This is a genomic window from Roseateles amylovorans (assembly GCF_025398155.2).
Classification (GTDB): Bacteria; Pseudomonadota; Gammaproteobacteria; order Burkholderiales; family Burkholderiaceae_C; genus Roseateles; species Roseateles amylovorans.
This window is the reverse complement of the sequence record NZ_CP104562.2, coordinates 4886435-5001777: the sequence shown is the minus strand read 5'-3', so window position 1 is coordinate 5001777 and position 115343 is coordinate 4886435. Positions and strand designations below refer to the sequence as shown.

88 protein-coding genes, 1 other RNA gene, 1 pseudogene and 1 riboswitch (2 of these 91 running past the window's edge) are annotated in these 115343 nt (G+C 66.5%); of the genes and pseudogenes, 53 read left to right on the top strand and 37 right to left on the bottom strand.

All coding sequences use genetic code 11. The features are described 5' to 3' along the window. The 4 genes from N4261_RS20710 to N4261_RS20695 all read left to right on the top strand — a co-directional run. Nucleotides 1-1169, top strand: the 3' portion of a protein-coding gene (locus N4261_RS20710) for a cryptochrome/photolyase family protein (protein WP_261757151.1). 391 nt of this gene lie to the left of the window's left edge; only the last 1169 of its 1560 coding nucleotides appear in the window; its start codon lies beyond the left edge, outside the window; it ends in the stop codon at nt 1167-1169. Between the two features lie 190 nt (nt 1170-1359). After that, nucleotides 1360-2559 (top strand): FAD-binding domain-containing protein, encoded by a 1200-nt coding sequence (locus tag N4261_RS20705; protein ID WP_261760791.1) that lies wholly within the window; start codon nt 1360-1362, stop codon nt 2557-2559. Continuing rightward, complete coding sequence (locus N4261_RS20700; protein ID WP_261757149.1) at nt 2553-2954, top strand: thiol-disulfide oxidoreductase DCC family protein; 402 nt, start codon at nt 2553-2555, stop codon at nt 2952-2954. Before N4261_RS20705 ends, N4261_RS20700 begins: the two co-directional genes overlap by 7 nt. Before the next feature lie 33 nt (nt 2955-2987). Beyond that, complete coding sequence (locus tag N4261_RS20695; protein ID WP_261757148.1) at nt 2988-3719, top strand: SDR family NAD(P)-dependent oxidoreductase; 732 nt, start codon at nt 2988-2990, stop codon at nt 3717-3719. 144 nt (nt 3720-3863) lie between these two features. On the opposite strand, the gene N4261_RS20690 is transcribed toward N4261_RS20695, so the two are convergent. Further along, nucleotides 3864-4268, bottom strand: a complete 405-nt coding sequence (locus tag N4261_RS20690) for a response regulator (RefSeq protein WP_261757147.1) — start codon at nt 4266-4268, stop codon at nt 3864-3866. Between the two features lie 185 nt (nt 4269-4453). Between N4261_RS20690 and N4261_RS20685 the strand changes: the two genes are divergently transcribed. Beyond that, nucleotides 4454-6628, top strand: a complete 2175-nt coding sequence (locus N4261_RS20685) for an ATP-binding protein (protein WP_261757146.1) — start codon at nt 4454-4456, stop codon at nt 6626-6628. 74 nt (nt 6629-6702) lie between these two features. Here the strand turns inward: N4261_RS20685 and N4261_RS20680 are convergent, their stop codons facing one another. After that, entirely contained in the window at nt 6703-7182 is a 480-nt protein-coding gene (locus N4261_RS20680) for a VOC family protein (RefSeq protein WP_261760790.1), read from the bottom strand. A gap of 363 nt (nt 7183-7545) precedes the next feature. Between N4261_RS20680 and N4261_RS20675 the strand changes: the two genes are divergently transcribed. Next, nucleotides 7546-7836, top strand: coding sequence for a cell envelope biogenesis protein TolA (locus tag N4261_RS20675; protein WP_261757145.1), 291 nt, complete (start codon nt 7546-7548; stop codon nt 7834-7836). A gap of 184 nt (nt 7837-8020) precedes the next feature. Here N4261_RS20675 and N4261_RS20670 read toward each other — a convergent pair whose 3' ends face one another. The 4 genes from N4261_RS20670 to N4261_RS20655 form a co-directional block, all read right to left on the bottom strand. Then, on the bottom strand, nt 8021-8440 hold the full coding sequence (locus N4261_RS20670) for a YeeE/YedE family protein (RefSeq protein ID WP_261757144.1): 420 nt from the start codon (nt 8438-8440) through the stop codon (nt 8021-8023). 29 nt (nt 8441-8469) lie between these two features. Beyond that, on the bottom strand, nt 8470-8904 hold the full coding sequence (locus N4261_RS20665; RefSeq protein ID WP_261757143.1) for a YeeE/YedE family protein: 435 nt from the start codon (nt 8902-8904) through the stop codon (nt 8470-8472). Beyond that, nucleotides 8901-9221 (bottom strand): ArsR/SmtB family transcription factor, encoded by a 321-nt coding sequence (locus N4261_RS20660; RefSeq protein ID WP_261757142.1) that lies wholly within the window; start codon nt 9219-9221, stop codon nt 8901-8903. The genes N4261_RS20665 and N4261_RS20660 overlap by 4 nt, the downstream gene beginning before the upstream one ends. Before the next feature lie 231 nt (nt 9222-9452). Then, the gene (locus tag N4261_RS20655; RefSeq protein ID WP_261757141.1) at nt 9453-9860 is read right to left on the bottom strand and encodes a hypothetical protein; all 408 of its coding nucleotides are present in this window, start codon (nt 9858-9860) and stop codon (nt 9453-9455) included. Between the two features lie 363 nt (nt 9861-10223). Here N4261_RS20655 and N4261_RS20650 point away from each other — a divergent pair, with 363 nt between their 5' ends. The 5 genes from N4261_RS20650 to N4261_RS20630 all read left to right on the top strand — a co-directional run bounded on the left by N4261_RS20650 (nt 10224) and on the right by N4261_RS20630 (nt 17819). Continuing rightward, nucleotides 10224-10637: a cobalt-zinc-cadmium resistance protein gene (locus N4261_RS20650; protein ID WP_261757140.1), complete on the top strand. Its 414-nt coding sequence runs from the start codon at nt 10224-10226 to the stop codon at nt 10635-10637. 101 nt (nt 10638-10738) lie between these two features. After that, nucleotides 10739-12103 (top strand): TolC family protein, encoded by a 1365-nt coding sequence (locus tag N4261_RS20645; protein ID WP_261757139.1) that lies wholly within the window; start codon nt 10739-10741, stop codon nt 12101-12103. A gap of 23 nt (nt 12104-12126) precedes the next feature. Next, nucleotides 12127-13575 (top strand): efflux RND transporter periplasmic adaptor subunit, encoded by a 1449-nt coding sequence (locus tag N4261_RS20640; protein ID WP_261757138.1) that lies wholly within the window; start codon nt 12127-12129, stop codon nt 13573-13575. Between the two features lie 15 nt (nt 13576-13590). Continuing rightward, nucleotides 13591-16773 carry a CusA/CzcA family heavy metal efflux RND transporter gene (locus N4261_RS20635; protein WP_261757137.1) on the top strand — a complete coding sequence of 1061 codons (3183 nt, stop codon included), beginning with the start codon at nt 13591-13593 and terminating at the stop codon, nt 16771-16773. Between the two features lie 83 nt (nt 16774-16856). Then, nucleotides 16857-17819 carry a class I SAM-dependent methyltransferase gene (locus N4261_RS20630; RefSeq protein WP_261757136.1) on the top strand — a complete coding sequence of 321 codons (963 nt, stop codon included), beginning with the start codon at nt 16857-16859 and terminating at the stop codon, nt 17817-17819. Nucleotides 17820-17914: 95 nt separating this feature from the next. On the opposite strand, the gene N4261_RS20625 is transcribed toward N4261_RS20630, so the two are convergent. Beyond that, nucleotides 17915-20116, bottom strand: a complete 2202-nt coding sequence (locus N4261_RS20625; protein ID WP_261757135.1) for an O-linked N-acetylglucosamine transferase family protein — start codon at nt 20114-20116, stop codon at nt 17915-17917. A 59-nt stretch (nt 20117-20175) separates the two neighbouring features. Between N4261_RS20625 and N4261_RS20620 the strand changes: the two genes are divergently transcribed. Beyond that, nucleotides 20176-20853 (top strand): glutathione S-transferase family protein, encoded by a 678-nt coding sequence (locus N4261_RS20620; RefSeq protein ID WP_261757134.1) that lies wholly within the window; start codon nt 20176-20178, stop codon nt 20851-20853. Here N4261_RS20620 and N4261_RS20615 read toward each other — a convergent pair. After that, the gene (locus tag N4261_RS20615) at nt 20762-21268 is read right to left on the bottom strand and encodes a hypothetical protein (protein ID WP_261757133.1); all 507 of its coding nucleotides are present in this window, start codon (nt 21266-21268) and stop codon (nt 20762-20764) included. The genes N4261_RS20620 and N4261_RS20615 overlap by 92 nt on opposite strands. Before the next feature lie 33 nt (nt 21269-21301). On the opposite strand from N4261_RS20615, the gene N4261_RS20610 reads away from it, so the two are divergent. The 4 genes from N4261_RS20610 (at nt 21302) to N4261_RS20595 (ending at nt 24973) form a co-directional block, all read left to right on the top strand. Next, complete coding sequence (locus N4261_RS20610; protein ID WP_261757132.1) at nt 21302-21811, top strand: hypothetical protein; 510 nt, start codon at nt 21302-21304, stop codon at nt 21809-21811. 1 nt (nt 21812) lies between these two features. Further along, nucleotides 21813-22499, top strand: coding sequence for a PspA/IM30 family protein (locus tag N4261_RS20605; protein WP_261757131.1), 687 nt, complete (start codon nt 21813-21815; stop codon nt 22497-22499). After that, entirely contained in the window at nt 22496-23122 is a 627-nt protein-coding gene (locus N4261_RS20600; RefSeq protein WP_261757130.1) for a YqiJ family protein, read from the top strand. The genes N4261_RS20605 and N4261_RS20600 overlap by 4 nt, the downstream gene beginning before the upstream one ends. Before the next feature lie 150 nt (nt 23123-23272). Further along, nucleotides 23273-24973, top strand: coding sequence for a flotillin family protein (locus N4261_RS20595; protein WP_261757129.1), 1701 nt, complete (start codon nt 23273-23275; stop codon nt 24971-24973). 105 nt (nt 24974-25078) lie between these two features. Here N4261_RS20595 and N4261_RS20590 read toward each other — a convergent pair whose 3' ends face one another. Further along, nucleotides 25079-25687, bottom strand: coding sequence for a class I SAM-dependent methyltransferase (locus N4261_RS20590; RefSeq protein WP_261757128.1), 609 nt, complete (start codon nt 25685-25687; stop codon nt 25079-25081). Between the two features lie 389 nt (nt 25688-26076). On the opposite strand from N4261_RS20590, the gene N4261_RS20585 reads away from it, so the two are divergent. Then, the gene (locus N4261_RS20585; RefSeq protein WP_261757127.1) at nt 26077-26709 is read left to right on the top strand and encodes an eCIS core domain-containing protein; all 633 of its coding nucleotides are present in this window, start codon (nt 26077-26079) and stop codon (nt 26707-26709) included. Between the two features lie 182 nt (nt 26710-26891). Here the strand turns inward: N4261_RS20585 and N4261_RS20580 are convergent, their stop codons facing one another. Continuing rightward, complete coding sequence (locus N4261_RS20580) at nt 26892-28115, bottom strand: tellurite resistance TerB family protein (RefSeq protein WP_261757125.1); 1224 nt, start codon at nt 28113-28115, stop codon at nt 26892-26894. Between the two features lie 617 nt (nt 28116-28732). Further along, nucleotides 28733-28832: riboswitch (cyclic di-GMP riboswitch) on the top strand. Between the two features lie 82 nt (nt 28833-28914). On the opposite strand from N4261_RS20580, the gene N4261_RS20575 reads away from it, so the two are divergent. The 9 genes from N4261_RS20575 to N4261_RS20535 all read left to right on the top strand — a co-directional run bounded on the left by N4261_RS20575 (nt 28915) and on the right by N4261_RS20535 (nt 48920). Further along, nucleotides 28915-30762 (top strand): ShlB/FhaC/HecB family hemolysin secretion/activation protein, encoded by a 1848-nt coding sequence (locus N4261_RS20575; protein WP_261757124.1) that lies wholly within the window; start codon nt 28915-28917, stop codon nt 30760-30762. Continuing rightward, nucleotides 30759-44756: a two-partner secretion domain-containing protein gene (locus tag N4261_RS20570; RefSeq protein WP_261757123.1), complete on the top strand. Its 13998-nt coding sequence runs from the start codon at nt 30759-30761 to the stop codon at nt 44754-44756. Before N4261_RS20575 ends, N4261_RS20570 begins: the two co-directional genes overlap by 4 nt. Continuing rightward, nucleotides 44756-45232 (top strand): hypothetical protein, encoded by a 477-nt coding sequence (locus tag N4261_RS20565; RefSeq protein ID WP_261757122.1) that lies wholly within the window; start codon nt 44756-44758, stop codon nt 45230-45232. The genes N4261_RS20570 and N4261_RS20565 overlap by 1 nt, the downstream gene beginning before the upstream one ends. Before the next feature lie 277 nt (nt 45233-45509). Next, a complete protein-coding gene (locus tag N4261_RS20560) occupies nt 45510-45662 on the top strand; it encodes a hypothetical protein (RefSeq protein WP_261757121.1) in 153 nt (50 codons plus the stop codon). Between the two features lie 440 nt (nt 45663-46102). Further along, the gene (locus N4261_RS20555; protein WP_261757120.1) at nt 46103-46930 is read left to right on the top strand and encodes a hypothetical protein; all 828 of its coding nucleotides are present in this window, start codon (nt 46103-46105) and stop codon (nt 46928-46930) included. A gap of 44 nt (nt 46931-46974) precedes the next feature. Further along, nucleotides 46975-47328, top strand: a complete 354-nt coding sequence (locus N4261_RS20550; RefSeq protein ID WP_261757119.1) for a CdiA family toxin C-terminal domain-containing protein — start codon at nt 46975-46977, stop codon at nt 47326-47328. Between the two features lies 1 nt (nt 47329). Beyond that, complete coding sequence (locus N4261_RS20545; RefSeq protein WP_261757118.1) at nt 47330-47476, top strand: hypothetical protein; 147 nt, start codon at nt 47330-47332, stop codon at nt 47474-47476. Further along, nucleotides 47469-47696, top strand: coding sequence for a ribonuclease toxin immunity protein CdiI (gene cdiI, locus N4261_RS20540; protein WP_261757117.1), 228 nt, complete (start codon nt 47469-47471; stop codon nt 47694-47696). Before N4261_RS20545 ends, cdiI begins: the two co-directional genes overlap by 8 nt. A 198-nt stretch (nt 47697-47894) precedes the next feature. Continuing rightward, nucleotides 47895-48920: a hemagglutinin repeat-containing protein gene (locus tag N4261_RS20535; protein WP_261757116.1), complete on the top strand. Its 1026-nt coding sequence runs from the start codon at nt 47895-47897 to the stop codon at nt 48918-48920. Here N4261_RS20535 and N4261_RS20530 read toward each other — a convergent pair. Both N4261_RS20530 and N4261_RS20525 read right to left on the bottom strand, forming a co-directional pair. Beyond that, nucleotides 48856-49923 (bottom strand): flavodoxin family protein, encoded by a 1068-nt coding sequence (locus tag N4261_RS20530; RefSeq protein WP_261757115.1) that lies wholly within the window; start codon nt 49921-49923, stop codon nt 48856-48858. The genes N4261_RS20535 and N4261_RS20530 overlap by 65 nt on opposite strands. Nucleotides 49924-50061: 138 nt before the next feature. Further along, nucleotides 50062-52413 (bottom strand): TonB-dependent receptor plug domain-containing protein, encoded by a 2352-nt coding sequence (locus N4261_RS20525; RefSeq protein ID WP_261757114.1) that lies wholly within the window; start codon nt 52411-52413, stop codon nt 50062-50064. Between the two features lie 590 nt (nt 52414-53003). Here N4261_RS20525 and N4261_RS20520 point away from each other — a divergent pair. After that, nucleotides 53004-53699 carry a PEPxxWA-CTERM sorting domain-containing protein gene (locus N4261_RS20520; RefSeq protein WP_261757113.1) on the top strand — a complete coding sequence of 232 codons (696 nt, stop codon included), beginning with the start codon at nt 53004-53006 and terminating at the stop codon, nt 53697-53699. A 99-nt stretch (nt 53700-53798) separates the two neighbouring features. Further along, on the top strand, nt 53799-56255 hold the full coding sequence (locus tag N4261_RS20515; protein ID WP_261757112.1) for a CehA/McbA family metallohydrolase: 2457 nt from the start codon (nt 53799-53801) through the stop codon (nt 56253-56255). An 86-nt stretch (nt 56256-56341) separates the two neighbouring features. Here N4261_RS20515 and N4261_RS20510 read toward each other — a convergent pair whose 3' ends face one another. The 8 genes and pseudogenes from N4261_RS20510 to N4261_RS20480 all read right to left on the bottom strand — a co-directional run bounded on the left by N4261_RS20510 (nt 56342) and on the right by N4261_RS20480 (nt 65040). Then, nucleotides 56342-56644: a helix-turn-helix domain-containing protein gene (locus N4261_RS20510; RefSeq protein WP_261757111.1), complete on the bottom strand. Its 303-nt coding sequence runs from the start codon at nt 56642-56644 to the stop codon at nt 56342-56344. Nucleotides 56645-56804: 160 nt separating this feature from the next. Next, entirely contained in the window at nt 56805-56987 is a 183-nt protein-coding gene (locus N4261_RS26170) for a type II toxin-antitoxin system HigB family toxin (protein WP_354005415.1), read from the bottom strand. Nucleotides 56988-57113: 126 nt separating this feature from the next. Then, nucleotides 57114-58553 carry an efflux transporter outer membrane subunit gene (locus N4261_RS20505; protein ID WP_261760789.1) on the bottom strand — a complete coding sequence of 480 codons (1440 nt, stop codon included), beginning with the start codon at nt 58551-58553 and terminating at the stop codon, nt 57114-57116. A gap of 388 nt (nt 58554-58941) precedes the next feature. Beyond that, nucleotides 58942-59853, bottom strand: a pseudogene (locus tag N4261_RS20500) (efflux RND transporter periplasmic adaptor subunit); the annotation flags it as partial. Between the two features lie 138 nt (nt 59854-59991). Next, complete coding sequence (locus tag N4261_RS20495) at nt 59992-60207, bottom strand: DUF1656 domain-containing protein (RefSeq protein WP_261757110.1); 216 nt, start codon at nt 60205-60207, stop codon at nt 59992-59994. Continuing rightward, a complete protein-coding gene (locus N4261_RS20490) occupies nt 60204-62867 on the bottom strand; it encodes an FUSC family protein (RefSeq protein ID WP_435532085.1) in 2664 nt (887 codons plus the stop codon). Before N4261_RS20490 ends, N4261_RS20495 begins: the two co-directional genes overlap by 4 nt. A gap of 142 nt (nt 62868-63009) precedes the next feature. After that, nucleotides 63010-63510: a MarR family winged helix-turn-helix transcriptional regulator gene (locus N4261_RS20485; RefSeq protein ID WP_261757109.1), complete on the bottom strand. Its 501-nt coding sequence runs from the start codon at nt 63508-63510 to the stop codon at nt 63010-63012. A 192-nt stretch (nt 63511-63702) separates the two neighbouring features. Continuing rightward, a complete protein-coding gene (locus tag N4261_RS20480) occupies nt 63703-65040 on the bottom strand; it encodes an MFS transporter (protein WP_435531959.1) in 1338 nt (445 codons plus the stop codon). Between the two features lie 249 nt (nt 65041-65289). On the opposite strand from N4261_RS20480, the gene cyoA reads away from it, so the two are divergent. The 7 genes from cyoA to N4261_RS20445 all read left to right on the top strand — a co-directional run bounded on the left by cyoA (nt 65290) and on the right by N4261_RS20445 (nt 72235). Beyond that, nucleotides 65290-66354 (top strand): ubiquinol oxidase subunit II, encoded by a 1065-nt coding sequence (cyoA, locus tag N4261_RS20475; RefSeq protein ID WP_261757108.1) that lies wholly within the window; start codon nt 65290-65292, stop codon nt 66352-66354. 62 nt (nt 66355-66416) lie between these two features. After that, the gene (gene cyoB / locus N4261_RS20470; RefSeq protein ID WP_261757107.1) at nt 66417-68411 is read left to right on the top strand and encodes a cytochrome o ubiquinol oxidase subunit I; all 1995 of its coding nucleotides are present in this window, start codon (nt 66417-66419) and stop codon (nt 68409-68411) included. A gap of 38 nt (nt 68412-68449) precedes the next feature. Next, on the top strand, nt 68450-69058 hold the full coding sequence (gene cyoC / locus N4261_RS20465; protein WP_261757106.1) for a cytochrome o ubiquinol oxidase subunit III: 609 nt from the start codon (nt 68450-68452) through the stop codon (nt 69056-69058). Continuing rightward, entirely contained in the window at nt 69055-69456 is a 402-nt protein-coding gene (gene cyoD, locus N4261_RS20460; protein ID WP_261757105.1) for a cytochrome o ubiquinol oxidase subunit IV, read from the top strand. Before cyoC ends, cyoD begins: the two co-directional genes overlap by 4 nt. Beyond that, complete coding sequence (locus N4261_RS20455) at nt 69456-70313, top strand: SURF1 family protein (protein ID WP_261757103.1); 858 nt, start codon at nt 69456-69458, stop codon at nt 70311-70313. Before cyoD ends, N4261_RS20455 begins: the two co-directional genes overlap by 1 nt. Continuing rightward, nucleotides 70294-71688 carry an ATP-binding protein gene (locus tag N4261_RS20450; protein WP_261757102.1) on the top strand — a complete coding sequence of 465 codons (1395 nt, stop codon included), beginning with the start codon at nt 70294-70296 and terminating at the stop codon, nt 71686-71688. Before N4261_RS20455 ends, N4261_RS20450 begins: the two co-directional genes overlap by 20 nt. Further along, complete coding sequence (locus tag N4261_RS20445; RefSeq protein ID WP_435532084.1) at nt 71678-72235, top strand: response regulator transcription factor; 558 nt, start codon at nt 71678-71680, stop codon at nt 72233-72235. Before N4261_RS20450 ends, N4261_RS20445 begins: the two co-directional genes overlap by 11 nt. A 251-nt stretch (nt 72236-72486) precedes the next feature. Here the strand turns inward: N4261_RS20445 and N4261_RS20440 are convergent, their stop codons facing one another. The 10 genes from N4261_RS20440 to N4261_RS20395 form a co-directional block, all read right to left on the bottom strand. Next, nucleotides 72487-72954, bottom strand: a complete 468-nt coding sequence (locus N4261_RS20440; RefSeq protein WP_261757100.1) for an outer membrane lipoprotein — start codon at nt 72952-72954, stop codon at nt 72487-72489. Between the two features lie 169 nt (nt 72955-73123). Continuing rightward, nucleotides 73124-73684: an HNH endonuclease gene (locus tag N4261_RS20435; protein ID WP_261757099.1), complete on the bottom strand. Its 561-nt coding sequence runs from the start codon at nt 73682-73684 to the stop codon at nt 73124-73126. 234 nt (nt 73685-73918) lie between these two features. Beyond that, nucleotides 73919-74794, bottom strand: coding sequence for a response regulator (locus N4261_RS20430; protein ID WP_261757098.1), 876 nt, complete (start codon nt 74792-74794; stop codon nt 73919-73921). 91 nt (nt 74795-74885) lie between these two features. After that, a complete protein-coding gene (locus tag N4261_RS20425; protein ID WP_261757097.1) occupies nt 74886-77861 on the bottom strand; it encodes a response regulator in 2976 nt (991 codons plus the stop codon). After that, nucleotides 77858-78997, bottom strand: a complete 1140-nt coding sequence (cheB, locus tag N4261_RS20420; protein ID WP_261757096.1) for a chemotaxis-specific protein-glutamate methyltransferase CheB — start codon at nt 78995-78997, stop codon at nt 77858-77860. Before cheB ends, N4261_RS20425 begins: the two co-directional genes overlap by 4 nt. After that, nucleotides 78994-81240 (bottom strand): hybrid sensor histidine kinase/response regulator, encoded by a 2247-nt coding sequence (locus N4261_RS20415; RefSeq protein ID WP_261757095.1) that lies wholly within the window; start codon nt 81238-81240, stop codon nt 78994-78996. The genes cheB and N4261_RS20415 overlap by 4 nt, the downstream gene beginning before the upstream one ends. A gap of 20 nt (nt 81241-81260) precedes the next feature. Next, complete coding sequence (locus N4261_RS20410; RefSeq protein WP_261757094.1) at nt 81261-82721, bottom strand: CHASE3 domain-containing protein; 1461 nt, start codon at nt 82719-82721, stop codon at nt 81261-81263. A gap of 15 nt (nt 82722-82736) precedes the next feature. After that, entirely contained in the window at nt 82737-83348 is a 612-nt protein-coding gene (locus N4261_RS20405; RefSeq protein ID WP_261757093.1) for a chemotaxis protein CheW, read from the bottom strand. Beyond that, entirely contained in the window at nt 83345-84811 is a 1467-nt protein-coding gene (locus tag N4261_RS20400) for a CheR family methyltransferase (protein WP_261757092.1), read from the bottom strand. Before N4261_RS20400 ends, N4261_RS20405 begins: the two co-directional genes overlap by 4 nt. Next, nucleotides 84808-85290, bottom strand: coding sequence for a chemotaxis protein CheW (locus tag N4261_RS20395; protein WP_261757091.1), 483 nt, complete (start codon nt 85288-85290; stop codon nt 84808-84810). Before N4261_RS20395 ends, N4261_RS20400 begins: the two co-directional genes overlap by 4 nt. A gap of 315 nt (nt 85291-85605) precedes the next feature. Here N4261_RS20395 and N4261_RS20390 point away from each other — a divergent pair, with 315 nt between their 5' ends. The 6 genes from N4261_RS20390 to N4261_RS20365 all read left to right on the top strand — a co-directional run bounded on the left by N4261_RS20390 (nt 85606) and on the right by N4261_RS20365 (nt 93479). Continuing rightward, nucleotides 85606-86436, top strand: coding sequence for a TetR/AcrR family transcriptional regulator (locus tag N4261_RS20390; protein ID WP_261757090.1), 831 nt, complete (start codon nt 85606-85608; stop codon nt 86434-86436). Between the two features lie 75 nt (nt 86437-86511). Continuing rightward, nucleotides 86512-88302: an acyl-CoA dehydrogenase C-terminal domain-containing protein gene (locus tag N4261_RS20385; RefSeq protein ID WP_261757089.1), complete on the top strand. Its 1791-nt coding sequence runs from the start codon at nt 86512-86514 to the stop codon at nt 88300-88302. 133 nt (nt 88303-88435) lie between these two features. Further along, nucleotides 88436-88888, top strand: coding sequence for a DUF2147 domain-containing protein (locus tag N4261_RS20380; protein WP_261757088.1), 453 nt, complete (start codon nt 88436-88438; stop codon nt 88886-88888). Nucleotides 88889-88931: 43 nt separating this feature from the next. Beyond that, nucleotides 88932-91328, top strand: a complete 2397-nt coding sequence (locus N4261_RS20375) for a 3-hydroxyacyl-CoA dehydrogenase/enoyl-CoA hydratase family protein (protein WP_261757087.1) — start codon at nt 88932-88934, stop codon at nt 91326-91328. 26 nt (nt 91329-91354) lie between these two features. After that, nucleotides 91355-92569: an acetyl-CoA C-acyltransferase gene (locus tag N4261_RS20370; protein WP_261757086.1), complete on the top strand. Its 1215-nt coding sequence runs from the start codon at nt 91355-91357 to the stop codon at nt 92567-92569. A gap of 148 nt (nt 92570-92717) precedes the next feature. After that, on the top strand, nt 92718-93479 hold the full coding sequence (locus N4261_RS20365) for an enoyl-CoA hydratase (protein WP_261757085.1): 762 nt from the start codon (nt 92718-92720) through the stop codon (nt 93477-93479). 149 nt (nt 93480-93628) lie between these two features. Here the strand turns inward: N4261_RS20365 and N4261_RS20360 are convergent, their stop codons facing one another. Together N4261_RS20360 and N4261_RS20355 are read right to left on the bottom strand one after the other, a co-directional pair. Continuing rightward, nucleotides 93629-94972 (bottom strand): dicarboxylate/amino acid:cation symporter, encoded by a 1344-nt coding sequence (locus tag N4261_RS20360; RefSeq protein ID WP_261757084.1) that lies wholly within the window; start codon nt 94970-94972, stop codon nt 93629-93631. Nucleotides 94973-95100: 128 nt separating this feature from the next. After that, nucleotides 95101-95457 carry an acyl-CoA thioesterase gene (locus N4261_RS20355; RefSeq protein WP_261760787.1) on the bottom strand — a complete coding sequence of 119 codons (357 nt, stop codon included), beginning with the start codon at nt 95455-95457 and terminating at the stop codon, nt 95101-95103. 145 nt (nt 95458-95602) lie between these two features. Between N4261_RS20355 and N4261_RS20350 the strand changes: the two genes are divergently transcribed. The 8 genes from N4261_RS20350 (at nt 95603) to pyrC (ending at nt 104491) form a co-directional block, all read left to right on the top strand. Beyond that, a complete protein-coding gene (locus N4261_RS20350) occupies nt 95603-97468 on the top strand; it encodes an ABCB family ABC transporter ATP-binding protein/permease (RefSeq protein ID WP_261757083.1) in 1866 nt (621 codons plus the stop codon). Nucleotides 97469-97849: 381 nt separating this feature from the next. Beyond that, nucleotides 97850-98779, top strand: coding sequence for a LysR substrate-binding domain-containing protein (locus N4261_RS20345; RefSeq protein ID WP_261757082.1), 930 nt, complete (start codon nt 97850-97852; stop codon nt 98777-98779). Nucleotides 98780-98900: 121 nt separating this feature from the next. Then, the gene (locus N4261_RS20340; RefSeq protein ID WP_261757081.1) at nt 98901-99794 is read left to right on the top strand and encodes a transporter substrate-binding domain-containing protein; all 894 of its coding nucleotides are present in this window, start codon (nt 98901-98903) and stop codon (nt 99792-99794) included. A 109-nt stretch (nt 99795-99903) separates the two neighbouring features. Continuing rightward, nucleotides 99904-100641, top strand: coding sequence for an amino acid ABC transporter permease (locus tag N4261_RS20335; protein WP_261757080.1), 738 nt, complete (start codon nt 99904-99906; stop codon nt 100639-100641). Then, nucleotides 100641-101306 (top strand): amino acid ABC transporter permease, encoded by a 666-nt coding sequence (locus tag N4261_RS20330; protein ID WP_261757079.1) that lies wholly within the window; start codon nt 100641-100643, stop codon nt 101304-101306. The genes N4261_RS20335 and N4261_RS20330 overlap by 1 nt, the downstream gene beginning before the upstream one ends. Nucleotides 101307-101318: 12 nt before the next feature. Next, nucleotides 101319-102053: an amino acid ABC transporter ATP-binding protein gene (locus tag N4261_RS20325; protein ID WP_261757078.1), complete on the top strand. Its 735-nt coding sequence runs from the start codon at nt 101319-101321 to the stop codon at nt 102051-102053. Between the two features lie 383 nt (nt 102054-102436). Further along, a complete protein-coding gene (locus N4261_RS20320) occupies nt 102437-103366 on the top strand; it encodes a hypothetical protein (RefSeq protein ID WP_261757077.1) in 930 nt (309 codons plus the stop codon). 90 nt (nt 103367-103456) lie between these two features. Then, on the top strand, nt 103457-104491 hold the full coding sequence (gene pyrC, locus N4261_RS20315) for a dihydroorotase (protein ID WP_261757076.1): 1035 nt from the start codon (nt 103457-103459) through the stop codon (nt 104489-104491). 101 nt (nt 104492-104592) lie between these two features. Here the strand turns inward: pyrC and N4261_RS20310 are convergent, their stop codons facing one another. Together N4261_RS20310 and N4261_RS20305 are read right to left on the bottom strand one after the other, a co-directional pair. After that, entirely contained in the window at nt 104593-107499 is a 2907-nt protein-coding gene (locus tag N4261_RS20310; protein ID WP_261757075.1) for a TonB-dependent receptor, read from the bottom strand. Nucleotides 107500-107803: 304 nt separating this feature from the next. Next, a complete protein-coding gene (locus N4261_RS20305) occupies nt 107804-108130 on the bottom strand; it encodes a hypothetical protein (RefSeq protein ID WP_261757074.1) in 327 nt (108 codons plus the stop codon). Between N4261_RS20305 and N4261_RS20300 the strand changes: the two genes are divergently transcribed. The 3 genes from N4261_RS20300 to N4261_RS20290 all read left to right on the top strand — a co-directional run bounded on the left by N4261_RS20300 (nt 108129) and on the right by N4261_RS20290 (nt 112026). Next, nucleotides 108129-109346 (top strand): cyanophycinase, encoded by a 1218-nt coding sequence (locus tag N4261_RS20300; RefSeq protein WP_261757073.1) that lies wholly within the window; start codon nt 108129-108131, stop codon nt 109344-109346. The genes N4261_RS20305 and N4261_RS20300 overlap by 2 nt on opposite strands. A gap of 188 nt (nt 109347-109534) precedes the next feature. Beyond that, on the top strand, nt 109535-111049 hold the full coding sequence (locus N4261_RS20295) for a S1 family peptidase (RefSeq protein ID WP_261757072.1): 1515 nt from the start codon (nt 109535-109537) through the stop codon (nt 111047-111049). Further along, nucleotides 111031-112026, top strand: a complete 996-nt coding sequence (locus tag N4261_RS20290; RefSeq protein ID WP_261757071.1) for an FHA domain-containing protein — start codon at nt 111031-111033, stop codon at nt 112024-112026. The genes N4261_RS20295 and N4261_RS20290 overlap by 19 nt, the downstream gene beginning before the upstream one ends. A 168-nt stretch (nt 112027-112194) precedes the next feature. Here N4261_RS20290 and cysK read toward each other — a convergent pair whose 3' ends face one another. Next, on the bottom strand, nt 112195-113115 hold the full coding sequence (gene cysK / locus N4261_RS20285; RefSeq protein WP_261757070.1) for a cysteine synthase A: 921 nt from the start codon (nt 113113-113115) through the stop codon (nt 112195-112197). A gap of 112 nt (nt 113116-113227) precedes the next feature. Continuing rightward, nucleotides 113228-113692: a GNAT family N-acetyltransferase gene (locus N4261_RS20280; RefSeq protein ID WP_261757069.1), complete on the bottom strand. Its 465-nt coding sequence runs from the start codon at nt 113690-113692 to the stop codon at nt 113228-113230. A gap of 608 nt (nt 113693-114300) precedes the next feature. Between N4261_RS20280 and rnpB the strand changes: the two genes are divergently transcribed. Continuing rightward, an RNA gene (rnpB, locus tag N4261_RS20275) (RNase P RNA component class A) lies at nt 114301-114640 on the top strand. A gap of 100 nt (nt 114641-114740) precedes the next feature. Here rnpB and N4261_RS20270 read toward each other — a convergent pair. Further along, on the bottom strand, nt 114741-115343 hold the 3' portion of the coding sequence (locus N4261_RS20270; protein WP_261757068.1) for a Gfo/Idh/MocA family protein. 378 nt of this gene lie beyond the right edge of the window; only the last 603 of its 981 coding nucleotides appear in the window; its start codon lies beyond the right edge, outside the window — the gene reads right to left on this strand; its stop codon occupies nt 114741-114743.

Below are 115343 nucleotides of genomic sequence, written 5' to 3'. Positions count from 1 at the left end.
AGGACCGCCACTTCTTCGCCACGGTGCGCGATTTCGCCGCCCATGCCAGGCAGCGCAAGTCGCTGCGCATGGAGTTCTTCTACCGTGAGCAGCGCAAGCGTCATGGGGTGCTGATGAACGAGGTCGACGGCGAACCGCAACCGATCGGTGGCCAATGGAACTTCGACAGCGACAACCGTGAGGCCTTCGGTCCGCAAGGGCCGGGCTTCGTGCCTGCGCGCACCCGTTTCGAGCCGGACGACGTCACCCGCGACGTGATTGAACTCGTCCAGACGCGCTTTGCCGATCACCCGGGGCGGCTGGAGAGCTTTGCCTGGCCGGTCACGCGGGAACAGGCGATTCAAGCGCTGGATCAGTTCATCCAGGACCGGCTGCCGATGTTCGGCCGTTACCAGGACGCGATGTGGCCGGGTGAGCCGTGGCTCTATCACGCCCACCTGTCGGCGGCGCTCAATCTGAAGTTGCTGAATCCGCGCGAAGTGGTGGCGGCTGCCGAGGCGGCCTACCACCGCGGGCATGCGCCCTTGCCAAGCGTGGAGGGCTTCATTCGTCAGATCCTCGGATGGCGGGAATATGTGCGCGGCATCTATTGGACCCAGATGCCCGGCTATGCCGAGCGCAATGCGCTGAATGCCGAGCACGACCTGCCCGCCTGGTACTGGACCGGCGACACCGACTTCGCCTGCCTGCGCGACGCGCTGGCGCAGACCTTGGACCATGGCTATGCGCACCACATCCAGCGGTTGATGGTGACCGGCCTGTATGCGCTGATGCTGGGCGTGCAGCCGCAGCAGGTGCATGCCTGGTATCTGGCGGTCTATGTGGATGCGGTGGAGTGGGTGGAGCTGCCCAACACCCTGGGGATGAGCCAGTACGCCGACGGCGGCGTGATGGGCAGCAAGCCCTACATCGCCACCGGCAAGTACATCCAGCGCATGAGCCCGCACTGCCGGGACTGCCGCTATGACCCGAGCCAACGCACCGGGGATCGCGCCTGTCCGTTCACCACGCTTTATTGGGACTTTCTGATGCGCCACGAATCACTGCTGGCCCGCAATCCGCGCATGGCGCTGCAGGTGAAGAACCTGGCCCGCCTGACGCCGGCAGACAAACAGGCCGTGACCGAACGCGCGGCCGCCATCCGCCACGGGGAGGTGGGTCATGCCTAGACGTCATCAGTCCGAGCCTCTGCTGGATGGCATCGAGGGCATCGATGGCATCGAGGGGAGCATTGGGGCAAATGGGCCGAATGGGACGAATGGGGCGGAGGCGAGCCAGCCGGTCGCCGATCTGATCGAAGAATCGCCGCCATTGCCGCGCAAGCCGGGGATCCCGTTGCCCGCGCCGGGGGTGGCGACGATGGCGGCAGCTCGCCTGCGGATGGCGGCGGTACGCCCGGCAGCCTATGCCCGCACCCGCAACTCGCTGCACGGCGCCGTGAGCGGGCTGTCGCCCTATCTCACCCACGGCTTCATCACGCTGGCCGACGTGCTGGCGGACGTGAGCGCGCGGCATCCGTTGGACGTTCAACACAAGTTCGTCTATGAGCTTGGCTGGCGCGCGTTTTTCCGCCATGTCTGGCAACACCGTGGGGACGCCATCCTGCAATCGTTGCATGAGGGGCCGCTGCCGGACGACGCCTACGTCCGCACGCTGCCTGACGACATCCGGCAGGGCCGCACCGGCGTGCCGGTGATCGACCGGGCGGTGCGTGAGCTGTATGCCACCGGCACGCTGCACAACCATGCCCGCATGTGGCTGGCCAGCTATGTGGTGCACTTGCGCAAGGTGCATTGGCGCACCGGCGCGGACTGGCTCTATGCGCATCTGCTGGACGGCGATCTGGCGAGCAATCACCTGAGCTGGCAATGGGTGGCCGGCACCGGCAGCACCAAGCCCTATCTGTTCAATGCCGAGAACGTGGCGCGTTATGCGCCGGCCGATTGGCACAGCCCGGGCAGCGTCATCGACACGAGCTACGACGCGCTGGAACGGATGGCCCGCTCACGGTCGGTGAACGCGGCATCAACGTCGATGGGTTTGGTGGAGGTCGATGCGGCTGGGGTCGTGGAGCCGGATCAGTTCAATCATCCTCATCCGCCGTTGATGGTGGGCGCCGTGGCACCGGAGGCGTCGCAGGTCGATGGGCGGGACGTGTGGTTGGTCCATCCCTGGAGCCTGGGGGACGTGCCGCAGGGGCTGTCGCCCGAGACGGTGGTGGTGGGGCTTTATCTGAGCGATTTTCATCAGGCATGGCCCTGGAGCGAGCGACGCTGGCAATTCGTGGACAGCCGGATGGCGGCGCTCACGCCTGTGCGTTGGTGGACCGATGCGACCGCGCTGGGTGAGGCCCTTCGGGGGGCGCGCAGTGTGCGCGGTCGGCTGGATCTCCATCTGGCGCGGTGGCTCATGCCGTTGGCGGAATGGCTGCCGACGCCGATGTTGTTCCCACCGGTCGAGCCGCCCTGCGACACCTTCTCGCAATGGTGGCGCCGCGCGGTGCGTGGTGTCGGCACGGCGGCCGAACTGCTGGCCATCAACGAGGTGCCCTCATGGTGAAGCCGCCCCCCGAAACCCCGCCGCTGACCGTGCTGTATGACGGCGCCTGTCCGCTGTGCCGCCGCGAGATCGCGCTCTACCAGGGCCTGCCCTCCAGCACGCCGCTGTGCTTTGCGGATGTCAGCGATGACGGTCAGCCGCTGCCGCCGGGCACCACGCGCGAGGCGCTGATGGCGCGCTTCCATCTGCGACTGGCCGATGGCCGGTTGGTCAGCGGTGCCGAGGCGTTTGTCGCGCTCTGGGCCACGCTGCCGGGCTGGCGGTGGCTGGCCAGGGCGGCGCGCCTGCCGGGCGTGCTCTGGCTGATGGAGCGCGCCTATCGAGGCTTTCTGCGCTTGCGACCCCGTCTCCAAGGATGGGTCTCAAGGTGGGAACGCGCCGGTGCCAAACCCTGATTTCTGACTCAACGACTGACTGGATCCCACAAGATGACTTCAATCGCCCTGATCACCGGTGCTTCCGGCGGAATTGGCCGAGGGCTGGCGCGACAGCTCAGCGCGCAGGGGCTGCGTGTGGCGGCGGTGGGCCGCGATGTCGATCGGCTGGCCGATGTGGAGGCAACGCTTCGCATCGTCGCCGACACCACCACCCCGGAAGGCGCCGCACTCGCGCTGGAGACCTGCGTGCGCGAACTCGGCGCGGCGCCGACGCAACTGGCCCACTGCGTGGGAACGACCTTGATTGCGCCCTTGCACCGGACGCGACCGGACGTCTACCGCGAGCTGATCCGGGTGAACCTGGACAGCGCGGTCTACATGCTGCAGGCGTGGCTGGCTGCGCTGAAGGGCGCGCCGGGCTCGGCGGTCTTTGCAAGCTCAGTGGTGGCCCGCATCGGCGTGGCCAACCACGAAGCCATTGCCGCCGCCAAGGGCGGTGTGGAGGCCTTGGTCCGCAGCGCGGCGGCGACCTATGCCGCCCAGGGTGTTCGCATCAACGCGGTGGCGCCGGGCATGACGGAGACACCCATGACCGCCGGCCTGCTGAACCTGCCCGCGGTGCGCGAAGGGGCAGGGCGGCAATATCCCTTGGGTGGCGTGCAAACGGCCGACCAGGTGGCGGACGTGCTGAACTGGCTGCTTGGCGACGGCGCGTCGCGCCTCACCGGTCAGATCATCGCGGTGGATGGCGGGTTCACGACGGTGCGGCCGTTGGTGAAGTGAGCGATGGGTCCGGGCGGCGCGTTTGGCGGAGTCGTCTGGCGACGCCGGCTGCGGCTGCCAGTTCAGCGTCCACCAGAGCCGCAACGACAGCCCTAGCTATTGCACCGGCAACAGCACCGGCAGTAGCACCGGCAATAGCACCGGCTACTGCGCTCGCTCTGCCTCATGGCTGCGAATGCACTGCAGCATGGCCGCCAGTTTGTGCAGCGTCACCGGCTTGATGACGAAGAGGTCGAAGCCCGCGCGCAGGCACTGGGAGCGGACCTCGTCCAGCCCGCTCACGCAGATGAACTTCGCGCCCGGTGGGACGAGCTGTTGCTCTTTGAGCGCCAACATGAGCTCGATGCCGTTGATGCCGGGCATTTCGAAGTCGGTGATCACGGCCGTCGGACGGAAGGCCGAAGCGATCTGCAGCGCCGCCTCGCCGGTGGCCGCGGCGGCGCTGTCGATCTGTTCCGTCGCCAGCAGGGCCGACAGAAAGTCGGCGGTGTCGTGGTCGTCTTCCACCACCAGCACGCGCGTTGGTTCGGACAGGGCGTCTCGTTTCATGAATCGTCGGCAAATACGGTCAGTTCCGGATTTTTCCTGGGCGAGTGGTCGGACAGAAGCGGCAAAAGCGCCAATCGGATGTAGGCGATTCGCTTACTCGTTTCAAGCGTCACTACGGCGAGCTCCCTCGCTCTGAGGGGATCTGCGCACGGTTTGCGCCGCGCCAGCAGGTAGAGTTGTCAGCCATGCCCCACCGTTTTGAAGCAGCCGAAGTCTCGCTGCCCGACCTGCGGTCCTGCGCCGATGAGCCCATCCACATTCCTGGATCGATCCAGCCGCATGGCCTGCTGATCGCCCTCCGTGATGGCGTGGTGGCGGCTTGGAGCGAAAACGTACAGCCCACGCTCGGACTGTCGCTCACGCTGGGCCAAGCCTGGCTGCAGGTGAGCCTTCCCGCCGCCGTGCATGAGGCGATTTCGCGCCTGATGTCGGAGGCGCAACAGATGCCGGGCGTGCCGACCTTCGCCGAGGTGGAACTCGCCGGGCAGCCGCACGACATCGTGGTGCATGAGCATGACGGCCACTGCCTGATCGAGTTCGAGCCCCGGGCCGAGCCGGTGCTGACGCACATGTCCCAGGTGCGCGTGTTCGATCGACTGCGCCGCGCCACTTCGCTGGAGGCGGTGCTGCAGTTGGCGGTGGAGACGATCCGGATGTGGACCAGCTTCGACCGCGTCATGGCCTATCGCTTTCGGCATGACGAGAGTGGCGAAGTGCAGGCCGAGGCCAAGTCGAATGCGCTCTCGTCCTACCTCGGCCTGCGCTATCCGGCCAGCGACATTCCGGCGCAGGCCCGTCGCCTGTACCTGCTCAATACCCTGCGGCTGATTCCGCATGTCAGCTATCGGGCCATTCCGCTGGTGGGACATCCGTCCGCGCCGCCGCTGGACCTCACGCATTCGGTGCTGCGCAGCGTCTCGCCCATCCACGTGGAGTACCTGCACAACATGGGTGTGGGCGCGTCGATGAGCATCTCGCTGGTGGTCAACGACCGGCTTTGGGGCCTGATCGCCTGCCACCACATGAGCTCGCTGAAGGTGCCCTATCCGGTGCGGTCAGATTGCGATGTGCTGGCGCAGGTGATCTCGTCGGCCATTTCCACCCTGGAAACGCGCGACTTCGCCCGCCGCCAGGCGCTGACCGCCTCGCTGATCGGCGAGCTGGTGGCGGACCTGACCATCGCGGATGACGCCATCGTGGCGCTGGCCGAGAAGGCCGAGCGCCTCAAGGAGGTCTTGCGCGCCGATGCCTTGGTCATGACGCAGAACAGCCGGGTGATGGCGACCTCCGAGCTGTCCCACGACTTGGCGGTGATGATCGCGACCGCGTCATGGACGGGCGATCTGCCGCTCAGCCGTGACTGCCGCGGTGACTGGCCCGACGCGCTGCGGGACACGCTGGGCCCCTGGGTGGGCGCGCTGCGACTGGACTTCGAACCCGCCGGGCGCGGCAGCCTGATCGCGCTGCGCCGTGAGCAGACGGAGACAGTGCGCTGGGCCGGCCAGCCGGACAAGGTGATCGCCCGCGGGCCCAACGGACCCCGCCTGACGCCCCGGGGCTCGTTCACCGAGTGGCGCCAGCATGTCAAGGACTGCGCGGATCCCTGGACCGAGAGCGACCTCGTCTTTGCCCGCCAGTTGATGCTGGAGCTGCAGCGCACGGCCGCGGCTCGGCATGTGGAGATGGAAGAGGCACGCCGCAATCTGCTGGCAATGCTGGGTCATGACCTGCGCGATCCGTTGCAGGCGATCACGATGGTGGCCAGCGTGCTCAAGCGCGGCGAGGATTCAGGTCGACTCGGCGCGCGGCTGGATGCCTCCAGCGGTCGCATGCACCGGCTCATCACCCAGGTGCTGGACTTCAGCCGGGCGGAGGTCGGCATGCCGCTGGTGGCCGAGGCGCAGCGCTTCGACCTCGACGCCTTGCTGCAGGACCTGGTGGAGGAGGTCCGCGTGGGGCACCCCGGATTCGACGTGACCCTCACGACCTGTGGCGAGGTGGTCGTGACGGGCGACGCCATCCGCTTGGCGCAGGCCATGTCCAACCTGATTGCCAATGCGCGCAACCACGGCGCGCCGGGCCGACCGGTGCGGGTCGAGCTGACCCGGCGCGACGACGAGATCCGATTCGACGTCTTCAACGAGGCCGCGCCGATCGACCCCGCGCTGGTCGCGGATCTGTTCGAGCCGTTCAAGCGAGGACAGGCGGAGCCGCGGCGCAACCGCTCCGGGCTGGGCTTGGGGCTCTACATCGCCAAGCGCATCGTCACCGAGCACGGCGGCACGCTGAGCTACGGGTATGAGGATCAGCAGGTGCGGTTCGGGTTTTCATTGGCGCGTGAGGGGTTGGCGCCGCGGTGAGGCCGATGCCGCCATCCGGCGCATGAACCCGCCCGCTGCGCCAGGCGGGTGGATTCGTGCCGACCTCATCGCCCTCATCCCTTCACGGCCACCTCGATCGCCGCCACATCGATCTTGGTCATCTCCATCATGGCGGCGAATGCACGTTTCGCAGCGGCGCGGTCGCTGCCGGTGAAGGCCGCAGAGAGCACGCGCGGGGTGATCTGCCACGACAGGCCCCATTTGTCCTTGCACCAGCCGCAGGCGCTTTCCTGTCCGCCGTTGCTGACGATGGCGTTCCAGAGCCGGTCGGTCTCCGCCTGATCGTCGGTCGCAATCTGAAATGAGAAGGCCTCGCTCGGGCTGAACGCCGGGCCCCCGTTCAGACCGATGCACGGAATGCCGGCGACGGTGAACTCCACCGTCAGCACGTCGCCTTGCTTGCCGCTGGGAAAGTCGCCGGGCGCGCGATGAATGGCCGTCACGGCGCTGTCCGGAAATGTCCGCGCATAGAAGTGCGCGGCTTCCTCTGCCGTGCCGTTGAACCACAGGCAGATCGTGTTCTTGCTGGTCATGATCGTCTCCTTGAGGACTCTGGTGCGGCCCGCTCCCCGCTCCGATGTTCGGTCCGCCATCGAGGGCCGCATGCGATCCGTTCGGAACGATAGCGCGGGTGCGCTAGCGAACACATCCCTGGAATCCGTGGAATCTGTGGGATGCGGCGAATCCGCCGAATCCGCCGATCCGCCGAATTGGCCGACTCGGCCTTTCAAGCCCGGCACGCCTGCTTCGGATTGAACCTCCGAAGCACCGCAGAAACGGTGTTCGTCCCTGATGTCGGCAGGGAGGATCGATTCTTGCCGTCTTGATGCGCTGGTGGGATTGACCGTTGGTGGGTCTCTCCCCTGAAGCATCGGAAACTTATCAAGGAGATGGATATGAAGCGTTCTCTGCTGATGGTCGCTGTGGCCACTTGTTTCTCTCTGGGCGCCACCACGGCGTTTGCCCAGGCTGCGTCGTCGCCCGCCATGGGCAGCAAGGATGACGCCAAGGCCCTGAAGAAACAGGCCGATGCCGATTACAAGGCGGCCAAGAAGGCCTGCAAGAGCATGACCGGCGACGCCGAAAAGCAATGCGAGAAGGATGCCAAGGCCACCCATGAAAAGGCGGAGGCGGATGCCAAGGCCATGAAGGAAAAGGCCGAGGCCGACAAGAAGGCCCACAAGTAAATCGATGACCCGGCCGTCGCGCGTGAGCGCGGCGTGCTGTCGTCTGTCGACGCAAAGCGCCGCCCACGGTGCCGGATCAGGCACTGAGGTGGCGCTTTGCCTTGGTGGCTTGATTTTCGGGCTGTGACGCACGCCGCGACGATCTCGGCGAGTGCTCTGGGTGGGGTGGGTCGCAGTGGGTGCCTCAGTTCGCGCGGGAGGCCGACCACCATTCATACAGGGCCATGCCTGCGACCATCGCGGTGACAAAGAGCGCCGCTTTCAGCTGGCCGCTGCCCAGCAGCACCAGGGCCGGGCCAGGACAGAGTCCCACCAGCCCCCATCCGATGCCGAACAGCAGGCTGCCGATGACCAGAGGGCGGTCGATTCGACGTGAGGTCGGCAGATGGAAGGCCGCATCGAGCACCGGCGCGCGACGGCGCTTCGACCACGCAAACGCCGGCATGGCAACGGCGATGGCACCCCCCATCACCAGCATCAGCGAGGGGTCCCATCGACCGAAGACATCCAGGAAGGCCAGGACCTTGGCCGGATCCGCCATGCCAGCGACCAGCAACCCGAGACCAAACACGAGTCCGGCAAGAAACGCCGCCAATGTCGTCATGGTGAGCAACGTCCAAATGACGTGACGCCTCACAGGGGCGCCACCAGATGCCGGATCACCGCCACGGTCGCGAATCCGGCGGCCATGAAGGCGAGGGTGGCGATCGCCGACCGGGGCGACAGCCGTGAGAGTCCGCAGACGCCATGCCCGCTGGTACAGCCAGAGCCGTAGCGCGTGCCGATGCCCACGATCAGTCCGGCAAGAACGATCAGTCCATGGCCGGCGTCGATGTGCCCCGGCACGGACATGCCCAACACGCCGTACAACCAGGGCGAGACGACCAGTCCGATGATGAACGCGGTCCGCCAGGCACGGCCGGGTCGGGCTCGAATCAGCGAGCCGAGGATCCCGCTGATGCCCGCGATCTGGCCATTCAGCAGCCACAGCGCCGATGCCGCCAATCCGATCAGTGCCCCGCCGGCCAAGGCGGACCAGGGCGTGAATGCCTGCCAATCGATGATCATGACGGGTCCTTCGGGCAATAGAGCGCGTAGAGCGTGTGGAGCAAGGTCACCAAATGCGGATCGGCAATGCGGTAGTAGACGTGCTTGCCACTCTTGCGCACGGTCACCACCTCCTCATTTCGCAGCACCCCCAGTTGCTGGGAGAGCGTGGGCTGCCGAATGCCCAGCCGCTCTTCCAATTCACTGACGCAAAACTCCTGCTGTGACAACGCGCACAGCAGCAGCAATCGATCTTCATTGGCCAGCAGCTTCAAGGCTGCGACGGCCGTGGCAGCCGCTTCGCGCAAGGCTTCCGGGTCCAGATGGGCGGTGGTCATCCCTCATTCCTTCCGTGCCGCAGCAGGCCAGCACCGGTGCCTGTCCGCTAGTCATCAATATACATAAAGATATAACATAAAGAAGTAAATTGTGAGGCGCAGGCGTGAATGAATGCCGATCTGGTGATCCAACGGTCCGTGCTTGTCATCGGAAGTCTGTTTGCCGGGGCAGGCCACGAATCGCTGCCCGCTGCGGCCCTCACACCGAGGTGGGATCCCCTCGGTCTGCCCTCAATTGCCGGGTCTTGACCGGGTCCGATAGTCGGTGCCCGGCGCCGTCCAGAACGCAGCGCCGAAGGCGGTTTCCTTGAGGTTCGGTGCCAGTCCGCGCAGCGTGAGCTGTTCGCGCAGGCCGTCCAGGCCGGTGTCCGAGTCGAGGATATAGCCTTCCTCCAGCACGTCGCCGTAGTTGGCCTCGGTGTTGCTGACCGCCAGCTCCACCAGGTCGCCGATCTCGCCGCCGTCCAGCGACCAGATGTGCACATCCTGATCGGTGGCGAAGGTCTTGATGCGCCACGCCGACCCTTGCGCCGCAAAGAACTGGATGGTGTCGAACTCATCCTCGGTCGCGGCCTCCTCGGTGTTGGCGGTGTAGCTGCTCCGAATGGAGAGTCGGAAAAGGATGAGCTGCGTGGTCATGCGGCGATCGAATGAAAGGGGGGATGCGGCCATCCTACCGGCGAGATGCCCCGCCCACCCGCCGCGCCACTGCCGCTGTCTCGGAAATGCAGCCTCGCGATGGCGATGGCGATGGCGATGGCGCGGGCAGCGGCTGCGGCCCCAGTGTCTGACGACAGCATCGTCTGCTTGGTCGCTGACTCGGCAACGCGCGGTGTCCCGTCATCTCGCCGATGAAGGGGGGCCTGGCCCGGGAGTGATCCTCGTGATCCGCCTGATCCGCCTGATCCGCCTGATCCGCTGACCATGCGTTCTTGCCGCCCTCCTTGGTGCTGCCACCGGAAGGATTTCCCTTTGACGAGCTTCGCCCCCTAGAATCGCCGCATGCGTCGCTGGATCCATGTCTTCCTGCTGCTTGTCCTGCCACTCCAGTTCAGCTGGGGCGTGGCTGCGACGTATTGCCAGCATGAGGCCAGCCCGCGCGCCGCCCATTTCGGGCACCACACGCATCAGCACCGCGACAGCGGCGTCGACGCGACTTCCAAGACGAGCGCCAAGACGAGCGACCCGAGCGACAAGACCAGCAAGGTCAACGGCCATGCCGACGGCAGCGTCAAGCTCACCAAGCTGTCCGCAGATGGTGATTGCGGCACCTGCCATTTCGGCAGCGCCAAGCCGGTCCATGGCGCCTGCGCCGTGGATGTGATTCCCGCCCGCATGGGCGTGGACGCCGTCGCCGCGCTCTCGTTCAAGTCCCGCGCACCGGACCATCCCGAGCGTCCCAACTGGCTCGCCTGACCGGCGAGCGCAGCACCTCCTCCCCGATCTCCTGATCCCGCGGCACGCGCCGCGCTGCACTCGTCGAAATCCGCGTTGTTTCCACAACCCTGGAGTCTTCGATGCATCGATCTCTTGTGCCCCTGGCGATGGCGGCACTCCTCTGCACGCCCGCGTTCGGACAGTCGGACGTGCCTGCCACGCCTGCCTTGCCCGGCGCCACGCCCAGCACGTCGCCCGCCACTGACGCGGCAACTCCCGCACCCACCGCACCCACCGCGCCCGCGGCGGCGACCGCTGACCCACACCATTCCCCCCGCCAAGCCGTTGCCGCGCCGCTGACGCTGCAGGCGGCCATCCAGACCGCGCTCAGCCACAACCCGTCGCTGCGCGCGGCGGGTTATGAGGTCGAGGCCGGTGAGGGCGCAGTGCGCCAGGCCGGCGCCATGCCCAATCCCATCCTCGGCATCGAGCAAGAGGACACCCGCCGGGAGTCCCGCACCAGCACGGTGATGCTCAGTCAGACCTTCGAGCTCGGTGGCAAGCGGGCCGCGCGCATGGCGTTGGCCCAGCGAGGTCGTGACCTTTCTGCATTGACCCTGCAGGCGCGGCGCGCAGCGCTTCGCAGCGCCACCATTCAGGCCTACTTCGAGGCCCTGATCGCCTCGGAGCGCGTCCGGATGGCGGAGGCCTCGCTCGGCCTGGCCAGCAGCGGCACCGAGGCGGTGGCACGCCGCGTGACCGCCGGCAAGGTGTCGCCGACCGAGGAAACCCGTGCCCGAGTCGCCGAATCCACCGCCCGCATCGAGCTGCAGCAGGCGCAGGTGGCACGCCGCGCCGCTTTCCGCACACTGGCGCTGGTGATGGGGGTGAGCCCCGACAGCGTGGCCGCCTTGGACGGCAGTGCCGACGCCATTCCCCTTCCGCCCGATGAACAGGTGTTGGCCGACCGCATCGACCACTCGCCGGCGGTCCGCCTGGCGCGGATGGAAGTGGAGCGGGCCGGCGCGGCTTTCGATCTGGAGCGTGCCCGCGGCGTGCCGGATGTGACCGTGGGTCTGGGCGGCAAGCGCGAGGCCGGTGCGGGCCGCACCGCGCCGATGATCAGCGTCTCCATTCCGATCCCGCTGCTGGATCGCAACCAGGGCGCCCAGCGAGAAGCCCTGCGCCGCCGCGACGCCGCCCAGGCGATGGCCGAGGCCGAGGCGATGCGCGTGCGCGCCGAGGCGCTTCATGCCGCCGACGAACTGCAGGCGCGCGGCGAGGAAATCACCGCGCTGCGACGCGACGTGCTGCCCGGCGCCCAGGCCGCCTATGACGCCGCACGCCGCGGCTTCGAGCTCGGCAAGTTCGGCTTCCTGGATGTGCTGGATGCCCAACGCACGCTGCTGCAGGCCCGCGGTCAGTTCTTCACCGCGCTGTCCCAGGCCCATCGGCTGTCCGCCGAACTCGACCGCCTGCTCGGCGCCGACAACGACCGCCCCTGACCGGCGGCCTCACCGAATCGATCATGAACAAATACGCTGAACAAAACAACCGCCCACGCCTCGGCCTGGGCAAACGGCAGCTCATTGCCATCGCCGTCATCCTGCTGATGGGCGGTGCTGCGGCCATCGGCATCCTGTCGATGGGCGCCTCATCGTCCGGCTCGGAAGATGCGCACGGGCATGGCCATGAAGAAGCCAAGGGCCACGACGATGCCGAGCATCACGGCGACGAGAAGGCCACGTCCAAGAACAGTGCCAAAACCAGCGCCAACCCCAAGGACGATGGGCACGGTCATTCCGATGCCAAGTCCCATGCGGATGCTGAGCATCACGAGCCCGCCGCCAAGGCGCAGGGCCATGGCGGCGACAGGGCGCAGGACAAGGACGGCCACGGCAAACCCGAGGCCACCGGCCAGGCCAAGGGCGAGGCCCAGGACGCCCATGAGGAGGTCATTCCCCTGACCGACGCGCAGCTCAAGACCGCCGGCGTGACGCTGGATGTGGCCAAGGCCGCGGTGATCCGCTCCGGCTTCCGGCTGCCCGGCGAGATCCGTTTCAACGAGGACCGCACCGCCCACATCGTGCCGCGCGTCAGCGGGGTGGTGGAGTCGGTGCCGGTGACGCTCGGCCAGGTGGTCCGCAAGGGGCAGGTGCTGGCGGTGCTGAGCAGCTCGTCGGTGTCGGACCAGCGCGCGGAGCTGCAGGCGGCGCAAAAGCGCATGCAGCTGGCGCGCACGACCTATGAGCGGGAGAAGCGCCTGTGGGAGGAAAAGATCTCGCCGCAGCAGGATGTGCAGCAGGCCGAGCAGGCCCTGCGGGAGACCGAAATCGCGGTGGCCAATGCCCGCCAGAAGCTCCAGGCGGTGGGCGCCAGTGCCGAAAGCGGCACGCTGAATCGCTTCGAGATCCGCGCGCCGTTCGAGGGCACGCTGGTGGAGAAGCACATCGGGCTCGGGGAACAGGTGCGCGAGGACGCCAGCGTGTTCACGCTGTCGGACCTGCGCACGGTCTGGGCGCAGATCAATGTGCCGGCGAAAGATCTGGCGACGGTGCGGGTCGGGGAATCGGTGACCGTCCGCTCGACGGCCTTTGAGCAGTCCGCCGCTGGAAAGATCGCCTATGTCGGCGCCCTCATCGGCGAGCAGACCCGCACCGCACAGGCGCGCGTGACCCTGGACAACCCGCAGGCCGCCTGGCGGCCCGGCTTGTTCGTCGACGTCGAGGTGATGACGGCTCAAGCCAACGCGGTCGTCACCGTCACCGCCGATGCGGTGCAGACGATGGCCGACAAGACGGTGGTCTTCGTGAAGGCGGCCGGCGGCTTCCTGCCGCAGCCGGTGCGCACCGGGCGGGCCGATGGTCAGCGGGTGGAGATCCTCGACGGTCTGAAGCCGGGCACGACCTATGTTGCCGCCGGCAGCTTCGTCGTCAAGGCGCAGGCCGGCAAGGCCGCCGCCACCCATTCGCATTGATCGGACAGGCACACCATGTTTGAACGCATCATCCGATTCGCCATCGAGCACCGCTGGCTGGTGCTGCTGGCGGTCTTCGGCATGGCCGGCCTGGGCGTCTTCAGCTATCAGAAGCTGCCCATCGATGCCGTGCCCGACATCACCAATGTCCAGGTCCAGATCAACACCGGCGCCCCCGGCTACTCGCCGCTGGAAACGGAACAGCGGGTGACCTATCCGATCGAGACGGTCATGGCCGGCCTGCCCGGCCTGCAGCAGACCCGCTCGCTGTCGCGCTACGGTCTGTCGCAGGTGACGGTGATCTTCCAGGACGGCACCGACCTCTACTTCGCCCGCCAGCTCGTCAATGAACGCATCCAGGCGGCGCGTGACCAGTTGCCCGCCGGCGTGACGCCCCAGATCGGCCCGATCTCCACCGGGCTGGGCGAGATCTTTCTCTGGACGGTCGAGAGCGAGCCCAACGCCCGCAAGCCGGATGGCCAGCCCTACACGCCCACCGACCTGCGCGAGATCCAGGACTGGGTCATCAAGCCGCAGCTGCGCAATGTGCCGGGCGTGACCGAGATCAACTCCATCGGCGGCTTTGCCAAGGAATACCACGTGGCGCCCGAGCCCGGACGCCTGTCGTCCTATGGCCTGACCCTGGGCGATGTGGTGACGGCGCTGGAGCGCAACAACGACAACGTCGGCGCCGGCTACATCGAACGCCGAGGCGAGCAGTACCTGATCCGCGCGCCGGGCCAGGTGGCGTCGATGGAGGACATCGGCAACATCGTGCTGCGCAATGCGGCCGGCGCACCGGTACGCATCCGCGATGTGGCCACGGTGGCGATCGGACAGGAGCTGCGCAGCGGCGCGGCCACCGACAACGGGCGCGAGGTGGTGCTCGGTACGGTGTTCATGTTGATCGGCGAGAACAGCCGGACCGTGTCGCAGGCGGTGGCCCGCAAGATGGCCGAGATCAACCGCAACCTGCCCGAGGGCGTGAAGGCGGTGACCGTCTACGACCGCACCACGCTGGTGGACAAGGCGATCGCGACCGTCAAGAAGAACCTGATCGAAGGTGCGGTGCTGGTGATTGCGGTGCTGTTCCTGTTCCTGGGCAATCTCCGTGCGGCGTTGCTGACGGCGATGGTGATTCCGCTGTCGATGCTGTTCACCTTCACCGGCATGGTCCAGCAGAAGGTCAGTGCCAACCTGATGAGCCTGGGCGCGCTGGACTTCGGCATCATCATCGACGGTGCGGTCGTGATCGTGGAGAACTGCGTGCGGCGACTGGCGCATGCCCAGCAGCACAAGGGGCGATTGCTGACCCGGTCAGAGCGCTTCCATGAGGTGTTCCTCGCGGCCCAGGAGGCCCGCCGACCGCTGCTGTTCGGTCAGCTGATCATCATGATCGTCTACCTGCCGATCTTCGCGCTGGCCGGTGTCGAGGGGAAGATGTTCCACCCGATGGCCTTCACCGTGGTGATTGCGCTGATCGGCGCCATGATCCTGTCGATCACCTTCGTGCCGGCGGCGGTGGCCCTGTTCATCGGCGATCGCGTCGATGAAAAGGAGAACCGCCTGATGGGCTGGGCCCGCCGGGCCTATGAGCCGATGCTGCATCGGGTGATGTCGGCCCAGCCGGTGGTGCTGACCTTCGCGGTGGTGACGGTGTTGCTGTCGGGCCTGCTGGCCACCCGCATGGGCAGCGAGTTCATTCCCAGTCTCAACGAGGGCGACTTCGCGATCCAGGCGCTGCGCATGCCGGGGACCAGCCTGTCGCAATCGGTGGCCATGCAGCAGCAGATCGAGCGCACGCTGAAGGCGAAGTTTCCCGAGATCGACCGAGTCTTTGCCCGGACCGGCACCGCGGAGATCGCGGCCGATCCGATGCCGCCCAACATCTCGGACGGCTATGTGATGCTCAAGCCGGTCGACCAATGGCCGGAGCCCCGCAAGACCCGCGACGAGCTGCTGGCCGCGGTGCAGGCCGAGGTGGCCTTGCTGCCGGGGCAGAACTACGAGTTCTCGCAGCCGATCCAGCTGCGTTTCAATGAGCTGATCTCCGGCGTGCGCTCGGATGTGGCGGTCAAGCTCTTCGGCGACGACATGACGGTGCTCAACGGCTCCGCCCAGAAGATCGCGGCCCTGCTGCAGGGCATTGCGGGCGCTTCGGAGGTCAACGTCGAGCAGACCACAGGCCTGCCGATGCTGACGGTGAAGATCGATCGCGAGCGCACCGCCCGTTATGGCCTGAACGTCCAGGATGTGCAGGAGACGCTCGCGACCGCCATCGGTGGCCGCGAGGCCGGCACGATGTTCGAAGGCGACCGCCGGTTCGACATCCTGGTCCGTCTGCCCGAAACCCAGCGCTCCGACCTGGAGGCGATCAAGCGCCTGCCGGTGCCGCTGCCAGCGGGCGCCGACGGTGCGCGACGCTTCCTGCCGCTGAGCGAGGTGGCCGAACTCTCGATGGCGCCGGGGCCCAATCAGGTCAGTCGAGAGGACGGCAAACGCCGCATCGTGGTCAGCGCCAATGTGCGCGGCCGCGACATCGGCAGCTTCGTCGCGGAGGCGCAGCAGCTCATCGCCCAGCAGGTGCAGGTGCCCACCGGCTATTGGATGACCTGGGGCGGCCAGTTCGAGAACCTGCAGTCCGCCAGCAACCGGCTGAAGATCGTCGTCCCGGTGTCCTTGCTGCTGGTGTTCACGCTGCTGTTCGTGATGTTCGGCAACCTCAAGGACGGGCTGCTGGTGTTCACCGGCATTCCGTTCGCGCTCACCGGCGGCATCGTGGCCTTGTGGCTTCGGGACATTCCGTTGTCGATCTCCGCCGGGGTGGGCTTCATCGCGCTGTCCGGCGTGGCGGTGCTCAATGGCCTGGTGATGATTGCCTTCATCCGCAACCTGCGCGAGGGCGGTCAGTCGTTGGATGCGGCCATCCACGAGGGCGCCTTGACGCGGCTGCGACCGGTGCTGATGACCGCGCTGGTGGCCTCGCTCGGCTTCGTGCCGATGGCGCTGGCCACGGGCACCGGTGCCGAGGTGCAGCGGCCTCTGGCGACGGTGGTGATCGGCGGGATCCTGTCCTCCACCGCGCTGACGTTGCTGGTGCTGCCGGTGCTGTACCGGCTGGCCCATCGGCGCGATGAGGAGGATTCAGGCACGGAGAACGCGTCAGACAAGGCCCGACCGGCCGGCGGGGGCACCTGACGAGCTGACTACACTCCCGGACCTTGCTTCACCTTCGGGCGCGCGCCTGGCGCGCGCTCCGCGTCTTGGTCGCCCTGTCTCTCATGCAGCCTCTTCTTGATGTCATCGCCGGCTTGTCCCGTCCCACTGAACTGTGCCGGCTGTTCCATGGACGGGGAGGGCGCTATCCGGGCTGCGAGTCGTGGACGCTGGACTTCTATCCACCGGTCTTCCTGCTGACCAGCTTCAGTGGGGCGACCGAGGAGGAACTCCATCGCATCGGCGAAGCGTTGACCGCCCGTTGGGCCGAGATCGCGCCGGGCGAGCCGCTGAACTGGGTCTATCAGTTCCGCGACGAGATGCGGCCGACCAACCAGGTGATGGCGGGCGCCGTGCCGGACGAGCACGTGGTGGAAGAACAGGGCGCGCGCTATCACGTGCACCTGCTGCGCGGACAGAACCACGGCATCTTCCTGGACATGTCCGAGGGCCGGCGGTGGGTGCGGGACTGGGCGTCCGCGCATCCGGGTGGCAAGGTGCTCAATCTGTTCGCCTACACCTGCGCGTTCTCGGTGGCGGCCATGCGGGGTGGAGCGGGTGAGGTGTCGAATTTCGACATGGCCCGCGGCGCGCTGGAGATCGGTCGACGCAACCACCAGCTCAACGGGTTCCGGAGCGGGGTGCAATTCCAGTCCCACGACATCTTCAACTCCTGGGGAAAGATCCGCCGCGCCGGGCCGTATGACCTGGTGATCATGGATCCGCCCAGCTACCAGAAGGGCAGCTTTGTCGACACCAAGGACTATGCGCGACTGGTGCGCCGTCTGCCGGAGCTGCTGGCCCCCGGCGGCCACGCGCTGCTGTGCCTGAACTCGCCCAAACTCGACAGCAGCTTCCTGCGCGAGCTGGTCGATCAGGAGGCGCCGTCGATGCGCTTCGTGCAGCGGGTGGACAACCCCGAGGTGTTCGCCGATGTGTCGCCGGAACGCGCCCTGAAAGTGATGGTCTATCGCGCCCCTGACGAGCCGATCGCCCCGGCCGATGCGTCGGTGCTCAACGAGGCCTGAGGGAGGGGCGACCGCCTTCCGACACGCTCGCAGGCGGTGCCCAGCCCTGATCGTGCCCAGGTCCGTGGCAGGGCTCGCGCCAGAGAGGCCAGCGGTCAGCGCTGTGCCGGCAACTGGATGTCGATCGGCGGTTGGCCGTTGGCATGCCGATGCAGGGCGGCGAGGTAGGCCGCTTCGAGGTTCCTGGTGAAGGCGGGTGTGTCGAAGAGGGCGCACTCGTTTCGCCCGGTCTTCAAGCGGTGCCGAATGGCGGCCAGTTCATCCGCATCGTGGGCCAGCCGCACCGCGGTGGCCACGTAGTCGGCCGTGCTGTGGGCGATCAGTTGCGGCAGGTCGACGGCGTGCAGCAGGCTCGCCGCCATGCGGGCGCAGAAGGATTGTCCGATCTGCGTCAGCACGGGCAGACCCATCCACAGCGCATCGCTGGCGGTGGTGCCGGCGTTGTAGGGCAGCGTGTCCAGGAACAGATCGGCCGCACCCAGGCGCGCCAGGTAGTTCTCGCGGCGGGTCCGGTCGGCCAACACGATGCGCTGGGGATCGATGCCCAGGCTCGACGCGTGTTCACGCAGATTCACCGCCGCCTGCGGATCCTCCTCCAGCACCCACAGCACGCTGCCTGGCACCTGCGCCAGGATGTCGGCCCAGGTACGGAATACCGCCGGGGTGAGCTTGCAGGGATTGTTGAAGCAGCAGAAGACGAACGCGTCTTCCGGCAGGCCCAGCTCGGCACGAGAGGCGGCGCGTTCAGGCCAGGGGCGGCGTCGGTCATTCACCTGGTAGGAGGGCAGGAAGAGGATCTGCTCGTCGTAGTGGGCGCGGGCCTCGGTGGGGATGAGGATGCGGTCGGCGATCAGATAGTCATAGACCGCCGAGCCAGAGGTGCCGAGGTAACCGAGGTAGAGCACCTGGATCGGCGCCGCGCGCCAGGCAAAGATGCCGCTGCGAGCGCCTTCGGTGAAGCCGCTCAGGTCGATGGCGATGTCGACCTGCAGGGAGCGGCAGAGTTCAGCGATCTGCTTGTCCTGCAGCGTGGCGACATCCATGAAGCCGTCGAAGGCGGCTCGCAGGCGATGCTGCAGGTCGTCCTCGCGGACCGGGCCGTAGTTGATGCCGATGACCTCGAAGCGTTCACGGTCATGCAGCTCGAACAGCTCCGCCGCGAGGAAGGACACCGGGTGGCTCCTGAAGTCGCGGGAGATGTAGGCGATCCGGTAGCGGCCATCCGCCTTGGGTTGAAGCGGCCAGGTGGCGCCATCACCGGCCACCCGCTGACGATCCATCCACAGTCGGGCCGCCTGCTGATGGGCGGCGGGGTCGTCCACCATGCATTGCAGCGCCAGTGGCTGCACGCTCGGGCGCTGTTGCGCCAGTTCAGCCATCAGCGTCGCCAGACGTTGGTCGAACGCGCGCCAGTCGTAGAGATGCATCGCGGTGTAGAGCTGCAGGCCCGCAAGCCATTCCACCTCGGGCTTGAGCGCGACGGCCCGATCGAAATCCGCCAGCGCGCCAGGGAACTGGCGGGCCAGCAACCGGAGATTGGCCCGGTTGTACAGCGGCTCGAGGGCATCGGGTTGCGCGGCCAGTGCGAGGTCATAAGCAGCCATCGCGTCGGCCGATCGACCCAGGTGTCGGTAGGTGATGCCGCGAAGGTTGTGGATGTCGGCGTCGAGCGGCGGCGGCGCGCTCAGACCTTCTAGCGCGGCCAGGGCCTCTTCATCGCGACCCAGCTTGTGCAGGGTGCGAGCCCGTTCGATGGGGAACCTGGCCTGCTCGGGCGCCAGGCCGGCGGCGCAGTCGAAGGCGATCAGGGCGGCGTCGAAGGCGGCGTTGCGCTTGTAGGCGAGTCCGAGACCGTAGTAGGCGTCGGCATAGGCGCCATCGAGGGTGATGGCGCGCTCGAACGCGGCGATGGCGTCGTCGGTCCGGTCCAGCTCCTGCAGCGCGACGCCCCAGTTGTACTGGGCGAGTGCGTGCTGTGGTTGCAGTTGGCAGCTGGCGGCGTAGCAGTGCTGGGCGGCGTCCCAGTCACCGTGGGCTGCCAGCAGGTTGCCCAGACGCAGGAAGCTGGTGGCGTCCGGCGCCAGTGCCAGGGCGCGGGTCAGGCGCTGGATCGCCTCGGCCGGCTGCTGTTCTTGAACGGCAATGGCGCCGAGGCGGTGCAGCGACAGCGCGTGGTCCGGATCCTGGCGCAGTACCTGCTCATAGCCCCGGGCGGCTTCGCGCCATTGACCGCGTTGAAATGCGGCTTCCGCCTTCTGCAGGACCGCAGCGGCGCGGTGGGCCTTGGGGAAACTCATGCGGCATTATGGTCAACGGGTGGGCGCACCGGGGCGTGGTCGCGCATAGACTGGCCCCCATGATCATCGTCCATCACCTGAACAACTCCCGCTCCCAGCGGGTCCTGTGGCTGCTCGAGGAACTGGGTCTGCCTTACGAGATCAAGCCCTACCAGCGCGACCCCAAAACCATGCTGGCCCCGCCCGAGCTGCGTGCGGTGCATCCGCTGGGCAAGTCGCCGGTGATGACCGATGGCGAGCTGGTGATTGCGGAGTCCGGCGCCATTCTGGAATACCTGGTCGACCGTTACGGCGAGGGCCGCTTCAAGCCTGAGCCGGGCACCCCGCAGGCGCTGCGCTATCGCTACTGGATGCACTATGCGGAAGGCTCGGCCATGCCGCCGCTGCTGCTGAAGCTGGTGTTCGACCGCATCGAAAGCAGCCCGATGCCCTTCTTCGTCAAGCCGATTGCCAAGGCGATCGCCGGCAAGGCCAAGTCCGGTTTCGTGCAGCCGCAGATCGACAACCACATGAACTTCCTGGAAGCCGAGCTGGGCCAGAGCCCCTGGTTTGCCGGGAACGAGTTCACTGCCGCCGATGTGCAGATGAGCTTCCCGCTGGAAGCCGCCGCCATGCGGGGCGGTGCGGCGGCCCGTCAACCGCGCATCACCGACTTCCTGGCGCGCATCCATGCGCGTCCGGCCTATCGGCGGGCGTTGGAGCGCGGTGGGCCGTATGCGTTGCTGGGTGGGGATTGAGCGAGCCGGTGCGGCGCGCCGGTCGCACCCAGTGCAGGACGTTGTAGAGCAGCACGATGGCCCCGGTCGCAACCAGCGAGGCCACCGCGAAGAAGACGATCAGCAGGCCGACGCCCATGTGGCCTTCGCAGGATCCCGTCGGGTCACACAAGCTGTGGTGCACGCCAGCAAAGAACGCGCCGACCAGGACGACCCACGACAGGAAGCCGATCAGGATGGAGAAGAGAAATCGATTCATCTGACGGAGGCGCTGGGCACGCGCGGGGGGTGACGAGAACCGGCGCAGTCTCGGGCGGGCGTGTGAGGTCAGGATGAAGTCGGTCGCGGGAGCGGCTCGGGCTTCGTAAAAACCGACCTTGGCATCAGCAAATACGATTGATGCCATCTGTTGACGAGCGAATTCATATGAATACACTGGGATCATTCCAACGGTTCCAGGACATGCCTCATGACCACGAACACGCCCGCCACCTCGATGGAGCCGCTGTCGGCCCGCATCCCGAGTGATCTGTACCTGTGGCTGGCCCAGTTGCAGGTCGAAGGGGCCGCCACCAACAGCGACAAGCTGCGGGTGCTGCTCGGCCAGCTCAAGCGTCAGCACGATGGCGCTTTCGATTACGTCACCGCCCACGCCTGGACCCGCGATCTGGCGGGGCGGCTGCGGGAATCGCTGGTGCGCAATGAAGGGCTCACCGGCCACTCCTCCGAAGTGGTGAGCCTGTTGCTGGACCATTTCACCGCCGCGATGGCCCTGGTGATCAGCCAGGCACCCGCCGACGACACCCAAGCCGCCAAGTTCGAGGATGCCCTCGTCCGACGCGCCTTTGCCTTGTGCGAAACCCTGCTGCGTCAGGGCACCACGCCGACCGCCGCTGCCTACGACCCCGCGGTCGTGCGGCGCCACCTGGGGCCGACGCTTGATCTGGCCCTGAACCTGCAGACCTCGAAAGGATCCTGAGATGTCCGACTCCCTGAAGACTCGCGTCGGCCGCGTGATCGCCGGCAGCGTGCATGCGTTCCTCGACCGCCTGGAGGACCAGGCCCCCGAGGCGATGATGGCGCAGTCCATCCGCGAGGCAGACGGCGTCGTCGCCGAGGTGCGGCACGAGCTGGGTACGGTCGCTGCCAATCGCCATCTGGCGCAGCAGCAGCATGCCAATCTCAATCAACTGCACGGTACGCTGTCGACGCAGATCGACGAGGCCATCGCCCACGGACGCGACGAACTGGCGAGAGCCGCGGTCGCCCGCCAGCTTGACATCGAGGCGCAGTTGCCCGTGCTGGAGACCACCCTGGCCGAGCACGCCCGACAGGAAGCGGAGCTGACCGGCTTTGTCGCGGCCCTGCTGGCCAAGAAGCGGGAGATGCAGGACGCGTTGTCCGAGTTCCGCAAGAGTCGCGCCGCGGCCACCGCGACGGCGTCGGGTACCACCGCTCGGCCAGGCGCTGCGGGCAGCGATGCGGCTCACCGCATCGGTCAGGCGACCGATGCCTTCGACCGCGTCTATGAGCGCCAGACCGGGCTTTCCGGCACCGCGCGCGGCAACAGCCTGCAGCAGGCCGCCCAGCTCAAGGAGCTGGACGATCTGGTGCGCGATAACAAGATCGCCGAGCGCATGGCGCAGCTGAAGGCGTCGCGGTCATGAGCCTGTTCACCGCGCCGGAGAACCTGCCGTTCGGCATCGGTTTCGCCCTGATCGTGGGGGTGGCCTTGCTGGAAGGTGTGGGCATGCTGGTGTCGCTCAGCCCCAGCAACTTGCTGGACGACCTGCTGCCCGAGATCGACGGCGACAGCGGGCTCGACCGGGTGCTCGGCTGGCTGCATCTGGGCAAGGTGCCCGTGCTGGTGCTGTTGCTGCTCTTTCTGACCGGCTACACGGTGTTCGGCTACAGCCTGCAACTGGTCATGAACGGCCTGTTCGGCGGCTACCTGTACGCGGCGGCCGCTGGCGTGCTGGCAGTGCCTGCGGGACTGGCCACGGTGCGGGGGCTGGGCTCCCTGATCGCCCACATCATTCCGCAGGATGAGTCCAGCGCCGTCAGCGAGCAAAGCCTGATCGGCCGGGTGGGGGTGATCGTGACCGGCGCGGCGCGCCGAGGCCTGGCGGCGCAGGCACGGGTCAAGGACATCCATGGCCGGTCTCACTATCTGATGGTCGAGCCGGACCTGGAGAGTGATGTGTTCGAGGAAGGCGCCCAGGTGTTGATCGTCAGCAAGCTCGGCGCGTTCTATCGCTGTATCGCCAATCCGCATCCCACACTGATGTAGCCGGCAACCAGAACCGGAACCGCACCAATCGGGCGTCCACCCACGATCGCCCAAGGGATCGGACGCGACGCCACCACAACAAGACCCATGCGCGGACAAGGTCCGACGCCGAATCGACAACTCGCACACCATCGAGGGAGTGAAACGTTCATGAGCAATCTGTTTGAACTGCTGATCATCTCCGGCATCGCGTTCCTGGCGCTGCTGACCATTGGCTTGATCTTTGCGCGCCTGTACAAGCGATCGACCAAGGAAACCGCGTTCGTCCGCACCGGGTTGGGCGGCCAGAAGGTGATCATGGACGGCGGTGCGATCGTGCTGCCGGTGTTCCATGAGCGGGTGCTGGTGAACATGAACACCCTCAAGCTGGAGGTGCTGCGGCGCGAGCGCGAGAGCCTGATCACCAAGGACCGCATGCGTGTGGATGTGACCGCCGCCTTCTTCGTGCGCGTCAAGCAGACCGAGGAATCGGTGAGCATCGCCGCCCAAACGCTGGGTGCCCGCACCATGAGCCCGGATGAACTCAAGGCGCTGGTGGAAGACAAGTTCGTCGACTCGCTGCGCGCCACCGCCGCCACCATGACCATCCAGGAACTGCAGGACAAGCGGCGCGACTTCGTCCAGGCGGTGCAGAACGCGGTGGCGGAGGATCTGGAGAAGAACGGCCTGGAGCTGGAATCCGTGTCGCTGACCAGCCTGGACCAGACCGACAAGCAGTTCTTCAATCCGAACAATGCCTTCGATGCCGAAGGCCTGACCCGCCTGACCGAGCAGACCGAAGCGCGGCGCAAGCAGCGCAACGATGTGGAGCAGGACACCGAGGTGCAGGTCCGCACCAAGAATCTGGATGCCACGCGCCAGAAACTCAACATCGAAAAGGACCAGGAATTCGCCACCCTGGGTCAGCAGCGCGAGATCGAAGTCACCCGCGCCGAACAGGCGGCGCTGATCGCCTCGCAGCAGGCCGAGCGGGGGCGCCAAGCCGAGGCCGCCAAGATCGAGGCCGAGCGTCAGGTCAGCCAGAAGCGCATCGAGGCGGATCGCGAGATCAAGGCGGCCGAGATCGAAAAGAACCTGGTGATCCAGACTCGTGAGATCGAACTCGAGCGCAAGACTGAGATGCAACGCGCCGAGCAGCGCAAGCAGGTGGAAATCGCCCGGCAGGACACCCAGATTGCGATTGCCACCAAGTCGCGCGAGCAGTCGGAAGCCGACGCCTCTGCCAACCTGGCGCGCGCGGATGCGGTGAAGGCGGAGGAAGCGGTGACCACGGCCCGCCAGGTGGCGGTGGCGGAGCGTGAGAAGAACATCCAGCTGATCGAAGCCTCCAAGGAGGCCGAGCAGAGTGCGATCGCGGTGAAGGTGTCGGCGTCTGCGGAGAAGGAAGCCGCGCTGGACCGCGCCGAGGCGCTGACCATCGAGGCGCAGGCCAAGCAAGCCGCGGCGCTGGCAGAAGCCGAGGGTCGTCGCGCGATCAATGAGGCGCTGAACACCCTGTCCGCCGCTCAGATCGATCTGCAGGTGCGCACCCTGCTGTTGCAGCAACTGCCGCAGATCCTGGAACAGGCCGTCCGCCCGATGGAGAAGATCGATTCGATCCGCATCTTCCAGGTCAACGGCATGCCGGGCGCGGGGACCACTGGCAGCGAGGGTTCGTCCGGATCATCCGGCGGCGCCACCTTCCCGGAACAGGTCATGAACTCCGCGCTTCAGTATCAGTTGGCCAAGCCCATCGTCGATGCGGTGATGAAGGATGCGGGCCTGTCCAACGACGGCATCACCGGCGTGGCCCATTCCCTTTCCAGCATGCTGACCAAGGCAGAGCCGCAGAAGCTGATGCCGGATGCTTGAGGACCCGAGCACGCCTCACCGCGCGCGGTGCGCCGTGCTCCGTGCTCCGTGATCCGCGTCCCGTGATCCGTGATCGATGCGCCGTGATTGGGACGCGGGGCTCGATCACAGCCTCAAGACAAACGTCGCATCGTCCACCGCATAGCCCTCCACCAGGGTGACGTCGCCACAGAGCTGTCGGCAGAAGGCGTCCACCGCCGCCACATCCCGCCCGACCAGCAGCGGGTGATCCGCCGGAAATCGCCGCTGGTCCAGCACGTTGAACACCAGCGTCTGGTGGGCTGCCGCAAACAGCCGGGCGATGGTCTGGAACAGGTGCCGCGGGTTGGCGCTGCGATAACCCAGCAGGCCGCAGGCGATGACATGGTCCGCGCGCGGCAAGGACAGCCGATCGGCATTGCCTTCGATGAAGACGGCGCTGGCGTCGCCTTGATGTCGGGCGCGGGCGGCGGCGATGAATTCGGGCTGCTGATCGATGCCCAGGTAGCTCACGCCGCTGAAGCGCTCGTCCAGGAAGCGCTTCAGGTCGCCTGTGCCGCAGCCCACATCCAGCACCGTGCTGTGGTCGGCATCGATGGCGGCGGCGATCGTCTCGAAGCGGCCGCGCTGGCTGGCCGGCTCGCGCCAGCCCATCGACTCCACCGAGTCAATGCCGTGCAGCGCAATGCGGTGACGGTGAAAGTGCATGACCGTGGCGCGTTCCAGAAGGTCCATTCCTGCTCTCCCTGCGCAGCGGCAGATCGACCTCGTGCCGACATGCCAGCATCAGGATAGGGCGGCATCGTCGGTCCGGCCATCAGCAGATGTCTGATCTTCGGGCGCCTGTGGCGGGCCGGTGGTCCTGGCAGCGCACTGTCGCCGGACGACGGCGTCCATCCGCCCGTCGAATCCAGGTGCATGCGGGCTGCGCCTCGCGTATCGACGCCGGCCACCCACCGTGCTCACCCGCAGGGCCTGGATCCGGCGTCCCTCCGCCGCGATCTCCGCATTTTGCTGATGGTGCTCCGCCAGCGCCGATGCGAAGCTGCCGCTCAGGAGCCATCGCCCGGGCCCGGGCTGGACCGCGCCGGCCGTGCCGCCGCGAGGAATGAAGGAGCGCTTCGATGAAAGACCGTCACGATCCCAGCCGTCCGGCCCAACGCGAGGCCGCCGCCGCGCCGCCGACGCATGTCGAGCACGGCCCGGTCGCAGCCGCCCATGCGGAGCCGATCGCGCAACGCGCAGCGCCGGAGTCGGACTTCAGCCAGTCCCCACGCATGCTGGCGCAGCGGCGCGCAATCGATGCCGCCTTTGGCGAAGCCGCCCAGCGAGAAACCGGCATGGAAGAGGAAGAGCCGTTGCAGGCCCGCATGGCCCCCGGTGGCCTGGCGCCCGTCAGTCAGCGGGAAGAGGCGCCCAACCTCACCGGCATGCCCAACCAGCTCAAGAGCGGCATCGAGTCGCTGTCGGGCATGGACATGTCGGACGTCCGGGTGCATCGCAATTCTGACAAGCCGGCGCAACTCAACGCCCTGGCCTATGCGCAGGGCAACGACATCCATCTGGCGTCAGGCCAGGAGCAGCACCTGCCGCATGAGGCCTGGCACGTGGTCCAACAGCGCCAGGGACGGGTGCAGCCCACCATGCAGATGGCCGGCACCGCCATCAACGACGATTCGAGCCTGGAGTCCGAGGCCGACGCGATGGGCGCGAAGGCCACCCAGCTCAAGATGGATGACGAGCTGGACCTGGGCTGAGGCCTTGCCTCGCGCCGCCTTGGGGCCATCACCCCGCCTGGCCACGCCTTCAGGTCACGCCAGGCGGCCGCCATCAGGTCACCATAGGCGCCGCCATCAGGTGACGCCATCAAGTCACACCATGCGCCGCCATCAAGCCCGATGGACGCGCAGCCATACGCGCGACCTGATCGCCTGAGCGATCAATCTTCGCCTTCCGCCGAGGGCTTCTTGCGCCGAAGCAGCTTCTCGGAAGCGGCCAGCGTCTTCGCGCGCGCGGCCTGATCCAAGGCCCAGGACAGCCCCTTCTTCGCCGCACCGGCCGCCACGCTGGCGGCTTCTGCGGTGGAAGTCTTCAGTTGCTCCGGCGTGGGCAGGCGCTCCTGCGTCCATTCCGCAGCTTTGCGGGCGGCCAGCAGAGCCTGGTCGGCGGTCTCGGTGGCCGTGGTGCGCACCTGCTCGGCGCTGGGCAATTGGCGTTGGGTCCAGTCGGCGGCCTTGCGGGCGGCCTCCAGGGCTTGCTGGGCCGCATCACCGGCACCCGCCCGCACCTGGTCCGCGCCGGCGCGCAGTTGCTCCGCCTTGGGCAGGCGCTCCTGGGTCCAGTCGGCCGCCTCGCCGATCACGGTGCGCACCTGGCCGGCCGCACCGCCGGCATAGAGCCGCGCCTGCGCCCAGGCCTTGGACACCTCGCCGGGCGGTGCCGTGGCCAGCAAGCGGGTGACGGTGGCCAGGGCGTCCTCCTCCGGGGGCGTGATCGGGCCGCCGGCCGCCAGCATGGCGCGCAGGAAAACGGCAGTGTCCTGCGCGATGGCGGCGTGGTTGCAATCCGGATTCAGATGAAGGAAGTCCGCGCCTTCACGCGCCATTGCCTCGATCGATCCTTCACCCAGGCGCGGTTCGATCGCCGCGATCGCCTGCCTCACGAACGCCGGGCTCAGGCCCCATTCATCCACCAGATGGCGAACCAGGAACGCGCGTTCGGCCTCGTCCACCGCGCCGTCAACCGCGGCCAACCGCAGCGACAGCGGGGCGATCAGGTCGAAGATTGCCAGGCCCAGGGTGTCCAGCGGCGTGTTCAGGTATTTGGGAATCTCGATGACCCGGGCGCCCTTGGTGTTGCCCAGCAGGCGGTAGAGGCCGTAGCAGGCGCCGCCCGAGGCCAGTGCGGCCAGGGCCACCCAGCCGATCGGCGTGGCCGAGGCCCCCAGGATCGACGCGGCCATGCCGGTCTTGGCCACCGCCGCGCCGGCGCCCGCGGCGCCCAGCACGTCCCACAGCTCCCGGGTGCGGTTGATCATCCGCAGCGAGGTGTAGGCGTCTTCGCCGATCGCCAGCTTGGCCTTGAAGCGCAGCGGCTCGGCAACGACCTGTTCAACGCCCTCGAGGCTGGGGGGCGGAAGCAGCAGAGGGGGTGGGGCGCTCATGGTGCGGTCGGATGAGGTGGCAGGGTCGGGCGGTGGGGGGCGGTCAGGGCCGATTGGACGTTGGGCGAGATGCGGGCGGCCATTGCCGCGCGGCAACAGATGTCCAGTCTACCGAGGCGCCGATGGTGTGGGTTCGGTCTGACCGAAAGCGGGGAACGGCATTGACGAGGACGGGTCCGATCGCCGTCGCAGCGGCGTCCAGATCCATCCTGGTTGGAGAGGAACCGTATTCGCCCAATGCGCGCACACCTGTTGCGACGATTCAACGATCGCCGCCCCTGGTGCCGATCGACCGGCAAGAAATCGCGAGCCGACGGCCGGCGATGACTGGCAAGACGGCGGGGTTGAAGGCCGCCAGAGGGACCGCTTGATGCGGATGCGGCGCGTGGACTTGTGACATCAGCAACGCCTGACCCTTTCAAAATCTCACCAACGCGCTGCGAACCAGCGCTCAGTGGGTGGCTACCCATCGCTCCCGTGTGACATCTTTCTCGAACCACGGACCGGCTAGCCAACGCGTCGCCAGAAGTCAATCACCCCACGGCGGCGCGTTTCAATTTAGTTACGTTCAGATACGATCCGCCGCATTACGCCAGACGGGTCCAGCGGGCCGGTTTGGCGGCCCAGGGCAAAACCGGCGCGAGCCGGTGACGCAAAGCCTCCGGTCTCTCAAAGACGTTGTTCAACGACGCGAGCAGAGATAGCGGGGTTGCCGGTCCGGCTTTGGTCGGACTGTGTCTGAACTTCGCGGCATGGCGGCGTGGTCTTGGGTTCGGGAGAGTCCAAGAAGAGAGCGTCCATGCAGAGGCAGTTTCCAGGCGAGCGCGTCCGTCGCGCCGCTGTGTTGTTTCCGTTCCATGTGCTGGCCCGTGCGGTCAGGATCCGTGCAAGTTCCAAGCGCACCGCCACCACCGTCCTGTTGCTGGGCGGCGTGTGGGTGGGGATGGGCGGCGGCGTGTCAGCCGCTTGGGGTCAGTCCTTGCCGCCGGGTGCGGTCGATCCCGATGCGCAGCGTCAGCTGCAGCAGCAGCGGGAGGCCCAGCAGCGTCAGTCGCTGGAGCGCGAACCCGATGTGCGGCTGCGCGCCAGCCCGCCGCCCGCCCGGCAGCCGTTGCGGGACGACGAGCGCCCGTGTTTCCAGATCGATCACATCGAGCTCGACGGCGTGGAAGGCCTGCCCGCCCTGGCGCGCCTGCGCGCTGCGCTGGACGGCCCGCAGGGCGATGATGCCCCGCTGGGCCGCTGCCTGGGCGCGCAGAGCATCGGCACGCTGGTGACGCGGCTGCAGGACGCGGTCATCGAGGCCGGCTACATCACCACGCGGGTGCTGGCCAAGCCGCAGGACCTGTCCACCGGGCGGCTGGTGCTGACGGTGGTCCCGGGCCGGGTGCACCGCATCCGGCTGCGGGAAGGCACCTCGCCGCAGGTGCGGCTGCTCAATGCGCTGCCGATCCGCGAAGGCGACGTGCTCAACCTACGTGACATGGAGCAAGCGCTGGAGAACCTGCAGCGGGTGCCCGGCGCGCAGGCGGACATCCAGGTCGAACCGGCCCGCGAGAGCGCCGCGCCGGGCTACAGCGATCTGGCGGTGAGCTACCAGGGCGGCCGCCAGTGGCGCATGCAGCTCTCGCTGGACGACAGCGGCAGCGACGCCACCGGTCGCTATCCGCTGGCGCTGACGGCCTCGCTGGACCACGCACTGACGCTCAATGACTTGTTCTATCTGACGCTCAATCGCGACACCGGTGATGTGAGTCGCCGGTTGAAGGACCGCGACGGGCCGCAGCCCGGCACCGGCGGCAACGTGCTGCATTACTCGCTGCCCTGGGGCCATTCCTTGATCAGCATGACCTTCAGCCGCAGCGGCTATCGGCAGGTCGTGATCGGCGCCAACCAGAACTATGTGTACCGCGGCACCAGCAACAACGGCGAGGTCAAGCTCAGCCACATGCTGTGGCGCGACGGCCAGTACAAGCTCAACGGCTGGGTGAAGCTGTTCGGCCGGGGCTCTCGCAACTACATCGACGACACCGAGGTCGAGGTGCAGCGCCGACGCGTCGGCGGCTGGGAGAGCGGCATCAACCTGAAGCGCAATGCCGGCGGCGTGCAGACCGAAGGTGAATTGAGCTGGAAGCGGGGTACCGGCGCCTTCCATTCGCTGCGGGCGCCGGAGGAGGACTTCGGCGAAGGCAGCTCCCGCATGAGCTTGCTGCAGGGCGAGGTGAGCGTGGCCGGCGCGGTGCCGCTGGGCGAGCGCAAGCTGCAGCTCAGCACGCAATGGAAGAGCCAATACGCGCTGCGTCCGCTGACGCCGCAGGACCGCTTCTCCATCGGCGGTCGCTACACGGTGCGCGGCTTCGGCAGCGACACCTCGCTCTCGGCCGAGAACGGCATGTTGCTGCGCAACGAGGCCGAGCTGCCGCTCACCGGCAATGTTTCGCTCTACACGGGCCTGGACGCGGGCGTGGTCAGCGGCCAGAGCGCCAAGCGCCTGGCGGGCAAGCGCCTGGTGGGCGCGGTGCTGGGCACGCGGGTGCGTGCGCCGGGCGTCTATCTGGATGTGTTTGCCGGCACGCCGGTGCAACAACCCTCTCAATTTCCCGCCGCCCGCGTGGTGGCCGGCTTCAACCTGAGTCTGTCGCGATGAACCGCCTCCAATACCGAATCGTTTTCAACAAGCAACGCGGCCAGTTGATGGCGGTGGCCGAGACGGTGCGCGGCCAGGGCAAGGGCGCCGCGGGCGAGAGCGACGGCCCGTCGCGCCGGGCGCTGACCTCCGAGGCGTCGGTGCCTGCGGTGTCTCGTGGCCCGCCGGCGCTGCTGGGCTTGGTGGCGGCCATGGTCATGTCGATGGCGCTGACTGCGGCGCTGACGCTCTCGCCCGACGCGCAAGCGCAGATCAAGCCCGACGCCACCGCGCCCAAGAACCAGCAGCCCACGGTGCTCACCGCGCCCAACGGCACGCCGCTGGTCAACATCCAGACGCCGAGTGCGGCGGGGGTCTCGCGCAACACCTACAGCCAGTTCGACGTCAACCCGTCGGGCGTCATCCTCAACAACTCGCGGGTGGAGACCAGCACGCAACTCGGCGGCTGGGTGCAGGGCAATCCGTGGCTGGCCAAGGGCGAGGCGCGGGTCATCCTCAACGAGGTCAACAGCAGCAACCCAAGCCAGCTCAAGGGCTTCGTGGAGGTGGGCGGACGGCGGGCCGAGGTGGTCATCGCCAACCCGGCCGGCATCGTGGTCGATGGCGCAGGCTTCATCAACGCCAGCAGCGCCACGCTCACCACCGGCACTGCGCGCTGGGGCGCGGACGGCAGCCTCACCGGCTTCGGCGTGCAGGGCGGCTTGATCCGCATCGACGGCCAGGGGTTGGACGCGAGCCAGACCGACTACACCGCGCTGCTGGCCCGCGCCGTGGAAATCAATGCGGGCCTGTGGGCCAAGGACGTGCGCATCGGCACCGGCACGCAGGTGATGAATGCGACGCTGGGCGCTGGCGAGACGTTGACGCCCGCCGGCGAGCGGCCTCGCTATGCGCTGGACAGCACCGCGCTGGGCGGGATCTATGCGCAGCGCATCACGCTGGTCGGCACCGAGGATGGCCTGGGGGTGCGCCAGGCCGGCCAACTGATTGCCGCGCAACTCACGCTCAATGCGCAGGGCTGGCTGGACAACACCGGCACCGTCTATGCGCAAGACGCCGCACCCGTCAACGGCGAGGCGGCGCTCACGGTGCGTATGTCGCAGGGCGTGCGCAATGCCGGCTGGCTGGCGGCCAAGGGCTCGGCCACCCTCAGCGGCGGGCAACTGCAGGGCGAAGCGGGCAGCGTCACGGCCGCTGGCCTCAATGACGACGGCACCCTCACCGCCGGCGCGGGCAACCTCACGCTGACGGCCGAGGGCCTGTCGCGCCAGGCCGGCCAAGTGCTGGCCGGTGCGGCGCTGCAGGCGTCCGGCGACTTATTCGATGCCGCGGGTGCGCAGTTCCAGGCGGCGCGCATTCAGCTGTCCGCGGCGGCGCTGCGCGCCGACAACGCGCAGCTCTTCTCGACCGGGACGCTGGACCTTCGCTCCGGCGGTCTGTTGAGCACGCGGGGCGCGTCCCTCGTTGGGCAGCAACTGCTGATCGCAGCGACCGATCTGGACAACACCCGCGGCGAATGGCTGCATCTGGGCAGCGAGGCGTTGACCGTCTCGGTGAGCGGCAGCCTGATGACCGATGGCGGCCGCATCGCCAGCAATGGGCGGGAGTTCGTGCTCTCGGCCGCACAACTCAGCGGCGTGCAAGCCCGCCTGGAACACTACGGCAGCGGCACGATGCGCCTGAGCGCGGTGGACGCCGATCTGCGAGGCGCCGCCCTCAGCGCCAACGGCGCGTTGGAGGTGTCGGCCGGCCGGCTGCAGCTCGACAGCGCGGACGTGCTGGGCCGCAGCGTTCAGCTGCAGTCTGAGGGCGCGCTGTCGCTGCGACAGGCGGTGGTGCGCAGCAGTGGTGCCACGTCGCTGAGCGCGGACAGCCTCGACAACCGTGGCGGGCAGGTGCTGGCGGATGCGGGGCTTGCCGTGCAGGCGCGCTTGTCCATCCAGAACGATGGCGGTCAGCTCCAGGCGGCGCAAGGCGGGTTGAGTCTCTCCGGTCAAGGTGCGCTGAGCAATCGGGCGGGGATCATCGCGGCGCGGGATGCGGTGTCGATTCAAGCGGCCTCGCTGAGTCAGGAGCAGGGCGGGCTCGTCAGCGGGCAGGATGTGCAGTTGAGGCTGCAAGGCGGGCTGGTTCAAGACAGCGAAGGGAAGGGCGCGGGTGGCGCATCGAGCGTCGTGGCCGCGCGGGATCTCACGATCGATGCGCGGACGGTCAACAGCCAGGGTGTGCTGCGTGCAGGAACATCGGCGACGCTTGCGACGGCAGACTCTGCCAGCCTTGGTGGATCGGTTTATGCAGGCACCTCGCTGCGCGTGACGGCGGGGACTGATCTGTCCATCACCGGTCTCTTCGGATCGCAAGTTGATGCGTCGGCTCACTCTGGCCGCGCACTGACGGCTTCGGCGACCTCCACGATGGCAGCCGGTCTGCTCGCGGACGGTCGCATTGCGGAGCGCGGCACGCTGACGGTCTCATCGGTGCAGACCTCGCTGCAAGGCCAAGTGCTGGCGGCCGACGCTGCGCTCAGCGCTCAGCAGTTGGACCTCAGCCGCAGCCGCCTCTCGGTCGGGCATGGCGTGACATTGCAGTCCACGCAATTCCTCATCACCGAGGGCGCGACGCTGCGTAGCGGGTCGTTGTCGCTGCAGGCGACGGACTGGCGCAATGCGGGCGGCATGGTGGCGGTGAGCGGTGACGGCGCGTGGACGGTGGCGCTGGCAGGCCAGTTAGACAACCGTAGCGGTGTGATCCAGACCAACAGCCGCGAGGCGTCGATCAACGCGCAATCGCTGGACAACACCGGTGGGGTGCTCTCCACCAGCGGCGCCGCGATGCGGGTGCAGACGGGCCAGTTGCAGAACCAGGACGGGCTGCTCAGCGCCGGCGGGCTGCTCGATCTGAACGCCCAGTCGCTGTTCAACCGCGACGGCCAGGTGACTGCACGATCCATGCAGATCCAGGCGACGACGCTGGACAACGCGGGCGACGGCGTGATCGCTGCTACCGCCGGCACGCTGCGCCTGGACGGCGTGCAGCTCACCAACGCCGGCAGCATCCAGGCCAACGGCGATCTGCTGGTGCGCACCACCGGGGTGTTGGACAACAGCGGGCTGATGCGGGCACAGGGTCAGCAGCAGGGTCAGGCCCAAGCGCAAGGTCAGGCACAGGACTCATCAGCCCCAGCCCAGTTGCAAATGCAGGCCGGGACGCTCCGCCACAGCGGCACTATGGCAGCGCAGGGCGCGCTTTCGGTGGACGCCACACGCATCGACAGCAGCGGCACCTTCGCCGCCGGCCTGCTCGCGGACAACACGATCGGCGCACAAGGCGATCTGACGCTGCATGCCACGCAAGCGCTGCAGCACAGCGGCGCGGCGCTGGCGGGCGGCCGCCTCACCCTGGACGGCGAGACGGTGGACTTGCGCAGCAGCCAGTTGCAGGCCGCGCAACTCACGATCGGCGCGCGTACGGGCGAGCTTCAGTTGAGCCGAACGACCATCGCCACGGCCGGGTTGTTGGCGCTGTCCAGCCAGAGCACGCTCCACACCGAAGGCGCCAAGCTCAGCGGCAGCGACGTGACCATCACCGCCACCGACTGGCGCAACACGGGTGGCGAGATCGCCCAGACGTCAGCCGCCGGACGCTTGGACATCCAGGTGGCAGGCCTACTGGACAACGCCACCGGGCAGATTCACGCCAACGCGACCGACGCGGCCGTGCGGGCGCAGACGCTCGACAACGCGCAGGGCGCCATCGTGCATGCGGGCACAGGTCACCTTGCGGTGGATGCGACCACGCTCAATGGCGCCAGCGGCTCGCTGCTCACCAACGGCGCGCTGACGCTGACAGTGACCGGTGCGGCGGACTTGTCGCAAGCGAAGACGCAAGGCCAGCGTGTCTCGGTGACGTCGGGCAGCCTCAACCACCAGGGCGGCGAGATGATCGGCGTGTTCGGGCTGGAGGTCTCGGTCGCCAATGCCGTCAACAACGTCGGTGGACTGCTGCAAAGCGGTGGCGACGTGCAGGTGCAGGCGGCGGTGCTGGAGAACGGCAACGGGCAGATCGACGGAACGGCCATCCGATTGACCGGCGGTTCGGTGAGTAACGGCGCCCAGGGCCTCATCGCGGCTCGGCAAGGGCTGAGCGTTGATGTCACACAGCTCGCCAACGCTGGCTCGCTGCAGGCTGGCGCGGCGATGACGCTCAACGCCACAGGCCCCGTCACCAACAGCGGTCAGGTCTATGCCCAAGGTCCGTTGTCGGTGCATGCCGGTACCACGCTGACCCACACCGGCACGCTCGCTGCGCTGGGCGCGGTGGAGGTCCAGGCGGACCGCATTGCCAGCAGCGGGCTCATCGCTGCGGGGTTGAAGTCCGACAACACCTGGGCCAGCACCGGGGACCTGACGCTGCGCGTCACCGACTCGCTGCAACACAGCGGGCAGTTGGCGGCGGCCGGTCGCCTGAGCGCCACGGCGGGCTCGCTGCAATTGCAGGACAGCCGGGTGCTGGCGCAGCAGATTGATTTGATCGCCCGAAACGCTCTAGGCGCTCAGAACTCGCAGAGCGCTCAGACCAGCGAGCTGCGCCTGGACCGAGCGCAGGTGGTCACTGCAGGCGTCCTGACGCTGGACAGCGCGGGCGCGCTGATCACCAGCGGGGCCACGCTCAGCGCCAGCACGGTGCAGCTTCGCGCGACCGACTGGACCCACATCGGCGGCCAACTGGCGCAGACCTCCGCGACAGGCAGCCTGAGCGCGACGGTGCAGGGTCGCATCGACAACACCGACGGCGTCATTGCCGCCAACGCGCAGGACTTGACGCTGCGGGCGACCGAGCTGGTCAACACGCGCGGCAACCTGACCCACGCGGGCAGCGGCGCCTTGCACGTGGAGGTGGGCGATCTCAGCGGCGCACAAGGTCAGGTGCTGAGCGCGGGTGCGCTCGCTCTCGATGTGGTCGGCAACGCGTTGCTCAACGGCTCCAAGACCCAGGCGGCCACGGTGACGCTCAACGCCGGCAGCTTGCAGCATCAAGCCGGCCAGCTCATCAGCGTTGCCGATGCCCGCCTACAGATCACCGGCAGTGCAGACAACACCGGCGGCGTCCTGCACAGCAGTGCGGATCTGCATCTGCAAGCCGGCGCGCTGGATAACCGAGACGGGCAGATCGGCGCGCGGGCCATCGAGCTCACAACAACGACCTTCAGCAACGGCGGGCAGGGGCTGGTGTCAGCGCAGGGGGCGCTGACCCTCACCAGCGGCGAGTTGGCCAACGCCGGTACGCTGCAATCGGTCGGCGCGCTGGGATTGACTGTCACCGGCAACGCGCAGAACAGCGGCCTGATCTACACGCAGGGCATTGGCTCGGTGCAGGTGGGCGGCACCTTGCAGCACACCGGCACACTGGCGGCGCAGGGCGCGCTGACCGTGGATGTGGGGGCGCTGTCCGGCACCGGCACGTTGGTGGCCGGCCTGAAGCCCGACAACACGCTGGCGGCCAGCGGAGACCTGACAGTGCGAGCGCAGCAAGCGCTGCAGAACAGCGGCTCGATGCTCGCTGCGGGCACGATGACGCTCTCGGGTGCCTCGCTGCTACTGCAGGACAGCCGCCTCCAAGCTGCGCAAGCCACTTTGACCGCATCGAGTGGCCCTCTTCAGCTGGACCGCGCCGTGCTGGCCAGCGCCGGTGCGTTGTCGCTGACCAGCGCGCAGGGCGTCCTGGTCACCGATGGCGCTCAACTCAGCGGATCGAACATCGACATTCGCGCGCAGGATTGGCGCAACGTCGGCGGTGAGGTGGCGCAAACCGGATCGACGGGATCCTTCACGGCCGTGGTCGGCGGCACGCTCAACAACCGGTCGGGCCAGATCCAGGCCACCGGTGCCACGCTGAGCTTGGACGCCCAGGTTCTGGACAACACGCTGGGTCGCCTCGCTCAAGCCGCTGCGGGCACCACCACGCTGCGCGTCGGCACGCTGCAAGGCCACGCGGGCCAGGTGCTGACCAACGGACAGTTGACGCTGCGGGCCATGGGCGCAGTCGACCTGAGCCAGGCCCAGACGCAGGCCAGCGGGGTGACGCTGACAGCGTCGTCGCTCAACCATCAAGGCGCCCAGTTGCTGAGCACCGGCACCACGACGATCGACGTCACCGGCCAGCTTAACAACAGCGCCGGCACGGTCGCCAGTGCGGGCACGCTGGAGGTGCACAGCGGCAGTCTGATCAATGCCTCCAACGGCCTGCTGCAAGGCGATGGCGCGGCCACGCTGCGAGTGGACGGCACGCTGGACAACCAGGGCGGCAAGCTCCGTGCCGGTGGCGATCTGGCGCTGACCGCCGGGCGCATCGACAACCGCAGCGGCTGGGCCGGTGCGGATGGGGCGCTCACGGTGCAAAGCACGGCGGAGCTGCTCAACGGCAGCGGCAGCCTGGTGTCGCAGCGCGCCCTGACCATCGATGCCAGCGCCGTCGGCAACCAGCTCGGCCGCATCGGCAGCCTGCAAGGCGCGGTGACGCTGCGCAGCGGCGGGGCCATCGACAACACACAAGGGCGGGTGCAGGCGGCGCAGGCGCTGTCGGTGATCGGGTCGGGGGTGACCAATCAGCAGGGCGAGCTTTCCGGCACGGTGCTGACGGTGGACACCCGAGGCCTGGCGCTCAACAACCGGGACGGCCAGATGCTGGCCAGCCAGTCGCTAAGCTCGGTGAGCGGGGCTTTTGACAACGCGGGCGGGCTGGTGCAGTCGCTTGGCGATCTGACGCTGCGCACGCAGGGCGGGACGTTGAGCAATGCACGGTCCGCAACCGGTACAGTAGCGGGTACGCCCACGGGGATCCACGCGCAGGGCAATCTGACGCTCAATGCCGGCGCGTTGGTCAATGAAGCGGGCATCAGTGCGGCCGGCAGCGCACAGATCGACGCGAGCCAGCTCACCAACCGGGCGGAGCTGTCCGCCGGCACGGCGCTCACCGCCAAGGTGGCCGGGACGCTGGACAACGAAGGCGGTCGACTCATCGGGGCGCAGACGCTCGATGCCACCGCTCAGCAGGTCCTCAACCAGCGCGGTCTGATCTACGGCGGCCAGACGCTGACGCTGCGAGGCGGTAGCCGCATCGACAACAACAACACCTCGGGCACCGGGCAAGGGTTGCAGGGCGGCAATGTCAGCCTCATCGCGACGCAGTTGGACAACCGCGCGGGCCAAGTGCTGGCCAGCGGCGATCTGGCATTGACGGTGGGTCAGTCGCTGGACAACGCCAACGGGCAGCTGGGTGCGGTGGGCCGGCAGACCATCGGCGACGGGGGCGCCGCCTCGGCGTCTGCGCTGGCCCTGAACAACGCCTCGGGCCGCATCTGGTCGGGTGCGGCGATGGGCGTCGGCGTGCGTGAACTCACCGGCGGCGTGGCGGGCCAGATCAGCAGCGGCGGCAGCCTGAGTCTGACGCTGGCGGGTGACTTCACCTACGGCGCCGGCAGCCAGCTGCAGTCCTCTGGCAACACGGTGCTGACGGTCTCCGGCGCCTTCACCAACCAGGGCACGCTGCGCAGCGGCGGCACGCTGTCCATCGGGGCATCGAGCATCGACAACCAGGCCAGCGGCGAGCTCAGCGGCACGGTGACGCTGCTCAACGCCAGCGGCACGCTGACCAACCGCGGTCTCATCGACGGGGACGCCGTCGGCCTGACCGCTGACCGCCTGCTCAACCTGGGCAGCGGTCGGATCTACGGTGGGGACATCGTCCTGACGGCGGGCCAGTTGGTGAACGACAAGGAGGGGGGCGCTGCCGCAGTGATCGCGGCGCGCAACACCCTGGACGTGCAACTGAGCCGCGACCTCATCAACCGCAACGGCGCGCTGATGTACGCAGACGGCGGCATGCGGCTGGTGGCCGACAGCCTGCTCAACGAGAACGCGACCATCGAGTCGAGCCAGTGGCTGGAGATCAGCACCCGCAACGGCCTGATCAACCGCACGGTCTACGACGGGCTGAGCACCGGCGAGGGCACCGGCCTGGGCAACCTGGCCAGCAAGTCTTTCATCAGCAGCGGCGGCGACATGCTGATCCACGCCGGCAGCGTGCTCAACAGCGGCGCGACAATCGAGGCGCGGGGTGATTTGTCGATGACATCGGGGACGATTCAGAACCTGAATCCGTATCTGATGTGGACGGCCGCCACTGGGGACGGCAAGCTCCGCTTCACCTATTCCATCGAGAACCAGGCCTTTGAGGACCACATCGCGGTGGTGGACCTGAAGGGCCGGTCGCCCGACCAGGCGCTCAGCGATTACTTCGATTCCCATCCCACGCATCGGCTGATCGATAACCTCGGCGCCACCGGCGACCGCACCGAGGTGACCCAAAGCGCAGCGGGTCGGATCATGGTGGGCGGTCGGTTGAGCGTCACCGGCAGCACCATCACGAACGACATGAGCGTGGTGGTGGGCTCTGACGGCGTGGCCATCACTGGCGCGGCGGTCAACAACGTGACGCACTACGTCAGCGCCTGGGACTCGTCGACCGGCACGCAGCGCCAACTGGCGCTCACCCTGCCCACGACTGCCACGGCTTACGCCCCCGCGGGCGTGAAGCCCTCGGTGCGATCGGCTGCAGGAACCGTCAGTACCGGCGGAGGCGCGTCGTCTCAGCAAGCACAGGGCGGCAGCGCGGCCAACGCCAGCGGTGGCAGCGGCTTGAGTGGGCTCGTCACCCGGATGCTCAGCCAGGTCAACGCGGCGAATGGGGCGCCTGCCAACACATCGGTCAACACCGCGTGGCGCGCAGGGAGTGAAGCGTCGGCGCAAGCGGTCAACGCGGCACAGGCCGGCCAAGGCGGCGTGAGCGCATCGGCCTCACAGCAGTCCGGCCGTGCCGGCCTCATCGCGATGCTGCGTGAGGCCTCCGCCGCAGTGGTGGGGGCGGATGCGGACGGTCGCGCCAAGGCGGCGGCTGTGGCGCAAGCGGTCAGCACCGGCGGCGCAACGACGGCACAGGACCGGCCCGGCACGGGCCGGCTGGTGACGCTCAACAGCGCCAATGCCACGTTCAACGGCAAGCCCCTGGCACACAGCGTGGGGGCCAACCTCACGCTGCCCACGAACAGCCTGTTCAAGCTGCACACCGAACCCACCTCGCGCTACCTGATCGAAACCGATCCTCGCTTTGCCAACTACCGCGACTGGCTCTCGAGCGACTACCTGCTGCAGCAGCTTGCCGTGGATCCGGCGACCACGCAGAAGCGCCTGGGCGACGGCTTCTACGAGCAGCGCCTGGTGCGCGAGCAGATCGGTCAGCTCACCGGCACCACCTTCCTGGAAGGCTATGCCGACGACGAGGCGATGTACCGCGCGCTGCTCAGCAACGGCGCGAGCTTTGCCAAGGCGCATGAACTGCGCCCCGGCATCGCGCTGACGGCTGAGCAGATGACGCAGCTCACCACCGACCTCGTCTGGCTGGTGGAGCAGACGGTGACGCTGGCCGACGGCACGACGCAACGTGTGCTGGTGCCGCAGGTCTATCTGGTGCCGCGTGACGGGGACCTGCTGCCCAGCGGGGCGCTCATCGCCGGCAATCGGGTGGAGATGGCGCTGAGCGGGGACTTCAACAACACCGGCTCGGTACGCGGCGGGGATGTGGCCATCACGGCCCAGAACATCGCCAATGCGGGCGATGTGCGGGGCACCAGCCTGGCGCTGAGCGCTCGGGAGGATCTGCGCAACCTGGGCGGCACGCTGGCATCGACCGGCGACATGAGCCTGACCGCTGGACGGGACATCGTCATGGAGAGCAGCACCGCCAGCGGCACGCTGCAGCGCGGCAATGTGACGACCAAGGCGACCATCCTGGATCAGGTGGCCACCTTGAGTGCCGGTGGCGTGATGGTGGCGCAGGCCGGGCGGGATGTGTCGCTGCAGGCGACGCAGATCACGCAAGGGCAAGACGGGAAGGGGACGGACGGCGGGGTGGTCATCCAGGCCGGGCGTGACCTGACGCTGAGCACGGTGCAGATTGCCAGCTCGCGTGACGAGATCAAGAACGCCACCAACTTCAAGAAGGAGAGCCTGACGCAGGACGTCGGCACCACGGTGCAGGGCGAGGGCGTGGTCGTGCTCAAAGCCGGTCAGGACCTCACGGCCACCGCTGCGGCGCTCAAGAGCAGCGATGCCGGCGTGACGCTGGCCGCCGGCCGCGATGTGTCGCTGCTGGCGGGCGAGGCCAACCAGGTCATCGAACAGATGACCCAGAAGACCAAGAAGAGCGTCGTCAAGAAGAAGACGACCACGACCTACAACAAGTCGGATGAGACCACCGCCATCGGCACCACGGTGTCTGGCGATACGGTGGATGTGCTGGCGGGGCAGGACCTCAAGCTAGTGGCGGCCAATGTGGTGTCGGATACGGGCACTGCGCTGCAGGCGGGGCGGGACATCAGCATCGAAGGGGCGACCAACACACTGGAGACCGAGCAGTTCAAGAAGACGGTGAAGTCCGGCTTGATGAGCGGCGGCGGCATTGGTTTCAGCATCGGCAAGCAGTCGCTGGCGCAGACGACCAAGACGACGCAGGAGACGAACTCAGGCTCGACCGTGGCCAGCGTGGGCGGAGATGTGTCCATCGTCGCGGGCAATGCCTACCGGCAGGTGGGCTCGGACATCGCTGCGCCGGGCGGGGATGTGAGCATCCAGGGCAAGAGTATTGATGTCCTGGAATCGCGCAACCAGCAGGCGCAGGACACGCAGACGAAGTTCAAGCAGAGCGGGGTGACGGTCTCGCTGAGCATTCCCGGCGTGTCCACCGCGATGGAAGCGGTGAAGGCGGGTGAGCATGTCACTCAGACCGAAGACGACCGGATGAAGGCGCTGGCGGCCGCGACGGCGATCTCCAAGGCCATGCAGGCCCAGAAGGAGATCGCCAACTTCGAGCAGCTCAGCAGCGAGGCCCAGAAGCAGAGCATTCGCTTCAATGTGTCGGTGGGCAGCAGCAAGAGCACGAGTCAGCAGGCCAGCACCTCGGATCAGGCTGCAGGCAGTTCCATCCTGGCGGGCGACAAGCTCAGCCTCGTCGCCACGGGTGGGAGCCAGGCGTCCAACGTCACCGTGCGGGGTGGATCGCTCTCAGGTCAGGAGGTGCTGATCAAGGCGGACAACGCCATCAACCTGGTGGCTGCCACCAACACCAGCGAGCAGCACAGCAGCAACAAGAGCAGCAGTGCCTCGGTGGGCGTGGGCTTCCAACTGGGCGCGGACAACAAGTTCGGGTTCACCGCCAGCGGCAGCGTGACCAAGGGCAACTCCGACGGCGTGGACAAGAGCTTCACTGCCACCGAGGTGAAGGGCGGCACCAGCGTGACGCTGCAGTCCGGCGGCGACACCACCTTGCAGGGGGCGGTCGTCACCGCGCCCACCGTCAAGGCGCAGGTGGGCGGCGATCTGCAGATCGAGAGCCAGCAGGACACGGCGAAGTTCGACAGCAAGAGCAGCACCGTGGGCGGCAGCGTCACGGTGGGGTACGGCGCTGGCGGCAGCGCGAACTACAGCAAGTCCAAGGTGGATGCGGACTATGCGGCAGTTGGTACGCAGGCCGGCATCCGGGCGGGGGATGGTGGGTTCCAGGTGGAGGTGAAGGGCAACACCGACCTCAAGGGCGGTGCCATCACCAGCAGCCAGGCGGCAATCGATGCGGGCAAAAACAGTCTGAGCACCGGCACGCTGACCACCAGCGACATCGACAACCGCAGCCAGTACAGCGCCAGCGCGGTGACGGTGAGCGCGGGGACCAGCGGCGGGATGGCCGGTGCGTACAAGGACAGCGGGGAGGAGCGCAGCACGACCAAGAGCACGATCAGTGCGGGGGTGACGACGATCACCAGCGGGGATGCTTCCAGTCAAGCGGTGCTGGAAAAGCTGGACCGAGGCGCGACCAACGATGCGACGGCTGGAAAGCTCGCGCAGGGCTGGGATGGGCAGAAGCTGGCCGAGCAGGTGAAGGTGAATGCGCAGATCGTGGCGGAGTTTGGGGCGCAGGCGGCGAAGGAGGTGGGGGATTTTGCTGCGTCGAAGACCAAACCTTACGACGAGGCGAAGCTCAAAAGGGATGCCGCCCAAGCTGTGTTGGATGACCCTAACGCAGACCCCTCAATGAGGACCGTAGCGAAGGAAATGAGGGCGAATGCTGTTGCCGTCATGGCGCAGCAACAGGAAACCTACGACCAATGGATGGAGGGGGGCGCCTCTCGAGTCGCACTCCACGCTGTGGTTGGAGCGCTGACCGGCGATCTCAACGGCGCTCTCGGAGCAGCGGGAAGTGCCGCTGCAGCCGGTCGACTGGATGACTTCCAGGCTGCGGTTGCGCAGAAACTCAAAGATGCGGGATTAGGTGGCGACGAGACAGGAGCCAACAATTGGGCGAAAGCGCTGTCGACTCTGGCGAGTGGCGCGCTGGCTACTGGAACAGGTGCGATCGCTGGTGGGGGATTCAACGGTGCTGCGGCGGGTTTGAATCAGGATTACAACAATCGGCAGCTGCACCCGGCCGAACGGAAGAAGGCTGCGGAGCTTGCGAAGAAGAGCGGGGGTAAATACACGCAGCAGCAGATCGAAGATGCGATGCGAAACAGTGGGAATAGTGAATATAAGGAGGATATTACCGCAGGAATGGTGGTCCGCGACCCCGCTGTGCCGAATGCTTTCTATGACTCTGGCGCACCATTCACCACAGGCGACAATGGCAAGACTTTTGTTCAGATAAATCGAAATAATAGTTCGTTAGATCCGTCATACGTAGAACCAGATCTCGCTGCATATATTCGAGCTAATACAGGGGGAGCTAACTCGCCATACTACGACCTCGTTTCATCGAAGCCCAGTTATACCGTGCCTACTTCTACGTCGAAAAGCGGTGGGCTTAACTATCAGATGAAGACCGCCAACGGGGAGTCCTTCCGTTTGGCTGTGGCTGACTGCCCGGCCGCGACCTGTCAGAGTACCGACAACATCGCTCGATTTGGCCTTGATGCTGCAGATCAAGCGCAACTTGACGCGTACACCGCCGCCCTAAAGAAGGAGCAGGCAAAAGATGCTGTCAAAGCGGGCATAGCAGTGGGAGTGGCGGTGACGGCCCCGGTGAGCGTTAGTGGGGCGCTGGTCGGTGGGGCGATTGTGGGAGGTGCGTCGAGTGCGACTGATCAATACATTGATAGCGGCGAGGTCAATGGAGTAAAGGTCGTCCGTGAAGCAGCAATCGGTGCCGTAATTGGCGGGGGCAGTGTCCTAGCATTTGGAGCTATCGGGGCAATTGTTCAGAAGACTGGACAAAGTCTCGACGCGCTGGTCGCCGCAAAACTCGTTTCGCAAGCAGATGCTGAGGCATACCTCGCAGCGCAGAACGTCGCCCGAATTAATAATAATATTAGCCGTGACGACGCGGCGTACTTTTCGGAGACTTACTTCAAGCTCCGACAACAGACAGAAGCTGCGCGCGCATCTTTGCCCGAATTGGTTGGGGAGGGAGGCAAGCCCATTGGGAATGTGGCGGCAGCAGAGATCAGTGTGTACGGGAAATCAACCGAGCAAATGCGTGCAAGTTCACGCGTAGGTAACGACCCCGCTTCCGCGAAGAGCGGCTTCGCAAGTTTGCCTCCGGCAGAAAACATGATCTTAAAGGATATTTCCCAAGAGGGAAGTATCCCGAGGTACTATGATACAGAGTTTAAAATTCTCGAGGCTTTCGCCCAGAGAAATGTTGGCAATCGGACGGTTGCTGGGCAGATTAGTATTTATACGGAAAGGTCCCCTTGTAATAGTTGCACGGATTTAATGCGAAGAACTTTCTCGGAAATCTTCCCCAATATGGAGGTCCGCCTTTATCACGGCAATGGTGAAATTACAGTTATTGATAGTGGTGTAAAATCAAATGTATTAGTTCCCGATTTAAACCGCTATAAATGGCCTGCTGCACCGGGGCTGCCAGTTGTTCCTAGAAAGGATAAATGATGTTTCCTGATAACTCTTTAAGGGAATTGAGTGCGGAAAATTTTTATGATTTTCCATCGGCCAGGCCTGTTTATCGTTCGATGCTTGAATATCTGAATGGATTTTTTGAGACAGCTTGGTCGGTTCAAACAGTTAAAAGCGGGGATGACTCGCTTAGGGTTTCTCTAATTTGGGAAATAATAAATGAGGGTTGGCGATCATTCGGCTGTATTAGTGCGGAATGTCCCATCTATTGGGTTGCACTTTCTAAAAAAATGCTTGAAACTAAAATTATGCCAAGCAATGTTTTTGAATACTGCAAGGTGATCGTTGGGGGATTTGATTTGGAAAGGTATCAGTCTAGATACAATTTACCAGACTATGATTTCTTGCGTCTTGAACATGACCTACCAATTATAAAAAAGGGACTAGCGGCGTATCCGATGACCGAAGTTCTTCCACCGATATTGGAGTCAGCTTGGGAAGAACGTGAATGACTCCCCCACGGTTGTGGGATCAGTATTTCAGCAGGATCTTGAAGCTTGCGAAAATGATGATATATCCAGCTTCGCAGGGTATTTAGAGTATGGTCCTTATTTGATGTGGGACCGGCTCAAGGTTGAAGTGCGACGCCGCGCATTTTGTAAGGTGTCGCAAAAATGGGAAGTCACTACTCGCACTTCAGCCAGACGGATCGCGTCGCGATTCAGTTGCTGCTCCAAGCCGGATGTATCAACCGGCGACATGTGCCTGACCGCTGTACCGGACATCGTCATGGAGAGCAGCACCGCCAGCGGCACGCTGCAGCGCGGCAATGTGACGACCAAGGCGACCATCCTCGACCAAGTGGCCACCTTGAGCGCCGGTGGCGTAATGGTGGTGCAGGCCGGGCGGGATGAGTCGCTACAGGCGACGCAGTTCACGTAAGGGTAAGACGGGAAGGGGACGGACGGCGGCGTGGTCATCTAGGCCGGCCGTGACCTGACGCTGAGCACGGTGCAGATTGCCACCTCGAGTGACGAGATCAAGAACGCCACCAACTTCAAGATGGACTGTGGTGATGGCGGCTGTAATTGATAGCAAACAGTTAAGCGATCGCGGAGTCCGTCTTGATCCAAGAGCTGCAGGCGACAATATGAAATTTTCTGATGCATGGGTTATTAAAGAAATGGAAAAGCTACCAGCGGATTTGGCCGCAAGATAACTGATGCAAGAGGCGCTGGCAGCAAATAAATTGGTGAAGGACCTCGCATATATTGATAAAGAGACCGGAAAGCCGTGAGTAAACAGGCTGGACCCCGGTAATGCTTCCTTGAAGAACCCATAAGTGCCAAGGCAGCCATAAGATTAACGGCAGGGATATTAATATGAACTATCTGCCAAATTTCACCCAGGGTGTGAAGCATTTGCTGGGGCGCGAGCCAAGTGATAGCGTAATCACGCATCTGACAAATGGAACCGGTTCCCGGGACGGATGCCTCCGCCTATTCGCATCGGCCGCAGCTGCCCAATGCTTGCTCGCATGGTTTAAAGATGGCGATCTGCCGAACATGAGATATTGGGCTTTTCTAGCGGCGAAAGCGCAGCGAATGGTGACGCAAAACAACCCTAGCTCTTGGTGGCCGGCATACATACATCTCTATCCGCTGCTTTCGAATCATCGAGATCTCATTGAATGGTATGCAAAGAATCGCATTTCGTATTATCTGAACGATGCCGTTGGCGATCGGGATAATCCGCGTGAGGCTGCCTTTCATGGCTTTCAAGCACTGTTGGCCCTAAACGGACAATGGTCTGAACTTGAAAGTAGATCGATAGAGGCGCTAGGTGATTTGAAAGTCAAGCAGTCCAAGTATGGTGTTGATTTTAACTTTTACCTTGGCCTTGCGCGAAAAGATCCGGAGCTGATGAAATCCACCATCGAGCAGCTTGCTGGCCCCCTGGCCTCCGTTCGAAACGTAGAGCAGGCATTCGGTCTCACAGAAAAGCTTATTTCAACGCATGCCGTTATATATTCAAAAATCGCGGCGTTCTGGGGGTATGAATTCATCATCAATTCCCCTTGGATCCCGGCTGAATGGATTCCTATGGCGCCGTCAGGAAGCCGTGATTCACCATGGGCATTTATGAACAATTTTGATGTATGGCAGCCTTATGAAGGTCAATGGGCCGCGTGGTCGCCCTCCAAGGAGTGAGGGGTGCCGGGTTAGCGTCGAGTTGGTACCAAAACTCCAAGAAAATGGAGAGAACAGCCATCGATAATGACCTCGGAATTGTGGTTAGTGGGTCAGGTTTAATCGAATACATAACGGCAAGAGATTACCAGTGGTCCGCAGCGGATCGCGCGGGCAATGTGCTTCGAGATGCTAATGGTGATATTGAGTATAAAGCTGAGGTAACGAAGGTCGTACATGTTTCCGCCAAATTTTCGGATGCGAACGTGCTTAGAGTTCGACAGCAGGCAGTCGCTTCAGGAGTTGGGGAGGTGAGGGCTGCGGGTTTGATTGTTTATAATTCTGGAGAGGGAGGTATTGATTTTGGAGTGTTGATGAACCACTCTACTGGCCGAATTACAAACTTCTTTCCAAAATGACATGGGTCAGAAAATTTTCCCCAATGTTGATGCGCGTATCGACACTGATTGGTTGATTAAGGGTTATTTTAATTATCTGGCGGAGTCGGGTCGTTTTTTTTCAATGTATATCCAAGCTTGTAAAAAAGACGAATTGCGTATTGGATGAGGAATATTGTCTATTCCCCGAGCCGTGGGAAGTTTTTGAATTTAGCGAGCGCACAGTAAAAGTCGGCACGTTCGAGCATGAGATCACTTACAACGAGGTGGAGTTTTGGAGATTTCTTCAGCTGGCCTGTTCCAAATATTCATCACTTCACCCGGAACAGGCTGAATCGCTGGGGCAATTAATTTCTAGTAGTTTTCCGGATAGTCAGCAGCCGGATTAGCAACGCATGCAGTTCCGCCTGACAACGGTTGCGGAGGCGCACGTACCGTGAATGGCTCTTTAGCGACCACCTGCTGCTGCTGCTTGCGGTGGCCCCAGTCACGACGCAGGAGCGGTTGGGAGATGGCTTTAACGAGCAGCGCCAGCTGCGCTCGCAGATGAGTCAGGCCGATGGCGTGGCGGCGGCATCGGCTTCTCGGTGGGCAAACAATCGCTGGCGCAGACCACGAAGACCGTCGAGGCCACGAATGCTGGTTCGACGGTGGCCAGCGTGTCGGGTGATGTGACGTTGGTGGCGGGCAATGCCTATCGGCAGGTCGGCTCGCAGGTCACTTCGCAAGGCGGTGGTGTGGTCATCCAGGCCAATTCCGTGGCCGTGGTCGAGGCACAAAATCAGCAGTCGCAGAACACCGAGACCCGCTTCAAGCAGAGCGGGCGGACGGTGTCGCTGAGCGTGCCGGGGGTGTCCACCGCGATGGAAGCGGTGAAGGCGGGTGAGCACGTCACTCAGACCGAAGACGACCGGATGATGGCGCTGGCGGCTGCGACGGCGATCTCCAAGGCCATGCAGGCCCAGAAGGAGATTGCGAACTTCGAGCAGCTCAGCAGCGATGCCCAGAAGCAGAGCATTCGCTTCAATGTGTCGGTGGGCAGCAGCCAGAGCACGAGTCAGCAGGCCAACACATCGGACCAAGCCGCAGGCAGTTCCATCCTGGCGGGCGACAAGCTCAGCCTCGTCGCCACCGGTGGGGACCAGGCGTCAAACGTCACCGTGCGCGGGGGATCGCTCTCAGGTCAGGAGGTGCTGATCAGGGCGGACAACGCCTTCAACCTGGTGGCGGCCACCAACACCACCGAGCAGCACAGCAGCAACAAGAGCAGCAGTGCCTCGGTGGGCGTGGGCTTCCAACTGGGCGCGGACAACAGGTTCGGGTTCACCGCCAGCGGCAGCGTGACCAAGGGCAACTCCGACGGCGTGGACAAGAGCTTCACCGCCACCGAGGTGAAGGGCGGCACCAGCGTGACGCTGCAGTCCGGCGGCGACACCACCTTGCAAGGGGCGGGGCGACGTTGCGGGGCGCACCCCACGCACCATCTGATCGATAACCTCGGCGCCACCTGCGACCGCACCGAAGTGACCCAAAGCGCAGCGGGTCGGATCACTTCGCCCTCACCGCCGCCTTCCGCTCCGGCCGCTTCAACTCCCCCTTCCGCAGCAGCTTGACCGCTGCCTGCACCGCATCGGCGACCTGCCGCACTTCCTGCTGCATGGCCTCATCCCGATCCAGCGTCTCATGGCTGTTGTAGTACGGCTCGTAGTAACCGATATACCGATCGATCCTCGCCTGCGGCCCCGCTTCGATCAGGCCCATCCAATCCAGCCAGTCGCTCAGGTTCCGGCGTTGGGATTCAATCCCGGCCACGTCGCCATGCACCACCAGCCCGTAAACCCGGTCCGCCAGATGCTTCGGATAGTCCCATCCCTTCGCTTCCATCGCCTTCGCCTCCGCCGCCTTCTTGCCGTGCGTGGTGGTCGGATCAGGATTGCCCCCGTCCGCGCAGACCAGCCGATCGATCATCAGCTTCAAGGCGCTGGGCGATTGATACCAGTAGGTCGGCGCGAACAGGATCACGCCATGCGCCGACACCCAGCGCTCGTAGATCTCGTTCATCCAGTCGTGGCTCTGTCCCAAGGCGTGGTTGGGATAGCAGCTGCACGGCCAATGGCACAGCGGCATCGCGGTGGACACGCAGCCCTTGCACGGATGGATCTCGCGGCCATATTCGGAAGTCAGCAGGCTCAGGTCGAGCACATCCACGATCACGTCGGCGTCGTTGAGCTGCGCTTTCGCCATCTGCGTCAGGCGCCAGGTCTTGGACATCTCTCCGGGACAAGTCCCATCATTGCGGTCGCCGCCGCTGATGAGCAGGATGCGTGAGCGGGTCGACGGATCGCTCCAGCGCTTTTGCGCCTGCTTGAGCCGCTGGCTCGTGTCCATCCACTGGACGGCCACCTCATAGGTCGGGTCCGCGAAACCCTGCCCGGCAGGGCGCGTGACCGGCGCCTTGCGGCCTTCCTTCATCGCCTGCCAGGCAATGTCCTCCAGGCGGCTCAGGGCCTCATCTTCCGATCGGAAGGCGGGGTCGTAGAAGCGCTGCATGAAGCGCTCGTGAAATTGCTCTCGGGTCAGCTCAGCGGGCTGCTGCCCTTTGCGAATCTCGGTCATGGCGGCCCCTGGGGTGACGGAACACCCAGTGTTCCCTCCGACCGCCACCGTCACCATCAGACAGCGCCGGGTTGCAGGCGCGGCGTTGTCTGACAGCGTAGGCGCCCGCGTCGCGGCTCCCGGCGGAGCCCCTTACGCTCACCAGCGGTAGCCGACCTTCGCGTAGTACTGCCGACCGTTGAAGCCGAATGGCGAGAACTGGCTGTAGGTCAGGATGCCGCCGACCGCGTTGGCCGCAATGACGCGGTCGGGGTAGCGATCGCTCAGGTTGTCCACACCGACCGTCGCATTCCAGGGCCCGCGCTCCCAGCCCGCCGACACATCCAGCACCCAGGCCGCGCCGAAGGTCTGGTCGTTCGCCGCGTTGCTTTGCCGCACGGTGAAACTGCCGTAGCGGGTGGCGGCGAGCCGGCCGTTCCAGTCGCCCCAGCGATGGTCGGCGCTGAGCACCAGTTTGTCCTTGGGTGAGCCGACCGTGGCCCGCGCGATGGACACGCGATCGATCAGCGCCAGGCCGTTGGCGGTCAGCAGGGCCGGGTCGTCGGCAACGCCCCGGATCGAGTTCTTGGTGTGGTTGTAGGCCAGCGTGTAGTTGCCGCGTCCGAGGGCGCCCCAATCCTGCTGCAGGGTGCTCACCAGGTCGACGCCGCGGGTGCGGGTGTCCAGCGCATTGGTGAAGTAGCGGCCCGCACTGACCAGCACGCCCTGCGCGGCAAGCTGCGCGCGCAACGCCGCGGGCAGGCTCAGGTTGGCGGAGAGCAGCACCCGGTCGTCGATGTCGATCTGATAGACGTCGACCGTGGTTTGCCAGTTCTGGGTCGGCTGCAGCAGCAGGCCGATGCTCACGTTGCGCGACTTCTCCGCCTTCAGCGGCCGGGCGCCCAGCGCCGCAGCGGCCGCGGATTCGACCGGGAAGGTGCCGGCTTCGATCAGCGCGCCGTTGATCAGATTGGTGGAGGTGGTGGCGAAATACTGTTGCGCCAACGAGGGCGCACGGAAGCCGGTCGACACCGTGCCCCGCAGCGCGACCGCGGGCGTGAACACATAGCGGCCCGACAGCTTGGCCGAGGTCGCATTGCCGAAGTCGCTGTAATGCTCGCCGCGAAGCGCCGCCGAGGCGCTGAATCCGCGCGCCAGTTCCGCCTCCGCGCCGGCATAGATCGCGACATTGCGGCGCGAATGGCTGCCCGCGTTGCTGGGCTGGAAGCCCGGAAAGCCCGAGGCGCCGCCGCTCTGGTAGGACAGCGTTTCGCCCGCATCGATGCCATAGCGCTCGCGGCGCAGTTCCGCGCCCAGGGACAGCGTCAGCGGCGAGAACAGGCCGACGTCGATTTCGCGCGAGAGGTCGGCATTCACCAAGGTCTGCTGATTGGTCAGCCGACCGGCATCAAACCGCGTGGGGCTGGCCGCTCCCAGCGAATAGTTGGCCGTGTTGGCGACATCGATGTCGAACCGGTTGCGGCCATGGTTCAGGCTGACGTCCCAACGCCAATCGCTCAGATTACCCCGCGCGCCCAGGATCAGGCCCAGGTCGGTGCTGGTGGTCTCTTCCAGCGGCAGGAAGCCCTGCGGATACAGCGTGGCGACGTTGTTGGCCGTGGCCGTGGCCAGCGTGCGCCAGAACGCGGCCGAGGTGGTGTCCCGATGGCTGAAGGTGCCGATCGCATACGCCTGCGTCTCGCGGCCGAGGTCCAGCGCCGCATTGATCACCGCCGATTGCTGGGTGCTGTCCGGATCACCCAGCCGGTTGTTCACCTGCCCCAGGCGCGGCTCGGTGGCGGCGTCGCGGGTGTCGACACCCGCGCGGTTGGTGCGCTGCTGATGCCGGGTTTCCAGCGCCAGCCTGGCCCAGCCGCTTTCGCCCAGCGCCAGGCCCACGCTCGCGGAGGCGGAGCCGCGGCCGCCATCGCCGGCGTCGGTCTGCCCCGCTTCCAGGCCGATGAGGCCGCCGCGTGCGCCTTTCTTCAGGACGATGTTGATCACCCCCGCGATGGCATCCGAGCCGTACTGCGCCGCGGCCCCGTCACGCAGCACTTCGATCCGTTCGATCGCCGCCAGCGGGATCGCATTCAGGTCCACCGGCGCGGAGCCACGACCCTGGGTGCCGTTGATGTTGACGACCGCCGTGGTGTGGCGGCGCTTGCCGTCGATCAGCACCAGGGTCTGGTCGGGCGACAGGCCACGCAACTGCGCAGGACGGACCGCATCGGAGGCGTCCGTCAGCGACGGGCGCGGAAAGTTCAGCGAGGGCAGCAACTGCGCCAGCGCCGTTGCCAGCTCGGTGGTGCCGGTGCGTTGCAGATCCCGGGCGCTGATCACGTCCACCGGGGATTCGGATTCGGCCAGGGTGCGGTCGGCGCGGCGGGTGCCGGTCACGACCACCTGCTTGAGTTCCGACGGGGCGGCGGCAGCGCCTTCGGTGGCTTGAGCCCGAGCGGGCAGGGCAGCGCCGATGCCAAGCGCGGCGACACCGGCCGCTGCCAGCGCCACCGAGTGGCGTGTGAACGACGGGCGAGTCAGACCTGTAGAAGCGGAGACGGGGATCGATCGATTCATAAAGCAGTAGGCGATTGAGAAGCTGATGAAGACCACGGCATGCCTGCGGTGCAGTGCCCGTGCCGGCCGGCGGCGCTGAGTCATCCTGCGCATCCAGCGTGCATGACAACGACGAAACCCGGCAGCTTGAGCAGTCGTGCTGAATGCGGAAACGAAGCGCTGCGAGCAAGCTCATGCGAAAGCCTGTGTCGACGCGGCGACGGTTTCTGCGCAAGCACGGCCGCTGGTCCGCCCAGGTCCGCCCTGGTGCGCCCGCACCGTCGACGGGCGAGCGCCTTCTCAGCCGCACCGGCGCCGTGCAACTGCGGGCAAACCCGCCCCGCGAACGCGGGGGGAGGGGATCCCCAACTTCGGGCTTCCCCGCAACCGGGCTGTCATGAAGCGCGCCTACGCTTCGCACGCTTTCCTTTACCGGGCGGAAGTCAAGCCCACAAGTTCACAGATTCGGCAAGAAGTGTTGCTGAAAACGTTTGCGCAAACACCAGTGGCTGCTAAGAGCCATGTTGTCAATTCCAGGGACCCCCATGAACTTCAAACCTCTTCTGCTGGCTGCGGCCGCTTTCATCGCCTTGTCCGCCAATGCGACCGTGGTGGCGCAGTGGGACTACAACAAGGGCAGCACCAAGCACAGCGTGAGCCAGAACGGTGCCAGTTTCTCGACCCTGGGCGGCGTGACCACCACCTTCGTCAGCCAGTCCGGCTCGTCCGATCCCAACGCCGGCCAGGCGATGAACACCACCACCTACGGCGGCGCGACCACCGGCAACATGACCCGGGGCGTGCAGTACGGCATCGACACCAGCGGCTATGAGCATCTGGTGCTGAGCTTCGACCAGCGCAACAGCTCGACCGCCTCCGCCTGGACCGCGCTGCTCTACACCGTGGACGGTGAGAACTGGTCCCAGGCCACCACCTTCCACATGACGACCGACGGCAGCTTCGTGAAGGGCCTGAGCTACGACTTCTCGTCGGTGACCGGCGCGGCCAACAACGAGTCCTTCGCCATCCGCCTGGTGAGCATGTTCGCGCCGGGCTTGAGCAGCTACCTGGGCACCAGCGGCAACTACGCCTCGGGCGGCACCATCCGCTACGACATGGTCACCCTGTCTGGCACCGAGATCGTCGCCAGCGCGGTTCCGGAACCCGCTTCGATCGCGCTGATGCTGGCCGGTCTGGGCCTGGTCGGCGTGGCGGCGCGTCGCCGTCGCCAGGACGCCTGATCGACCGACCGTCGTCCTCTCCAGGGACGGGGCCCGGACCACCGGCGCCGTCCCCCAGCCACCCACCGGCGCGCGCAGCGCGCCAAGCGAGCCTTCCCCATGAGCACTTACCGCGCCATGCTTTCCGTGAAGACCGGCGTCGCGCTGCGCGTCTCCGGCTTGAGTGTCCTGGTTCTGGCCCTGTCCGCCTGCGGCGGCGGCATGACCGTGGACAACAAGACCCAAGCCGCCGTCGCGACCGAGGACCGCGCCACCGCGCTGTCGGCCGACCCGACGGCCAAATACCCGGACCACCATGAGTTCGACGCGGCGCTGGACGTCCCGTTCAGCGTGGCCGATGCCAGCGGTGCGCGCACCTTCACCGTCCGCCTGGACTATGTCGGCGCGCCTGCCGGCACGCTGCTCGCCTATCGGGTGGAGTTGCGCGGTGCCGGGGGCTCGGTCGTCAAGCGTTGGAGCGGCGTGGAGCGGTATGCGGGCGATGTCAAGACCGTCGCCCTGGACTGGGCCGGTCGTGGCGACAGCGGCCTGTCCGATGGGGTCTACACCGCCACGCTGACGGCGGTGAGCGCCGCAGCCGGCACCGAGTTGAAGACGGCCAGCACCGAGGCCCAGTTCGATGAGATCGCCCAGGCCGGCGGCGGCCATGGCCCGGTGACCCAGAGCTGGAACTTCGCCATCGGCAAGCCCGCGAAGATCACGATGGGCAGCTTGCGTCCGCTGGCCACGCATGCCGTCGGCGAAGCCGAACAGCGCGTGCGTGCGCAGTCGGCCGCGGTGGGCACCGGCAGTTGGCCCTACACCATCTACTACGGCAGCTTCCACGGTCAGACCAATGATTCCGACGGTGGTGGCGCCATCGGCAGCTGCAGCTCGTCGCAGCCGGCGCAGACCGGCGCCTACGGTCCGGACGCCGCCTTCCCCTATGCCAAGAACGTCGGCCTGGACTTCTTTGCCAACACCGACCACAACCACTATTTCGACGGCTCTTCCAGCACCAACACCGCCGGCAGTGCGACCGCAGCGAAGGCACGCTATCAACGCGGCCTGACCATTGCCGCCGACGTCACCGCCGCCAACCCCGGCTTCCTGGCGCTCTATGGCATGGAGTGGGGCGTGATCAACAACGGCGGTCACCTCAACATCTTCAACAGCAATGAGCTGTTCTCGTGGGAATACAACGCCAGCAACGAGCTGTTCGGTGACCGCTACACCGCCAAGAGCGACTATGCGACGCTGTACTCGGTGATGCGCGCCCAGGGCCTGATCGGGCAGTTCAACCATCCCGACGACTCCGGCCAGTTCATCATCAACGGCACCGACATGGCCTACAGCGCCGATGGCGACGAGGTGATGGTGCTGTCCGAAGTGATGAACACCTCGGCCTTCTCCTCCAACACGACAGAGACGGAGACCTCGCGCAGCTCCTACGAAGGCGCCTGGAAGAAGCTGCTGGAACGCGGCTTCCACGTCGCGCCCGCCACCAACCAGGACAACCACTGCGCCAACTGGGGCGCCAGCTACACCAACCGGACCGCGGTGCTGATCCCCACCGGCACGGCGCTGAGCAAGGCCAGCCTGGTCGATGCGCTGAAGGCGCGCCGTGTCTTCGCCACCATGGACAAGCAGTCGCAGCTGATCTTCAGCGCCAACGGCAAGATCATGGGTGAGCGCTTCGACAACAGCGGTGCGCTGTCGATGAACGTGGGCTTCTACAGCCCGGCCGGCCGCACCGTGGTGTCGACCGAGATCTGGGAAGGCGTGCCCGGTCGCAACGGCACGGTCACCCTCACCACCACCAGCCCCACCGCCACCATCACGCCGTCCAACGGCAAGCATTTCTACTATGCGAAGGTCACGCAGGACGACGGCAAGGTGCTGTGGTCCGCGCCGATCTGGGTGAACCAGGGCGTTGCCGGTGGCGACACCACGCCGCCCACCGTCAGCGCCACCGTGTCCGGCAGCACCGGCACCATCACCTTCACGGCAGCAGCGGCGGACAACGTCGGCGTGACCCGTGTGGAGTTCTGGCTGGACGGCGTGCTCAAGGACACGGTCAGCACCGCGCCCTACACCCTGGCGGTCAATTCGACCCTGCTGGCCAACGGCAGCCACACCCTGGCAGCCAAGGCCTTCGATGCGGCGGGCAATGCCACCACCTCGACCCCGGTGAGCTTCACCGTCAGCAATCCGGTCAATGCGGGTGACGAGGTGGAGCCCAACAACACGGTGGCCACCGCCAATGCCGTCGGCAGCCGCACCGCCATCGCCGGTTACCTGAGCACCGCCACTGACAAGGACTACTTCAAGGTGGCCCTGGCGGCCAACCAGCGCCTGCGCGTGGACATGACCGGCCCGACCGCCAGCGGCGTGGACTACGACCTCTATGTCGTCTCCAGCACCGGTGCCGGCTTGGCGCGTTCCGAAGGTGCGACCAGCAGCGAATCCTTGACCTACCAGAATGGCGCCACCGCCACGACCGTCTACATCAAGGTGCAGGCGTACAGCGGCTCGAGCACCACGCAAAGCTACCGGCTGTCGATCAGCTATCCCTGACCGACGGGACCGGCTCCTGCAAGTTCAACGGCTCCTTTCGGAGCCGTTTTTTTCATGCTCAGCGGCAGGCTTGAATCAGACCTGAATCACGCCGGGTATTGACGCTGTGAGGTCGGTGTGACGGACGACGTCCCCGCGTCAGACAGGAACAACATCGCCGAGACATTGAACCGTTTTGCCAATCGAAGCGCCTGCTGGGCGTTGATCTTGCGCTTGCCCCGCAGCACGGCGCTGACCACCGGCTGGCCACCGAGTTCCACCGCCAGATCCGTCTGACGCAAGCCATTGGCGCTCATCAGCAACTTCAGCGCCTGTGCGGGCGAGTGGGCGGGCATGGGCACCCGCAATTGCTCGTAGGCCTCCATCCAATCCGACAGGCAGTCCAGCAACGCCGTAGTCTGCGACGAGGGGGGGCTTCGAGCAGGAGGCCGATCAGTTCATGGTTGCGCCGGGCGCTGGACTCGGTCATGGCGAAAGAGAGTCGCCCCAGTTCGCTCTGAATCATGGTCCAACCTAGCGTGACGTTGTCCCAGTCGATGGATGGCTTTTTCATGATCGCCGTTGCTCCTTGGTCCACTTTTCATAGTCCCGATGCGTGAGCACATGCCTCACATAGATGCGTCTGGCTTGGTAGTGAATGATGGTGATGACGCGGTTGCTGTTGACATTGAAGACGACGTGATCGCCGACCTCATCAGCGGAATTGAATGTCTTGCGGACGTCAACGAAGATTCGTGGGGTCTTGGACGGAGCGCACGAACACGTTGACCCGGACTTCCCGTGTCACTCCGCCGTTCGTGCCACCCCGCGCCGAGCCGGTTCTCGTGCGTTCCCTCGGGTTTGTATCTCGATGTCTCCTCAGGACTCCCAGCCTCCGCCCAGCGCCAGGAAGAGCTGCACCTGTTCATCGACCAGCGTGGCCTCCGAGGCGGCCAGTGCCGCATCGCTGGTGGCCAGCGCGCGTTCCGCATCCAGCGCGTCGAGGTAGCCGACCTTGCCCCCTTGATAGAGACGACGGGCCTGCGCGGCCACCACGGCGGCGGAATCGCGCGAGGCCTTCAACGCGTCGCGGCGGTCCAGCTCGCGGGCGTACTGGTTGAGCGCGGTCTCGGTTTCACGCAAGGCGGTCAGCACCACGCCGTCGAAGCGTGCCGCCACCTGGCGGGTCGAGGCCTCGGCCTGCGCGATGCGGGCATCGGCCACGCCGTTGTTGGGCAAGGTCCAGGAGATCAACGGCCCCAGGCTCCAGCTCAAGGTGTCGCTGCGGCCCAAGCCGGCCATCGTGCCGGCCGATCCCGCCGACAGGCCCAGCGAGATCTTCGGATAGCGATCCGCAATGGCCACGCCGATGCGCGCGGTCGCTGCGTGCAGCTCTCGCTCGGCTTGGCGGATGTCGGGCCGTCGGCGCAGCAGCGCCGCACCGTCCCCCACCGGCAGCGTGCCGGCGACATGCGGTGCCACATGGCATTCGGCGAGGTCGTGCGGAAAGTCCTCCGGCAGATCGCCGGTGAGCGTGGCCAGCCGGTAGAGCGCCGACTGGCGCTGAGCCAGCAGCGGCGGCAGGGCGGCCTGCAATTGCTGCCACTGGCTGCGTGCGCGGGCCGCGTCCATTTCGCCGACACGACCGGCCCGCTGCAACCGCTCGGTCAAGGTCATCGCTTCTTGCTGAAGCGCCAGAGATTGCCGCGCCGTCTCCAGCCGCTGACCGGTGGCGCAGGCCTCCGCATACGCGCGGGCGGTGCCAGCGGCCACGTTGACCTTCACCAGGTCCAACGCCGCTGCCGCGGCCTCGGTGCTGGCATGCGAAGACTCGATCGCCCGGCGAATCTGCCCGAACAGATCCAGTTGGTAGGACAGGCTCACCCCGGCGCTGTAGCGGTAGGTGTCTGGCGGCACGAAGTCCTTCTTCAACATCGACAGACCGGACGGATGGCCATAGCTCGGCCCGCCATTGATGCCGATCGTCGGCTTGTCGCCCCCCATCACCTCGGACTCCATCGCCTGCACCCGCTCCAGGTTGGCGGCAGCCTGGCGCAGGTCAGTGTTGTGGGCCAGGGCCTTCTCGACCAGTGCGTCCAGTCTCGCGTCCTGGAACAGCCGCCACCAATGCGCGGGCAGGGGCGTGGCATCGAACGGTGCCGGGCGGTCGGCGCGTGGGCCTTCATCGGCGGCGCGTTGCTGTTCGACAAAACCTTCAGAAGCGCGCGGCTTGAGCGCCGCCGCCGCTGCGGGAACCTGGTAGTCCGGCCCCTTTGGCGCGGTGGCGCATCCGGCCAGCACAAGCGCGGCCGTGAGCATCGACCAGAGCCACTGCGGGGATCGGGGCTCGGTGCGTCGGCTCAGCCGGACGCCGCCAGGGACGGCGAATGGGAGGGCGGAGGTCGACGGCGCCGCTGTGGCGGTCATGTCGGTCGATCTCAAGGACGAGGGCAGGAAGCGCGGTGCCATGGTTTCAACTCCGCTGAGTCTGGGTGGCCGCCGTGGACCTGTCCGAAGACTTGACCGCAGTGGCCGAGGTGGTCGCGGTGACTGCGGTGGCCGCAATGGCGGAAGAGTGAACCGGAGGAACGGCGGCTTCGCGCCCGGCCCTCGATGCCGATGCCGATGTCGATGCCGATGCGGCGGCAGTCGCAGCGGATGAGGTCGAGACGGTCGATGCGCTCGAGGCCGCCGCGGCATGGTTGGTGGCTGCGGTTGGCGCATCGGAGGGGGTGCCGGCCGGCGGCAGGACCTGCACCGTCACGGTCTGTCCCGCCACCAGTCGCTCGCCCGCGGGCAGCGGATCGAGCTTGACGCGCACCGGCACCCGTTGCGGCAGCCGCACCCAGTTGAAGCTGGGGTTCACGCTGGGCAGCAGATTGGCGCTGGTGCTGCGGTCCCGGTCCGCAATGCCGGCGGAGAAGCTCTCGACCCGACCCGTCAACGGATGGCTGGCGCCCATCGGCCGGATCTCCACCGGATCGCCGACATGGATGCGAGGCAGCTTGGTCTCTTCGAAGTAGCCTTCCACATACAGCGACTGGCCATCCACCAGCGCCAGCACGGGATGACCGGCAGTGGCGTAGGCGCCTTGGCGCAGGTCGAAGTTGGTGATGGTGCCGGCGGACGGCGCACGGACCTCGGCCCGCGCCAGATTGAGCTGAGCCGCGTCCACGGCGACCTCGGCCTGGGCCACCGCCGCGCGGGCCTGTTCGGCGCGGCTGCGGGTCTGCTCGCGGACCTCCTGAGAGACCAGGCTGCCGAGGTCGCGGTTGCGGTCGGACTCCCGAAGCGCCTGCGCCAGCACCACCTTTTGTGCGTTCAACTGGGCCTGCGCCTGGCGCAACGTCAGCGCGTAGCGGGCGCGGTCCACTTCGAACAGCAAGGCCCCGGCGGCGACCGACTGGTTGTCCATCACCGGCACCGAGGTCACCAGGCCCGAGACGTCCGGCGCGATCTGCACGACATTGGCCCGCACCCGGCCATCGCGGGTCCAGGGCTGCAGTTCATAGCGGTCCCACAGCCGCAGGCCGGCCCACAGGGCGGCCGCCACGGCCAGCAGGGTCACCAGGACGGACACCGCACGGCGCCAGGCAAAGGGGGAAGCGGAGGAGGTCATGTCATCAGTTCCGGAAGATCGAATTCGAAGGCGTCGGTCGGTGCCGGTGGGCGTCGGTCGGCGCTGTCGAAGGCGTCGGGTGATCAGAAGTGGGCGCCGTTTTGAGTCGGCTGCTGGTGCTTGGGCTCGGCATCCGCGTCAACCCGGATGCAGCACCCGCATCGACAGCGCGCTCATGCCCCACAGCAGCAGCACGTACAGCGCCAGGTCGAACAGCGCCGGATGCCAGATCCAGCGATAAGCGCCGCCCCATGCCAACACTCGACGGACCAGACCCAGCGCCAGCAGCGCAGCGCCGGCCAGGGGCATCAGCCAGGGCAGGTACAGCCCGAAGAAATCCACTGCGCCGGTCATGTCCGGGGCTCCTTGTTGGTGGGCATCGGAGACGTTGTCGATGCGGGCTCGATGCGCGACGGCGGGTGGGTGGTCACCGGCGCGGCCGTCAGGTCGGCCCGTTGGGTGAATGCGGCCGCAACGCCCGGCCCGGGTTCGATGCTGCTGTCGGCATCGGCATCGGCGTCGGCGTCGAGCTCAGCATCGACGTCCGCGTCGGCATCCATGACCGCCTCTTCCTCCGCTGCGCTGCGAGTGCCCATCTGATCGATGGCGGCATGGTCAGCGCCTGCGGTGGGACCGGCCCGGTCGGTAAGGTCTGTCTCGGCGCTAGGGTCCGCGCTCGCGATGACGGCGAGATCGGCGTCCGCCTCGACCTTGTCGGCGATGTCGACGCGCCGCTCTGTCGTGGCGTGATCGGGGGCGGGGACAGGCGCATCGCCGCCGCCAGCCGCCAATTCGAATGCGTGCGGATCCACCTCCGAAACCGAATCCGAATCCGCCGCCGAATCCGCGTCCAGCACAGACGTCGGTGCCGGTGCCGAGGGGAACAACGTGCGACGCAATCCCAGCAGCGCGCTGACGGCGGCGCTGACGCTCGCCGACATCGGCACTTCGGTTGACGCGGACGCGACCAGCCGGCCCAGCGCCGCATCCACGCGTTCAAGCAACGCGGGCGGGGCGGGATCGATCTGGCCGTCGATGCGGCTGCGCAGCCAGGCCGACAGGGTGTCGAGCACGGGCTGTACCGGGACCGACGGCAATTGGTGGCGGACGGCCTGCAGCGCAACCAGGTCGGCGCCCAGACGCAGGTCCTGCAGCGCGTCGTCAGTGGGCACGCCGGGAATGGACCCGCCGGATTGCGCCACACGTGGCGCCAGCAGCGAAATGCGATCCAGCATGCGCAGCAGGTAGGCCTGACTGCGGCCGGCGGAGCGGGGCAGGCGGGCGAGTGCTTCGAGTTCTCGCCAGGTGGTGCGCTGGATGCGACGCGCGCTCCAGTCCGCGCCCACCGAACGCATCAGCCGCGTCACCCGCGCCGCCACGAACACGCCGGCCAACTGGCCCAGCATCGAGTTCAGGAAGGAGGGCAGGTCGGCCTGCGAGGTGTCGTGCATGGCCAGCGTGCCGATCACCCCGAACAGGAACGGCAGCGCCGACCCCAGCGTCGCCGGTCGGCCCACATAGGCGCCGACGAGCAGGAACACCGGCGCGCAGACCGCCATCAGCGTCCACATGTCCTGCACCAGCGGCAACAGCACCAGCACATAGAGCGCGCCGACCGGCATCGACAGCACGGTCCATTTGAGGAAGCCGTTGATCGCCGGGACCGGGTCATCCATCGCCGCGAAGAAGCAGCAGAAGATCGCCGCCATCATCGCGGCGGCCGATCCCATGGGCCAGCCGGTCAGGATCCAGAAGGCGCAGCAAACCAGGATCGCGGTCAGCGCCGCGGCGCCGGACCACAGCGCCATGCCGGTGTCCCGGTGCAGCTTGGGGCCGCTGAGCGCGGGCGCGGGACGCGAGGGCATCGGTGCGCCGCTCAGGCCCAGGTCGATGTCGGCGCGCAGCTGCACGCAGTGCAGCCAGCCGTCCAGCAACAGGTCCAGCCGTTCCGCCAGGGCGGTGCGCAGCAGGCGCGACCAGGCCGCGCGGTTCAGATGCGAGGCCTCGGGCGCAACAGGCGGGTCGAGCGCATCGGATGCGTCGAATGCAAGGGATGGAACGGATGCATCGGATGCATCGGATGCATCGGAGGCGACGGACCTGGCGGTCGCCTCCGCGTCGCCGGTCCACCGGGCCAGGTCGGCGCGCAACGCGGGCATGGCGGCGGCGGCCTCGGCGGGCGGCAGGGCCAGCCAGGGTCCGAGCCGCGCCAGCACGGCCACCACCTCCGCCGGCAGATGGCCCTCATGCGCTTCGATGGTCTGCAGTCGATCCTCCACGCCGGCCAGCAGCGGTGTCAGGGCCGCAATGCGGTCTTGCATCGCATGCACCGCGTCGGCGGTCCAGCGCAGGTGGCTGGTGTCGAACGGAATGTGGATCGACAGCAGGCGAAGCTGGGTGATGTCACCGGCCACGCGGCGGCGGTCGGCCCCGCCGTCTCGTCGGGCGGCGATGTCGCTCAGCCAGCTGCGGGTGTCGCCCAGCGTCCGGTCCAGCAGCCCCAGCACCGACCCGGCGAGGCTGTTCGGCCACACCAGGCTGTGGACCAGGGTGGCCGAGAGAATGCCCAGGCCGATTTCCTCGACCCGTGCGATGGCGGTGTCAAAGATCTGCAGCGGCGTGTCGACCGACGGAAACCCGATCAGCGCCGCGGTGTACCCGGCCAGCATGAAGGCATAGGCCCGCGGCGTGCGGTCCAGCAAGGACAGGCTCAAGCAGCCGGCCACCCAGAGGGCCAGCGCCAGGCTGAGCAACTCCGGCGCATTCGCGAAGCGCGGCACCAGCAGCACCGCCGCCACACTGCCCACCAGCGTGCCGATGAAGCGGAACAGGCCCTTCGACCGCACCGCACCGGCGAGCGGATGAGCCACCACATAGGCCGTCATCAGCGCCCAGAACGGCCGCGGTTGACCGGCCCAACTGGCCAGAAAGACGGCCAGCATGGCCGCCGCGAACGCCTTGACCGAGAACAGCCATTCCGCACGGCTGAAGCCCGGAGTCAGGAACGCCGGCAGCGTCGGCCACGGAATGCCGGCGAGCAGCGACGGCCGACGCGAGACCGGGCCCTCGCCGGCGAGCGGCGCTGATGCGGGTGGGGACAGGGCGGGGGAGGTCATGGGTGACAGCGGGCGCGGCGGTCGATGAGCGCGGCCCGGCTCACTTGCGCCTCGGCGGCACGATGGGTTGCGGACAGCCCAGGCGCTGCTGCAGCGCGGTGAACACGCGCAGGCAGGCTTCCAGGTCCGCGTCGGCAATGCCGGCGTAGACCTCGTTGCGCAGATCGCGCAGGGTGGCCTCGATCTGCTCGCAGGCGGCGACGCCGGTGCCGGTGAGGTGCAGCGTCTTGGCGCGCCGATCGGCCGGGTCTTCGCGGCGCTCGATGAAGCCGGCCTCGACCAGTTGATCCAGCGTCCGGGTGAGGGACGGGCCCTCGATCCCCAACAGATCCGCCAGCGCGCCCGGCCGCAGCCCATCGCCTTGACGGCCGATCATCACCAGCGGCCAGGCCATGGTCTGGGACACACCCACATGCGCCACCGCCTGATTGGCCGTGGCGCGGTAGGCGCGCTCCAGGATGGGCAGGCTGGCGCCGATGCGCAGCAGCGCCGTCTCGCGGGCGGAGCGGGACATTGATCGTGGGGTGTTGTCGGAGCTCATGGCGGTAATTGTAGATAGTTAGCTTGCTATCTAATTGGTGGGGTTATTGCCCACCAATGCCGCGCGGAGAAGAAATCCGGACCAATCATGAAAAACGGCCGATCGTCGGATCGGCCGTTGAGGTGGGAGGGGCTGGATGCAGAGGGCGGGCAGCTCAGTCGCCGCCGCCGCTGCGGCCGGTCCGGGGCGGACTCAGTCGCGGTCCTTCAACTGCATGGCGCGGTTGGTGCGCAGCGCAATCAACGTGCAGGCGGCGCCGGAGAGCAGGTAGACGGTGACCGCCCAGAGTCCGAACTTGACCGACAGCCCCAGGGCCACCAATGGCGCGAAGGCCGCACCGAACAGCCAGGAGAGGTCGGCGGTCAGCGCCGCACCGGTGTAGCGAAAGTGCGGCAGGAAGTTCGAGGTGACCGCCCCGGCCGCCTGGCCGTAGGACAGCCCCAGCAGCACGAAGCCGACCAGGATGAAGATGTTTTGACCCACGCTGCCGCTGTCCAGCAGGATGGGCGTGAACAGGCTGAACACGCCGATGGCGGTGGCCAGGCTGCCCAGCGTGCTGCGGCGGCCGATGCGGTCAGCCAGCAGGCCCGAGAGCGGCATCGCACCCGCCGCGAGCAGCGCGCCGATGATCTGCACCGTCAGAAACTGGCCGATCGACTGGTCCGGATACAGCAGCACCCAGGACAGCGGGAACACCGTCACGATGTGGAACAGCGCATAGCTGGCCAGCGAGGCGAACGCGCCCAGGAAGATATTGAAGCCCTGCTTGGCAAAAAGTTCACGGGTGTCGCAGGGATCGAGTTCGTGCTCCTCGAGGTTCTTCTCATACTCGTGGGTCACCACCAGGCGCAGCCGGGCGAACAGCGCCACCACGTTCAGCGCGAAGGCGGCGAAGAACGGGAAGCGCCAGCCCCAGCTCAGGAAGTCGATCGAGTTCAGGCTGCCCCACAGATAGGCGAACAGGCTGCACGCGATCAGGAATCCGATCGGCGCGCCGAGCTGTCCGAGCATGGCGTACCAGCCGCGCTTGCCTTCCGGTGCGTTCAGCGCCAGCAGCGACGGCAGGCCGTCCCAGGAGCCGCCCAGCGCCAGGCCTTGGCCGATGCGGCACAGCGCCAGCGCGGTAATCGCCCATGTGCCCCATGAGTTGTAGCTGGGGATGACCGCGATCGTGCAGGTGGAAATGCCCAGCAGGAAGAGCGCGACCGTCAGCTTCACGCCCCGGCCGAAGCGGCGCTGCAGTTCCATCCCGACCAGGGTGCCGATCGGCCGGACCACGAAGGCCAGGGCGAGCAGCGCAAACGACCAGAGCGTGCCCTCCAGCCGCTCCAGGTGAGGGAAGAAGATGGCGGGAAAGACCAGGACCGACGCGATGCCGTAGACGAAGAAGTCAAAGTACTCCGACGCCCGACCGATCACGACGCCCACGGCGATGTCACCGGGCGCGATCGCGTCCTGCTCTGCCTGGGTGGCCATGCCTGTCCCCTTGGGAAGCGGTTGTCCGACGGTGGAAATGGTGGTGGTGTTCATGTGTCTCCTACCTGGGACAAAATGTCCACTAGTTGGTTTGAGTCGATGAGGCAAAATCTGCGCCTGACACGCAACTATCGGCAAGTGTCGTTTTCCCGTTTGTCGTTTACCCGTGGTGAACGGTTTGGGTTTCTCCCCTGGTGAACGCGCCTGACGACTGTCGCTCCCTTGCTTGTCGCACCGGTCGCTGGTTTGCCGGGCGATCTGCCTGGCAATCTTCGTGGGTCATCCGCCTGCTGGCTGTCTCTCATGTACCTCAAAGCATCACTAAAAACAAGCCTGGCCCGCCTCGGCCTGCTGTCGTTGGCCCTGCCACTGACCGCCTGTGACCTGGTGGTGATGAAACCTTCGGGTGACATCGCCAACCAACAGGCACAGCTCATCGTCGCCTCCACCTTGCTGATGTTGCTGATCATCGTCCCGGTGATCATCCTCACGCTGGTGTTTGCGTTCCGCTACCGTGCGTCCAACCCGAAAGCCACCTATTCGCCGGACTGGGATCACTCGACCCGCCTGGAGCTGATCATCTGGGGCGCGCCCTTGCTGATCATCATCGCGCTGGGTGCGATGACCTGGATCAGCACCCACAAGCTGGACCCGTACCGTCCGCTGGAACGCCTGGACGCCCAACGCCCGATCCCGGCCGGCACCCAGCCGCTGCTGGTCGAGGTGGTGGCGCTGGACTGGAAGTGGCTGTTCATCTATCCGGAGCAAGGCATTGCCACGGTCAATGAGCTGGCAGCGCCGGTGGATCGGCCGATCCACTTCAAGATCAGCTCGTCGACGGTGATGAACGCCTTCTACGTGCCCGCCATGGCCGGCATGATCTACGCGATGCCCGGCATGCAGAGCCAGCTGAATGCGGTGATCAACAAGCCGGGCGTGTATGACGGCTTCTCCGCCAACTTCAGCGGCGACGGCTTCTCGCACATGCGCTTCAAGTTCCACGGTCTGAGCAACGACGAGTTCGCCGCCTGGGTCGACCGCAACAAGGCCGACGGCGTGCAACTGACCCGCGAGGCCTATCTGGACCTGGAAAAGCCCAGCGAGCGTCAGCCGGTGCGTCGTTTCTCGACGGTGGCCCCGGGCCTGTTCGATGCGGTGGTCAACCGCTGCGTCGACGGCAGCAAGATGTGCATGGGCCAGATGATGGCCATCGATGCCCTGGGCGGCGGCGGCAAGGGCTCGATCGACGGCCTGGCCAGCAAGCCCTGGAGCAATGAACAGAAGCGGATCTTCGTGGCCGCCCTGTGCACGCCCGACAACGCGGGCCAGTACGCAGCGCAATGGGCCTCCACCCGTCCCACGAACTGATCGGCGCCCGGCCGGCCCGCTGACGCGGGCTGCCGGGAACGCAAGCTTTACCGAGATCCAAGATGATTGACGCTCAAAAGCTCATCTTCGGGCGCCTCAGCCTTGAGGCGATCCCACTTCACGAGCCGATCCTGCTCGGCACCTTCGCTGCCGTGATCCTGGGCGGCCTCTTCGTCCTCGCGATGATGACGAAGTTCCGCCTCTGGGGCCCGTTCTGGCGTGACTGGGTGACCAGCATCGACCACAAGCGCATCGGCATCATGTACATCGTGCTGGGCCTGGTGATGCTGCTTCGCGGCTTCGCCGACGCGCTGATGATGCGCGGCCAGCAGGCCATCGCCTTTGGCGACCAGCTCGGCTTCCTGCCGCCCCATCACTACGACCAGGTCTTCACCGCCCACGGCGTGATCATGATCTTCTTCGTGGCGATGCCGCTGATCACCGGCTTCATGAACTACGTGGTGCCGCTGCAGATCGGCGCGCGCGACGTGGCCTTCCCCTTCCTGAACAACTTCAGCTTCTGGATGACCACCGGCGGTGCCGTGCTGGTCATGATGTCGCTGTTCGTGGGCGAGTTCGCACGCACCGGCTGGCTGGCGTATCCGCCGCTGTCGGGCCTGCTGGCCAGTCCGGGGGTGGGTGTCGATTACTACATCTGGTCGCTGCAGGTGGCCGGTGTGGGCACGACGCTGTCGGGCATCAACCTGATCGCCACCATCATCAAGATGCGCGCGCCGGGCATGACCATGATGAAGATGCCGGTCTTCACCTGGACCTCGCTGTGCTCGAACATCCTGATCGTGGCCTCGTTCCCGATCCTGACTGCGGCGCTGGCGCTGCTGTCGCTGGACCGTTATGCGGGCACCAACTTCTTCACGACGGACCTCGGCGGCAACGCCATGATGTACGTCAACCTGATCTGGATCTGGGGTCACCCGGAGGTCTACATCCTGGTGCTGCCGGCCTTCGGCATCTTCTCTGAAGTCGTCTCGACCTTCAGCCGCAAGAAGCTGTTCGGCTATGCCTCGATGGTCTATGCGACGGTGGTCATCACCATCCTGTCCTACCTGGTCTGGCTGCACCACTTCTTCACCATGGGCTCCGGCGCCAGTGTGAATTCGTTCTTCGGCATCACGACGATGATCATCTCGATCCCGACGGGCGCGAAGATCTTCAACTGGCTGTTCACGATGTACCGCGGCCGGATCGAGTTCGAAGTGCCGATGTACTGGACGATCGGCTTCATGGTCACCTTCGTGATCGGTGGCATGACCGGTGTGCTGCTGGCGGTGCCGCCGGCGGACTTCGTGCTGCACAACTCGCTGTTCCTGATTGCCCACTTCCACAACGTGATCATCGGCGGCGTGCTGTTCGGCCTGCTGGCGGGCATCACCTTCTGGTTCCCGAAGGCCTTCGGCTACAAGCTGGATCCGTTCTGGGGCAAGTGCTCGTTCTGGTTCTGGCAGATCGGCTTCTTCGTGGCCTTCATGCCGCTGTATGTGCTGGGCCTGATGGGCGTGACCCGCCGCATGAGCCACTTCGACGATCCGTCGCTGCAGATCTGGTTCCAGATCGCCGCCCTGGGTGCGCTGCTGATCGCCGCAGGCATCGGCTGCTTCCTGATCCAACTGGTGGTGAGCTTCCTCAAGCGCGAGCAACTGCGCGACGTGACCGGCGACCCTTGGGGTGGCCGCACGCTGGAGTGGTCGACCTCGTCGCCCCCGCCGCAGTACAACTTCGCCTTCACCCCGGTGGTGCACGACCATGACGCCTGGTATGACATGAAGCAGCGGGGCCATCAGCGCCCGGTGAGCGGCTTCAAGTCGATCCACATGCCCAAGAACACGTCCGCGGGCGTGATCCTGGCGGGCCTGTCCACGCTGTTCGGCTTCGCGCTGATCTGGCACATGTGGCTGGTGGCCGGCGTGGCCTTCGCGGTGACGGTGATCGCCGCGATCGTCCACACCTTCAACTACAAGCGCGATTACTACATCCAGGCGGATGAAGTGACCCGCACGGAGGATGCCCGCACCCAGGTGCTGGCCGCCCGGGCCTGAAACCGCAGCGAGCGAAATCCAACATGCAAGCAACGACCATGACGAACAACACCGGTGCGCCGGTGTTCTACGACAACGGCGACCACCATCCGCAGCACGGCACGCTTCTCGGGTTCTGGATCTACCTGATGAGCGACTGCCTGATCTTCGCGGTGCTGTTCGCGACGTATGCGGTCCTGGGCCGCAGCTACGCGGCCGGGCCGTCGGGCGCCGATCTCTTCGACCTGCCGCTGGTGGCGATCAACACCGGCTTCCTGCTGCTCTCATCCATCACCTATGGCTTTGCCATGCTGAAGATGCTGGCCAACAAGAAGGCCGGCACGCTGGGCTGGCTGGCGGTGACCGGCCTGCTGGGCCTGTGCTTCCTGGCGGTGGAACTCTATGAGTTCGCCCACCTGATCCATGAAGGCGCCGGCCCGCAGCGCAGCGCATTCCTGTCGTCCTTCTTCACGCTGGTCGGCACCCACGGCCTGCACGTCACCTTCGGCTGCATCTGGCTGGTGACGTTGATGGTGCAGGTGAGCAAGCTGGGCCTGACCAAGGAAAACAAGCGTCGCCTGATCTGCCTGTCGATGTTCTGGCACTTCCTGGACGTGATCTGGATCGGCGTCTTCACCTTCGTTTATCTGATGGGAGTGCTGCCATGAGCGAGCACAACAACCAACACGACCAAGGCCACCATGGCCATGACGACCACCACGACGACCATGACGACGTGGGCTATCACGCCACCGTCAAGGGTTACGTGATCGGTTTCATCCTGTCGGTGGTGCTGACCGCCATCCCGTTCTGGCTGGTGATGGCCAAGATCATCCCGTCGTCGACGACCACCGGCCTCGTGCTGCTGGGCTTCGCCGCCGTGCAGATCGTGGTCCACATGGTGTACTTCCTGCACATGAACTCGAAGGTGGAAGGCGGCTGGTCGATGCTGTCGCTGATCTTCACCATCGCCGTCGTCGTCATCATGCTGGCCGGTTCGATCTGGGTGATGTATCACCTGAACGCCAACATGATGCCGGTCCACGACATGCGCAACATGCCCTGATGGCCGAGCCCGTCCGGGACCTGCCGCAGCGGCCGCGCCGCAGCACCGCCTTCTGGGCGCTGCTGTCGGGCGCGGCCCTTTTGTTTGCGGCGTTCGTGGCGCTGGGCTGCTGGCAGCTTCAGCGCCTGTCATGGAAGGAAGACCTGATCGCCCGGCTCGATCAACGTCTGGCCGCGCCCGCCGAGCTCGCACCCGAAGGCGCGAAGTGGGAGGCGATCAACAAGGCGGACGACGAATACCGCCGCCTGATCGTGCGCGGCAGCTTCGACCATTCCCGCGAGACGCTGGTGGGCGCGAGCACCGAGCTGGGCACCGGCTACTGGGTGATCACGCCGCTGCGCACCACGCACGGCAACTGGGTGCTGATCAACCGCGGCTTCGTGCCGGCGGCGTTCAAGACCCGCGCCTCGCGCAGCGCCACCGAGCAGCAAGGCGAGGTCGAGCTCCGTGGCCTGCTGCGTCTGACCGAGCCCGGCGGCAGCCTGCTGCAGCGCAACGATGCGCAGGCCGGCCGTTGGTACTCCCGCGATGTGCAGGCGATCGGTCGCGCCCAGGCGCTGGAGGGGCCGGTCGCACCGTACTTCGTGGACGAGAGCGATGACCTGGCGGCCGGCTCGTCTGCAGCGGTTGCCGCAGCCGCCTTGGGTGAGCCATCGACCGCCAAAGCGGCGAGCCCGGCGGACCGTTGGCCGCGTCCGGGGCTCACCGTCATCCGCTTCAACAACAACCATCGCTCCTATGCGCTGACCTGGTTCGCGATGGCGCTGATGACCGTGGGGATCGCGGTGATCGTGTGGCGCGAGGATCGGCGCCGTCGCGAGACCGGGGAGCCGGACCGTGCCGCTGACGCCGACTGACACCGGCACCGGCGACAGCCGCTTCGGACGGCTGGATACGGAGGCGCTGAGCGGCGGGCGACAAGCGCCGGTCAATCAGGCCGGCCGCAACAACCTGCGCCAACTGGTGCAGTTGCGCTGGCTGGCGGTGGCCGGGCAGTTGGTGACCGTGGTGTCGGTGCATTTCGCGCTGCACATCCGGCTGCCGGTGGCGGAGATGCTGACGCTGTTGTCGGTGCTGCTGCTGTTCAACATCGCCTGCTGGGCCCGCACCCGCTGGGTGCCGGGCGTCAGCGATGCGGAGCTGTTCGCCGGCCTGCTGGTCGATGTGGCGGTGCTGAGCGGTCAGCTCTTCTACAGCGGCGGCGTCACCAATCCCTTCATTTTCCTGTTCCTGCTGCAGATCGCCGTGGGGGCGGTGCTGTTGTCGGCCCGCTTTGTCTGGCCGATGGTGGGGCTGACGTCCGCCTGCTTCCTGGCCCTGACCCAATGGCATCAGCCCTTGCTGTTGCCGGACCTGGCGGGTCTGTCGCTGCCGCCGCATTACGTCGGCGGGCTGCTGATCTGCTTTGCGATCAATGCGGGCTTGCTGGTCACCTCGATCCACCGCATCAGTCGCAACCTGCGGCAACGCGATGCGCGCCTGGCTGATCTCCGACAGCGTGCCGCCGAAGAGGAACACATCGTGCGCATGGGTTTGCTGGCGTCCGGCGCGGCGCATGAGCTGGGCACGCCGCTGGCAACCTTGTCGGTGATCCTCGGCGACTGGGCGCACATGGCGCCGTTCGCGGGCGATCCCGAGCTGCGCGAAGAGATCGAGGAAATGCAGATCCAGCTGAGCCGCTGCAAGGCCATCGTCAGCGGCATCCTGATGTCGGCGGGCGAGATGCGCGGCGAGGCCCCGGAAGTCACCACGCTGCATGCCTTCCTGGACGAGCTGGTGCTGCACTGGCGCACCACGCGGCCCTGCGTGGGCCTGGACTATCGGCGCGACGCCGCACTGCCCGATCTGCGCATCGTGTCGGACGTGGGCCTCAAGCAGATGGTGGACAACATCCTCGACAACGCGCTGGAGGCTGCACCAGCGCGCACGGTCGGACTTCGGGCCTTTGCCGAAGAGGATCAACTGGTGATCTGCGTGCAGGACCATGGCCCGGGATTTCCATCGGAGATGCTGGAGCGATTCGGCAAGCCCTATCAGTCGAGCAAGGGACGACCCGGCGGCGGCCTGGGGCTGTTCCTGGCGCTGAATGTCTGCCGGTCCCTGGGCGGCGTGCTGCAGGCCCGCAACCGGCTGCCGGAGGAGGGCGGTGGGGCAGAAGTCGCGATCCGATTACCTCTGTCCGCACTGATGCCTCAGGGTCTGCCGGAGAATGCAGCCCATGATGGCCGATGACGAAGACCGACTGCTGCTGATTGTTGAGGACGACGACGCCTTCGCACGCACGCTGTCGCGCTCATTCGAACGTCGCGGCTACACGGTGCTGCGTGCGGCCAACGTGGAGCAGGTGCAGCGCCTGCTGGCGGAACGCGGGCCGGAAGATGCGCCGGAATATGCGGTGGTGGACCTGAAGCTCGCCAGCGGCGGCTCTGGATTGACCTGCGTGCAGACCCTGCACGAGCATGACGAGGCGATGGTGATCGTGGTGCTCACCGGCTACGCCAGCATTGCGACGGCGGTCGAGGCGATCAAGCTGGGTGCGCGTCACTATCTGGCCAAGCCCGCCAATACCGATGACATCGAAGCGGCCTTCGAGCGCACCCAGGGCGATGCCGATGTCGAGGTCACCGAACGGGCCACCACCTCGATCAAGACCCTGGAGTGGGAGCGCATCCATGAGACCTTGGCGGCGACCGACTTCAACATCTCCGAAACCGCGCGGCGGCTCGGCATGCATCGGCGCACCCTGGCGCGCAAGCTGGAAAAGCAGCGGGTGAAGTGACCGCTCGAGGGGGACCGGTGAATCGCTGAGGCGCTGAGACGTTGAGACGTTGAGACGGCGACTGGCCTGTCGGGCGCGATGATCGGCTCGTTAGCCGCGTCAGCCGCGTCAGCCGCGTCAGCCGCGTCAGCTGGATTCGTCAGCCAGAGTGGCCAGCCAATGCCAAGCCGTCGACGCTGACTGACCGCCCGAGATCGACACGGCGTCGAACGGCGGGCGGCAGCGGGTACTGGACCGGCGGCGCTGGCGCCTTACTGGGTCCGTGTCGCGGCAGGCGCGCGCATCACGCGGGTCTTGCCGCCGGTATTGACGATGATGACCGGCTCGCCGGGTTGCAGGGTCTCATTGCCCTTGGCCTGAACGATGGCGCGACGCTCGCCGTTGCGCATCTGCAGAAGAATTTCGACGGCGTCCTCGCGGGTCACGCCGCGTTCGGTTGCATTGCCGATCGCCGCACCGGCCACTGCGCCGAGCACGCCCACGATCAAGCCCTCACGGCTGCCACCGACGGTGGATCCCGCCACGCCGCCGACGACCGCACCGGTCAAGGCGCCGGCGCCGCTTTGCGAGCCATCCACGGTCACGTTGCGCACCGACAGCACGGTGGCGTCCTGCACGGTGGACAGCCGTTGCGCGTCACCGCGCTGGATCACGTCCGGGTTGCTGGTGGAACAGGCGGCCAGGGTGGCCACCAGCGAGGCAATCAGCAGCTTCTTCATGTCTTGACTCCACATACGTCTGAACCCAACGCCGGCCGCCCGGGCCCAGTTGACGTGGCAACAAGACTTTACGAGCCGCGCGTTCGCCGGATCGGCGACGCCTGAAGGCCGGCAAGGGCCGATGAACAGCCACTGTACTCCAGGCTGTTCACCCCTGTCGGCGGGTGCGTCAAGTGGGGTAGAGGCGTGAGGAGCGGGGCACGCAGGCGAGCAGGAACTCCATCTGGTCGGCCAGGATGCGCCGGCCGCGCAGGATCATGTCCTCATGCAGGCTGGGCACATAGGGCAGGTAGAGCAGCGTCATGTGCGCTTCTTCCGGCGTGCGATTGCCCTTGCGACCGTTGCAGCCGCGGCAGGCGGTGATGCAGTTCATCCAGGTGTCGCGGCCTTGCCGGGAGACCGGCTGAATGTGCTCCCGCGTCAGCAGGTCCGCATGGAAGGCGTGGCCGCAGTAGGCGCAGACATGGCGATCCCGCGCAAACAGCTTCGGATTCGACAGCGCCGGCGATTGCCGCCAGGCCCGTGTCGGCACGCTGCCGCGCACCGCAATGATCGGGTGCAGTTCGATGCGCGACTGCAATCCGGTGATGCGCTGGGTGCCGCCACGCAGCACGTGGCACGGCTCCCCCAGCGTCCAGGCCACGGCATCGCTCGCATAGAGCACTGCCGCTTCCTTGGTCGAGATCCAGGATTGCGGCCGGCCCGAGATATCCAGTTGAAGAACATCCACGGTCGTTGACCTCCGTCGTCGAGCGTAATCCACTCGGGAGGGGCAACTCAAGTGCCTGCAACCCCAGGTTGTGGCCCCGACGACGAAAATGACCGGCGATCGGCGCAAATTCGCCGCGCATCGCTGAAATTGGAGGCGAAAAACCGCGACGGCCCCTCTTTCGGCCTGCTTCCGATGTCACACCAGGGTCATCCCTGGCGCACAGCCCCGAGCGTCAACCGGGCGATCGCGCGCTCAGCGGGGCGTCAGCCCCATGGCGCGCGTCTGTGCCAAGGTCAGCAACCCGCCTGCGGACAGGGCTTCCGCCGGCATCGCGGCATGGCCCAGGCGCAGCGCCGCGTCGGCCATGGGCTGGGCCAGCCGGTGAATCAGCGGCGGTTCGGTGTCGGGTTCGCCGAGCACGATGGCCAGACGGCCAGCCGGCGGCTCGTCGAGCCACCCGATCACGTCGCCGAGGTCCAGCGCGTCGGCCAGCGAGGCGGCCACCTCCGCCAGCGTGGCCGAATCGCCCAACACCACGTGGACTGCGAGTTCACCGCCGTCACGCATCGCCAGGCGAGCGGTCTGGTCCAGCCGGTCGAGCAAGGCCGCAGCGCGCAGCGGCGCCAGCGGCGCCCGCGCGCGTTCGGCCCCGAACAAATGCAGCCACAGCGCCTCGAGTTCCTCGGCCTTGTCGAAGAAGCCGTCGGCACCGGCGGACAGGCAGGCGGCACGGTAGGTGTCGGGCGTCTGATGCGACAACACATGCACCTGGCCGCGATAACCGCGCTTGCGCAGGGCTTTCAGCACGGTGATGCCGGAGCCGCCCTGAGCCAGTGAGAGATCCAGCAGCACCGCATCCGGCGCGGTGTGGTCGACCAGCGCCAGGGCCATCGCCTCGTCGCTGGCCTCGCCCACGATGCGCAGCGTCGCGCGGCTCTCCAGCCATGGGATGAGCTGGCGACGGATGGTCAGCGAATCTTCCACCAGGACCACCCGCAGCGGGCGGCCGGTGGCGGTCGATCCTGGCTGGCCTGGCGTCGCTTGCGAATCGTGCGAATCGTGCGGATCTTGCGAATCGTGCGTGTCTTGCTGGGCCTGCAGGCCGTGTGGTCCGGGCGTCTCGTTCATTCCGTCATCCTGCGCTGTGTCCCTGAGGCTCGGTGTCCCCAATGTGGCCGCTGTTGGCGGCTTGAGCGGCCCTGCGGCCGGGGGGGGCGGCTCATTCGTCGAGCGGATCCAGATCGCCCCAACTGGTGCGGCTGATGGCGCGTTTGACCTCATCCATGAAGTGGCCCTGAGGGCCGTTGACCTGGCGGGATCCGTCGGGCAGCGGCGCGGGGCTGGTGACCGTGGCCACCGGCCGGGCGCGCTGCACATGCCGGTTGAGCAGTTCGCGGTCGCGGGCGGTGAGCTGCGAGGCGGCCACGACGATCACCGGAATCGCCGCGGTCAACGGGTCGCGCTGCAGCGCCTCGACCACGCCGATGCCGTCCACCTCCGCCATCAGCAGGTCCAGCACGATCAGGTCGGGCACATGCCGGCGGGCCTGGTCGATGCCATCCTTGCCGCCGGTGGCCCGCAGCACCGAGAAGCCCGGTTGCGACAGGTAGGTGCTGAGCGACTGCAGGTCGCCCGGCGCCTCGCTGATGGCCAGCACCAGGAAGTTGCGGGTGTCGGTCGGATTGAAGCCCAGCACCTCCAGCTCCTTGGCCAGGGCAGCGCGGCTGATCGGCTTGTGCAGCACCGCCGAGGCGCCGAGCGACAGCGCCACTTCCTGCCCCGCGTCCACCGACACCACCACCACCGGAATGTGCGCCCAGCCGTTGAGGTTCTTCAGCCGCGAGAGCAGCTCCCACCCGTCCAGACCGGGCAGCTGGACCTCCAGCGTGATGAGGTCCGGGCGCAGATGCTCCGACAACGCCAGCGCCTCTTCTGCCGAAGTCACATGCCGCACCCGGAAGCCGGCGCCGTTGAGCTGGGTCTGCATCAGCGTGGCGGCCTGCAGGTTGTGCTCGATGACCAGGGCCAACGGCCGCGCGGCCGGGTCGTCCGGCAGCACCACATCCGGCATGACCGGCTCACGCCAGGGCAGCCAGCAGGTGAAGCAGCTGCCGCGGTCGGGCTCGCTGGTCACCGCCACCGCACCGCCATGCAACTGCACCAGCCGCGACACCGTGGCCAGGCCCAGGCCGGTGCCCTCGACCTTGTGGGTCAGGATGTTCTTGATCTGGTTGAACGGCTGGAAGAGCCGCTCCAGGCTGTCGGCCGGGATGCCGATGCCGCTGTCGGTGATGCTGATCTGCACGAACTCCTGGAAGTCGTTCTCCGGCAGCTCCGAGCGGCGGCCCGTCGGGAAGCCGGGCAGGGCGGTGCTGGCACGCGCCCGGGTCACCCGTTCCGCCTCCAGCCGGATCAGGCCGCCCTTGGGGGTGAACTTCGCTGCGTTGGACAGCAGGTTGTAGATGATCTGCCGCAGGCGGCGCCGGTCCACGCACAGCCGCTGACCGCTGCCCACGCCGAACAGCTTGACCTGGATGTTGGCCAACCGCGTGCGCTCCTGGACGATGGCCAGCGCGTCACGCAGCAGGTCGTCCAGGTCGACCGCCTCGAAGTCCAGATCCACCCGGCCGGCCTCGATCTTGGCCATGTCCAGCAGGTCGTTGACCAGCGACAGCAGATGCTGCCCGGCGTTGTGGATGTGGTTGCAGAACTCCGCCTGGCGCGGACTGACCGGCCCTGCCGCACCGTCGCGCATCAGCTGCGCGAAGCCGATGACCGCATTGAGCGGCGTGCGCAGCTCATGGGACATGGTCGACAGGAAGGCCGTCTTGGCGCTGCTGGCGCGGCTGAGCTCGGCGTTCAGCTGCTCCAGCGCCTCGTTGCGCTGCTGCAGGGCCGCCAGCAGCTCGGCACGGCTGTCGGCCAGGGTGCGGGCGGCGCGGGCCTGCGCCGCTTCCATCGCGCTGTGATGCAGCTCGGCATGGACACGGCGAGCCTCGTCTTCAAACTGCTTGCGACGAAGCTGGGCGCGCAGCCGGGCCTTGAGCAGCTCCACCTCGCCGCCGGCCTTGACGACATAGTCGTCTGCACCCGCTTCCAGGCCCGCGAGCATGGCGTCGCGGCCATCCAGCGCGGTCAGCAGCACCACCGGGATGTCGCGCATCGCCGGGGCCGCCTTGATGCGGCGGCAGGTCTCCAGACCGCCGAGGCCCGGCATCTGCACATCCATCAGCACCGCATCCACCGCCTGCACGCTGAGCAGCTCCAGGGCCTGCTCGCCGCTGCGGGCGGGCACCACATCGAAGCCGTCGTCGCGCAGGGCGGCGCCGAGCTCGGCCAGGATGTTGGGGCTGTCGTCGACCAGCAGCACCCGTTTCGGACCGAGCAGGCTGGCGCCCTGTTCCGGCAGGCTGGCGGTGGCGCTGCGCAGCATGGCGGCGACGCGGGCAAGGATCATGTCGACATCGTCCTGCTTGCGGGCAAAGGCATCGGCGCCGGCTTCCAGCGCACGCAGCTCGGCATCGGCACCTTCGTCGGCGGTGAGCAGCAGGCATGGGGTGTGGCGCAGGGCCGGGTCGAGCCGGAGCCGACGGATCACGGCGGCACCGTCCAGGCCGGGCATGTGCTGATCCACGATCATGGCGTTGGGGCGCAGGGCGGCGGCCTGACGCAAGCCGTCTTCGCCATGGGCCGCGAGATGGATGCGGTAGCCCACCGGTTCCAGGGCCTCGCGCAGGGCGTGGCGAAAGGTCTCGCTGTCGTCGATCAGCAGCACCGAGGGCCCCTGCGTCGTCGTCATGTCCTGGCGTTGGGACTGGCGCTGGCGCAGCAGCTCCCGGGCGCGATCCACCACATAGCTGCGGTCATAGGGCTTGCCCACAAACTCGTCGGCGCCATGCGCCAGGCCGCGCATCCGGTCGCCCGCCTGGGCGGCGTTGGACAGGATCAGCACCACGGTCTCGGTGCCCTGCGGCGCGCCGCGAAGTTCCTGCAGCCAGTGGCCGCCGTCGCCGTCGGGCAACTGGGTGTCCAGCAGCACCAGCGCCGGCGTGTCGTGGGCCAGCGCCACGCGAGCCTGCGCCAGCGTGGCGCATTCGACGCAGGCAAAGCCGGCATCCTCCAGCGCCTCGCGCAGGTCCATGCGCACCGTGAGGCTGTCCTCGACGATGAATGCGATCTCGTTGTTGTGATTCATTTGGTGTGTCCCCCCCAGGACATTCCGCTCAACGCCACCAGCGTCGGTCCGATCTCGTTCAACGGCAGGATGCGCTCGGCAGCACCCAACTGGGCGGCTTCGCGCGGCATGCCATACACCATCGAGCTGGCCTCATCCTGGGCCAGCGTCGCACCGCCTGCGCGGCGAATTTCCAGCAGACCCTGCGCGCCGTCGCGCCCCATCCCGGTCAACAGCGCCGCGACGACGCCGCTGCCGAGTTCGGCGGCCAGCGATTCGAACAGCACATCCACCGACGGTCGGCAGGAATGCCGCGGCGGGACATGGCTGAGCTGCAGCAGGCCCTGGTTCACGATCAGGTGCGAATCCGGCGGTGCCAGGATGACCTGCCCCACGGTCTCGCGCAGCGCCTCCCCGCCGCGTGCGTAGCGAACGTTGTGATGGGTCTGGCCGTCGAGCCACTCCGCAAAGCCGCGGCTGAAGACCGCATTGATGTGCATGACGATCAGCACCGGCAGCGGGGCGGGCACCGGCAGGGCCTGCAGGATCTGCATCAGCGCGCCGGGCCCGCCGGTGGAGGCGCCCAGCGCCAGCACCGCACGGCGGCTCTGCGCAGGCCCCGGCACCGAGGGCGGCCGCTGCAGCCGGGCCCGGACATGGGTGATGACCCGGATGCGGGCGACCAGGCGCAGCAAGGTCACATAGCGCCGTTCCCATTCGCCTTCGGGCTGCCGGCCGTTGGGCTTTTCCAGCACTTCGACCGCGCCGGCGGCCAGCGCTTCGTAGGTCCGCAGCAGTTCGCCGCGATTGGTGGAGCTGGAGACGATCAGGATCGGCGTCGGGCAGTGGGCCATGATGGCCTCGGTGGCGGCCTGGCCATCCATGCCGGGCAACATCATGTCCATCGAGATCACATCGGGACGCAGCCGCTGGCACAGCGTGACCGCCTGGCTGCCGTCGTGGGCTTCACCGACGATCTCGATGTCGCGATGGCCCTGAAGGACGTCGCGGATATGGGCCAGCACGGTGGGCGAATCTTCCACCAGCAGCACCCGCAGCGGCTTGGTGCCGCTGGTGCCGCCCGAGGCGCCCGAGCCGCCCGCGCCGTCCGTGGGGAAGCTGCCCGAGAGGCCGCCACCGCGGCTGTTGGCGCTCATGTCGACGCTCCCGCTGCGGCGCTGGCCCGCGGGGCCGACAGCAGGTCGGCCTGCATCGACCGCGCCACCAGTCGCGCCACCTGCGCCAGGAACTCGCTCTGGGCGAATTCGCTCTTGACGATGTAGCCGTCCGCGCCGGCGGATTCACCGCGTGCAAAGTCCTCCGGTGCATTGCGGGAGCTGACCAGCACCGCCGGGATGTCGCGCAGCGCGGCGTCGCCGCGAATGCGTTCGATGAACTCGAAACCGTTCATGCCGGGCATCTCCACATCGACGAGGATCAACGCATACCGCGCCCGGCGGGCGGCCTCGAGGCCATCCTCGGCCGAGGCCGCCATGTGCACCCGGTAGCCGGCGGCTTCGAGGATGCTTTGCTCCAGCATCCGGGTGGTGAGTGAATCATCGATGACCAGGATGGTGGCGGTGCGCGGCGGCGCTGCGGCGGGACGCGGTCGCGCCTGGCGCGCCGCGGCGATGAGGCCGTCCGGCGAGAGCACCGGCAACGGCTGTTGGTCGGCGTCCAGCGTCAGTCCGGTGACCAGCGGGCTGTCCGGCAGCAAGGCGGGCGGCGGACGCAGCACCACGCTGGCGACCCCGTCCAAGGCATCCACGCCCAGCGCGGCGCGCTGCGAGCCGCAACGCAGCACCAGGGCCGAACGGGGTTCCTGATGCCGTCGCGTCGACATCGCCGGCGCACCGGTGAACAACAGGTCGGCCAAGTCCACATGCGGCAACAGTTCATCGCCGACGGCCAGATGCTGGCCGTTCAAGGCGGGCCGTTGCAGCACCTGCTCGACCGCCTCCAGCGGGATCCAGGCCCAGCGGCCGCCCGCCTGCACCAGGATGGCCTTCACCGCAGCGAGCTGCAGGGGCAGCAGCAGCTCCACCGTCGTGCCCTGGCCGGGTCGACTGCGCAAGGACAGCCGCCCGCCCAGCCGGTCCGCGGTGTCTCGGACCAGGTCCATGCCCACGCCGCGGCCGGCCAGCGCATCGACCTGCCGGGCGGTGCTGAGGCCGCCGCGCAGCAGCAGTTCGGTGAGCGCGGCGTCGTCCATCTGTTCCGCACCGGGGATGCCGCGGCGGCCCGCGCTGTGGCGGATGGCGGCGAAGTCCAGCCCGGCGCCGTCGTCGGTGCAACTGAACAGCACCTGCCGACCGCGTCGGTCAATGGCCAGCTCGATCAGGCCGTGGGCGGGTTTGCCGGCGGCGAGCCGCCGCTCCGGCGTCTCGATGCCGTGGGCGATCGCGTTGCGGATGGCCTGCACCAGCGCGCCCAGCACCGCGTTCAGCAAGGCCCCTTCGAGCTTGACCTGTCCGCCCTGTGCCTTGAACTGCAATTGCTTGCCTTGCGAGCGGGCGGCGTCCCGGGCTGCGCGTTGCAGCGGGCCGAACAGATGCGAGGCCGGCAACAGCCGCAGTTGTTCCGCACTGTCGCGCAGTTGCACGATGCCGTGACCCAACTGCCGCGTGCCGCGCTCGATCTGGTCCTCGATCCGTGCGAGCCGACTGGCGAGATCCTCCGGCGAGAGCGGCAGGCTGCCGCGCAGCGTGCGCAGCAGCCCGGTGGCGCGTTGCAGGCCCGCGAGGTGGGCTTGGGTCTGCGCGATGGCGGCGCTCACCGCATCGACTTCCTCCGGCACGAGCTGAGGAATTTCCAGATAGGGCGTGGACAGCGGCGCCATGGCGTCGTCTGTGGCGGTGGAGGGCGACGCCGTCGGGCCCGGTGGCACGGTCCCGCCGGGCGGTGGCGAGCCGACCGACGGCGTCGAGGGATCGGTCGACAGCGACGTTGATGGATCGGCCGTCCTCGATGGACTGGCAGCCATGCCGCGCGTCGGCACTGCCGGACCTCCGGCGCCCGTCGAGCGCGCAGTCACCAGGTCGGCGCCTGCCGCGGTCGAGGGGGACGATGTTCCCGCGACTGCGCCCGCGACGGGATCCAGCGAGGCGACGGCCTGTGTCGCCGCATCGATCAAGGCCAGCAGCGCATCCAGCTCATCGCGGGTGGGGGCTTGTGCGCTGTCCCGCAGGGGGGTGAGCAGATCCTCGATGGCATGGGCCTGCGCCGCGATCGCGGGCTGGCGCACCACGCTCGCCGCGCCCTTGAGCGTATGAGCCAACCGCAGCAGCCGGGCCGGCAGCTCCGGTGCCAGGACCTGGTCGGCCGCCAGCACCGCGTCGCTCATCTGGCGCAGCAGGTCCCGCGCCTCGACGCGGAAGTAGCGGTAGGGGTCCTTGGCCACGGGGTGTCGTCGGGTCGGGGTCAGGCGCGCTGGGCCTGGACCAGGCGCAGCAGGTCGCGCGAGGTTTCGGCCAGCTCGGTGGCGGTCTGCGAGGTCTGGCCGGAGCTGGCCTCGGTCTCGCGGGACGCCTGGGCGGAGTTGGACAGCGCGATGTTGAGCTGTTCCACCGCCGTGGCCTGCTGCTTGGTGGACAGCTCGATCTCGCGGGCCGCATCGGTGGTGGTGACGGCCTGGCCGGCGATGCGGCCGAAGGTGGCGGTGACGTCGTCGAACTGGCGCGCACCGGCATCGACCGCCTTGGACCCGGCTTCGGTCGCCAGGACGGTGGTGTTGACCGCGCCGCGCACATCATCGATCTGCATCCGGATCTCCTTGGTGGACGCGGTCATGCGGTCGGCCAGCTTGCGGATCTCGTCGGCCACCACGCCAAAGCGACGTCCGGCGTCCCCGGCCACCGTCGCCTCGATGGTGGCGTTGATCGCCAGGATGTTGGTCTGCTCCGCGAGTTCGCTCACCAGGTCCAGCACCACGCCGATCTGCTGTGACTTGCGCCCCAGGTCCAGCATGTGGTCGACCACCAGGTCGATCTGCCGCCGCATCGCCGCGATGGTCTCGCGGGCGGCTTGCAGCGTGCCGTCGCCCGCGCGGGCGAAGCCGGCGGTCTGCTCCGCCACGCTGACCACCCGCTGGGCGCTGTCGGCGATCTGGCGCGAGGTGGCCAGCAGCTCCGAAATGGTGGTGGCGATCTCGGTCATCGAGGTGGCGGTTTCGCGGGCGCCGGCGGCCTGCTGGTTGGCCGCTGCCTGCAATTCGGCGGAGGACCGCTGCACATGCCGCACCGCCGCACCGATCTGGCCGGACAACGCCCGGTTGAGGACGAAGCCCGCCAGCAGCACCAGCAAGAGCCCCGCCAAGGTGCCCCAGCCAATGGCCGAGCGCACCTCGTGCGCAGCCGCCTCCACCTCCTTGGCGCGCAGCTTGAGCGTCTCTTCCTCTGCATCCTCCATCTGGCCGATGACGACCCGCAGCTCGTCCATCCGCCGTTTGCCGTCGCCCATGCGGACCAGGCGCATCGCGGCGTCCTCGCCGGCGGCCTTGCGGGTGTCGATGCGCTCCTTGTGCAACTGCAGCAGGTTGTCCATCATGATCGCCGCCTGGTTCAACCGGCTCTGCTGGCTCGGGTTGTCGCGGATGAGGGCGCGCAGTTGAACGATCATGCGCGGCACCTCGGTCACCGCGCTGCGGTAGGGCTCGAGGTAGCTGTCGTCGCCGGTCAGCAGGAAGCCGCGCTGGCCGGTCTCGGCGTCCTTCATCGCGCTGAGCAGGCCGTCGATGGTGGCGAGTGCCTGGTGGGTGTGGGTCACCTCATAGCTGGTGCGGGTGAGGAATTCGACGCCGCGGTAGGACAGCCCGCCGATCAGCAACAGCAGGAGGAACGACAGGGCGAAACCGACGGTCAACTTTCTGCCGAATGTCCACATGTGACGTCTCCCTGCTCAAGGATGGGGTGGGGCTGAGCCGCCGGCGGTATCGGCAACCGCGGCAACCGCGGCAGCCCCGGCGGCACTGGCGATGCGGGCGACCAGCCCGGTCAGTTCGATCAAGGGCCGCAAGTGGCCACCGCAGCGCACCGCCAGGCCGGTGCCGGCGGCGTCCGTCTGCTGCAGACGGTCCTGGCGCGTCAGACGCCATTGGCCGTCGAACCCTTCGAAGGCGATGGCCAGCGCCGCCGCCCGCGTCACCGCCCACCAGCGCATGGCTGGGGCGGCGCCCAGGCCGATCAGGGCCTGAAGGTCGTACAGCGGCAACACCTGGCCCTGATGGCCGATCAGCCCGAGCAGACCGGGGGCAGAAGCGGGGTACGGGGCGGGCGTCATGGCGGGCATCAGGCCGGCCAGATCGGCCAGGTTCACGGCGAACGGCGCACCGGCAATCCGGATGCCCAGCACATCCATGGTGTCGCCGTCCTCGCCGGTCTGGCGAGGTTCGGCAAAGGACCGATCGAAGGCCTCCCGCCACTGATGCAGCTGTTGCCGCACGTCGCCGCCGACCGGAGAGCCGGGTGAGGGGGCCGCACCGGAAGGGGCATCCTGGGTCGACAGGCTCATGTCTGGGCTCCTCCGATTTCGGCGCGGCACAGCTGCCGCAGAGCATCCCGTTCGAATCCGCCACCGAACCGGCGCAGGCGCTCCGTCGATTCGCGCGCCAGCAGGTCGTGGGCGTGATGCAATTCGCGTCGTGCGGCGACCACTTCACCGCGGCGTCGTGCCAGCAGGCCCAGCCTCAGATGCGGCATGGCGAAGGCCGCGTCCTTGGCCGCGGCGCGCTGGTGATGCCACTCGGCGGCGGACAGCTCACCGCGTTCTTCCATCGCCAGGGCCTGGATGAAATACACCTCGGCTTGCAGCTCGGCCGGCGCCGGTCCGCCCATCAACTCGGCGCAGGCTCGCAGCCCATCGTTGATCTGGCCGGTCTCGACCAGCAGCAAGGCCTCATCCAGCAGGCCGGTGCGCGCGGCAGGGATCGATGCACGGTCTTCCTCCAGCGCGCCGGGGGCGGACATCGGCCACGCGTCGGCCCATGGGGCAGGGCCGCTGATCGTGGCCTGCGCAGGCGAGGCGCTCTTGGCCCCGGCAGCGTGAGCTGGAACGGCCGCCGATGAAGCGGGCGGGACGCTGAGGCACGGCGATGGGGCTGGCGAGAACGGCCAGAGCGTGTCGCCCGTCTCCGTCTCCCTCGTCGAGCGTGATTGATAAAAGAAGCATCCCTGCGCCTGGCGGAGCGCCAGGTCATCGGTCAGCCCCCGCAGGGTCTCGGCATGACCGAGGAACAGGGCGCCGCCGGGCGCCAGCGCCGTGGTGAGATGCCGGACGGCCGACTGCAGCGAGGCACCGTCCAGGTACATCAGCATGTTGCGGCAGAAGATGACATCGAAGCTGCCGGGCGCCCAGAACTGCGCATCGGGTTGCGCGATCTGACGTTGCTCGAAGCGCACGCGCTGGCGCAGCGAGGGCAGCGGGGTCCAGGTCGTGTCCTCATGGCGAAACCAGAGATCGCGCCAGCTGGGCGGTGTCGCACGCAGGCTCCATTCGCCATAGCGCGCTGCGCCGGCCTTGGTGATGGCCTCGGGATTGAGGTCAAAGGCAGTCACTTCCCAGTCGATGCCGGCGGTGGTGAGTCCGGCCCGGTGCAGGGTGATCGCCAGGGTATAGGCCTCCTCGCCGGTCGCGCATCCGGCGGACAGCGCGCGCAATCGCCGCAGGGGCGGATGGGGGCGGCGCATCCAGGCCGGCAGCAGGGCCAGCCGCAAGGCATCGAACTGCTCGGCGTGGCGAAAGAAGAAGGTTTCGCCGACGGTGAGTTCGGCCGCCAATCGGTCGGTGTCGGCGGGACGCGGATGTTGCTCCAGCCGCGAGAGATACGACGCGATCTCGGTCTCGCCCGCCAGTTTCACCAATCGATCGGCCAGCCAACGTTCTTGGCGAGGATCGAACTGCAGGCCGAGTCGCGCCGCGAGCAACGCCCTCCAGCGCGTCATCAGCAACGGGTCCACGGCCTGTGGTGGGGTCATGCAGCGCTCTCCCCCGGCCGAGGGGCCTGGGCATCGGGCAGGGTGGACAGCCAGTCGTCCGGCAGCAGCCGGGCGGTGTCGAGCAGCGCGATCAGGTCCTCATCCCGGGCGGCCAGGGCGGCCACTGCCGCATGGCCGGGGTCCCGAAGCAGGGGCGGCAGGGCATCCATCGCCTCGAGCGACAGGCGATGCAGGCCCATCACCTCGTCCACCGCCACCGCCACTTGACGGTCGCAGACGCGCAGCACGACATAGCGACGGACCGCGCCGCCGTTCAACCCCAGCAGGCCGGCGAGGTCGACCACCGGCACCCAGCGGCCGCGGATCCGGGCCAGCCCCAGCACATGGGCGACCGGCGCCGCCAGCGGCCGGACCGGCTGAGGGCGCAGGATTTCCTCGACGGTGTCGAGCGGCAGTCCGCACAGGCGCGCTTGCACCCGGCAGAGGAGAAAGGTGGCTTCAGCGCGAGTTCCGAGCACAGCACCTCCGTCGCCTCGGTGATGACAGGGGGCGACGATGGTCCGGCACGCCTTGCCATGCTGGCGCGTGCCTCAGCCCAACAGAACTTGCCGAATCGCCATTCGCTGGCTTGTGCATGCTTCCGGCTCCCTATTTACCCTGAGTCTATGTCAGCGGCCCGGCCACCGGGATGGGGGAAAGTGACGCCCATGGGCTGGACTTTTTAGGTCATCACCACTAAAAAACTCGGTGCAAGGATTGCGCAGGTGGCCCGGAAGTCTGCAAAATAGAACGATCGTTCGTTTTATTATCCGGGCACCTTGTCCTCACCCTCCTTGACCTCCAAGCCTGCCGCAGGCGTTGTTGCGCCGCGTCGCAACACCCGTTCCCTGCAAAAGGGCCAGCAGACCCGCGCCACCATCCTGGACGCGGCGCTGGGCCTGGCTTCGCACATGGGGCTGGAGGGGTTGTCCATCGGCGCGCTCGCCGATGTGACCAAGATGAGCAAGTCCGGCGTGTTCGCCCATTTCGGCTCCCGCGAGGAACTGCAGATCGCGGTGGTGCGCGAGTACCACGCCAAGTTCGAGGAAGAGGTGTTCTTCTCCGCCTTGCGCGAGCCCCGCGGCCTGCCGCGGCTGCGAGCCTTGTTCGAGCGCTGGGTCCAACGCACCTCGGTGGAAGTGGATTCCGGCTGCATCTACATCAGTGGCGCGGTGGAATTTGATGACCGACCCGGCCCGGTGCGCGACGCGCTGGTGGGCATGGTGCGCGACTGGCATGCCGCCATCCGCAAGGCCATCTTGCTGGCCCAGGATTCCGGCCATCTGGTGCCGCAGGCCGACCCCGATCAGATACTTTTCGAGATGCATGGGCTGATCCTGTCCCTGCACCACGATGCGCGCTTCCTGCGCAGCCCCGGCGCGCTGGGGCGCGCCGGCGTCGGGCTGGAACGCATTCTCGACAGCTTCGCCACGCCGGCCGGCCGACAGACCGATGCCGAGCAGCGGCAGCGCCAGACGCCGGCCGGCAACGGTCGGGGCGCATCGGGCAGCAGTGCTGGCAACAGCAGCGGTAGCCGCAGCGGCAGCAGTACCAGTACCAGTACCAGTACCAGTAGCAGCGAGCCCGATCGCAGCCCTGTGGTCCCCAACAGAAAGCGCGGCTGAGCCGCGAGCTTCGTCTTCTTCCCGGTTCACCGGATCGTTTCGTCACCCACACAACCCTTAGATCAGGAGTCCCTCATGCCTCAGTACAACCCGCCCCTGCGCGACATGCAGTTTGTCCTGCACGAGCTGCTGCACGCCGTCGACGAGCTGAAGGTGCTGCCTGCGCATGCCGAGGTGGATGAGGACACGATCAATGCCGTGCTGGAAGAAGGCGGCAAGTTCGCCGCCGAGATCCTGGCGCCGATCAACCTGTCGGGCGATGCCGAAGGTTGCGTGCTGGACAAGACCACCCATGAAGTGAAGGCGCCCAAGGGCTTCAAGGAAGCCTACGCGCAGTATGTGGAAGGCGGATGGCCCGCGCTGTCCTGCGACCCCGAGTACGGCGGTCAGGGCCTGCCGGTGCTGCTCAACCAGTTCCTCTACGAGATGATGAACTCGGCCAACCAGGCCTGGACCATGTATCCCGGCCTGAGCCACGGCGCCTATGAGGCGCTGCATGCGCACGGCACGCCGGAGCAGAAGTCGACCTACCTGCCCAAGCTGACCTCGGGCGTGTGGACCGGCACCATGTGCCTGACCGAACCGCATTGCGGCACCGACCTGGGCCTGCTGCGCTCCAAGGCCGAGCCCCAAGCCGACGGCACCTACAAGATCACCGGCCAGAAGATCTTCATCTCCGCCGGCGAACACGACCTGGCGGAGAACATCATCCATCTGGTGCTGGCCCGACTGCCGGACGCGCCGCAAGGCTCCAAGGGCATCTCGCTGTTCATCGTGCCGAAGTTCAAGGTCAATGCGGACGGCTCGATCGGCGAACGCAACCCGATCTACTGCGGCGGCCTGGAGCACAAGATGGGCATCCACGGCAATGCCACCGCGCAGATGGTGCTGGACGGCGCCGTCGGCACGATGGTGGGCCAGCCGAACAAGGGCCTGCAGGCCATGTTCGTGATGATGAATGCCGCCCGCCTGGGCGTGGGCAACCAGTCGCTCGGCCTGACCGAAGTGGCCTACCAGAATGCGGTGGCCTATGCGAAGGACCGCATCCAGATGCGCGCCCTGTCCGGCCCGAAGGCGCCGGACAAGCCGGCCGATCCGATCATCGTGCACCCCGATGTGCGCAAGATGCTGCTGACGGCCCGTGCCTATGCCGAAGGCGGCCGCGCGCTGTCGGCCTATGTGGCGCTGCAGCTGGACAAGGCGCTGTCGAGCGATGACGCCGACGAGGCCAAGGCCTGCGAGGAAGAAGTCGCCCTGCTGACCCCGATCATCAAGGCCTTCATCACCGACAACGGCTGGATTGCCACCTCCCACTGCATGCAGGTGTTCGGCGGCCACGGCTACATCCATGAATGGGGCATGGAGCAGTATGTGCGCGACGCCCGCATCAACATGATCTACGAAGGCACGAACACGGTGCAGTCGCTGGACCTGCTGGGCCGCAAGATCCTGGGCAATAACGGCGCGACGCTGAAGAAGTTCGGCAAGAAGATCGCCGAGTTCGTCGAGGAAGAGGGCACCAGCGAAGCGATGCAGGAGTTCATCAACCCGCTGGCCGACATCGGCGACAAGGTCACCAAGCTGACCACCGAGATCGGCATGAAGGCCTTCCAGAATCCGGACGAAGTGGGCGCCGCGGCGGTGGACTACCTGCGTGTGGTCGGCCACCTGACCTTCGCCTACATGTGGGCCCGCATGGCCAAGCTGGCCCTGGACAAGAAGGACAGCGGCGACACGTTCTATACCGCCAAGCTGGCCACGGCGCGTTTCTACTTCGCCAAGCTGCTGCCTGAGACCGCCGGCCTGATCCGCAGCTGCCGCGCCGGCCTGTCGCCGCTGATGGAGATGGACGAAGCACTGTTCTGATCGATGCGCCGCCTCCGGCAGGCACCGCGTGTGCCGCCGGGTGCGGTGGGCTGGACCGCTCGGGTGCCGTCATGCCCAAGCCCCCGATGGCGGGTGGACGGCGCCACACTCACAGAAGATGCAAGGAGACACCATGAAATCGCTGATTGCCACCGCTGCCGCGCTCGGACTGAGCCTCTCTTACGGACTGGCCATGGCCCAGCAGGCCTCCCCCGTGGGCGTCTGGAAGACCATCGACGACGAGACCAAGCAGGAGCGGTCGACCGTTCGCATCAGCGAGAGCAATGGGGTGCTCGCCGGCAAGATCGAGAAGATCGCCGATCCGTCCAAGCAGACGGCCATCTGTGATGAATGCGCCGACGAGCGCAAGAGCCAGCCCATCCTCGGGCTGACCATCATCCGCAACGTCAAGAAGAACCCGGCGGACGCCGACCTGTGGGACGGTGGCGACATCCTCGACCCGGCCAACGGCAAGGTCTACCGGGTGCGCCTGCGTCCGGTGGATGGCGGCAAGAAGCTGGAAGTGCGCGGTTTCATCGGCATGCCATTGTTGGGCCGTACACAGACCTGGATTCGCGTCGAGTAAACACAGAATTTCAACCATCCCCGTGATGTTCATTGGAGAAATCATGAGTCGATTCCAAGTTCGCAAGGTGGCCGTGCTCGGCGCCGGCGTGATGGGCGCGCAGATCGCCGCCCATCTGGTCAACGTCAAGGTGCCGGTCGTGCTGTTCGACCTGCCGGCCAAGGAAGGCCCGAAGAACGGCATCGTGACCAAGGCGGTCGAGGGCCTGAAGAAGCTCAAGCCCGCGCCGCTGGGCGTGCCCGAGAACGCGGCGCTGATCCAGCAGGCCAACTACGAGGAACACCTCGAGCTGCTCAAGGACTGCGACCTGATCATCGAGGCCATCGCCGAGCGGATGGACTGGAAGCTGGACCTCTACACGAAGATCGCGCCGTTCGTGGCGCCGCATGCGATCGTGGCGTCCAACACCTCGGGCCTGTCGATCACCAAGCTGAGCGAGGTCCTGCCGGAATCGATCAAGCCGCGTTTCTGCGGCATCCATTTCTTCAACCCGCCGCGGTACATGTACCTCGTCGAGCTGATCAACACGCCGACCACCCGTCCGGAAGTCATCGACCAGCTCGAGAGCTTCGTGACCTCGGCCGTCGGCAAGGGCGTCGTGCGCGCCAACGACACGCCGAATTTCGTGGCCAACCGCGTTGGCATCGCCGGCATGATGGCCACGATGATCGAAGCCGAGAAGTTCGGTCTGAGTGTGGACGTGGTGGACGACCTGACCGGCAAGAAGCTGGGTCGCGCCTCGTCGGGCACCTTCCGCACTGCGGATGTGGTGGGCCTGGACACGATGGCGCACGTCGTCAAGACGATGCAGGACAACCTGAAGGACGATCCGTTCTACTCGACCTACGCCACGCCCAAGGTGCTGGCGGGCCTGATCGAGAAGGGGGCGCTGGGCCAGAAGGCCGGCGCCGGTTTCTACAAGAAGGTCGGCAAGGACATCCAGCGCCTGGACTTCGCCACCGGCGAGTACGTGGCTGGCGGCAAGAAGGCCGATGAGATCGTCGCGCGCATGCTGAAGAAGCCGGCTGCCGATCGCATCAAGCTGCTGCGCGAATCGACCAATCCGCAGGCGCAGTTCCTGTGGTCCATCCTGCGTGACTCGTTCCAGTATGTCGCCGTGCATCTGGACACCGTGGCCGACACCGCCCGGGAAATCGACTTCGCCATGCGTTGGGGCTTCGGCTCGCAGCAGGGTCCGTTCGAGCTGTGGCAAGCCGCCGGCTGGAAGCAGGTCGCGGAATGGGTGAAGGCCGACATCGACGCGGGCAAGACCCTGTCGAGCGCGCCGCTGCCCGCTTGGGTGTTCGAAGGCCCGGTGGCCGAGAACGGTGGCGTGCACAGCCAGGACGGCTCCTGGAGCGCGTCCGAAGGCAAGTTCAAGCCGCGCGCCAAGCTGCCGGTGTATGAGCGTCAGGCCTTCCCCGAGTCGCTGGTGGGCGAGGGCGCGGTCGAGCCGCTGAAGGCGGGCACCGAGGAGTTCAAGAACGAGGAAGTGCGCGTCTGGTCGCTGGACGGCGAGGTGCTGATCGCCTCGATCAATGCCAAGCTGCACCTGATCAGCCCGACGGTGACCGAGGGCCTGCTCAAGGCGGTCGAGATTGCCGAGTCCAAGTACAAGGGCCTGGTGATCTGGTCGCCGGACGACGTGTTCTCCGCCGGGGCCAACCTCGAAGCGCTGATGCCGGTCTTCATGACGAAGGGTGCCAAGGGCATCGCGCCGGAAGAGAAGAAGCTGCAGGACATGATGCTGCGCATCCGCTATGCCAATGTGCCGGTGGTCGCCGCGATGCGCGGACTGGCGCTGGGTGGCGGCTGCGAGCTGGCGGTGCATTGCGCTCGCCGCGTGGCGCACATGGAGTCGTATGTCGGCCTGGTGGAAGTGGGCGTGGGCCTGATCCCGGGCGGCGGCGGCCTGACCTACATCGCCCGCCGTGCCGCTGAAATGGCCTCGGCCGGCAATGCCAATGCCGACATCTTCGCCTTCCTGAAGGATGGCTTCACCAACGCCGCGATGGCCAAGGTGGCGACCTCCGCGCTGGAAGCGCAGAAGCTGGGCTACCTGTTGGACAGCGATGTGATCGTGCCCAACAAGGACGAGCTGCTGTTCGTGGCCACGGCCCAGGCCAAGGCGATGGCGGACTCCGGCTATCGCGCGCCGCTGAAGGCGAAGTTCCCGGTGGCAGGCCGTTCCGGCATTGCCACGGTGAAGGCGCAACTGGCCAACATGCGCGACGGCGGCTTCATCAGCGCGCATGACTTCCATCTGGCGTCGCTGATTGCCGATGTGGTGTGCGGCGGCGAAGTCGAAGCCGGCGCGCTGGTGACCGAGGAATATCTGATGTCGCTGGAGCGCAAGCACTTCTGCAGCCTGCTCGAGCATCCGAAGACGCAGGAACGCATCATGGGCATGCTCCAAACCGGCAAGCCGGTCCGCAACTAAGCAGCGCAGCCCACAAGGAATCCATCATGAGCAAGCAAGTTCAAGACGCCTACATCTGCGCCGCCACCCGTCTGCCGATCGGCAAGTCGGGCCGGGGCTATTTCAAGAACACTCGCCCGGACGAGATGCTGACCCGCGTCATCCAGGCCGTCATGGCCCAGGTGCCGGGCCTGGATCCGTCGGTGATCGAGGACGCCATCATCGGCTGCTCGTTCCCCGAAGGTGAGCAGGGCATGAACATCGCCCGCGTGGCGGCGGTGCTGTCGGGCCTGCCGAACTCGGTGGGCGGCGTGACGGTGAACCGCTATTGCGCCTCGGGCATCACCGCCCTGGCGATGGCGGCGGACCGCATCCGCATCGGTGAATCGGAAGTCATGATCGCCGGCGGCGTGGAATCGATGTCGATGGTGCCGATGGGGGGCAACAAGCCGTCCTTCCCGCCCGCGATCTTCGAGCGCGACGAGAACATCGGCCTGGCCTACGGCATGGGCCTGACCGCCGAGAAGGTCGCTGAGAAGTGGAAGGTGAGCCGCGAAGCGCAGGACGAATTCGCCCTGGAATCGCATCGTCGCGCCCTGGCGGCCATCGAAGGCGGCTTCTTCAAGGACGAGATCACTCCGTTCGAGATCAAGGACCGTCAGCCCGATCTGAACGGCGATGGCGTGATCGTGAAGAGCCGCACCGTCGACATCGACGAAGGTCCGCGCAAGGACACCTCGATGGAAGGCCTGGCCAAGCTCAAGCCGGTGTTCGCGGCCAAGGGCAGCGTCACCGCCGGCAACAGCTCGCAGACCTCGGACGGCGCGGGTGCGCTGATCGTGGCGTCGGAGGCGGCCGTCAAGCGTTTCGGGCTCAAGCCGCTGGCGCGTTTCGTGTCGTTCGCGGTGCGCGGCGTGCCGCCGGAGATCATGGGCATCGGCCCGATCGAGGCGATTCCCGCGGCCCTGAAGCTGGCCGGCATCAAGGCCGAGGACCTGGGCTGGATCGAGCTGAACGAGGCCTTTGCGGCCCAGTCGCTGGCGGTCCTGAATGACCTGGACAGCAAGGGCATTGTGCTGGACCGCGCCAAGGTGAACCCCAACGGCGGCGCGATCGCCCTGGGTCACCCGCTGGGTGCGACCGGCGCGATCCGTGCGGCCTCGGTCATCCACGGCCTGCGCCGCACCGGCGGCAAGTACGGCATGGTGACGATGTGCGTGGGTGCGGGCCAGGGCGCTGCGGGCATCATCGAGCTGGTGTGATCGAGCACCAGGAGGCGCGGCTTCGGCCGCGCCTTTTTGCGTTCTGGACGTTGCGGCGGCGGGGCCGTCCGGGCGTCTGCCGCAAGTCGGCGCGGGCTGGCATGATCTCGCGCATTCGATTCACAGATTCCACCGAGGAGATTGCTCCATGAGCATCAAGACCGCCATCGTCAACGGCGTGCAGACCATCGAGATCGCACGTCCGGAGAAGAAGAACGCGTTGACCCGCGTCATGTACCAGGAAATGGCCGATGCCCTGGTGGCCGCCAACGGCGACAACACGGTGCGTGCGGTGCTGATCCAGGGCCAGCCCGGCATCTTCACCTCGGGCAACGACATCGAGGACTTCATGAGCAGCCCGCCGCGGGACGAGGAAGCCCCGGTGTTCCAGTTCATGCGGGCGATGATCAGTTGCGAGAAACCGATCATTGCGGCGGTCAACGGCGCGGCGATCGGCATCGGCACCACGCTGCTGCTGCATTGCGATTTCGTCTATGTGGCGGATGACGCTCGCCTGGCCATGCCCTTTGTCAGCCTGGGGCTGGTGCCCGAATTCGGCTCCAGCCTGTTGGTGCCTCGCCTGATGGGGCCGCGCCGTGCGGCGGAGAAGCTGCTGCTGGGCGACCCGTTCACCGGGGAGCAGGCGGTCGAATGCGGCATTGCCAATGCGGTGCTGCCTGCGGGCGAGGTGGTCAACCAGGCGCGCCGCACCGCTGAGCGCTTCGGCAAGCTGGCGCCGAGCGCGGTGCGCGAGAGCAAGAAGCTGATGCGTCGGGCCTCGCAGGACGAACTGCTGGAGGCCATCAAGGTCGAAGCCGAGATCTTCGGCGCCCGGCTGCGCAGCCCCGAGGCGATCGAAGCCTTCCAGGCGTTCTTCCAGAAGCGGCAGCCGGATTTCTCGAAATTCTGACGAGGCGTTCGCAAGCAGGCGCCCCGTTGAGCGGGGCAGTTGCTTTCTGTTGAGCATGTCGCGCCGCTGTGGTGCGAGCCAAAAAAAAGGCGGGCCCCAATCGGGGCCCGCTTTTTCATGTCGCCGCCGCTCGGCGGCGGCTGGGAGGATCAGGCGTTCTCTGCCGGTCCCGCTGCACGGATGGGCAGATCGTCCGGATCGACGGAGGTGCCGCTCAGCGCGCGGTCCAACGCACCCTGGTCCAGGGCGTTCTCCCATTTCGACACCACGATGGTCGCCACCGCATTGCCGATGAAGTTGGTCAGCGAGCGACATTCGGACATGAACCGGTCCACGCCCAGGATCAGCGCCATGCCGGCCACCGGCACTTCCGGCACCACCGACAGCGTGGCCGCCAGGGTGATGAAGCCCGCACCGGTCACACCGGCCGCGCCCTTGGAGCTCAGCATCGCCACCAGCAGCAGCGTGATCTGATGACCCAGCGTGAGGTCGGTGTTGGTGGCCTGGGCAATGAACAGCGCGGCCAGCGTCATGTAGATGTTGGTGCCGTCCAGGTTGAAGGAGTAGCCGGTCGGCACGACCAGGCCCACCACCGTCTTCTCGCAACCGGCGTTTTCCATCTTCTCCATCAGCGACGGCAATGCCGACTCCGACGACGAGGTGCCCAGCACCAGCAGCAGTTCTGCTTTCAGGTAGCGGATCAGTTTGATGATCGAGAAGCCGCAGAGCTTGCCCACCACACCCAGGATCACCAGCACGAACAGCAGCGAGGTGACATAGAAGCTGCCCACCAGCCATGCCAGGTTGACCAGCACCGCCAGGCCGTACTTGCCGATGGTGAAGGCCATGGCACCGAATGCACCGATCGGCGCGGCCTTCATCAGGATGTGGACCAGCCGGAACACCGGCGCGGTCAGCGACTCCAGCAGTGCCTGCACCGGCTTGCCGCGCTCGCCCACCAACGCCAGCGCGATGCCGAACAGCACCGCGACAAACAGCGTCTGCAGGATGTTGCCGTCCACGAAGGCGCTCAGCAGCGTCTTGGGGATGATGTCCATCAGGAAGCCGGTCAGCGTCAGGTCATGCGTCTTCTGCACATAGCTGTTGACCTCTTTCTGGTCCAGCTCGGCCACATTGACATTCATGCCGGCGCCCGGCTGCACCACATTCGCCACCACCATGCCGACGATCAACGCCAGGGTGGAGAAGAACAGGAAATACGCCATCGCCTTGCCGAACACCCGACCCACCGCCTTGAGGTGCGTCATGCCCGCGATGCCGGTGACGATGGTCAGGAAGATCACCGGAGCGATGATCATCTTCACCAGCTTGATGAAGGCGTCGCCCAGGGGTTTCAGCGTCGTGGCGTAGGACGGCTCGAAATGGCCGAGCAGGATGCCGATGGTGATGGCGACCAGCACCTGGACATACAGCTGCTTGTAGAACGGCGGCTTGACGACCGGCGAGGAAGAGAGGGGAGGCGTGGACAGCATGGGAGGTCGGCTTCAAAGGAAAAGGGCCACGCCAGTCGCTTGTGGCGACCGCGGTGAGCCCGATCAAACCAGTATCCCACCCGTCAAAAAACCCTTCGCTGCGGGATCTACGTAGCCGACCCCTCGATTCAGCTCTGTTGTGCGAATGCGCGAGGTTTACCGTCCCGATCGATGGCGACATAGGTCAAATTGGCCTCGGTGACCTTCACCACGTGGGGATTGGCCGGGTTGCGCTCGGCGAAGACCTCGACATGAACCGTGATCGATGTGCGACCGATGCGCTTGACCTCGGCATAGAAGCTCAGCAGGTCGCCGATCGACACCGGCTGCTTGAAGATGAATTCATTGACCGCGACGGTCGCCACGCGGCCGCGCGAGATGCGAAGCGGCAGCACCGAACCCGCCAGGTCGACCTGCGCCATGATCCAGCCGCCGAAGATGTCGCCGTTGCCGTTGGCATCGGCCGGCATCGGCATCACGCGCATGACGAGTTCACGGGGACCCAACGCTTCGGTCGCCGCCGATGCCAGGCCGGGTGGAGGAGGGGTGTGGGATGCGCTCATGATGGAGGAACGGTGACAATGGTCGACATTGTCGTCCAGCACGCGCCAGAGAACACGACCCCCGACCATGCGTCGTTCCACCCTTGCCGACCCCCCGGCGCCTGTCGCTCACGCGGCCTCGTCCGCGAACCCACCCGTTCCTGCCGCCCCGAGGGGCGATTGGCATACCGTCGCCCGTTTGCTGCCTTACTTCTGGCGGTATCGCTGGCGGGTGGCCTTTGCGCTGGCCTTCATGGTGGGCGCGAAGCTGGCCAATGTCGGCGTGCCGCTGCTGCTGAAGCGATTGGTCGACAGCCTGGACATCACGCCCGGCACGCCGCAAGCCCTGATGGTGGTGCCGATCGGGCTGCTGGTGGCTTACGGCCTGCTGCGCTTGTGCACCTCGCTGTTCACCGAGGCGCGGGAGCTGATCTTCTCCAAGGCCACCGAGGGCGCCTCACGCAGCATCTCGCTGCAGGTCTTCCGCCATCTGCATGACCTGAGCCTGCGCTTCCACCTGGAGCGCCAGACCGGCGGCATGACCCGCGACATCGAGCGCGGCACCCGGGCGGTGAATTCGTTGATCTCCTATTCGCTCTACAGCATCTTTCCCACGCTCATCGAAGTGGTGCTGGTGCTGGGCTTGCTGTCGGTGAAGTTCGATGCGCTGTTTGCGGTGATCACCGGCGCGGCGCTGACCTTCTACATCGGCTTCACCATCTGGGTCACCGAGTGGCGGACCCAGTTCCGGCGCAAGCTCAACGAGCTGGACTCGGTGGCCCACTCGAAGGCGATCGACTCCCTGCTGAACTATGAGACGGTGAAGTACTTCAACAATGAAGACTTCGAGGCCGCGCGTTACGACCAGAGCCTGGAACAGTTGCGCCGGGTGCAGCTCAAGTCGCAGAAGACCTTGGCGCTGCTCAACAGCGGGCAGCAACTGATCATCGCGATTGCGCTGGTGGCGATGCTGTGGCGGGCCACCGAAGGCGTGGTGGCCGGCCGCATGAGCCTGGGCGATCTGGTGATGATCAACGCCTTCATGATCCAGCTCTACATCCCGCTCAACTTCCTGGGCGTGATCTACCGGGAGATCAAGCAGAGCCTGACGGATCTGGACAAGATGTTCGGCCTCTTGTCCCGCGAACGTGAGGTGGCCGACACACCGGACGCCCAACCGCTGGTGGTCCGCGGCGCGGCGGTGCGCTACGAGGAGGTTCACTTTGCCTATGAGCCGCAGCGCCCCATCCTCAAGGGCGTGAGCCTGGAGATTCCGGCCGGCAAGAAGGTGGCGGTGGTGGGGCCGAGCGGCTCGGGCAAGAGCACGCTGGCGCGGCTGCTGTACCGGTTCTATGACGTGGGGGACGGGCGCATCACCATCGATGGCCAGGCCCTCACGGAGGTCACCCAGCAGAGCCTGCGTCGGTCGATCGGCATCGTGCCGCAGGACACGGTGCTGTTCAACGACACGATTGCCTACAACATCGCCTACGGCCGGCCCGAGGCGTCGATGGCCGAGATCGAGGCTGCAGCGCGGTCGGCGCATGTGCATGAGTTCATCCAGAGCCTGCCGCAGGGCTACCAGACGATGGTGGGCGAGCGCGGCCTGAAGCTCTCCGGCGGGGAAAAGCAGCGGGTGGCGATTGCACGCACGCTGTTGAAGAACCCGCCGATCCTGATCTTCGATGAGGCCACCTCGGCGCTGGACTCCCGCAATGAGCGGGCCATCCAGGCTGAGCTGGAAGCGGCCGCGCAGAACAAGACCGTGCTGGTGATTGCCCACCGGCTGTCCACCATCGTGGATGCGCACGAGATCCTGGTGATGGAGCAGGGCCGCATCATCGAGCGAGGGCGTCACGCCGACCTGCTCGCATTGCGCGGACGGTATGCGCAGATGTGGTCGCTGCAGCAGGACGGCGGTCGAACGGAATCCACGGACGCTGAGCCGCGCTGAGCGGAATGGCGCGGGCCCGAATGCGGACCGGGCCGGCATCGCCATTCATGACTGCGCACGGGGCGCGCTCGCAAATGCGGGGTCCGTTGGCATGGCGCGAGGTCACGAATGCTGGCTTTTGATTTGACGAAGTTTGCGTGCTGGCGACGTGGCGCCCTCGAAATCCCGCTGCCAGCACCTGCCGCGGACCTCCGGAGATACCCTGATCGTCGGACGGCCTGCTCTCTGAAGAATTTCGACTTGCTCACCCGGGCAACGTCGATGCCAAGCCGGCGCGCCCGTCAGTGCGATGCGATCTCGTCTCACCCGGCTCGGGGATCTCGTTCTGCGGGGCGCGGCGCGAGCAGGCGGCGAGGGCAGGTGCGCGGCTAAACTCCCGCCGTGGAAACCAAATGGCTTGAAGACTTTGTCAGTCTGGCGGAGACGCGCAGCTTCTCCCGCTCGGCGCAACTCCGGCATGTGACGCAACCAGCGTTCTCGCGCCGCATCCAGGCGCTTGAGGCCTGGGCCGGGGTCGACCTGGTCGATCGCTCGTCCTATCCCACGCGGCTGACCGCTGCGGGCGAGACGCTGCTGGGCCAGGCCGTCGACCTGCTCGGCAATCTGCAGGCGACGCGCAACATGCTGCGCAGCCACCAGTCGGCCGGTCAGGACATGATCGAATTCGCTGTCCCGCACTCGCTGTCGTTCAGCTTCTTCCCTCATTGGCTGATGGAGCTGCGCCAGCGCTTCGGCGAGGTCAAGTGCCGGCTGAATGCCCTCAATGTCCATGATGCGACGCTTCAGCTCAGCGAAGGCAACTGCGACCTGCTGGTGGTCTATCACCATCCCAGCCAGCCGCTGCAACTGGACCCGGAGCGCTATGAATCCGTGTCCCTGGGACACGAAACGCTGTCCGCCTATGCGAAGGCCGACGCCAACGGCGCGCCGATGTTCCGCATTGCAGGCCATCCGGGCCATAAGATCCCGTTCCTCAGCTATGCCTCCGGCGCCTACCTCGGCCGGCTGGTGGAGCTCATCGTGAAGGACTCGGCCCAACCGCTGAACCTGGAATCGGTGTTCGAGACCGACATGGCCGAAAGCCTCAAGGCCATGGCACTCGAGGGCCATGGCCTGGCCTTTCTGCCGGCCAGCTCGGTCAAGAAGGAGGTCAAGGCGCGCCGCCTGGTGCGGGCGGCGGAGCCGGGCCGGTATGAACTCGACATGGAGCTGCGGATGTACCGCGAGCGCCAGGGCACCGCCCGGCGCGTCAAGCCGGTGGCCCAGTCCCTATGGAATTTCCTGACCCAGGCGAACGGGTTGGCGGCATGAAACATGCATGCCGCGTCGCCGCATTTGTTGCAGATGCGTAATACTCCCTACCCGGTGAACTGGCAACCCATGGTCTGCTTCGCCGTTGAAAGAAATTGATTCCGAACTTGCAGGAGCACTTATGAAAAAGGCATTGCTGGTCGTGGCCCTTGGCGCGGCTATGGTCGGTGTGGCGCAAGCCGACACGCTGAAGAAGATCAAGGACACAAGCAGCGTCACCATGGGCGTGCGCGAGTCTTCGGGCGCGCTGTCCTATACCTTGGGCGACGGCAAATACGTCGGCTATCACGTCGAGATCTGCCAGCGCGTGCTGGCCGACGTCCAGAAGCAGCTCGGCCTGGCCAAGCTGGACATCAAGTACCAACCGGTCACTTCGCAGAACCGCGTGCCCCTGGTGCAGAACGGCACCGTGGACATCGAGTGCGGCTCCACCACCAACAATCTGACCCGTCAGAAGGACGTGGCCTTTGCGGTCACGACCTATGTCGAGGAAGTGCGGATCGCCGTCAAGGGCGCGTCGGGCATCACCTCGATCAGCCAGCTGAACGGCAAGACGGTGGCCACCACCACCGGCACCACCTCGGTCCAACTGCTGCGCAAGCATGAGCGCGCCAACGGCGTCGACTTCAAGGAAGTGCTGGGCAAGGACCACGCCGACAGCTTCCTGCTGCTGGAATCCGGCCGTGCTGATGCCTTCGTGATGGACGGCCAGATCCTGGCCGGCAACATCGCCAAGTCGCGCACGCCGGCGGACTACAAGATCGTCGGTGAGACCCTGTCGGTCGAGCCGATCGCCATCATGATCCGCAAGGACGACCCGGCTTTCAAGAAGGCGGTGGACGACAGCATCAAGGGCATGATGAAGTCCGGCGACATCGCCAAGCTGTACGACAAGTGGTTCATGCAGCCGATCCCGCCGACCAACACCAAGGTCAACCTGCCGCTGTCGGACGCGACCAAGGCCGCCTGGGCCACGCCGAACGACAAGCCGGTCGAGGAATACGCCAAGAAGTAAGGGCGTCGGCGAGTTGATTCAACGCGGCGCCCCAGCGGCGCCGCGTTGAGTTTCGAGAACGATGGGGCCGCAGGCTGGCGGCCCTTTGCTTTATGGATGGGAGTTGGCCATGCCGAGTTGGGATTGGCAGCTTTACTGCACCGACATGGTGACGGATGAGGTTGCGCCGAAGTGCTTCGGCGCTTCCGGATACGAGACATATCTCGACGCCATGGTCCATGCCTGGGGCTGGACCATGGGGATCTCGATGCTGGGCCTGCTGGTGGCGCTGATCGCCGGCTCGCTGATCGGCATCCTTCGAACGGTGCCGAACCGCAAGCTGGCGATGCTGGGTGAGGCCTACACCGAGGTCTTCCGGAACATCCCGCTGATCGTGCAGCTGTTCCTCTGGTATCACGTGGTGCCGCGGCTGTTCCCGATGTTTGCGAGCGTGCCGGCCTCGGTGCTGGTGGTGGTCGCCATCGGGCTGTTCACCTCCGCGCGGGTGGCCGAACAGGTCAAGGCCGGCATCCTGACGCTGCCCAAGGGCCAGCGCTACGCCGGCCAGGCGCTGGGACTGACCATGCCGCAGACCTACCGCTTCGTGCTGCTGCCGATGGCCTTCCGCATCGTCATCCCGCCGCTGACCAGCGAGAGCATGAACATCGTCAAGAACTCCGCGGTCGCCTTTGCGGTGAGCATTCCGGAGCTGGCGCAGTATGCGCAGCAGGCGTCGGAGCAGTCGAGCTTCGTGCAGATCTTCCTGCCGGTGACGCTGCTCTATTTCGTGTCCGCCTTCCTGATCAACCGCGTCGCCAAGTTCATTGAGGCGTACGTTCGGGTGCCCGGCATCCTGGGGGCCAAGTGATGTCGCAGTTGGATTTTTCCTTCCTGACCTGGGATGTGCTGCAGTCGTTCGTCCTCAAGGGACTGATGTTCTCGGTGCAACTGACCCTCATCGCCACGCTGGGCGGCATCGTGCTGGGCACGCTGCTGGCGCTGATGCGCCTGTCGGGCCGTGCCTGGCTGGAGAAGCCGGCGGCGTTCTATGTGGACACGCTGCGCTCCATCCCGCTGGTGATGGTGATCCTGTGGTTCTTCCTGCTGATCCCCTACCTGGGCGTGAACGTGGGTGCCGAGAAGTCGGCCATCATCACCTTCATCCTGTTCGAAGCGACCTACTTCTCCGAGATCATGCGCGCCGGCATCCAGTCGGTGTCGCGCGGTCAGGTGTTTGCGGGTTATGCGATGGGCATGACCTACCGCCAGACCATGCAGTTGGTGGTCCTGCCGCAAGCCTTCCGCAACATGCTGCCGGTGCTGCTGACCCAGACCATCGTGCTGTTCCAGGACACGTCGCTGGTCTATGCGATTGGCGCCTATGACCTGCTCAAGGGCTTCGAGGTCGCCGGCAAGAACTTCAACCGTCCGGTGGAAACCTATCTGGTCGCCGCCGCCGTCTACTTCGTCATCTGCTTCAGCCTGTCCATGCTGGTCCGTCGGCTGCAGAAGAAGATCGCCATCATCCGCTGAGGTCCGCTCGCCATGATCGAAATCAAGAACGTCTCCAAATGGTACGGCCCGTTCCAGGTGCTGACCGACTGCTCGACCACCATCAAGAAGGGGGAGGTCGTGGTGGTGTGCGGCCCGTCCGGATCGGGCAAGTCCACGCTGATCAAGACGGTGAATGCGCTGGAGCCCTTCCAGAAGGGCGACATCGTGGTGGACGGCATCAGCCTGTCCGATCCCAAGACCAACCTGCCCAAGCTGCGTTCGCGCGTGGGCATGGTCTTCCAGCATTTCGAACTGTTCCCGCATCTGTCGGTGACCGAGAACCTGACCATCGCCCAGGTCAAGGTGCTGGGCCGCAGCCTGGACGATGCCAAGGCGCGTGGCCTGAAGATGCTGGACCGGGTCGGCCTGATGGCCCACAAGGACAAGTTCCCCGGTCAACTGTCCGGCGGCCAGCAGCAGCGGGTGGCTATCGCCCGGGCGCTGTCGATGGACCCGATCGTCATGCTGTTCGATGAGCCCACCTCGGCGCTGGATCCCGAGATGGTCGGCGAGGTGCTGGACGTGATGGTGCAACTGGCCAACGAAGGCATGACCATGATGTGCGTCACCCATGAAATGGGTTTTGCCAAGAAGGTCAGCCACCGCGTGATCTTCATGGACGCCGGCAAGGTCATCGAGGACTGCGTGAAGGAGGACTTCTTCGGCAAGCCCGAAGAGCGCTCCCCGCGCGCCAAGGACTTCCTGGCGAAGATCCTGCAGCACTGACGCGTCGATCGCTGCGGCGCCGTGCGGCGTTGCAGCGTTCCAAGGATCGACAGAACGATCGACCGATCGAACCTTCGATCCAACCCCCGATCCAGACACCGGCCCGCTCGAGAGAGACGGGCCGGTTTGCATTTCGGGGCCTGCGACGGCGGCGTCTGCCGTCTTCCATCTGCGCGGAGGCTCTGGTCTGGGCTGTCGTCGCTGAGCGCGAATCTGCGCGAGGCCGTTCCTCATCGCAAGACGGTGGGGGCGACTCACAGCTCGTTACGAACGATCCTGAATTGAGTCAGTGACGCCAGGCGCGGCCGTTTTCAGAATCGGGCTCCATGAGATCCCCACGACTTGCTTGCAGCGGCGACACGGCGGCCCCGGCCTACCGGTTCGTGAGCCGCCACGAAATGCACCGGCATCGCAGCGACATCTTCAGCCTCGTCAAGCGCCAGCGTATCGAATACCGCGGCCTGCGAGGCAGCGTCGCGGATGTTCGCCATCACCTGGCCGAACTTCGCAAGGAAACGTCGGCGTTGTCTGGCGGCCTCACTGACGTGCAACAACGCTTGTCGGCGCTTGGCCATGAGGTGGCAGCGCAAGGCAGCCGTGTGGGCGAGGTCCGCAAGGACCTCGAGACGCTGAGCAGCGACGTCGTCGAACTGCGTCACACCACGACCAGGGTCCAGCACGACGTGGCCACACTCGCCAAATGTCTCGCCGCGCAGCTGGCGAGCGATGCCGAGGTGCGACGTGACTTGGCGCGACTCGGCCAAGAAGTGGGCGGTCTCAGCGCCAGGCTGGCCGATGTTCAGGTGGACATGGCGGGCGTGCGCGGTGAGATCGGCGAGGTTCGGGGCGAGGTGAAGGCGCTTCGCAAGGAGATGCAGGCAGAATTCGTCGCTGTCCGCAGGGAAATGCATGCGGAGTCCACCGCGCTGCGCAGCGACATGCAGATCGGTTTCGCCGAAGTTCGCGGTGAATTTTCGGCGTTGCGCGGGGAGGTGCGTGGCGAGCTTGCCGGCTTGAAGCACGCCATGGCGGCTACGCACTGGATGCTCGGCTCGATGTTGGCCTTGATGCTGGGCGCCGCAGGCCTGTACCTGACTCAATCGTCGTCCAGCCGCGGTGGCGGGCCCAGCGACCCCACCGCAGTGATGGAGCAAGGCCCGGCGGCGTTCTCAGACTTGCCGGCAGCCTCGCTGACAGCTTCGCCGGAAACCTCGCCGGCAGCCTCGCCGGAAGCCTCGCCGGAAGCTTCGCCGAAAACCTCGCCCATTGCGCTGAGCTCTCTCGGCCCGGCCAAGCCAGCGAATGGGCGGTAGTCCCGAGTGGTTGATCCTGCGCCTCTGGTCGCTTGCAAGGCCGGCAGTCCGCGCCCGCGTTCTCAGGCCCTGATGCGACAATTCCGTCCCATGAGCGACCTCCTCACCCTGATCCGTCCCGACGACTGGCATGTGCACCTGCGCGATGGCGCCGCGCTGCAGAGCGTCGTCCCCTACACCGCGCGTCAATTCGCTCGCGCCATCGCGATGCCCAACCTGAAGCCGCCGATCACCACCGCGGCCCAGGCGATCGCCTACCGGGACCGCATCCTGGCGGCGGTGCCCGCCGGCGTTGATTTTCAGCCGCTGATGACGCTGTACCTGACCGACCGGACGACGGTAGACGACATCGCCGCGGCCAAGGCCGCCGGTGTGGTGGCGCTCAAGCTCTATCCCGCCGGCGCGACCACCAACAGCGATGCCGGCGTGACCGACATCCGCAAGACCTACGCCACGCTGGAGGCCATGCAAAAGGCCGGCCTGCTGCTGCTGGTGCATGGCGAAGTGACCGATCCCGAAGTCGACGTCTTCGACCGTGAGGCCGTGTTCGTGGACCGCATCATGCGTCCGCTGCGTCAGGACTTCCCCGAGCTGAAGGTGGTGTTCGAGCACATCACCACCAAGGAAGCCGCGCAGTATGTGACCGATGCCGACCGCTTCACCGGCGCCACCGTCACGCCCCAGCATCTGCTCTACAACCGCAACGCCATCTTCATGGGTGGCCTGCGTCCGCACTATTACTGCCTGCCGGTGCTCAAGCGCGAAGAACATCGCCAGGCGCTGATCAAGGCGTCGACGTCCGGCAATCCCCGCTTCTTCCTGGGCACCGACAGCGCCCCGCATGCGTCGGTGATGAAGGAGAACTCGGTCTGCGGCGCCGGCTGCTTCACCGCGCTGTCCGCCCTGGAGCTGTATGCCGAGGCCTTCGAAGCCGCAGGCGCACTGGACAAGCTGGAGGCCTTCGCCAGCTTCCACGGCGCCGACTTCTATGGCCTGCCGCGCAACACGCAGCACGTTACGCTGCGCAAGACCGAATGGACACTCCCGGAGTCGGTGCCGTTCGGTGAAGCAGCCCAGCTCAAGCCGCTGCGCGGCGGCGAGTTGATGGCCTGGAAGCTGGACTGAGCGCCTCGCGAGGGAGGTCCCTGCCGACGCTCCCTCGCTACGGGCCCGCCCGCTTCAGGCCCGCGCCAAGCGCGGCCCAGGCCGGCCCAGGCTCAACAGGCTCACTTGAACCGGTAGGACGCGCTCATGTAGAAGAAGCGTCCGCGCGGATCGGTGTAGCTGGGGTCATAACCCGAGATGAAGAAGTAGGCCTGGTTCGAGAACGGCGGCGCCGTGTCGAACAGGTTCTTCACACCGGCGCGCAGCGTCAGCGCAGAGGTGGCTTCCCAGCCGCCGGACAGATCCCACAGCGAATAGGCCTTCACGTGGTTCTTGCCCACCACCGTGCCGGTCGAGGTGTCGATGGCCGAGTTCTGGTCCTCATAGCCGCTGTAGAAGTTGTTGGCCAGGTTCACGCTCCATGGGCCCCGGGTCCAGTCCAGGTTCAACCGGTGGCGCCAGCGTTGCACCACGCCGTCGGTGACGAAGCGTCCCAGGTCGCTGACGTAGGGATCGCCCTCACCGGTCTGCTTCTTGGACGACAGCACCCAGGTGCCCAGCAGGCGCATGCCGAAGCGGCCCCAATCGGTCGCGGGTGAGCTCACCTGCAGCGTCAAGTCCAGGCCGGACGACTTTTGCCGGCCCCGGTTCTCCTTGCGCAGCTCGATGTAGCAGATCGCGGAATCGGCCGGATCGTAGTCACAGCCGGCCAGGCCCTCATCCTCGTTGTAGCGGTGGACCAGCGGCTCGTACTTGGCGAGGTTGCCCAGGATGACGTCATCGCCCAAGGTGCTGATCAGGTCGCGCTTCTCGATGTTCCAGTAATCCAGGCCCACGCTCCACAGCGGCGAGGGATCTGCCAGCAGGCCGATCGAGAACTGGCGGGATTTCTCCGGCTTGAGGTTCGGATTGGAATAGGTGCGGGTCGACCAGTTGTCGGCGCAGTAGCCCAGGTCGTTGTCGTTCTCTGCCATGCAGATCGGATCGGGCAGGGTGGAGGTGGTGCTGCTCTTGGTCGGACGATAGAGATCGTTCATCGACGGCGCCCGGAATCCGGTGCCGGCGGATGCCCGGAAGGTCAGCGACTTCATCGGCATGTAGCGCACGCCGATCTTCGGATTGGTGGTCGCGCCGATGCGTTGATAGTGGTCGTGGCGCAGCGCGAACTGCAGCTCCCATTCCGGGGTCAGCGGCGCCAGCAGCTCGCCATAGGCGGCCCAGATGTTGCGCGAATTGTTGGTGAACTGGGCATCGCCCGGGGTGTCGTCGCCGGCGATGTTGTCCGAGATCAGCAGGTCGCTGGCCGCCGAGGTCGACTTCTCCCGGCGCAGCTCCGCGCCCAGCGCAATGGCGAGGTCACCGCCACCGAGCTTCATCAGGCTGCGGGTGCCCTTCACATCCAGCGAGTCCATCACGCCGCGGGCGCGTCGCACTTCCTCGTTCACATTGAGCGACTTCAGTAGCGCCAGGCCCTCGGCCGTGTTCGGGCCGAACGGATTGAGCACGCCGTCGGCGAAGCCCTGCAGCGTTTCGTCGTAGAGCAGGTAGCCGCGCGTGTCGCGGTCCGACACCTTGTTGACGCTGTGGTTCAGACCCCAGTCGTAGTCCCAGCTGCCCAGCGTGCCGTTCATGCCGACGACCAGCCGGCTGCCGGTGCTGGTCAGCTCGCTGGCGCGCATGCCAGCTTCGATCATGCGGGTGCGCACGGTGATGGAGCGGTCATCGGGCAGCGCATCGCCCAGGCCGGTGGCGGCCAGTGCGGGGATCAGCGACACATCCAGGTCCGCATCCACCCGGTTGCTGGTGCCGACATACCAGCTGCGCGAGCGGGTGTAGGCAGCCTCCACGAAGGCCTGGTGGTTGTCGGCGAGCTTGAGCACGCCCCGGCCCAGGAAGCTGGCCTTCTTCGTCTTCGGATACAGCTCCAGGTCGCGCATGTAGTCGTAGGTACAGGCGTCTTCGCCGCCGATGCCAGCGGGCAGATACAAGGTGTGCGGAGGCAGGCAGTTGGGCGCGCTCAGGTTGATCTGGCTGGAGGTGATGGGCTTGCCGTTGATCGCGAAGCCCTGGCTTTGCAGGTAGTCGAACTGATCGCTGCTCAGCCGGATGTTGCCGGGAAAGGTGGCCGAGGAGAGTAGGTGCGGCAGCCGCTCAGGAATCTTCAGATCCGAGATGAATTTGCGCTGCGAGGTGCGCAACGCGCCGGTGGACTGCACATCCAGCACGCCGAAGACATTGAACCCATCACGGGCCAGATCGCCGTGGCCGGCGGACAGCGACGCGGTGCGCTTGCTCGCGCCGCCCTCGTCGGTGAAGCCGCCGTAGACATCGAGCTGGACGCCTTGATAGTCCTTGCGGGTGATGAAGTTGACCACTCCGCCGATGGCATCGGTGCCGTAGATCGCGGAAGCGCCATCCAGCAGGATCTCGACCCGCTCGATCGCGGCGGCGGGGATGTTGTTGAGGTCGACACCGTTGTCATCGCCGGGCGAGGCGAAGTTGGCCATGCGCCGCCCGTTGAGCAGCACCAGCGTCGAGGAGGTGCCCAGTCCGCGCAGGTTGGCCGAGTTGAAACCCATCTGGTCCTTGCTGCCACCGGTGCCGATGCTGGCGCCGTCGCTCAAGCCCTTGCTGGCGGCGCTCACGGTGCTCATCAGCTCGGCGGCAGTGGTGACGCCGGCCTTGATGATGTCGCCCCGGGTGATGACCTGCACCGGCAAGGCGCCTTCATCGGCCAATCGCTTGATCGCGGAGCCGGTGACCTCGACCTTCTCCAGCTTCTGGACCTCGCTGCCCGCAGCGGTCTGTTGGGCCCAGGCGCGGGGTGCCCACACCGACAGCGGCATCCCCAGGGCCAACGCGGCCGCCCAGGCCACGGCGTGCAGACGGGGGGCCCTCCCTTGGGCGACGTCAGTCCTCTCGGACGGCGCCGAGCGAGGCGACGAGCGGCTGTGGCTGGTGGCACCGCGCCGCGGGGCGCCGAGGCCGGCTGCAGAGGAACGGATGCGCGAACGCGAGTGGGCGGACATGTGGAGGCTCCCTGACTGGCCGATGCTGTATCCGACGCAGTCTAGGGAGACGAGGGCCCATGCTGATAGAGGGTTCGCGAGCGCAGTCGTGTCCATACAACTGATCGGTGTCGGATGGATGTCCCTTGTCACCGTTCCATGAGGCAGCGCCGCTATCGTTGGGCCATCGACGACGCGCATTCCCGGAGCCCCGTTGCTTCGAGGAAGGTCCCATGAGCACGGTGCAAGGCGCTTCGGTGAGGCGGTGGACGCCGGCGTGCTGGCACGCCGCATGCTGGTGCCTCTCACCGTGCCGGGACTGGCGTCATGCCAGCGCGTCGCTTCTGCATTTCGTTACCCATTGAGGGCGTCGAATGATCCGGATGATGTGGATGAGCGAATCGTGGCCTCGCGCGGCCGTCAGGATGCTGGCCGCCATGGCGGCGACCGTGATGGTGAGCGGGGGCGGTGGCCTCGACGCCCGGGCGGCCGCACCGACAAAGCCGGCCTCTGCGAGTTCGGCGCCGGCCAAGGCGAGCCCGGCGACGCCGGCGGCCAGGGCCTCGGCCCCGGGGGGCAATCCGGTGGGCGCCGCAGTGGCGGCGACGCCGCCCCCAACGCCGCCTGTCGAGCCGATCAGGGGCCATGCCATGGCCATCGGCGGCGCGCTGAAGGCGGACAACGACGAGGTCTGGAATCGCCTGGTGGCGCTGGCCGGAGGCAAGGGCGCGCGGTTTGTGGTGCTCGGCACCGCAGCGGAGGATCCGGAAGCCAGCGCCAAGCAGGTGGTCGAGCAACTCCAGCGGCGTGGCGCGGTGGCGGAAGCCCTGCCGGTCGCACCGAAGTTTTCCTGGGTGGACCTGAACAAGGTGGTGCGCGACACCGCCCTGATCAACAAGGTGCGCAATGCCAAGGGCATCTTCTTCACCGGCGGATCGCAGGAACGCATCGTCGATGTGCTGCTGCCGGACGGCAACGCGACGCCGATGCTCGAGGCGATCTGGGACGTCTACCGACGCGGCGGCGTGGTGGCCGGCACCTCGGCGGGTGCGGCCATCATGAGCACGGTGATGTTCCGGGATGCGCCCAGCGTGATCAACATCCTCAAGGGCCGCTGGGAGGAGGGCAAGCAGATCGACCGCGGCCTGGGCTTCGTCGGGCCGGAGCTGTTCGTCGATCAGCATTTCCTCAAGCGCGGCCGCTTTGGGCGAATGATTCCGCTGATGATGGCCAAGGGCTACAAGTTCGGCCTGGGCGTGGATGAGAACTCGGCGGCGGTGATCCGGGCGGGAGAGATCGAGGTGTTGGGGCAGAAGGGCGCCTTGCTGGTGGACCTGCGTGAGAGCACCAGTGACCGCTCGCTGGGCGTGTTCAACCTGAAGCAGGCCAAACTCACCTACCTGGACCATGGGGACCGCTTCAACCTGCGCACCCACGGCATCACGCCGGCGCCGGTCAAGCTGCGTGGACAGAAGCTGGAGCCGGGCACTCCCGACTACAAGCCTTACTACACACTGCCGCTGTTCTACGGCGACATGCTGGGCGATTCGACCATCTCCAATGCGATGGCCTACCTGATCGACAGCATCCAGACCGAAGTACGCGGCTTGAGCTTCGAGGCCAACCCGAATCCGGGCGACACATTGGCCGACCTGGGCTTCCTGTTCCGGCTCTACAAAGGCCCGGGCAGTGTGGGGTGGAGCACCGACGAGATGGGGCCGGAGGACTACACCGTGATGAACCTCTACCTGGACGTCACGCCGGTGCGCATGCCGTTGCCGCTGTTCAGCGCCTGGCCGGGGGATCGCCGACCGCCCAAGAAGGCACCGCCCGAAGAGCCTCCGGCGGACGAACGCCCCGCTGAATAGCCGCCTCCCGGGGGGCAGGTGTTGATGGGGCCAGACCCTGTGCATGCTCGTGTGTGCGCTCCAGCAGGCAGGCGAGGCCCATGGCAACGCCCCCTGGACGCGGGAGGCGAGTCGGACTCGGCAGCGACAAAGCAGCTAGCATGCATCGATCCGCGCCCGGGCGCGGTCATGTCCTGGAGTTCCCACGCTTGTTTGCATCCACGCTTTCATCGCCGCGCCTGAGGCGCCGCGCCGCGCGGCTGGTGACGGTCGGTCTGGCCTGTGTTGCCCTGGCGGCGACCCTGCAGGCCCAGCCGTCACCCCGGCCCACTGCACAGCCACAGCCGCAGCAAAATCAACCGACTGCGCCGCTCGTGCCGTCGTCGGTCGCACCGGGCCTGACGCCGTCGGCGCCGGTGCCGCAGCCGCAGCCGCAGCCCGGTCTGCCGCCCAATGCCGCGAGCGCGCCCGGCCAACCGGGCGCCGCAGTGCCGGTCTCGGTCAGCGCCCGACGCCTGTACGACCGCAGCCGCAGTCAACTGCTGCAAGTGCGCACGTTGCTCAATGGCAGCCAGGCCTCGGTGGGCTCGGGCTTCGTCGTCAGCGACGAAGGTCACGTGATCAGCAACTACCACGTCGTCAGCCAGCATGCGCTGGAGCCGGAGCGCTATCGCCTCCAGTTCGCCACGCCCGAAGGGGAGAGCGGCGAACTCGAGCTGCTGGATGTGGACGTGCGCCGTGACCTCGCCTTGCTGCGGCTGGTGGGGAAATCGGACAAGGTGCGCCAGATGGCCGCCAAGGCGCTGGTGTTCCGACCGGTCGATCAGCCGTTGGACAAGGGCGAGCGCATCTATTCGATGGGCAATCCGCACGACGTGGCCTTTGCCGTCGTCGAGGGCACCTACAACGGCCTGGTGGAGCGCAGCTTCGACCCGCTGATCTACTACTCCGGCGCCATCAACCCCGGCATGAGCGGCGGACCGGTGCTGGACGAGGATGGCGAGGTGGTGGGGGTCAACGTCTCTGCGATGTTCTTCGCGCAGCAGATGAGCTTCCTGGTGCCGGGGGCCCACGCCGCCGCGCTGCTGGCCCGCAGCCGCAATGCGGCGCCGATCAAGGGCGCCGCCTGGCCGCGCCTGCGCGAGCAGCTGATGGCCTATCAGGAGGAACTGGTCCGCAATTTCCTCAGCCAGCCCTGGCGCAGCGCCAACCATCCGCGCTATCGCCTGCCGATCCCGCAGGAACAGTACATGCGCTGCTGGGGCAGTGCGACCCCGGCCGATGCCGAGGGCATCCAGATGCAGCGCACCCAGTGCCGGATGGAGCAGGCCATCTTCGTCAGCGAAGACCTGCAGACCGGCTACCTCAGCGTGGTCGAGGAAGCCTATGACGGGGCCAAGCTTGGCGCCATCCGCTTCGCACGGCAATACTCGGCCAGCTTCCGCAATGAACGCCTCGGGGGGCCTGATCGGGACCGCACCGCGCCGTATTGCCGCGAGGACTTCGTGCAGCAGAAGGACGGGCCGCCGCTGCGCACCGTCGCCTGCCTGCGGGCTTACCGAAAACTGGAGGGACTCTACGACTTGACGGTCCTGGTCACCAATGTGGATGCGTCCACCGAAGGCGCGCTCGGTCGTTTCGATGCGCGCGGGGTCAGCTTTGCGAACGCCACCAAGCTCACCCGTCATTACTTGCAAGGATTCGCATGGACCACGCCGCGGTAATCGAGATCCTGGACCGCGATGGTCACTGTCGGGAACTGCACAAGGTGCGCGCCTGGCCGGTGCGGATCGGTCGGTCGCCCGAAGCGGACCTGGTCCTGTCAGATCCCCACCTGGCCGGCTTGCACGCGCTGCTGCACTGGGCCGAGGACGGCCCGCGCCTGAACCTGCTGGACAGCCAGAACGGCGGCTGGTTCGACGGAGAGCGGGTAGCTGCCGGCGAAAGCCGCGTCTGGTCGTCCCTGTCGACGGTGCAATTGGGCACCACCCGCTTGCGTCTGCGCACGGCGCTGGATCCGCTGATGCCGGAACGGCTGCTGCCCCGGGCCGATGAACCGGTGCGTCGCGACGCCCGTCCCGCCTGGGCGCTGCCTGCCTTGCTGGCCGTCTGGCTGCTGATGCTGTGGGTGGTGAACTGGTCGGGCAGCGATGCCAGTGCGTCCTGGGTCGATGCCGTCAGTGGCGTGCTCGCGCCGCTGGGGGTGGCGCTCATCTGGGCGGGCCTGTGGGCACTGGTGACCCAGCTGTTCCGGCACTGGTTCGCCTTTGGCGCCCACCTGTGGCGAGCGATGGTCGCCTCGGTGCTGCTGCAGGCGGTCGACCTGGCGCTGCCGCTGCTGGCCTATGCCTTCTCCTGGCCGCGCTTGATGGCCCTGGAAGGGCTCACCTTGACCGTCGTCGGCGCGGTGCTGCTGTGGTGGCATGCCAGCGTCGTCTGGCCACGGGCGCAACGCCGTCTGGCGGTCGGCATCGGCGCGATGGCGATCGTCGGGTTGGTGCTCACCGTGGGCCGTCGGACCGAGCAGCAATACTGGCTGGGGCCGAACTACCTCAGTGCCTTGCCGCCACCGTCGCTGCGACTGGCGGAGCCCAAGCCGGTCGATGGCTTCATCGAATCGATGCAATCGCTCGAGGCGCCCTTGAAGCGCCAGGCGCTCAAACGCAACGAGCTGGAAAGCGGCAGCGGCGACGAGGAGTAACCGCGTCAATTCACTGCGGTGATTGCTGCGGTGATTGAACGCTGTGAATGTCGCTGTGGATGGCCGTGATGAGTGGCCGTGATGAATGGCCGCCATGATGGACGCGAACAGCGACGGCGATGGCAGGGCACCGGATCTCCTCGAGATCGGGTCTTGCCTCGCTGGCGGTCAGGCCGGCAGGAAGCCTTCGACCGAGAGGTAGCGCTCGCCGGTGTCGTAGTTGAAGCCGAGCACACGGACCTTCTCACCGAGCTCGGGCAACTTCTTGGCAATGGCGGCCAGCGTCGCACCGCTGGAAATGCCGACCAGCAGCCCCTCTTCACGGGCGCTGCGGCGTGCGAACTCGCGGGCTTCTTCGGCCTCGACCTGGATGACGCCGTCCAGCAATTCGGTGGTCAGGTTCTTCGGCACGAAGCCGGCGCCGATCCCTTGGATCGGATGCGGGCTGGGGGCGCCGCCGCTGATCACTGGCGAAGCGCTCGGCTCGACGGCGAACACCTTCAGCTGAGGCCAGGCCTTCTTCAGCACCTGAGCGCAACCACTGATGTGGCCGCCGGTGCCGACGCCGGTGATCAGGACATCGAGTCCCTCCGGAAAGTCCGCGAGGATTTCCTGCGCGGTGGTGCGCACGTGGACATCGATGTTGGCCGGATTCTCGAACTGCTGCGGGATCCAGGCGCCGGGCGTCTGCGCGGCCAGTTCCTCCGCACGCGCGATCGCGCCCTTCATCCCCTTCTCACGCGGCGTGAGATCGAAGCTCGCGCCATAGGCCAGCATCAGGCGACGCCGCTCGATCGACATGGAGTCGGGCATGACCAGCACCAGCTTGTATCCCTTGACCGCTGCGACCATTGCCAGGCCCACGCCGGTGTTGCCGGAGGTCGGTTCGATGATGGTGCCACCGGGCTTGAGCAGGCCTCGTTGTTCGGCGTCTTCGATCATGGCCAGCGCAATGCGATCCTTGATCGATCCACCGGGATTGCTGCGTTCGGACTTCACCCACACCTGCGCCGAATGGCCGGCGAACAGGCGGTTGATCCGGATGTGGGGGGTGTGGCCGATGGTGGCCAGGACGTTGTCGGCTTTCATGAGGGCGCTCCAGCAAAGGCGCCCATGCTAGTGCACTGGCAACGGCTGTGCTCGGACCGGGGTCGTCCTGCGACGTGGTGGAGGAGTCGCCGGGGTGGAGCGGCTCAGCGGTTCATGCGCTCAGGCGTTTTTCCATGAACACCGAGAGCGGATCTGGCGCATAGGGACCGAACGGCTCTCGACGGTCATAGCCCAACCCTTCATAGAGCGCCAGCGCTTCAGGTTGGTGCACACCGGTCTCCAAGCGTGCAAGGGAGATGCCCTTCGCGCGCAGATGGATTTCGAGTTGTTCCATCACCACCTTGGAGATGCCGCGGCCCCGGAACTGAGGCTGCACGAACACGCGCTTGATTTCGCCATAGGCGCCGTGCTCGTCCTCGATCACCTTCACCGCGCCACATCCGGCCAGCCATTCCGCCAGCCACACGCCAATGAAATGCACATGCGGCTGCGCCAGAGACTGCGGCGTCTCCAGATGGTTGCTTTCCTGCGGATACAGCGCGGCCATGTAGGCATCGGACTGCGCCAGCAGGGACAAGGCAGCTTCGCTGCGGGGGTCGAGGGCCTGGATCTGCATGACGCTTCGATAGCAATGCACGTGCCCGATCGCCATGGATTCGATGCGGTGCGCGGGATTGACTGCCGCGTTCGGCGCACGGACGAGGGATCCGGCGCCCCTGTCCGTTCAGGCGTTTCACATTCACTCCCAGGGGCGCCGTATCCCTCGTCCCGGGACACCGAGCTCCTTCGGCGATGGGGCCCCTCTCTCGTTGTTTATCGCAAGGACCGTTGGGGCTGGCATCGCGTTTCACATTCCACGATCCACGTTCCACGTTCGGCGCACGGACGAGAGATCCGGCGCCCCTGTCCGTTCAGGCGTTTCACATTCACTCCCAGGGGCGCCGGATCCCTCGTCCCGACTCACCGAGCACATCGCATGCTTCATCGAACCAATCCCTTTTCGACAGAGTGATGCATTGACCAAAGATGAAGGTCACATGCGGTCCATTGACCGTGAGAGCGTCAGGGGCGAGAGGCGAGAGGGCGAGAGGGCGAGAGGGCGAGGGGGCGAGGGGCGAAGCCCCGACATATCAAGCGGAGCAAGGAGATCCGGCTTTGCCGGGCTCCCTGCTCGCCCCCTGGGGGGCCGCCGTCAGGCGGTAGGGGGGGTTACAATCCACCCGTGAAGCGGGCCAGACCGCCGCTGGTGCGATCGTGGAAACACGGCACTGGAGGAAGGTCCGGACTGCATAGAGCGGCGTAGCAGCTAACGGCTGCCCGGCGTAAGCCGAGGATCAGAGCAACAGAGACGAGTCGATGCAGGTGCAAGCCCGCATCGGGTGAAACGGGCAATCTCTACGCGCAGCAACACCAAGTAGGCCAGCGTTGATGCGGCTCGCAGAGCTGGCGGGTAGGTGGCACCGAGCCGGGCAGTGATGTCCGGCCAAGAGGAATGGCGGTCACATGGACAGATTCGCAAGAATCCGTCCGTGCACAAAATCCGGCCTATCGGCCCGCTTCACACTTTTATTTCGAGTCGATCGCTCACAAGGCAGCACAAGCTCACGCCGGCACCTCTGGCGTCGGTGACGCCCACTCGCAAGGCGGCGACCCGCTCTCGGCGATCAGCGACCGGCCAGCAGGCCCTCGATCGTGCGCTGCACCGCCAAGGCCTCCGCAAATCCCGGCAGGCTGTGCGATCGCCCTTCCAGCATGGCCGCCCAGTGCGCCAATTGGTCAGACATGCCGTTGACCCGCAAGGTGTCCGCCTCGCCCAGGCTGTGCATCCGTTCGCCTTGACGCTGCTGGGTCGCGCCGAACCAGTCCCGCAATTCGATCTCGCCTTCCGAGGCGCGCCACAGCATGCGGTTATCGTCGGCACGTTCGCCGCCCAGCCCCGCCCGGATGCGCACCGGCACACCGGCTGCGACCAGCTCGGCGTCCACCGCCGTCTCTGAACTCACCCCGTCGTCGGGCCAGGTCACCCGGCTGCTGACCACTTCGGCCGGCCCCAGCACACGCTGCAGCACGAAGATGAAATGAGACAGCACCTCGCGGCTGAATCCACCTTCACGTCGCTGCGAGAGCCAAGCCCCCGCGTCGGTCTGCCAGGGCCGCGGCCAGGCGGCAAAGCGGAGTTCGATGGAGACCTCCAGCAACGCGCCCAAGGTGCGACGAGCGGCCGCGCCGAAGGCCAACTGCAAGGCGGCCAGTCCTGCTGACGAGGC

What these genes read in the sequence shown, in the direction of transcription:
- cyoA (WP_261757108.1), top strand. Translation starts at nt 65,290, where the DNA reads ATGTACCTCAAAGCATCACTAAAAACAAGCCTGGCCCGCCTCGGCCTG.
- N4261_RS20335 (WP_261757080.1), top strand. Translation starts at nt 99,904, where the DNA reads ATGCCGAGTTGGGATTGGCAGCTTTACTGCACCGACATGGTGACGGAT.
- N4261_RS20625 (WP_261757135.1), bottom strand. Translation starts at nt 20,116, where the DNA reads ATGAGTTTCCCCAAGGCCCACCGCGCCGCTGCGGTCCTGCAGAAGGCG.
- N4261_RS20360 (WP_261757084.1), bottom strand. Translation starts at nt 94,972, where the DNA reads ATGCTGTCCACGCCTCCCCTCTCTTCCTCGCCGGTCGTCAAGCCGCCG.
- cyoB (WP_261757107.1), top strand. Translation starts at nt 66,417, where the DNA reads ATGATTGACGCTCAAAAGCTCATCTTCGGGCGCCTCAGCCTTGAGGCG.
- N4261_RS20410 (WP_261757094.1), bottom strand. Translation starts at nt 82,721, where the DNA reads ATGTGGACATTCGGCAGAAAGTTGACCGTCGGTTTCGCCCTGTCGTTC.
- N4261_RS20655 (WP_261757141.1), bottom strand. Translation starts at nt 9,860, where the DNA reads ATGACCACGCAGCTCATCCTTTTCCGACTCTCCATTCGGAGCAGCTAC.
- N4261_RS20695 (WP_261757148.1), top strand. Translation starts at nt 2,988, where the DNA reads ATGACTTCAATCGCCCTGATCACCGGTGCTTCCGGCGGAATTGGCCGA.
- N4261_RS20300 (WP_261757073.1), top strand. Translation starts at nt 108,129, where the DNA reads ATGGCCATCGGCGGCGCGCTGAAGGCGGACAACGACGAGGTCTGGAAT.
- N4261_RS20495 (WP_261757110.1), bottom strand. Translation starts at nt 60,207, where the DNA reads ATGACCGGCGCAGTGGATTTCTTCGGGCTGTACCTGCCCTGGCTGATG.
- N4261_RS20580 (WP_261757125.1), bottom strand. Translation starts at nt 28,115, where the DNA reads ATGAGCGCCCCACCCCCTCTGCTGCTTCCGCCCCCCAGCCTCGAGGGC.
- N4261_RS20560 (WP_261757121.1), top strand. Translation starts at nt 45,510, where the DNA reads ATGGAGAGCAGCACCGCCAGCGGCACGCTGCAGCGCGGCAATGTGACG.
- N4261_RS20370 (WP_261757086.1), top strand. Translation starts at nt 91,355, where the DNA reads ATGAGCAAGCAAGTTCAAGACGCCTACATCTGCGCCGCCACCCGTCTG.
- N4261_RS20705 (WP_261760791.1), top strand. Translation starts at nt 1,360, where the DNA reads ATGGCGGCAGCTCGCCTGCGGATGGCGGCGGTACGCCCGGCAGCCTAT.
- N4261_RS20690 (WP_261757147.1), bottom strand. Translation starts at nt 4,268, where the DNA reads ATGAAACGAGACGCCCTGTCCGAACCAACGCGCGTGCTGGTGGTGGAA.
- N4261_RS20480 (WP_435531959.1), bottom strand. Translation starts at nt 65,040, where the DNA reads ATGAACACCACCACCATTTCCACCGTCGGACAACCGCTTCCCAAGGGG.
- N4261_RS20430 (WP_261757098.1), bottom strand. Translation starts at nt 74,794, where the DNA reads ATGAACGAGACGCCCGGACCACACGGCCTGCAGGCCCAGCAAGACACG.
- N4261_RS20700 (WP_261757149.1), top strand. Translation starts at nt 2,553, where the DNA reads ATGGTGAAGCCGCCCCCCGAAACCCCGCCGCTGACCGTGCTGTATGAC.
- N4261_RS20355 (WP_261760787.1), bottom strand. Translation starts at nt 95,457, where the DNA reads ATGCGCGTGATGCCGATGCCGGCCGATGCCAACGGCAACGGCGACATC.
- N4261_RS20340 (WP_261757081.1), top strand. Translation starts at nt 98,901, where the DNA reads ATGAAAAAGGCATTGCTGGTCGTGGCCCTTGGCGCGGCTATGGTCGGT.
- N4261_RS20485 (WP_261757109.1), bottom strand. Translation starts at nt 63,510, where the DNA reads ATGAGCTCCGACAACACCCCACGATCAATGTCCCGCTCCGCCCGCGAG.
- N4261_RS20405 (WP_261757093.1), bottom strand. Translation starts at nt 83,348, where the DNA reads ATGAGCCTGTCGACCCAGGATGCCCCTTCCGGTGCGGCCCCCTCACCC.
- N4261_RS20365 (WP_261757085.1), top strand. Translation starts at nt 92,718, where the DNA reads ATGAGCATCAAGACCGCCATCGTCAACGGCGTGCAGACCATCGAGATC.
- N4261_RS20670 (WP_261757144.1), bottom strand. Translation starts at nt 8,440, where the DNA reads ATGACGACATTGGCGGCGTTTCTTGCCGGACTCGTGTTTGGTCTCGGG.
- N4261_RS20280 (WP_261757069.1), bottom strand. Translation starts at nt 113,692, where the DNA reads ATGCAGATCCAGGCCCTCGACCCCCGCAGCGAAGCTGCCTTGTCCCTG.
- N4261_RS20610 (WP_261757132.1), top strand. Translation starts at nt 21,302, where the DNA reads ATGACCACGAACACGCCCGCCACCTCGATGGAGCCGCTGTCGGCCCGC.
- N4261_RS20350 (WP_261757083.1), top strand. Translation starts at nt 95,603, where the DNA reads ATGCGTCGTTCCACCCTTGCCGACCCCCCGGCGCCTGTCGCTCACGCG.
- N4261_RS20520 (WP_261757113.1), top strand. Translation starts at nt 53,004, where the DNA reads ATGAACTTCAAACCTCTTCTGCTGGCTGCGGCCGCTTTCATCGCCTTG.
- N4261_RS20675 (WP_261757145.1), top strand. Translation starts at nt 7,546, where the DNA reads ATGAAGCGTTCTCTGCTGATGGTCGCTGTGGCCACTTGTTTCTCTCTG.
- N4261_RS20595 (WP_261757129.1), top strand. Translation starts at nt 23,273, where the DNA reads ATGAGCAATCTGTTTGAACTGCTGATCATCTCCGGCATCGCGTTCCTG.
- N4261_RS20400 (WP_261757092.1), bottom strand. Translation starts at nt 84,811, where the DNA reads ATGACCCCACCACAGGCCGTGGACCCGTTGCTGATGACGCGCTGGAGG.
- N4261_RS20375 (WP_261757087.1), top strand. Translation starts at nt 88,932, where the DNA reads ATGAGTCGATTCCAAGTTCGCAAGGTGGCCGTGCTCGGCGCCGGCGTG.
- N4261_RS20585 (WP_261757127.1), top strand. Translation starts at nt 26,077, where the DNA reads ATGAAAGACCGTCACGATCCCAGCCGTCCGGCCCAACGCGAGGCCGCC.
- N4261_RS20290 (WP_261757071.1), top strand. Translation starts at nt 111,031, where the DNA reads ATGGACCACGCCGCGGTAATCGAGATCCTGGACCGCGATGGTCACTGT.
- pyrC (WP_261757076.1), top strand. Translation starts at nt 103,457, where the DNA reads ATGAGCGACCTCCTCACCCTGATCCGTCCCGACGACTGGCATGTGCAC.
- N4261_RS20685 (WP_261757146.1), top strand. Translation starts at nt 4,454, where the DNA reads ATGCCCCACCGTTTTGAAGCAGCCGAAGTCTCGCTGCCCGACCTGCGG.
- N4261_RS20445 (WP_435532084.1), top strand. Translation starts at nt 71,678, where the DNA reads ATGGCCGATGACGAAGACCGACTGCTGCTGATTGTTGAGGACGACGAC.
- N4261_RS20505 (WP_261760789.1), bottom strand. Translation starts at nt 58,553, where the DNA reads ATGCTCACGGCCGCGCTTGTGCTGGCCGGATGCGCCACCGCGCCAAAG.
- N4261_RS20425 (WP_261757097.1), bottom strand. Translation starts at nt 77,861, where the DNA reads ATGAATCACAACAACGAGATCGCATTCATCGTCGAGGACAGCCTCACG.
- N4261_RS20545 (WP_261757118.1), top strand. Translation starts at nt 47,330, where the DNA reads ATGGGTCAGAAAATTTTCCCCAATGTTGATGCGCGTATCGACACTGAT.
- N4261_RS20310 (WP_261757075.1), bottom strand. Translation starts at nt 107,499, where the DNA reads ATGTCCGCCCACTCGCGTTCGCGCATCCGTTCCTCTGCAGCCGGCCTC.
- N4261_RS20565 (WP_261757122.1), top strand. Translation starts at nt 44,756, where the DNA reads ATGTTTCCTGATAACTCTTTAAGGGAATTGAGTGCGGAAAATTTTTAT.
- N4261_RS20440 (WP_261757100.1), bottom strand. Translation starts at nt 72,954, where the DNA reads ATGAAGAAGCTGCTGATTGCCTCGCTGGTGGCCACCCTGGCCGCCTGT.
- N4261_RS20455 (WP_261757103.1), top strand. Translation starts at nt 69,456, where the DNA reads ATGGCCGAGCCCGTCCGGGACCTGCCGCAGCGGCCGCGCCGCAGCACC.
- N4261_RS20530 (WP_261757115.1), bottom strand. Translation starts at nt 49,923, where the DNA reads ATGACCGAGATTCGCAAAGGGCAGCAGCCCGCTGAGCTGACCCGAGAG.
- N4261_RS20590 (WP_261757128.1), bottom strand. Translation starts at nt 25,687, where the DNA reads ATGGACCTTCTGGAACGCGCCACGGTCATGCACTTTCACCGTCACCGC.
- N4261_RS20330 (WP_261757079.1), top strand. Translation starts at nt 100,641, where the DNA reads ATGTCGCAGTTGGATTTTTCCTTCCTGACCTGGGATGTGCTGCAGTCG.
- N4261_RS20325 (WP_261757078.1), top strand. Translation starts at nt 101,319, where the DNA reads ATGATCGAAATCAAGAACGTCTCCAAATGGTACGGCCCGTTCCAGGTG.
- N4261_RS20635 (WP_261757137.1), top strand. Translation starts at nt 13,591, where the DNA reads ATGTTTGAACGCATCATCCGATTCGCCATCGAGCACCGCTGGCTGGTG.
- N4261_RS20380 (WP_261757088.1), top strand. Translation starts at nt 88,436, where the DNA reads ATGAAATCGCTGATTGCCACCGCTGCCGCGCTCGGACTGAGCCTCTCT.
- N4261_RS20630 (WP_261757136.1), top strand. Translation starts at nt 16,857, where the DNA reads ATGCAGCCTCTTCTTGATGTCATCGCCGGCTTGTCCCGTCCCACTGAA.
- N4261_RS20575 (WP_261757124.1), top strand. Translation starts at nt 28,915, where the DNA reads ATGCAGAGGCAGTTTCCAGGCGAGCGCGTCCGTCGCGCCGCTGTGTTG.
- N4261_RS20605 (WP_261757131.1), top strand. Translation starts at nt 21,813, where the DNA reads ATGTCCGACTCCCTGAAGACTCGCGTCGGCCGCGTGATCGCCGGCAGC.
- N4261_RS20660 (WP_261757142.1), bottom strand. Translation starts at nt 9,221, where the DNA reads ATGACCACCGCCCATCTGGACCCGGAAGCCTTGCGCGAAGCGGCTGCC.
- N4261_RS20640 (WP_261757138.1), top strand. Translation starts at nt 12,127, where the DNA reads ATGAACAAATACGCTGAACAAAACAACCGCCCACGCCTCGGCCTGGGC.
- N4261_RS20600 (WP_261757130.1), top strand. Translation starts at nt 22,496, where the DNA reads ATGAGCCTGTTCACCGCGCCGGAGAACCTGCCGTTCGGCATCGGTTTC.
- N4261_RS20555 (WP_261757120.1), top strand. Translation starts at nt 46,103, where the DNA reads ATGAACTATCTGCCAAATTTCACCCAGGGTGTGAAGCATTTGCTGGGG.
- N4261_RS20665 (WP_261757143.1), bottom strand. Translation starts at nt 8,904, where the DNA reads ATGATCATCGATTGGCAGGCATTCACGCCCTGGTCCGCCTTGGCCGGC.
- N4261_RS20385 (WP_261757089.1), top strand. Translation starts at nt 86,512, where the DNA reads ATGCCTCAGTACAACCCGCCCCTGCGCGACATGCAGTTTGTCCTGCAC.
- cheB (WP_261757096.1), bottom strand. Translation starts at nt 78,997, where the DNA reads ATGAGCGCCAACAGCCGCGGTGGCGGCCTCTCGGGCAGCTTCCCCACG.
- N4261_RS20550 (WP_261757119.1), top strand. Translation starts at nt 46,975, where the DNA reads ATGGAGAGAACAGCCATCGATAATGACCTCGGAATTGTGGTTAGTGGG.
- N4261_RS20620 (WP_261757134.1), top strand. Translation starts at nt 20,176, where the DNA reads ATGATCATCGTCCATCACCTGAACAACTCCCGCTCCCAGCGGGTCCTG.
- N4261_RS20645 (WP_261757139.1), top strand. Translation starts at nt 10,739, where the DNA reads ATGCATCGATCTCTTGTGCCCCTGGCGATGGCGGCACTCCTCTGCACG.
- cysK (WP_261757070.1), bottom strand. Translation starts at nt 113,115, where the DNA reads ATGAAAGCCGACAACGTCCTGGCCACCATCGGCCACACCCCCCACATC.
- N4261_RS20305 (WP_261757074.1), bottom strand. Translation starts at nt 108,130, where the DNA reads ATGGCATGGCCCCTGATCGGCTCGACAGGCGGCGTTGGGGGCGGCGTC.
- cyoD (WP_261757105.1), top strand. Translation starts at nt 69,055, where the DNA reads ATGAGCGAGCACAACAACCAACACGACCAAGGCCACCATGGCCATGAC.
- N4261_RS20650 (WP_261757140.1), top strand. Translation starts at nt 10,224, where the DNA reads ATGCGTCGCTGGATCCATGTCTTCCTGCTGCTTGTCCTGCCACTCCAG.
- N4261_RS20680 (WP_261760790.1), bottom strand. Translation starts at nt 7,182, where the DNA reads ATGACCAGCAAGAACACGATCTGCCTGTGGTTCAACGGCACGGCAGAG.
- cyoC (WP_261757106.1), top strand. Translation starts at nt 68,450, where the DNA reads ATGACGAACAACACCGGTGCGCCGGTGTTCTACGACAACGGCGACCAC.
- N4261_RS20515 (WP_261757112.1), top strand. Translation starts at nt 53,799, where the DNA reads ATGAGCACTTACCGCGCCATGCTTTCCGTGAAGACCGGCGTCGCGCTG.
- N4261_RS20570 (WP_261757123.1), top strand. Translation starts at nt 30,759, where the DNA reads ATGAACCGCCTCCAATACCGAATCGTTTTCAACAAGCAACGCGGCCAG.